This window comes from Neobacillus vireti (assembly GCF_001026695.1).
Classification (GTDB): domain Bacteria; phylum Bacillota; class Bacilli; order Bacillales; family Cytobacillaceae; genus Neobacillus; species Neobacillus vireti.
In genome coordinates this window covers 1-87,502 of record NZ_LDNB01000023.1, presented here as the reverse complement: position 1 = coordinate 87,502, position 87,502 = coordinate 1, and the positions used below count along the sequence as shown (strand labels likewise).

Annotated in this window: 75 protein-coding genes, 4 riboswitches and 2 other annotated features; of the genes, 13 read left to right on the top strand and 62 right to left on the bottom strand. The window is 39.2% G+C overall.

From position 1 onward, the window contains the following. Positions 1-749: 749 nt before the first annotated feature. The 11 genes from AA980_RS25140 to AA980_RS25085 form a co-directional block, all read right to left on the bottom strand. Positions 750-1,445 (bottom strand): AIM24 family protein, encoded by a 696-nt coding sequence (locus tag AA980_RS25140; RefSeq protein ID WP_024027185.1) that lies wholly within the window; start codon positions 1,443-1,445, stop codon positions 750-752. Between the two features lie 605 nt (positions 1,446-2,050). Beyond that, complete coding sequence (locus tag AA980_RS25130) at positions 2,051-2,974, bottom strand: class I SAM-dependent methyltransferase (protein ID WP_024027183.1); 924 nt, start codon at positions 2,972-2,974, stop codon at positions 2,051-2,053. Between the two features lie 171 nt (positions 2,975-3,145). Then, on the bottom strand, positions 3,146-3,697 hold the full coding sequence (locus AA980_RS25125; protein WP_024027182.1) for a DJ-1/PfpI family protein: 552 nt from the start codon (positions 3,695-3,697) through the stop codon (positions 3,146-3,148). Between the two features lie 181 nt (positions 3,698-3,878). Continuing rightward, entirely contained in the window at positions 3,879-4,901 is a 1,023-nt protein-coding gene (locus tag AA980_RS25120; RefSeq protein WP_024027181.1) for a DUF4179 domain-containing protein, read from the bottom strand. Continuing rightward, positions 4,894-5,427 (bottom strand): sigma-70 family RNA polymerase sigma factor, encoded by a 534-nt coding sequence (locus AA980_RS25115; RefSeq protein WP_024027180.1) that lies wholly within the window; start codon positions 5,425-5,427, stop codon positions 4,894-4,896. The genes AA980_RS25120 and AA980_RS25115 overlap by 8 nt, the downstream gene beginning before the upstream one ends. Positions 5,428-6,024: 597 nt before the next feature. Further along, positions 6,025-6,855 carry a DUF1835 domain-containing protein gene (locus AA980_RS25110; protein WP_024027179.1) on the bottom strand — a complete coding sequence of 277 codons (831 nt, stop codon included), beginning with the start codon at positions 6,853-6,855 and terminating at the stop codon, positions 6,025-6,027. A gap of 32 nt (positions 6,856-6,887) precedes the next feature. Further along, positions 6,888-7,499 (bottom strand): DUF6518 family protein, encoded by a 612-nt coding sequence (locus AA980_RS25105; RefSeq protein ID WP_024027178.1) that lies wholly within the window; start codon positions 7,497-7,499, stop codon positions 6,888-6,890. Between the two features lie 69 nt (positions 7,500-7,568). After that, positions 7,569-9,062 carry a PH domain-containing protein gene (locus AA980_RS25100; RefSeq protein WP_024027177.1) on the bottom strand — a complete coding sequence of 498 codons (1,494 nt, stop codon included), beginning with the start codon at positions 9,060-9,062 and terminating at the stop codon, positions 7,569-7,571. Continuing rightward, positions 9,059-9,553, bottom strand: a complete 495-nt coding sequence (locus AA980_RS25095; protein ID WP_024027176.1) for a PH domain-containing protein — start codon at positions 9,551-9,553, stop codon at positions 9,059-9,061. The genes AA980_RS25100 and AA980_RS25095 overlap by 4 nt, the downstream gene beginning before the upstream one ends. A 51-nt stretch (positions 9,554-9,604) precedes the next feature. Next, positions 9,605-10,510 carry an ABC transporter ATP-binding protein gene (locus tag AA980_RS25090; protein WP_024027175.1) on the bottom strand — a complete coding sequence of 302 codons (906 nt, stop codon included), beginning with the start codon at positions 10,508-10,510 and terminating at the stop codon, positions 9,605-9,607. After that, the gene (locus tag AA980_RS25085) at positions 10,510-11,199 is read right to left on the bottom strand and encodes an ABC transporter permease (RefSeq protein WP_024027174.1); all 690 of its coding nucleotides are present in this window, start codon (positions 11,197-11,199) and stop codon (positions 10,510-10,512) included. Before AA980_RS25085 ends, AA980_RS25090 begins: the two co-directional genes overlap by 1 nt. A gap of 165 nt (positions 11,200-11,364) precedes the next feature. Between AA980_RS25085 and AA980_RS25080 the strand changes: the two genes are divergently transcribed. From AA980_RS25080 to AA980_RS25070, 3 genes are all read left to right on the top strand, one after another. After that, positions 11,365-12,081 carry a response regulator transcription factor gene (locus AA980_RS25080; RefSeq protein WP_024027173.1) on the top strand — a complete coding sequence of 239 codons (717 nt, stop codon included), beginning with the start codon at positions 11,365-11,367 and terminating at the stop codon, positions 12,079-12,081. Then, a complete protein-coding gene (locus tag AA980_RS25075; RefSeq protein WP_024027172.1) occupies positions 12,068-13,831 on the top strand; it encodes a sensor histidine kinase in 1,764 nt (587 codons plus the stop codon). Before AA980_RS25080 ends, AA980_RS25075 begins: the two co-directional genes overlap by 14 nt. 118 nt (positions 13,832-13,949) lie before the next feature. Further along, a complete protein-coding gene (locus AA980_RS25070) occupies positions 13,950-15,194 on the top strand; it encodes an aminopeptidase (RefSeq protein WP_024027171.1) in 1,245 nt (414 codons plus the stop codon). A 64-nt stretch (positions 15,195-15,258) separates the two neighbouring features. Here the strand turns inward: AA980_RS25070 and AA980_RS25065 are convergent, their stop codons facing one another. Further along, entirely contained in the window at positions 15,259-15,765 is a 507-nt protein-coding gene (locus AA980_RS25065; protein ID WP_024027170.1) for a DUF1648 domain-containing protein, read from the bottom strand. Between the two features lie 276 nt (positions 15,766-16,041). Here AA980_RS25065 and AA980_RS25060 point away from each other — a divergent pair, with 276 nt between their 5' ends. Beyond that, positions 16,042-16,431 (top strand): winged helix-turn-helix domain-containing protein, encoded by a 390-nt coding sequence (locus tag AA980_RS25060; RefSeq protein ID WP_024027169.1) that lies wholly within the window; start codon positions 16,042-16,044, stop codon positions 16,429-16,431. Positions 16,432-16,460: 29 nt separating this feature from the next. Here AA980_RS25060 and AA980_RS25055 read toward each other — a convergent pair whose 3' ends face one another. The 7 genes from AA980_RS25055 to AA980_RS25020 all read right to left on the bottom strand — a co-directional run bounded on the left by AA980_RS25055 (position 16,461) and on the right by AA980_RS25020 (position 26,558). Continuing rightward, a complete protein-coding gene (locus AA980_RS25055; protein WP_024027168.1) occupies positions 16,461-18,026 on the bottom strand; it encodes a hypothetical protein in 1,566 nt (521 codons plus the stop codon). Then, complete coding sequence (locus tag AA980_RS25050; RefSeq protein WP_024027167.1) at positions 18,010-18,201, bottom strand: helix-turn-helix domain-containing protein; 192 nt, start codon at positions 18,199-18,201, stop codon at positions 18,010-18,012. The genes AA980_RS25055 and AA980_RS25050 overlap by 17 nt, the downstream gene beginning before the upstream one ends. Before the next feature lie 56 nt (positions 18,202-18,257). Beyond that, positions 18,258-19,757, bottom strand: coding sequence for an aminotransferase class V-fold PLP-dependent enzyme (locus tag AA980_RS25045; RefSeq protein ID WP_024027166.1), 1,500 nt, complete (start codon positions 19,755-19,757; stop codon positions 18,258-18,260). Positions 19,758-19,924: 167 nt separating this feature from the next. Further along, entirely contained in the window at positions 19,925-20,614 is a 690-nt protein-coding gene (locus tag AA980_RS25040; protein ID WP_024027165.1) for a formate dehydrogenase subunit gamma, read from the bottom strand. Next, complete coding sequence (locus tag AA980_RS25035; protein ID WP_024027164.1) at positions 20,607-21,449, bottom strand: 4Fe-4S dicluster domain-containing protein; 843 nt, start codon at positions 21,447-21,449, stop codon at positions 20,607-20,609. Before AA980_RS25035 ends, AA980_RS25040 begins: the two co-directional genes overlap by 8 nt. A 2-nt stretch (positions 21,450-21,451) precedes the next feature. Then, positions 21,452-24,526, bottom strand: a complete 3,075-nt coding sequence (fdnG, locus tag AA980_RS25030; protein ID WP_082195840.1) for a formate dehydrogenase-N subunit alpha — start codon at positions 24,524-24,526, stop codon at positions 21,452-21,454. 418 nt (positions 24,527-24,944) lie between these two features. Further along, positions 24,945-26,558 (bottom strand): acyl-CoA dehydrogenase family protein, encoded by a 1,614-nt coding sequence (locus AA980_RS25020; RefSeq protein WP_024027161.1) that lies wholly within the window; start codon positions 26,556-26,558, stop codon positions 24,945-24,947. A 95-nt stretch (positions 26,559-26,653) separates the two neighbouring features. Between AA980_RS25020 and AA980_RS25015 the strand changes: the two genes are divergently transcribed. Both AA980_RS25015 and AA980_RS25010 read left to right on the top strand, forming a co-directional pair. After that, on the top strand, positions 26,654-27,049 hold the full coding sequence (locus tag AA980_RS25015; RefSeq protein WP_024027160.1) for a MerR family DNA-binding protein: 396 nt from the start codon (positions 26,654-26,656) through the stop codon (positions 27,047-27,049). A 144-nt stretch (positions 27,050-27,193) separates the two neighbouring features. Next, positions 27,194-27,295: riboswitch (SAM riboswitch) on the top strand. A gap of 85 nt (positions 27,296-27,380) precedes the next feature. Next, complete coding sequence (locus AA980_RS25010) at positions 27,381-28,133, top strand: cyclase family protein (RefSeq protein WP_024027159.1); 753 nt, start codon at positions 27,381-27,383, stop codon at positions 28,131-28,133. 255 nt (positions 28,134-28,388) lie between these two features. Here the strand turns inward: AA980_RS25010 and AA980_RS25005 are convergent, their stop codons facing one another. Continuing rightward, entirely contained in the window at positions 28,389-29,252 is an 864-nt protein-coding gene (locus AA980_RS25005; protein ID WP_024027158.1) for a helix-turn-helix transcriptional regulator, read from the bottom strand. Between the two features lie 121 nt (positions 29,253-29,373). Here AA980_RS25005 and fabF point away from each other — a divergent pair, with 121 nt between their 5' ends. Further along, positions 29,374-30,609 (top strand): beta-ketoacyl-ACP synthase II, encoded by a 1,236-nt coding sequence (gene fabF, locus AA980_RS25000; RefSeq protein ID WP_024027157.1) that lies wholly within the window; start codon positions 29,374-29,376, stop codon positions 30,607-30,609. Positions 30,610-30,817: 208 nt separating this feature from the next. Here fabF and AA980_RS24995 read toward each other — a convergent pair whose 3' ends face one another. From AA980_RS24995 to AA980_RS24970, 7 genes are all read right to left on the bottom strand, one after another. After that, positions 30,818-32,104, bottom strand: coding sequence for a serine hydrolase domain-containing protein (locus AA980_RS24995; RefSeq protein ID WP_024027156.1), 1,287 nt, complete (start codon positions 32,102-32,104; stop codon positions 30,818-30,820). 606 nt (positions 32,105-32,710) lie between these two features. After that, positions 32,711-34,345: a methionine--tRNA ligase gene (gene metG / locus AA980_RS24990; protein WP_024027154.1), complete on the bottom strand. Its 1,635-nt coding sequence runs from the start codon at positions 34,343-34,345 to the stop codon at positions 32,711-32,713. A gap of 47 nt (positions 34,346-34,392) precedes the next feature. Then, positions 34,393-34,647: a binding site (T-box leader), on the bottom strand. Positions 34,648-34,793: 146 nt separating this feature from the next. Beyond that, positions 34,794-35,180, bottom strand: coding sequence for an FxsA family protein (locus tag AA980_RS24985; RefSeq protein WP_024027153.1), 387 nt, complete (start codon positions 35,178-35,180; stop codon positions 34,794-34,796). Positions 35,181-35,294: 114 nt separating this feature from the next. Beyond that, positions 35,295-35,468, bottom strand: a complete 174-nt coding sequence (locus tag AA980_RS27100) for a DUF4017 family protein (RefSeq protein ID WP_024027152.1) — start codon at positions 35,466-35,468, stop codon at positions 35,295-35,297. Then, positions 35,461-36,174, bottom strand: coding sequence for an ATP-binding cassette domain-containing protein (locus AA980_RS24980; RefSeq protein WP_024027151.1), 714 nt, complete (start codon positions 36,172-36,174; stop codon positions 35,461-35,463). Before AA980_RS24980 ends, AA980_RS27100 begins: the two co-directional genes overlap by 8 nt. Further along, entirely contained in the window at positions 36,175-36,537 is a 363-nt protein-coding gene (locus AA980_RS24975; protein WP_024027150.1) for a GntR family transcriptional regulator, read from the bottom strand. It lies immediately after the preceding gene. Further along, positions 36,538-37,278 carry a hypothetical protein gene (locus AA980_RS24970; RefSeq protein WP_024027149.1) on the bottom strand — a complete coding sequence of 247 codons (741 nt, stop codon included), beginning with the start codon at positions 37,276-37,278 and terminating at the stop codon, positions 36,538-36,540. 173 nt (positions 37,279-37,451) lie between these two features. On the opposite strand from AA980_RS24970, the gene AA980_RS24965 reads away from it, so the two are divergent. Further along, positions 37,452-38,201: a glucose 1-dehydrogenase gene (locus AA980_RS24965; protein ID WP_024027148.1), complete on the top strand. Its 750-nt coding sequence runs from the start codon at positions 37,452-37,454 to the stop codon at positions 38,199-38,201. 109 nt (positions 38,202-38,310) lie between these two features. Here the strand turns inward: AA980_RS24965 and AA980_RS24960 are convergent, their stop codons facing one another. After that, on the bottom strand, positions 38,311-39,237 hold the full coding sequence (locus tag AA980_RS24960) for a D-alanine--D-alanine ligase (RefSeq protein WP_024027147.1): 927 nt from the start codon (positions 39,235-39,237) through the stop codon (positions 38,311-38,313). A gap of 4 nt (positions 39,238-39,241) precedes the next feature. Next, entirely contained in the window at positions 39,242-40,690 is a 1,449-nt protein-coding gene (gene pdxR / locus AA980_RS24955) for a MocR-like pyridoxine biosynthesis transcription factor PdxR (RefSeq protein WP_024027146.1), read from the bottom strand. Between the two features lie 268 nt (positions 40,691-40,958). Continuing rightward, positions 40,959-41,198, top strand: a binding site (T-box leader). Between the two features lie 56 nt (positions 41,199-41,254). On the opposite strand from pdxR, the gene ileS reads away from it, so the two are divergent. Next, positions 41,255-44,350: an isoleucine--tRNA ligase gene (ileS, locus tag AA980_RS24950; RefSeq protein WP_024027145.1), complete on the top strand. Its 3,096-nt coding sequence runs from the start codon at positions 41,255-41,257 to the stop codon at positions 44,348-44,350. Positions 44,351-45,027: 677 nt separating this feature from the next. On the opposite strand, the gene AA980_RS24945 is transcribed toward ileS, so the two are convergent. Both AA980_RS24945 and AA980_RS24940 read right to left on the bottom strand, forming a co-directional pair. Further along, a complete protein-coding gene (locus AA980_RS24945; protein ID WP_024027144.1) occupies positions 45,028-45,507 on the bottom strand; it encodes an SRPBCC family protein in 480 nt (159 codons plus the stop codon). Between the two features lie 144 nt (positions 45,508-45,651). Continuing rightward, positions 45,652-46,857, bottom strand: a complete 1,206-nt coding sequence (locus tag AA980_RS24940) for an ornithine--oxo-acid transaminase (RefSeq protein WP_024027143.1) — start codon at positions 46,855-46,857, stop codon at positions 45,652-45,654. A gap of 256 nt (positions 46,858-47,113) precedes the next feature. On the opposite strand from AA980_RS24940, the gene AA980_RS24935 reads away from it, so the two are divergent. Then, positions 47,114-48,523, top strand: coding sequence for a sigma-54 interaction domain-containing protein (locus AA980_RS24935; protein ID WP_024027142.1), 1,410 nt, complete (start codon positions 47,114-47,116; stop codon positions 48,521-48,523). A gap of 716 nt (positions 48,524-49,239) precedes the next feature. On the opposite strand, the gene AA980_RS24930 is transcribed toward AA980_RS24935, so the two are convergent. Together AA980_RS24930 and AA980_RS24925 are read right to left on the bottom strand one after the other, a co-directional pair. Continuing rightward, a complete protein-coding gene (locus tag AA980_RS24930) occupies positions 49,240-50,976 on the bottom strand; it encodes an ABC transporter ATP-binding protein (RefSeq protein ID WP_024027021.1) in 1,737 nt (578 codons plus the stop codon). Further along, complete coding sequence (locus AA980_RS24925; RefSeq protein ID WP_024027022.1) at positions 50,973-52,715, bottom strand: ABC transporter ATP-binding protein; 1,743 nt, start codon at positions 52,713-52,715, stop codon at positions 50,973-50,975. Before AA980_RS24925 ends, AA980_RS24930 begins: the two co-directional genes overlap by 4 nt. Positions 52,716-53,194: 479 nt before the next feature. Between AA980_RS24925 and AA980_RS24920 the strand changes: the two genes are divergently transcribed. Next, positions 53,195-53,947 (top strand): CPBP family intramembrane glutamic endopeptidase, encoded by a 753-nt coding sequence (locus AA980_RS24920; RefSeq protein ID WP_024027023.1) that lies wholly within the window; start codon positions 53,195-53,197, stop codon positions 53,945-53,947. A 94-nt stretch (positions 53,948-54,041) separates the two neighbouring features. On the opposite strand, the gene AA980_RS24915 is transcribed toward AA980_RS24920, so the two are convergent. The 6 genes from AA980_RS24915 to AA980_RS24890 form a co-directional block, all read right to left on the bottom strand. Beyond that, positions 54,042-54,608 (bottom strand): NADPH-dependent FMN reductase, encoded by a 567-nt coding sequence (locus AA980_RS24915; RefSeq protein ID WP_024027024.1) that lies wholly within the window; start codon positions 54,606-54,608, stop codon positions 54,042-54,044. Between the two features lie 12 nt (positions 54,609-54,620). Next, positions 54,621-55,679, bottom strand: coding sequence for an LLM class flavin-dependent oxidoreductase (locus AA980_RS24910; RefSeq protein ID WP_024027025.1), 1,059 nt, complete (start codon positions 55,677-55,679; stop codon positions 54,621-54,623). 14 nt (positions 55,680-55,693) lie between these two features. Then, the gene (locus tag AA980_RS24905; RefSeq protein ID WP_024027026.1) at positions 55,694-56,635 is read right to left on the bottom strand and encodes a ring-cleaving dioxygenase; all 942 of its coding nucleotides are present in this window, start codon (positions 56,633-56,635) and stop codon (positions 55,694-55,696) included. A 52-nt stretch (positions 56,636-56,687) separates the two neighbouring features. Continuing rightward, entirely contained in the window at positions 56,688-57,131 is a 444-nt protein-coding gene (locus tag AA980_RS24900) for a MarR family winged helix-turn-helix transcriptional regulator (protein ID WP_024027027.1), read from the bottom strand. Between the two features lie 178 nt (positions 57,132-57,309). Further along, a complete protein-coding gene (locus AA980_RS24895) occupies positions 57,310-58,185 on the bottom strand; it encodes an alkaline phosphatase family protein (RefSeq protein ID WP_024027028.1) in 876 nt (291 codons plus the stop codon). Positions 58,186-58,302: 117 nt separating this feature from the next. Continuing rightward, entirely contained in the window at positions 58,303-59,313 is a 1,011-nt protein-coding gene (locus tag AA980_RS24890; RefSeq protein WP_024027029.1) for a serine hydrolase domain-containing protein, read from the bottom strand. A 207-nt stretch (positions 59,314-59,520) separates the two neighbouring features. Here AA980_RS24890 and AA980_RS24885 point away from each other — a divergent pair, with 207 nt between their 5' ends. Continuing rightward, a complete protein-coding gene (locus AA980_RS24885) occupies positions 59,521-60,402 on the top strand; it encodes a pentapeptide repeat-containing protein (RefSeq protein ID WP_047772066.1) in 882 nt (293 codons plus the stop codon). A gap of 156 nt (positions 60,403-60,558) precedes the next feature. Here the strand turns inward: AA980_RS24885 and ribH are convergent, their stop codons facing one another. Genes ribH through ribD form a run of 4 tightly spaced genes read right to left on the bottom strand, consistent with a single transcriptional unit; the run spans position 60,559 to position 63,981 of the window. Then, complete coding sequence (gene ribH, locus AA980_RS24880) at positions 60,559-61,023, bottom strand: 6,7-dimethyl-8-ribityllumazine synthase (protein WP_024027031.1); 465 nt, start codon at positions 61,021-61,023, stop codon at positions 60,559-60,561. Positions 61,024-61,035: 12 nt separating this feature from the next. Further along, positions 61,036-62,229, bottom strand: coding sequence for a bifunctional 3,4-dihydroxy-2-butanone-4-phosphate synthase/GTP cyclohydrolase II (locus tag AA980_RS24875; protein WP_024027032.1), 1,194 nt, complete (start codon positions 62,227-62,229; stop codon positions 61,036-61,038). A 20-nt stretch (positions 62,230-62,249) separates the two neighbouring features. Beyond that, a complete protein-coding gene (ribE, locus tag AA980_RS24870) occupies positions 62,250-62,888 on the bottom strand; it encodes a riboflavin synthase (RefSeq protein WP_024027033.1) in 639 nt (212 codons plus the stop codon). A gap of 10 nt (positions 62,889-62,898) precedes the next feature. Further along, positions 62,899-63,981 (bottom strand): bifunctional diaminohydroxyphosphoribosylaminopyrimidine deaminase/5-amino-6-(5-phosphoribosylamino)uracil reductase RibD, encoded by a 1,083-nt coding sequence (gene ribD, locus AA980_RS24865; RefSeq protein ID WP_024027034.1) that lies wholly within the window; start codon positions 63,979-63,981, stop codon positions 62,899-62,901. 161 nt (positions 63,982-64,142) lie between these two features. After that, a riboswitch (FMN riboswitch) is annotated at positions 64,143-64,276 on the bottom strand. Between the two features lie 146 nt (positions 64,277-64,422). Further along, positions 64,423-64,555, bottom strand: a riboswitch (FMN riboswitch). A gap of 251 nt (positions 64,556-64,806) precedes the next feature. Here ribD and AA980_RS24860 point away from each other — a divergent pair. Beyond that, on the top strand, positions 64,807-65,289 hold the full coding sequence (locus AA980_RS24860) for a hypothetical protein (protein ID WP_024027035.1): 483 nt from the start codon (positions 64,807-64,809) through the stop codon (positions 65,287-65,289). Positions 65,290-65,780: 491 nt separating this feature from the next. On the opposite strand, the gene AA980_RS24855 is transcribed toward AA980_RS24860, so the two are convergent. From AA980_RS24855 to AA980_RS24760, 19 genes are all read right to left on the bottom strand, one after another. After that, the gene (locus AA980_RS24855; RefSeq protein ID WP_024027036.1) at positions 65,781-66,026 is read right to left on the bottom strand and encodes a LapA family protein; all 246 of its coding nucleotides are present in this window, start codon (positions 66,024-66,026) and stop codon (positions 65,781-65,783) included. A gap of 173 nt (positions 66,027-66,199) precedes the next feature. Further along, positions 66,200-67,345 carry a mannitol-1-phosphate 5-dehydrogenase gene (locus AA980_RS24850; RefSeq protein WP_024027037.1) on the bottom strand — a complete coding sequence of 382 codons (1,146 nt, stop codon included), beginning with the start codon at positions 67,343-67,345 and terminating at the stop codon, positions 66,200-66,202. A gap of 1 nt (position 67,346) precedes the next feature. Further along, positions 67,347-67,784, bottom strand: coding sequence for a PTS sugar transporter subunit IIA (locus AA980_RS24845; protein ID WP_024027038.1), 438 nt, complete (start codon positions 67,782-67,784; stop codon positions 67,347-67,349). Then, positions 67,781-69,910 carry a BglG family transcription antiterminator gene (locus AA980_RS24840; protein ID WP_024027039.1) on the bottom strand — a complete coding sequence of 710 codons (2,130 nt, stop codon included), beginning with the start codon at positions 69,908-69,910 and terminating at the stop codon, positions 67,781-67,783. The genes AA980_RS24845 and AA980_RS24840 overlap by 4 nt, the downstream gene beginning before the upstream one ends. A gap of 198 nt (positions 69,911-70,108) precedes the next feature. Then, positions 70,109-71,545, bottom strand: a complete 1,437-nt coding sequence (locus AA980_RS24835; protein WP_024027040.1) for a PTS mannitol transporter subunit IICB — start codon at positions 71,543-71,545, stop codon at positions 70,109-70,111. 505 nt (positions 71,546-72,050) lie between these two features. Further along, entirely contained in the window at positions 72,051-73,193 is a 1,143-nt protein-coding gene (locus AA980_RS24825) for a mannitol-1-phosphate 5-dehydrogenase (RefSeq protein ID WP_024027042.1), read from the bottom strand. A 5-nt stretch (positions 73,194-73,198) separates the two neighbouring features. Continuing rightward, positions 73,199-75,289 (bottom strand): BglG family transcription antiterminator, encoded by a 2,091-nt coding sequence (locus AA980_RS24820; protein WP_024027043.1) that lies wholly within the window; start codon positions 75,287-75,289, stop codon positions 73,199-73,201. 85 nt (positions 75,290-75,374) lie between these two features. Beyond that, positions 75,375-77,279, bottom strand: coding sequence for a PTS mannitol transporter subunit IICBA (locus tag AA980_RS24815; protein WP_024027044.1), 1,905 nt, complete (start codon positions 77,277-77,279; stop codon positions 75,375-75,377). Positions 77,280-77,956: 677 nt separating this feature from the next. Next, positions 77,957-78,232 (bottom strand): hypothetical protein, encoded by a 276-nt coding sequence (locus AA980_RS24810; RefSeq protein ID WP_024027045.1) that lies wholly within the window; start codon positions 78,230-78,232, stop codon positions 77,957-77,959. After that, entirely contained in the window at positions 78,232-78,945 is a 714-nt protein-coding gene (locus AA980_RS24805; protein ID WP_024027046.1) for a pirin family protein, read from the bottom strand. Before AA980_RS24805 ends, AA980_RS24810 begins: the two co-directional genes overlap by 1 nt. A 173-nt stretch (positions 78,946-79,118) precedes the next feature. Continuing rightward, the gene (locus AA980_RS24800) at positions 79,119-79,673 is read right to left on the bottom strand and encodes an NADPH-dependent FMN reductase (protein ID WP_024027047.1); all 555 of its coding nucleotides are present in this window, start codon (positions 79,671-79,673) and stop codon (positions 79,119-79,121) included. 139 nt (positions 79,674-79,812) lie between these two features. Next, positions 79,813-80,430 (bottom strand): alpha/beta hydrolase, encoded by a 618-nt coding sequence (locus AA980_RS24795; RefSeq protein WP_024027048.1) that lies wholly within the window; start codon positions 80,428-80,430, stop codon positions 79,813-79,815. 32 nt (positions 80,431-80,462) lie between these two features. Further along, a complete protein-coding gene (locus AA980_RS24790; RefSeq protein ID WP_024027049.1) occupies positions 80,463-81,071 on the bottom strand; it encodes a flavin reductase family protein in 609 nt (202 codons plus the stop codon). Positions 81,072-81,094: 23 nt separating this feature from the next. Next, a complete protein-coding gene (locus tag AA980_RS24785) occupies positions 81,095-82,033 on the bottom strand; it encodes a ring-cleaving dioxygenase (RefSeq protein WP_024027050.1) in 939 nt (312 codons plus the stop codon). 125 nt (positions 82,034-82,158) lie between these two features. Next, positions 82,159-82,581 (bottom strand): MarR family winged helix-turn-helix transcriptional regulator, encoded by a 423-nt coding sequence (locus AA980_RS24780; protein WP_024027051.1) that lies wholly within the window; start codon positions 82,579-82,581, stop codon positions 82,159-82,161. Between the two features lie 170 nt (positions 82,582-82,751). Further along, positions 82,752-83,426, bottom strand: a complete 675-nt coding sequence (locus tag AA980_RS24775; RefSeq protein WP_024027052.1) for an O-methyltransferase — start codon at positions 83,424-83,426, stop codon at positions 82,752-82,754. Positions 83,427-83,953: 527 nt separating this feature from the next. Next, positions 83,954-85,249, bottom strand: coding sequence for an NCS2 family permease (locus AA980_RS24770; RefSeq protein WP_024027053.1), 1,296 nt, complete (start codon positions 85,247-85,249; stop codon positions 83,954-83,956). Positions 85,250-85,404: 155 nt separating this feature from the next. Continuing rightward, positions 85,405-85,505, bottom strand: a riboswitch (purine riboswitch). Between the two features lie 211 nt (positions 85,506-85,716). Then, complete coding sequence (locus AA980_RS24765; RefSeq protein ID WP_024027054.1) at positions 85,717-86,289, bottom strand: chloramphenicol phosphotransferase CPT family protein; 573 nt, start codon at positions 86,287-86,289, stop codon at positions 85,717-85,719. A gap of 70 nt (positions 86,290-86,359) precedes the next feature. Further along, a complete protein-coding gene (locus AA980_RS24760) occupies positions 86,360-86,800 on the bottom strand; it encodes a CoxG family protein (RefSeq protein WP_024027055.1) in 441 nt (146 codons plus the stop codon). Positions 86,801-87,502 lie beyond the last annotated feature (702 nt).

The window sequence follows — 87,502 nt, the reverse complement described above, 5'->3', positions numbered from 1 at the left end:
TTACAAGGGTTATGAAATCCTGCGAATAAGTGAGCATTCGAGAGATATTCGTATCAAACTGAGGGAGTTGAAGAAGGTATTGAAAAATCAATGGAGAATATAGTAATAAGAAGTCAAAAAAATAAGCAGGTGCATCGGATATGCTATTTATGCAATATTTTTTGTACGTAATTTTCCCTTGGTTAACACTTTTAATTGCTATTTTCCTTTTCTTTTGGAGTATGTCCACAAAATCGTGGAAACTGATGTTGTTAAGTGTTGTTGTCTTTTTACCAGATACATTATTTCTGGTTTTTATGGACTTAGAAAAGATACTTAATATTTTTTTATTCCTTCCCATCCTTCAGATTATTTTTATGATTATCCTTTTTACAACTAGGGAAAACAATACAATTTAGAGGCAATTCTTAAAATAAAGAAAGAATAAAGAGTATTAAATAATTCACTTAAAATGCACCTTATTGAACTAAATGGGGGCTTTAGTTTAACAATCATCCTTAAAAATGAATATTAAAAATAGGCTCAGTGTGAACTAAGCCATTTATTTTATATTGCAAAAACGTCTACAAAAGGCAGTACAAATTGAGCTACATTTTTGCTTGTATTTTCGAGTTTTGTGATAGGAAACGGAACCCGTTACAAGCATACGGCATCCTCTTTTCTATCTCTCTTTGCACCCTAATATGACTTTTGTTCTTTTGCACCTCAATACAGAACCCGTTTCAACTAAGCGGGGTTTCTTTTACCTATTACCCCTGTTTAGAATTCATATATACCTCTTCATATGGTTGAACGACCACAAATCCATCTCCTTCAAACCGCATTTGAATCGACTCGCCACTGCCTCTGCCTAGGAAGGTTTTGAAACTAATATCGGTTTGAATGACCGGCTGAAGGTTTCCAGACCAGGCGACGGTTGCATTTGGGTCGGTAATAACGGGCTGACCCGGTGTAACCCTCAATGTTAGTGGCTCATAATGGGTAGTAAATGCAATCATCCCCGTTCCTTCACAATAGACATTAAATAGTCCGCCGGCCATCATCCCGGCAATCCGTTTCATTAATTTAATCTTCCACTTAATACTTGGTTCAAATGCAAGCAGATCATTGCCGTTAATGAATATCGAATCGTTTTGCAATTTCAGGATAACAATCTTTTTCCCGCTATCGGCAAGATATAATTTCCCCCTGCCATTTGCTTTCATTAACGAGGCGCCTTCTCCGGTTAATGCCTTTTTGAAGGCTGTCCCAAGACCGTGCTCGAGGATTCCTTCTCGGACAAATCTCATTTCTCCATGGTAGGCAACCATCGAGCCTGCCTTTGCCCAAACTTGACCGTCGAGGTTTACTTCGAGCATACGCGGAGTCTCTAATTCAAAGAAGCCCTCACCCTTATCCACTTGCTCCGTTTGTTTAATAAATTCTTCAATTGAATATCTGCTCATTCAGCACACCTTCCTTCCCTAGCTGTATGTACGAAAAATAACCATGAATGTTTCATATTTTATGTGGCTACTGTAAATTAATGCTAACTGCCGCAAAAATCCCTATTCCGAAGGTGGATGAAAAGCTGAAAGTGAAAGCTGGCTATTGGACTCAGGTTAGCAAGACCAGCATTGTTCGTTTTTTTGCTAGGAGCCTCTTATTTCAACAGTCAGGAACCATTCTTTTTGGATCCTTTAAGAAAACATTTTTGTGTCTTGATATGGTTGTTTTTAACATTGTAACTGTTATTATTTTAATTAAAATCAAAATGGCACCACATACATAAAAAACAAAATCTGGGCTATGGCCATAATCAAAAAAAATAAAACATGAAACCGCATATAATATGAATAAAAACAATTCAAACAAAAATGCAGTAAAAACAAACAATAAATAAGAAATAACAATTTTTTTGTGAGATACGTGTTTTAGAGTAAGACCTTCCCAACATAAATTCGATAGATTAGCTATTATCCCCAAACTCCATCACCTCAGGTGGGTATACTTTATTACAAAGTATACCCACCTGATGCAGATTCTTTACCACTTTGTTAGGGAAACTATACTATTGTTGTTTACGAACGACTAAATGCGCAAAATGAAAATGGTCGAAGGCGTGCAATCCATCTTCCCGGCCCGCGAAGTATAATTCATCAATATTCGCAGGTGAGAGATTTTCATATATTAACATATTGCATTCTTGCAGTTCGCGATCCAGTTCAAACGGATCAAAGCCGGTAACTATTGGTTCACCTGTTTGGGCGGTAATTTGCCTCATTTGAGTTAATTTTTTTGAGGCTTTTGTTTCATTAAAGGCGGTATCGTCAAGGTAATCAAATACGAACGAGCTTCCGTTCATGGACATAGCGGAAATAGACGAAAGAAGTTTATAAAAATCTCCTTTCTCTAAGTACATCACGACACCTAACAAACTAAAATAGGCATATTTCTGTTCATCATAGCCGCTTCGCTTCAGCTCATCGTGTAAGGAATCATGTTTAAAATCTAAGGGAACAAATTTCACATTAGCAGGAGTGGCAATACCCATTTCGTGAAGGCGGTTTATTTTAAATGCTTGGGTTGCGGGATGGTCTACCTCATAGATGATAAAGTCGTCTGGGAGATGTCTTTGTCTTAAAGCAAAGGTATCAAGACCGGCACCTAAAATGACATATTGTCTTACACCTCTTGTGATAGCCGACAAGAGACCGTCTTCTGCATACCTTGCCCGGCTGACTAATTGGGGAATCGTCTGGTTATTCATCACCCATTCCAACTTTTCGTCAAACGTCTTTAAAGTAGCGCCCTTCTCCGGGTCAAAGAAAGCTATGGCATTGGCCCAGTTAGCTGCGATTAACTGTTTTTCCTCATTACGCAAAAGTGAATTGGCAACATGGTCATTAAAAACAGGATGGCTGCTCTTCGATGCATGATATCCCCTGGCAAAGCAGCTGACTAGCGCAGTTAAACTCTCTTTCGTTTTATCCAAATTAAACTCTCCCTTCGTTTAAAAAGCAAAAAACTCCCAGCTAAAATATAGCCAGGAGTTCATAATACGACGGAAGCAAACATCTGTCAATAAATGATAAATTATAGCACAAATAAAATTTATTGTCAATATCTTTTTTACTGGTGTCAGGCACCGCTGTGGATAAGTGCCTTATTGGTCTAATTGTTTAATAAATTCCCTCATGAAGCCCGGCAAATCCGGCCAGGCATGACCGGAAACAAGATTTCCCTGCACATGCAGTGGATTCTCGATATAGGTGGCACCCGCTGCTTCTACATCAGGTTTGCAGGCGATATAGGCGGTCAGCTCCCGGCCTTCCATGTATTGGCGAACCGTTGTCAAAACTAAACTTGCATGGCAAATGGCGCCAACTGGTTTATTCGCTTCAAAGAAATGCGCGACAATTCTTGGAACATTTTCATTTAGACGAATGTATTCAGGAGCCCTGCCTCCGGGAATAATTAATCCATCATATTCTTCAGGGTTCACATCTTCAAAGGCTATTTGGGCTTCAATTAAGTATCCTTTGCTTTCCGTATAAGTATCCCAGCCGATAAAGTCATGCACAACGGTTTGCAGCTTTTTCTTCGATGGCGCTGCAATTTGCACATCATAGCCTTCTTCTAGACAGCGAAAATATGGATAATAAATCTCTAGTGCCTCAACGGCGTCCCCGGCGATCAATAGAACTTTTTTTGACATGATTTCATTCCCCCTCGTAAAAATATGGCTATTCCACCTTTATTTATATATTCAAGCTTTTCCCTTTCATTCCCTCTTTTTTATCCTAAGAGTTTATTCCCCATCTTTCGGAGACTCAATTTTCGATTCAGACAAATATACTTAAAAAGAGTGGATTGGAAATGAATGATTGTTGACATCTTTATTTAGTTTTCTGCAAAGGAACGACCAGCTCTAATTCCTTGATATCTTCTCTATACCGTTCACTATTTATATCAGCTGGCTTAAGTGTCAGTGACTTTGGTATCGTATCCATTGGCGGCAATGCTAGAACCATATGGTGTCCGTAGTTTCCAGCCATTCCCGCTTGCAGTTTTAGTCGATCATAGACATTCCCATTATTATCGACTACTGAGAAATCAAACCATTTCCATCTATCATTTTCATCTAGTTCAGCGGGGTAATCGACTGTTACATCTATTCTTGTTGATAGTGGCGAAAATGTTACTTTGTCAGCTGTTAACGTATAAACTTCGTTAACGTTCTTAGTTTTCACATTTGGGTAGAACTCGTGTATCTCACCCTTTATCTTTTCAAGCGGGAAGGACACCCCCCATTTACCTTTGTAGCCAAACAAATCTTTCCCATGGACAGCTACCTCAATTTTATCGCCGTATTCATTGTATTTAGCTAGAGTGAATTGATGTTGCTCAATAGTTGTTTTAGAGTTGATCGGACGTTGCGTACCGGAACCAATCGCTACCTTGAATTCTTCACCATTAATTGTTACATAATTATATCCGACGTTCTCTTCCTTGAGTGAGAGTGCCTTTTCCCCTGAATAGGCCACTGTTACGATTAGCCTGCCACCATCGTAAGCCGCTTCTTTAACAGTCATCGTTAAGCCATCATGGCTATCCTGTTTTTCAATCACTGTCGCAAGTTGATCTTTCTCTATTTTATCAGTTGCAATATCCCTAAATTCCGTATAAATAGGGCCAATGAGTGGAATATTCGATAACACAGCCGCCATACCCGATGATACAAATCCAGAGCCGAATAAGGTTATACATAAACCGCAGGCAATTAGCATTGAATGTTTCGTTGTCCTGCCAAACTTCCGCATTTTCTTTGCTTGGGACATAGCTGCCTTTTCCCTCGCTAGTAACTTCTCAAGAGGTAAATCTATGTTATCAATTGATTGATTAAAGTTTTCTTTATTCATAAATATAACCCTCCTTTAAAATTGGCCTCAGTTCTTTTTGGACTCGATGTAATTGGGATTTTACCGTTCCTTCCGGGTAATTCATAATGGCTGCAATTTCCTTAATAGAAAGATCGTGATAGTACCTCAGTAAAATAATTGTCTTGTATTTGGGATCTAAAAATTTAAAGGCCTCGGATAAATCCATTGAATGGGCTATGTAATCGACATTTTCATTAGATATTAATTCAGCAAATATTTTCTCATCATCTGTACTAAAGTGCCGCGATTCTTTTCGAATAAAATCAATCGCTTTGAAAACGAGAATCTTTGTAATCCAGCTCTGAAAACTTTCGGGTTTTTTTAACATTTTAAGAGAAATGTATGCTTTGTAAATGGTTTCTTGATAAATATCTAAAGCATCTTGTTCATTTCTTACATATGAATAGGCAGTCCGATACAATTTCGGGCGAACAGAACTAATCAGCTGTTCAAATGCTTCATCATTACCCTTCTTCGCCTTTTGTACTAAATTAGCAATATCCATTTTTTCTATTCCCTCCTTTTCATTATTAAGTCGAATGAGGAAGTCGAAACGTTGCAACCTATTTAATAACTGTAATATTTCAACTTCTATTATATAAGTGCAGGCACCTTATTTTCGTAGCAATTTAAACTTGTAAGCTGAGTAGAGCTAGCACGAACATTGCCTACACTGTTCTAAAATGAATAAAAAGCTGAGTCCAAAAGGATTCAGCTTTTTCACGCTTACAGTAATATCTAACCTTTATTAACAGTGACCTTCAATAATCACGAAATGGGATATTTATCGATTCAAAATATTACCAATCCAGCTATCATCAATTTAATTGGTTATTGCACCCCAGTCATATCAACGAATTTAGCGATTTAATCAAACGTTTGGTTGGTTTTTGCACGCCAGCCATACCAGGGGTCCCAGCGATCTAATCAAACGTTTGATTGGTTATTACGCCCCAGTCATATCAACGAATTCAGCAATTTAATCAAACGTTTGGTTGGTTTTGGTAAATTAGTGGGAATTCGGGTAAATTGTCCTTCATAAGGCCGATGAAAAACGCAATGAGCTAAAAGATTGCGATAACAGGACTTAGCTTTTCCTCTCCTAACGCAATTTCACACTGTAGTACCTCATAGCGATCAAACTGCCTTCTACATCAAAAACCCCTTTTTCAATCAGCTTTCTTAGGCGATATTCCAAAAATTCATCACCAACATATTGGTCTAAATGTCCTAGCACCTCGCCAATTAATCTGGCAGATTTCATAAAGTCTTTTGTTTCCTGCTTTCTATGTAACTTTTTAGCTCTTTGGATGATAAATGGGTCGTAATAGTCTTCAGGAACACTCACAATCCTTCCATTTCTCCAGATTCTTAAAGTTTCCTGATTTTCTGATAAAGAAATCCATTCATTCTCATAATCTTCTCTGTCATGGTCAGTTAGGACTCTTCCTTCTCCTTGATCATATATTATTTGGAGTTTGTCCGGATTAATTTCGCCTGAATGCAATACTGTATATTGTCTTCTTCTCCCTGTTTTAAAAAGTTCACTATATGACTTTGTCGTGTTAATAACGGTGACATCGTTATTTTTTCCCTTCAATAGTTGCAAAACAAATCGCAGTCCTGTCTGTTCATGTGCGTTGTCAGCAGTCCAAATAAAAATTAGCAACTCTTCTGGAATGGACAAAATTCGATCAATTGTCTTTTGAAAGCTTTGTATATATTCCAGAAATTCCCCAAATTCATCATTCTTTACGTCCTTCATCCAATCAAAACGTGACTCCTGCCCTGCCTCTTCATGTAACCCCCGAAAAGGACCAATCGAGAACATATCCCAAAAGGAAATGATTTGTTCCTTTTTATCTATTCCTTTCTCCCTAAAGGCTATTCTTAAACTGCCCGCAGAAGATTGATCAAACAGAATATGGATCATCTTTAATGCTCCTTCCAACAGAAAAATATTTATCACGGCAAATAATAGAGTACCTCTAGCCGCTCGATCAAGAAAAATAGCATAGTGACTATTGGCAGCATGCGTAAGCGTTGAAAATGATTGGCAGGCAATAGAAAAAATAGCAAAACAGCTGAAATGATATCAAATCCTTTGGGGATCCCGAACGAATAGAAAAAACTATAACCTTCCACCAAAAGTAAACTAATTGGTAAAGCAGCGCAAAGCGCAGCAATCCAGCCATTTCCTTTGGCGTACCATACCGCATAACCACCTATCGGTGAAAGTAAGGCAATGCCGCCCCAAGTGATAAAATAATCCATGGAGAAAAATCCAAACAACACCATGGAGTAGAAATAATAAACAAGAAGCATTGCCATTAGAAAAATAAATGTATGTAATGCCGCAGCTTTAGGCGACCGACTTCGAAAAGCAATGATTGTTGTAATTACAATCCAAAAACTGAGGTACGTTCCAATTAACCCTTTAACTGAGCCATCTGAGAATTTTGCCAAAAAACCCAATAAGGCTCCTAGCAAAAATACAAACAACACCCTTAGTAATCTCTGTTGTAAAGGAGGCACTTTATCCGATTTAGCTCTGATGTAAACCAGTTTTTCTTTCATTCCACATCACCTACAACGGTTGAGTTTCTTAAAAAAGGGAAATTTCTTGGTCAGAATGGTAAGCCACGTTTATTCAATTTCTATTTCAATTTCGTTTCTGCGTCCCATATACCACTTGTAAAACGAGTCAGCAAATTCTACTGGCACATCCTCAATCCCATTATGCTGTATTGGTTTCGCTCGATTGATTGTTTCTATCGAGGCAAGCCCTAACCATTTTTGAAAAATAGACCGGGTTACTTTTACTTCAATCACTTTATCTCGTTTGGAAACGAATAAAGAAGTAGTTAGACTGCCCGTTTTGTGTTGAATGAAGCGATCGTTCAAAATATATTTTGTATGTATGAAATCTAGCCATCTTATTGCAATAATTATTAATAACAAAGCAGCTGATAATATCCACCATCCTTGTCCCACTCCGAAGACAGCTGGTCTAAAATAAAATAGAACTGCAGTGGCAATCACCCAGATCCAACTCGGGCTAAATAAGCGCACCCATAAAGATTTTTTCGGCAGACGCTTCATCTTTGGTGTTACTTCATAAGTCGGTAAAATTTCCGATACCATTTCATAAGCTCGTTGAACGGGGAGGAACGGGTAAAGTGAATTAATTTCAAGCGTTTCCTCTCCGAAACTAAGACTTCCAGCACTAGTCAACTTCACTTCGGCAAGGCCCAGCAATCGTTTCAGAATGGACTGCTTAATTTCAATTGCTTGCACCTTTTCTTTTGCAATCGAAAAGGCCGTTTCATCGATGACACCTTTTGTAATATAAATACGATTCCGGTCGGAGGAAATTTCATACTTCCCATATTTTATAAAAGTCCTTGCGATTCCAAAAGCAACAGAAGCCACGATGAGGAAAACGACGATGGTTGTAACAATCCACCAAGAACTGATGATATAGAAAAAGATTCCCTCCGTTTCTTTTTCCACATGAAGGATATCATCAATTTTAGAATAAAACGATAAAAGTAAAGGAATAAATACGAGAAAGCTTAATGATGTAAAACTTGCTTTTAAGATATCCTTTTTCATTGGTTTAAAATGAATAATTCGGGTGGTATCTACTTTTTCTACAGCCATTTCTGAAGGAGACAGATTCATAGCATTATCATTTACTTCACTTGTTATATGCTGTTCCATTCGCAATGATTCTAGTTGCGAAATAACTTCGAATTTCACAGCAGCTTCTTCACCTGTCATTCCTGTTTCAAAGCTGATGGACGTCACTTTAAACAACCGATGAAAAAGAGAGGTATGACGGTTGACGTTTTGAATTTTTGAAAAAGGAATGGTTCGTTCTGATTTGATGAGAATTCCTTTGTACAGATGAAACGACCGGCCATCGAGTTCATATTTATGGGTGAACCATTTTAAAATAAAGTAAATAAACGCCACTCCAAAAACTATGAAAAATAGGATTCTGCCATATAGAATGAAGGGTGATTGCGGCCTAGCTTTGATCACAAACAAAATAATAAAAATGAAAAAATTGTTCTTTAGTAGCGACCATAAGTCAAAAAGCATAAGAAGTGGGTGGTATCGTTTTGCTGGTATCATGACTCCACTTCCTTAATTTTTGCATAATGAGCAATCTGGTTCCTTAATTCTATGGCTGCCTCTTTAGGCAGGACCGGAATGGTGTGAGAAGACGCCATAGTTTCAACGGAAACGGAACAAAGCCCATATTTTCTCAGGACCGGTCCTTGATTGGTTGCTACCGATTGTATTTTGGTCATCGGGACTAGTTGATATTTTTCATTTAATACACCTGATTTCAATTGTAAAAACTCTTCATTGACATCATAACGCCAGCTTTTATAAAGTAAAAACGACTTAATCCATGACCAGACTGCGCCTAACACAGAAAGCAGAAGCAGCCCTTTCAGAATCCAGCCAATCCACTCTTTCCAAGAAAAACGATAGTCCAGATAAAGTAAAATCCCAAGGATAATGAATCCAATTACACTCGCAATCGTTTCACTTATGATCCATACTTTCACTGCATCCTTTGATAATCGTTTTTGGGGTCCATTCATTTGAGAATACATAATAATCACCTTCTTTATTTCGATGACTCTTTGTTTAGGAAGACATCGAAGTTATTCATCCAAAAATATATCTTCAAGCGATGGTTCTTCTACTTCAACACGAAGGACATCTGCCCGACACTGCTGAAACGCTCGGATGATTTCAGCAATTCGGTTCTCATCTTTTACCGTAATGGTTACATAGGGATCGTTCACTTCCAGATCCGTCCCAGCTGACTCCAGCCACTGATGTAATTTCATTTGTTCCGATGCCGGCACCGGAGAATGCTTGATTCTAACCTTGATGGTCGACCGATAGAAGGCTCTTAGTTCATCCATTGTACCACTTTTGACAATCTTTCCTTCTTTCATAATCGCAATTCGTGTACACAGTTTCTCTACTTCAGCCAGATTATGGGACGTCATGAATATAGTCTTCCCTCTTTTGCGCAGCCTGCGGATCAGCTTTTGGATCTGAATCGCAGATTCTGCATCTAAACCGGAAGTGGGTTCATCAAGGAAAACGAGCTCAGGATCATGGATAATAGCTAGTGCAATACCTAATTTCTTTTTCATTCCAAATGAGAATTTAGCCACTTTTTTTCGAGCATGAGCTTCTAGTCCCACGAACGTTAGGACTTCCATACACCATTCCTTTCCGGCTGACTTTCCTGACAAAGCCGAAAGATATTTTAAATGCTCCATAGCGGTTAGAGAGCTATATAAAATGGAGTAATCAGGCATCACCCCAATTCGTTTCTTTACTTGATCATTGGGGCCTTTTACACCTAACAGGGAGTATGTGCCAGAGCTTGGTTGAATAATCCCAGTTAACATGTTGATAAGGGTGGATTTTCCAGCTCCATTCCGACCTAAGAAACCAAAGATTTCCTCTTGTTTCACGATAAAATCTATTCCTTTTACGATTGGCGACGCTCCATATGATTTCTTCAGCTGCTTTGTTTCAATGGCAATCATCAGCATTCTCTCCTTTTAAATATAAAATTGGCGAAAAAGAGCATGATACCCGCTACTATAAAAATCACTAAAAAAGAAAAATCTTCGCGCTCCAAATAATAAAAAGGGGTAATATACTTCGTCCAACTCACCCAAACATTCGACGTAAACACAACCCATAATCCCAAAATCGGAAAGGAAAGTCCAACCACAATACTTAAAAACATCGTAAATCCAGGCTTAGGGATCAGGACTGAAAGCAAGACAGTTAAGGAAATTTGATAGGTTACTAAACTCATGGTCTGAGAAAAAATAAAGATATCAATCTTCTGTGCAAACATACTGATAATCAGGAAGGAGATTATCAGGCAAATAAACCAAAACAGCCAAATACCCAAAAACTTTCCGAGTACTATCGATGTTCTTGACGTTCTTGTTACTAAAAATCGCATTGTGCGTTCGTGTGTCTCTCGGTTGATTGTATCATGGGAAAGACCTGCTATAAACAATTGACCGAGGAGTAACAGCAAGCCTAAAAGACCAACCGTGTGAATATTTTCAGCTTCCTTTGCTGAAAGCTCGATCCCCGACAGTAAAAAATCCGCAAACTTGGCTGAATAATAGGAAGTTACTAATAAAATTGCAATAACGATAAGTGATTTTACCCCTTTAAATAAACTCATAAATTCCCTTTTACCGATTACATACATACTTTTTTCTCCTTTCTGCTCTTTATTATGTGAACCTTTACCATAATTATAGTATTTCTATCTTAACCCAACTGAAATGCCACCTTAATTGTTCCTTAATTCCTAGATTTGTTGCAACTGAATGATATGATATTTATAGATTGAAATAGAATAGAGGTTCCTATAATGCACGAAGCACAATTATTAATTGTCGATGATGAGAAAGCTATTTTACATATGTTAACAACGATTCTAAAAAAGGAAGCCTTTAACCTAATCGATACGGCAAGTTCAGCTGAGGATGCTCTTGCCTTGTGTCAAACCAAACGATATGACTTGATCCTTTTGGATGTAATGCTTCCAAACCGCAGCGGTTTTGAAATTTGCCCGCTCATTAGGGAAACGACCGATGCCCCGATATTCTTCCTGACAGCACGATCAACAGATTTGGATAAACTTTCGGGCTTTGCATTAGGCGCAGACGATTATATCACAAAACCCTTCAATCCCCTGGAAGTCGTCGCAAGAATCAAAGCACATTTACGGCGTCACTCAGGAAAGCTTACAAACACATCTAAAGCGATTTACCAATATGGATTCATCCATGTAAATACCCTTTCTGGGGAAGTGACCGTAGGAGGAAAGACTGTGGAAATACCAGCACAGGTCTATCAGCTCCTGCTATTCTTCTGTAAACATCCAAATCAGCTATTTAGTAAAAGCCAGCTTTACGAAAATGTGTGGGGAGAAGAATTTCTAGGTGAGGATAATACTGTGATGGTCCATATTAGAAAGCTTCGGGAAAAGATCGAGGACAATCCAAGTAAGCCGTGTCACATTCTTACTGTAAGAGGGCTTGGCTATAAATTTGTACCAGATGGTGGCAGCCATGAACATCCATAAACGTTTTATTGTACAGTTCTTTATTCAGTTAATCCTTATTTTTATCCTATTTTTCCTTATATTAATCTCCATTTCGGTAATCATAGGCTTTTCAAATACGAAAAATGAGGTTGCCCTGGATTTATCAAAGGCAGATGACTCTTTTGTTTCTAATCGGATTACGATATCTGGAAATAAAGCAACATTTAATGATGAGTTAAAATCGTTGGCGGCAAATCAGAACGGCTGGCTCCTTGTCCTTACACAGAAAGGCGATGTCATTGGATCCTATCAAGCGCCGAAACAAGTCCCGGCCCATTTTACACAAAGTGAACTGGCCGCTATATTGCTGCAAGATAGCTCTGTCACTGCAGGATTTATGCATTGGCTGTTAAAAGAAAAGGGAGCGGAGCCGTACTTACTTTTATTTGGAAGAAAGAACATGGGGACTAGATTATTAAACGATATGAAGGCAGATGTTGATTGGAACAATCATCAGCTTCATCTTTCTGCTGCCATTCTTCAACAATTGAATGAAGAAAAGGGCTGGACTCAATTGATTGATTCAACTGGAAATGTAATAGATCAATACGGGTCACCTAAGGAACCCCTTTCCTACTCCATTCAGGATCTTCACAGCTTATCAAGGAAAAAACATGATTCCATTGCCGTTTACTTTGATGAAAAGTCAGAACAAACAATCATCGTAGGCATACATAATTCAAATTCGCCCTCGAAACTTGAAGTAAGTTTGATTAATACGATGAGTAAGGGGTTCGTCATCATTCCTGTATTATTATTTCTGCTATTGTTGATGGGTACCTTCTGGTATGCACGTAAATTCGGGGTTCCATTGATTATGATGATGAAATGGATTCAAAATCTTGGCAGTGGTTTATTTGAACAGCCACAGGATCTCCATCAACGCCCGATAATGTTAAATAAAAAAGGAAAATTAAAAAGAAAGTATCGTTTATACAAAGATCTCATTGCAACCCTCTCACAATTAACGGAAACACTAGAACAAAACGAAGCACAAAGAGGGAAAATGACACAGACGAGGGAAGAATGGATTAGCGGTCTTTCCCATGACTTAAAAACACCGCTCTCCTCCATTTCCGGTTATGCGCAAATGCTTGAATCAAAAAATTATTCCTGGACAGAGACAGAGACAAGGGAATTCGCCGGAATCATAACGGAAAAGTCTACATATATGATGGACTTACTTGAGGACTTAACCTTAACGTATCGTTTAAAAAATCAGGCTTTACCAATGGCAAAAGAACAGGTAGATATGAATGAATTTATCCGTCGAACCATAATTTATTTCATGAATAATCCAACATACAATGATAAGGAATTTCTCTTCCATCCACATAATGAAACCATTTTTGCATCAATTGACCCCAAATGGTTTCAACGGATTATTGATAACCTGCTAGCGAATGCTATCAAGTATAACCCTTCTGGCACAAAAATTACGGTATCGATTTCATCTATTGAACAGCATCTTATAATGATTACTATTGAAGATGATGGAATCGGAATGGACAATGAAACGCTCAATAAACTCTTCCATCGCTACTATCGGGGCACCAATACAAGCGACTCCGGCAGCGGAACTGGTCTCGGAATGGCCATTACCAAACAATTAGTTCATTTACACGGAGGCTCCATTAATGTAAAAAGTGCGCCTCAAAGAGGCACAACCGTTCGAATCATCCTCCCCCTAAGAATAAGGGAAAATGAAGTGGTTCTGGATAAGCTTTAGGCATTATTTTCAATTAATAATGGAGTTAATGAAAGTTTAAGAAATATTTACTTTCAGAAATTTGGGTCTAATTGTGCTAGTATGATATTGTATTAAAAAAACTATTGGGGGCAAAAACATGGTACTACCAAATTTTGAAGCAAATTTGCAAAAATATGCGAAACTTTTAGTGGCGAAAGGAATTAATGTTCAACCTGGTGATTGGGTAAAAATGACCATTACCGTTGACCAAGCTCCTTTAGCTCGATTAATCACGGAAGAAGCTTATGCTTTAGGCGCAGAAAAAGTAATCATCAAGTGGTCCGATGATAAAATCAGTAAACTTCATTACATACATCAGCCTGTAGAAGTGCTGACTGACATTCCTGAATACGAAATTCAAGAATCAGAAGACCATGTATTAAATCATCGCGTAAGCCGTCTTTCGATTGTATCAAGCGACCCAGGCTTACTAAATGAAGTCGATCCTGCGAAAGTGGCTGCATATCAAAATGTAGCTGGAAAAGCGTTCAGCGCCCAGCGCAAGGCGACACAAAATGATGATTTGAAATGGACCGTTGCAGCTGCAGCAGGAGCTGGTTGGGCCGCAAAGGTGTTCCCTGACCTCACAACTTCGGAAGAACAAGTAGATGCCTTATGGGATCAAATCTTCAAAACCTCCCGTGTTTATGCAGACGATCCAATTGCTGCCTGGGATGAACATAAAGAGACATTGAATGAAAAGGCAACAAAATTAAATGAAATCCAATTCGATGCCTTGCACTACACAGCAACTGGTACGGATTTAACGTTAGGCTTACCGAAGAACCACATCTGGGCATGTGCTGAAAGCTACAATCCAAAAGGAGAAGAATTTATCGCTAACATGCCGACAGAAGAAGTTTTCACTGCTCCTGACACTCATCGCATGGACGGTGTGGTCCGCAGCACAAAGCCGTTAAGCTATGCCGGGACATTAATCGAAGGAATTGAAGTGCACTTTAAAGACGGGAAAATCGTTGACATTTCTGCTGAAAAAGGCGATGAAGCGATTAAGAAATTGGTGTTTGATAACGAAGGTGGCACTGGCTTAGGTGAGGTTGCCTTAGTACCAAATCCATCGCCAATTTCGCAATCAGGGATCACTTTCTTCAATACTCTTTTTGATGAAAATGCCTCTAACCACTTAGCAATCGGGGCCGCTTACCCGACTACGATTGAAGGTGGAACGAAAATGAGCCAGGAAGAATTATTAAAAAATGGCATGAATACTTCCACTGTTCACGTTGACTTTATGATTGGCTCTGACAAGATGGATATCGATGGCATTAAACAAGACGGCACCATTGTTCCAATCTTCCGTAATGGAGACTGGGCGTTTTAACGCAATCAAGCAAGGCGCGAAGGTTCTTGTGCTTCACTGAAATGAAGCATAAGAACCTTCCCTTTTATTTAATCCGCATTAACCTCATAATTCCAAATAAGATTGGAAGACCAAATCCAATAAGCGCTAGCGGTAAAAACCATATGCCAAAACCGCCACCCCACCCTAGAGGAATCGAAATAGATTCAACTAAGATGAGCGAAAAAAGAATCAGACTGATGTTTTTTAATTGATTAACAAGTTTTCGGCTTTGTAAATAAAACTGTTCTGCATTTGATTCATTTAATCGTTGCGGATAATTATGTATTTCAGGGAATTTTTCTATTATACTCAATAGAAGTGCAATGAATAACCCCACAAATGGTAAAATAAGAAGCTCCCATTTTGATCCCCAACGGTCCACCTTACCTGCAGCATTGTAATGCGCAGGAACTTTATCCGGGAGTGTTTTCCAAACATATAGTAAAACAATAATCGATCCTAGAATACATAAATATCCGATTACATCCCAAAACCATTCACTCTTTGTCTTGGGTATTTTTAATTTTGGTCTGCCCAAATAATTCGCCATGATCATTTCTCCTCCCTTAAAAGGTTTTTCCTATTGAATATACCCACTCATCACAGCGAATCCGTTTTTCATCACAACAATCGTAATTCGATACATACATGTAACAAACCTCTGTTAGTCCCATTTTATATTATTTTTTACAGAAATAGATAGTATCTTTAAAAAGAGGAAAAGACAATTTAGAAATTATGTCCTCCTAGGATGAACATCTCATGTTGGAAGATGTTCAAAAACATTGTATACTATTTTTATACTATATTAGGAGAATATTGCGGTATGGATAAGAAGCAGGCTCTTAAGGTGAAATCAAAGATTTGGATAGAGTTTCAGGATGAAGTTGTTTTTGGGCTTGGGAGGATTAAACTTTTTGAAGCAATTGAAAAAACAGGCTCAATGAGTCAAGCTGCGGCTCTTTTAGGAATGTCGTACCGGGCTGCTTGGGGAAAAGTGACAGCCACTGAAGAGAGATTGAACCTCCAACTGGTAGAACGGAAGCAGGGCAATCGTAGAAACGGTACGAGATTAACTCCTGCAGGCAGAGAATTGCTGCTTCGCTATATTCATTTTCAGAAAGAAGCTCAGGAAATGGTGGATCAACTATTTGAGAACCATTTAGGGGAACTTCTTAATCATCTTAATCAACGCTCTGCCCTTGAAGAAGAATAATCGGAACTCCCCTATTATGGTGAGTATTTTTATTGAGTCAGGCATTTATAGATTTCTAAAGTAGTGCTCTCAATATTGCTTTTTCCCTTTAGATAAAATAGGGGTGTTTCACTTTTGTTTAATTCCTTCATAATTTTTCGATAAAAGGCATGTCCAAACACTGTTGTATTTATAAAGACTGCATCAGCGCGTTGAACCTTTGAAATATCTCGGTTCATCTCATCCGCATCAACAAATTCTATCGTTTCCAGCAAATCTTTTAATTTTTGCCGCCAGTTTGGGAATCCTCCAAAAATAACAATTCGCTTGGATTCTATGAACTCTTTCATGTTTATAAAAGATGGCTGCTTGTCAGCGATAGGTTCCTCATGTTCCTCCGAATAAACATAATTTCGCAGTGCATGCACTTCATCCGAATAGTCTTCCATACGTTCAATTTTCTCTTCTAGCAAACGAATTCTGGATTGTGCCTCACGAAGCTCTTCTGTTAATCCTTCGATTTCTTTTTGCTGTCTTCTATTAGTGAATTGCCATGATTGCTGCCTTCTTATTAAGTCTTCTTCTTGATCTTTTAATTGGGATTCCTTCGTTTTCATTTCCAGATAATAATCCTGTTTCGATTGATCCAAAAATAATTGTTTTGTTTCAAGGAAATGAGAACCAAGGCATTTTAAATATAGACATGTGATAAAGAACAAATCCTGTTCTTCTTTATTTATGTAATTATATTTTTTTGCATACAAAACCCCCAATAACACCATATCCAAATCGGTTTTACTTAAAGGTATTTGTTCAGTAGCATCCAGTTCATGGATTTTAAGTGTTTTAAGCCAGCCGCCCAAAGCGCCAATATATTTACAAGGCGAGTTTTGAAACACTTGATGTTCAGCTGTATCTGTTGAACAATTTGGATTTGCTTCATACATTCTTTTTATATTGGCACTGATCAGGTACTCGATAAAATATCCTAACGAATCAAAGCGGTGGTTTTTAGGTATATCGTACTTCTCGTAAAGCTGATTGATCTCTTCCCTGTTTTGCTCAATTGTACTTTTCGAAAAAAGTGCTTTCTGCATGTTATTTTCGTTGAAGGAAGAGAACAATACTTTGTGAAAAGATTTCCAAGCAATATTTCTTTTATTGATAGGCTTGTTTTGTCGATCGCTCAAATACCAAAGAACAATATTTTGATAAATTAAATCGATTTCCTTAACCATCTTGTTCTTTTGTCTTTTGGCAAAGCTCCGTATAAAATGTTCCAAATCTATTTCTGTGTGATGCTGCAAATATTGGTAAACATACTTATATCCCTTTTTAATGAGCTGATCAAGCTGATGAAACTGCTGGTTTTGACAACACCATTCTAAAATCCCCGCCACTTGCCTGATCTTCTCTTCACTCTTTGTTGAGTACATGGAGAATAGCGGATTTCCATTCCATTCGCTTCTCTGATAAGCTTCATAATACTCCCACTCATTCTTTCGATAGAAATCGTCAATGGTTGGGTGCAAATATGAATTCCCCCCTAATGCAATGCATAAAAATGGATATAGAATCTCCTGCTCCTGTAGTGGGCTGTCAATTTGGTTCAACATGCTTTTTGCTCCATGCCATCTTTTTCATTCTTTCCACCTCTGACTGCTCGATTCTAAACCGGTTACCCACTTTAAACGCCCGCAGTTCTCCCCTTTTGATCAGCTCATACACAGTATGTTTAGAGATGTTAAAAATCCTTGCAATATCATTAGGAGTTAAGACCTGATTTTCCAAATGAACCCCTCCTTGCCATCGATCATCCATATAGTAATACCAAAAAATAGAAATTATTAATTTAAGCCGGAAACATGTCGCATTACCCTCTCTGCCGGTAAGGTAAACCACCCATCATAATCAACAGGTAGTTCATTTTTATGCTGAAAATCATTGGTTTCAGGGATATACCTGTAATCAACTTTATATTGTTCTATATGATTAACCACATCACAGATCGCCTCACTAATATTAACGACGTCTTTTTCCGTCATCGTTGGGTGAAGGGAAACTCGCACCCACCCCGGCTTTATAGAAAAATTTCCTTTATCTATTTCGTCTGTGATTAATCGGGAGTGTCCTTTTCCAATATTCAATAAATAATGTCCGTATGTTCCGGCACATGAACATCCGCCCCTGACTTGGATTCCATGAACATCATTTAATAGTTTTACAATTAGTTGATGGTGAATCCCTTCTACATAAAAAGAAATAATCGGGAGACGTTCTTGTTTATTTTCTTCCAACAGGATTATTTTTTTATTTGCGGTTAATCGTTCGAAAAGTAGATGTAGGAGCCTTTTGTCTTGCGCCATCATGTATTCACTGCCCATTTCCTCCTTCAAACGAATTGCCAAAGCCGTTCTTATTGCTTGTAAAAAACCTGGGGTTCCACCATCTTCCCTGTCTTCAATATCAGCAATATAAGATTTTCCTCCCCACGGATTCGTCCAATGAACTGTTCCTCCTCCAGGTCGATCCGGTATTTGATTGCCGTATAATTCTTTAGATATAACAGCAACACCCATCGAACCGGGACCTCCTAAAAACTTATGGGGAGAAAAGAATATTCCATCTAATCGTTCCAATGGATTCTCAGGATGCATGTTCATCGTTATATAGGGTGCAGATGCGGAAAAGTCAACAAAACAAATGCCTCCATGTCGGTGCATAACTTCCGCCAGTTGATGATAGGGTGTTTGGACACCTGTCACATTGGAGCAAGCCGTAAAAGATCCAATTTTCAGTGGCCGATCCTTATATTGTTTGATAACCTTTTCCAACATGACTGGGGAAACATCTCCGTTGGAATCGGGTGGAATAACGAGTACATCGGCAATTGTCTCTTCCCAGGATATTTGATTGGAATGATGTTCCATATGGGTGAGAAAGACTACAGGTTTGCTCAACTCTCTTATTTCTTTCATATTTTTATATTTTTCATGAAGAGCTAATCCCACTATTCTTTGTAGTTTATGCAAAGCGCCTGTCATCCCTGTTCCCTCAAAGAATAGAACATCATTTTCAGATGCGTGAACATGCTTTTTTATGATGCCTTTCGCTTGTTGGTAGGCCCATGTCATACTTTTTCCCGTTACATTCGTTTCCGTATGCGTATTTGCAACAAACGGACCAAATTGATAAAGAATCTTTTCTCCAATCGGCCCATACAGCCTGCCGCTAGCGGCCCAATCAGCATAACAGATTCTCTTTTTTCCGTAATGAGTGGGAAACAGTTGATTATGTCCAATAATATTTTTTCTAAAAAAATGAAAATGCCTGTCCAGTTCGTTCATTCCACATCGAATCCCAACTATTAAAGTTTTTTTATTAAATTCCCCTTGAATATAAGGTAAATAGTTTATTCATAATCACTAATTTTTTCAGATTAAGATAAAATTACATTTCAAAAAAAGCGAATCGTACGATTCCGACGATCCGCTCCATATTTAAAACAACACGATCAGCCAGTTGGTTTATGCTTCTTATGAGACTTCTTACTGGTGTTTTCTTCTGTTTCTTTTATTTTGTTGTACCAAAGTTCATGATGGTGCTCGGCGTACTCTCTTTCCATATATCCGGTTACCATTGCATTAAAGGCAATCCGTTCGCGCGGATGCACTGCAGATAAATAGACATGGACGCCAAAGAAAAGGGTGATCACCAAGGCAGAGACATCGTGCACAACTACCATAAATAAACCGACCGCTCCGGTAAACCAATTAAACCAGAGGGCAAAACCTGTCGCTGCCAACAAAAGACCAAATACCAAAGCAAATAGGTAATACAGCTTTTGGCCAGTATTATATTTTGCTTGTGGCGGCATTCCATCGCCGCCAATAAAGTAATGCTTCGGGGCTGCCTTCAACCACCCCAAATCAGATTTATCCCATTTAAACACCGCTAAAAAACCAAACCGTTTTTTTGAAAAAATGAAATAAACAATCGGTGCTGCCACAAAGAACACCGCGCCAATCCGATGTACCAGTCGGAGGGTAAGACCGGTTGAATTATCCAACAAGGTCGCCGTTCCTTTAAAAAAGATTAGGTATCCGGTGATTAATGCCAGGACAAATCCGATTGCAACTGCCCAGTGCATCAACATATCCGCCAATTGATAGCGGCGAATTAGTTTAGTTTGCTGCTTACTCATGCCCCTCGCCTCCCTTTTCCGGTTCATCAAGCGTGATCTTTCTATCATTAAACGTGGCCGATGCCGTGATAAAGTTTGCCAAGAATCCGACTGCCGTTGCACCCATTAATAATTGGGTGGCCGGTTTAATGACATCTCTCCGGAAAGCAATCAATTCGTTTGTTTCCGGCTCCTTTGGCAATCCATATACCTCGGGTTTTTCTGTCAGGACGTATATATAGTGCGTGCCTCCCATAATTTTGTCTCCATAAACATTGGCATTCGGGTACCTGTCTTTAATTTTGGCGACTCGATTATGTGCTTGTTTCACAGCTACATCCCAGGATTCCAGCTCCAAAGCATTTGTCGGGCAAGTTTGGACACAGGCGGGTTTTTGACCATTTGTCACACGGTCTTGGCAAAAATCACATTTGTTCATTTTTTTCTTGCCTGTCAATGCATCCCCCTGATAACGAGGGACATCAAATGGACAAGCTTTACCGCAATACGAGCAGCCAATACACTTATCGCCTTGGAAACCAACAAATCCATCAGCGTGTGTAAACAAAGCGTCGGACGGACAAACTGCCACACAAGGGGCATCAGTACAATGCATGCACTGATTTTTCCAAATCAGCCACTCCATTGTATTCGTGGACCTATCATACTTTTCAATGAACTTCATTAACATTAAGGTGTTAGCTGAACGGTCCGCAGGATTTTGATAGGTTCCGGGAACCTTTTCAAATTCAGTCGCCGGTAGATTATGCCATTCCTTGCAGGCTAATTGGCACGCCTTGCAACCCGTACAAAGAGAGGTATCAACCAGGATCGCTTTATCTTTTTTGCCGGCCATGATTAGTTACCTCCCTTTGTTAGGTTACAGCTACAAGCCTTATATTCCGGGGTTCCTGTATTTGGATCAGCCGCCGAATTCGTCACTTTATTGATAGACTCACCGTGCACTAATCCCTTATATCCCCAACCCCATGGCACTCCGATGACTTCGATGTCTTTGCCATCTACTTTCAAAGTTTGGATGCGTTCTGTGACCATTGCATCAATCGTAACCTTGCCACGTGCCGTTGAAATCGTGACTGGGTCACCAGATTTTACACCCAATTTCTTAGCAAGTGTTGTACTGATTTCGGCAAAATTTGATGGCATTAATTCATTTAATTGCGGAGTATTTCGTGTCACTCCGCCTGACAAGAATTGTTCGGTTACCATATAAGTGGTCAATACATATGGAAAATCCTTCGCATCGCCGGATTTTTGTATTTCTTGTAATTCTAAAGGGCGCATCATTGGATTTGATTGCTGTTTAAACATTGGATTCTGAACCGGTGATTCGATCGGCTCGTAGTGTGCAGGCATAGGACCATCCGCAATTCCCGGTTCAGTAATGACTGGCGCCACTTTAAAAATATTTGGATCATACCCAGGGTTAAGTGTTAATTCAGGTGCATCTTTTTGCGGCTGTTTATAAACTGCTCGGAATAATGCGCCTTTTCCTTCGCCAGTTGAAAATACTTTACTGCCTTCCGGTGTATCCGGTCCTTTATCTTTCGCTGCAACATCCAAAATGTCATTTCCTACCCAACTCGTACCATTCCACCAAACAAGCGCGCGGTCTTTATCTCGCGGTTGTCCATTCTTATCTACAGAGCCGCGATTCCAGAGAACACGAGTATTATTCGGCCATGCAAATGTCCATTTCGGATGAATTCCAAGGCTGCTAGGATCAGAATTGTCATGACGTAAAGAGTGGTTTCCTTCTTCGGTAATTACTCCTGTATACAGGCCTCCCAAACCAGAGGAAACTGTTCCTGGTTCGGCCTTCGCAATCTGTGATCCCGTATCTAATAATTTGCCGGTTGCCAAATCATAGCCATTCATTTCTTTGAGAACCATTTCCATGTCGATTCCTTCGTGACCTGGAGCTTCATAATGCCACGTTAGATCAAGAATAGCTTTATCCTTTGGATCGCTGCTGTTTGCATACAATTCTTTTACCCTATTCATAATTTCATAGATCATATCGCCATCCGGAATCGCTTCGCCCGGAGCTGGTACAGCTGCGGGCTTCCCTTGAACCCAGCGGGCTGAGTTGGTCATTGTTCCCGCTTTTTCAAAAGCCATCGCTGCAGGCAATAATATCACTTCGGTTTGAATGTCTTTCGGGTTAACATCCGGGTGTTGCCAGAAAGATGCTGTTTCTGTTTCGAAAATTTCAGCAACAACCAACAGGTCCAAATTACTTAAGCCTCTCCAGACCATATCGAGGTTTGGCGTACTGACTGCTGGATTTTGTGCAAAGATGAATCCCATCTCAAACGCCTTTTGATTTAGTTTTTCAAAAATAGGGACGTATTTAGCAGCCGATTCTTTTGCGCTGCGTTTCGGGATATGATGATAACCAAATTCATTCTCCGGTGTCGCTTTATCTCCGTACCAAGCTTTCAACAAGGCAATCGTTTTCTTGGCCTTGGCTGTTCCAACCGCTTTTACATAATCATTTAAGGTTGGCAGCGCGTCGGAAGGCATCGGCATGTAACCTGGTAAAATATGTGCTAGGGCTGCCATGTCTGTTGAACCTTGAACATTCGGTTCGCCGCGGTTGGCGTTAATTCCGCCCCCTGCCATACCCATGTTACCGAGTAACAATTGGATAATCGCATACATCCTAATTCCTTGTACGCCGACTGATTTTTGTGTCATGCCAAGTGCGTACAATATAGTTCCCGGGCGATTTTTAACAAAGGTTTCAGCAACTAATTTCACTTTGTCGACAGGCATTCCTGTAATTTCGTAAGCCTTTTCAAATGTATAATCCTTAAATTGCTCTTTTAATTTCATTAACACACAATCCGGGTCGGTCAGTGCATCTGCCTTTAGAGGCAATCCATCTAGGCCAAGTTGATAGGTCCAGCTGTCTTTCTTGTACGGACCTCCTTGGGGGTTATATCCGGAGAACAGCCCATCATTAAACGCGAACGTTGGATTTACCTTATATAAAGCGTTCGTATGAGCTTTAATATATTCTTCATCGTAGAACTTGTTATCAAAAATGTATTTTACAATTGCACCTAAGTATCCAATATCTGTCCCTGGACGGACCGGTGCATAAATATCAGCGACCTTCGCGGTCCGATTGAACCTTGGGTCTACTACAATCAATTTCGCCCCGCGCTTTTGGGCTTCCAATACCCAACGCATGGCTAAAGGGTGACATTCTGCAGTATTGTTTCCGCCAATTAATATTACATTCGCATTTTTCATATCTGTAAAGCTGTTTGTCATGGCACCACTGCCAAATGAAGGGGCTAAACTAGCCACCGTAGGCGCGTGTCAAACCTCTGCCTGGTGTGTATAGTGATGGACCCCTAAAGCACGGTTAAACTTCGTGTATAAATATACTTCCTCGTTATCAATCTCCGCGCTTCCCAAGCTAAAGATACCTTCCGTGCGATTTACCGTAACCGTGTTTCCATTTACATCAACTGTTTTGGTAAACGACTTATCACGAACGTCTTTCACTTTCTTGGCAATTTTATCGATGGCCTCATCCCAAGAAATTGGCTCCCACTTGTTACCTCCCGGCTTTCGAACCAACGGATGAGTCAAGCGCAATTCCGAATTGTGCATTTCTTTAAGGGAACGTCCTTTTGGACACAGTGCCCCCTGATTGATCGGATGGTCGATGAACCCTTCTGTTGAGATCAATTCGTTTCCTTTTACTTTTACTTCAATTCCACAGCCTACAGAACAGAAGTGGCAAATACCATAGGACGTTGCGGCCCCTGCTGTCATTAATGGAAATGCTTTGTTGTTATCATCTGTTTTAGCATAGGCACGTTTTTGAGCCAAAGCTGAAGCAGCAACTGACGCTGCCGTAAACTTCATAAAACTGCGCCTTGATAGTTTTGGCATACTATTCCACCCGCCTTATCTCTTTAGATTCTTTCAAATTACTTGCCGAAATTTTCCGGCAGATCCTAGCTGACTGTAAATCTTATCACTCCTTGTTGGAAATTAATGATGAAAAAATAGCAGTTCTTTCGTTAATATGCCTTTTTTGATATATGTAAGAAATAAGCAATCTTTAATGGTCTAAGTTTTCAAATATATCTTTTTAGGCATATATAAATCAAAAAAATATCTTTCTATCAATTCCCATTAAATTTATGTCATTTTTGACATATATCGAGCGCAAAGACATACTAGTCATCTTCATTATACGGTTTAACATAGTGAGTAATTGTGAAATATTTGTTAATTTTTTACAATTAATCCTATTAATAACGTATTAATATTAAAAATGACAATCATCGCTGATTGTCATTTCGAATTACTTTATTTCTGCTAATGCCACTTCCTGATAGGCTTTAAAGAAGGAACTGCAAAACGCATCCCATTCCATCGCTGCTTCCATCGATTCTTCGCTTACTTCTCCGAGGACCGGCCGCTGCAGTAGGTCTTCCAGCTGCTCTGAAAATGTATGAATGGTTTCCTGTGGTGCTCCCTCAAGAACATAACGAACAAAATCAAATGGGGGATACCAATCTGCCACTCTACTAATATCACGATAAATTTGGGTTAATAACAGATTTCGTGGTCCTTCCCATTGTTCATTTACGACGACATCTCGGAATATCCGCGGGAGTGAGGAAAACTCCTCCATCACACCATGACCGGCAAACACCGAGATTGCCTCACGTAATACTTCCACTCCCTCTTTGGTAGCGCCAATTTTCTGCAATAAAATTAATTCGCGAAGGTTAAACAGTTGCTTTCTGATTTCAAGTGGGTGGTCTGATTTTAGCCCAGGATTGAGCGGTTTTTCTAGCCGGAGGAAAAGATCATAAATTTTAAAGGCAGCTGCCGTTGTCCGTTGTGCTGCATTCTCGATTAACTTTAATTTGCTTGCTGCAAGCGGATAGTCTTTTATCTTTTTACCAAAGACGGAGCGGAATTCACTATAAAGATTGGCTTCTCTTGATGCGCGGAGCATAAATCCGGCGCAGGCAATGCCGATTTCAAGACGGGATAATGTCAGCACAATTCCGACTGCTACGGCAATGCCTTTATCTTTTGGACCGATTGGATAAGCAAGAGCCCCATTATATTGGAATTCGCCGGTTGGGACCTCTGAGGTACCCATTTTCCATTTAATCCGGTTAATCTGATAGCCATTTCTCTTTTCCTTCTCTTTATCTCCTGGCAGCCATGATGGAACAATAAAGGTGGATACTTTGTTTGAACCGGAAATTTTGGCGGTGACTACAGAATAATCGGCATGGGCGACGGAGCAGAAGAATTTATTGCCATACAACCGATAGTTTTTTCCATCTGGAACTGCTTCTAATAGATTGGCAGGCAAATCAGAGCCGCCCTGGATTTCTGACATAAATTGGGCACCAATCGCAAATTCGCCGTTAACCCCTTCTTTCGTATCCATTAAAATCTCATGGAGTTCTGGAAGGGTCTCATCCGGAAATTCTTCTAATAAGGCAATTAATCCGTGCGTACATGTTAACGGACAGGTAACCCCCGCTTCTCCTAGTTGATGAATTAACATTCGTTTAACAAAACTCTCCCAAGCTGTCATTTGCCTAGAAAATAGCCCTTCACCAAATACTCCTTTTTCTAAAAGCTGTGTTTCCATCGGCCGCACCACTCTGTCGATCCTGTGGTTAAATGCATCATAGTGAAGTATATGTGGACGGACTTCCGGCCTCGCGCTTTGTACGGCTAAATGATTCCATTTAGAAGAAACCGTTGGAGAAAAGGACAGAATTTTTTCGTGAATTTGTTCAAAGTCAGAACCAGTGAATTTTTCCACTGCCTTTTGCAAAAATGGTTCATCACGATACCAATCAAGGTTTTCACGATTTGTAACAAATTCATCAAAGCTGTAGGAATTTTTCCCTTTTGTATCTGTGTCTTGGGAGGTTATGCTCATCAACTAATCACTCCTTATTTTCAATTGACAAATTGTATTATTCAGAATTATTATAATATTGAGTTAACGTTAACGTCAACTAGGGGGATAAATGAATGTCAAAGGAACGTCTTTTTTCAATAAGCGAACTTGCATCCATGTTTGATGTCAGCTCGAGAACGATTCGTTACTATGAAGAAGTCGGAATGCTAACGTCAGAAACGCGCGACAGCTTAACAAAGCAGCGAAGCTACACAAACCAGGAACGGATAAGGTTAAAACTGATTCTTCGTGGTAAAAAGCTGGGTTTCTGCTTGCAAGAAATAAAGGAAATGATTGAGCTATACGAAGCGAACCCTGAAGGATCGGATGAGAAAAAAAGAATTATCCAGCATGCAGACCGGAAGATTCAGGAGATGAATGAACAAATCCTACAACTGCAAATGCTAAGAGATGAAATAGTCTCGCACAAGGAAAGATATATGAACAATTTATCCTCTAATGACGATTAAGGATCCGATTTGGACGGAATCGCAAAACAGCCGATTCATTCGGGGTTATTTGATGCAAAAATTGGAGCTAGCAGCTTCATTTCCATGTTGACAATTTTTTTAAAGGGTGTATAGTGGTTAACAAAACTTAATATTTTGAATTTTTTCTTATCAAGAGAGGTGGAGGGACTGGCCCTTTGAAGCCTCGGCAGCAGACTTTTTATAGTACTGTGCCAATTCCAGTAGCATGATGCTAGAAGATAAGAGGAGCAGGTCATTCAATTTGTCTATCTAACCCCTCTTCTTATTTCTAGAAGAGGGGTTTTTTAAATTCATTTACGAGGTGATTTTTTTGTCAACAGTAAAAACAGAAAATGAACTATTGAAGGCTATTGAAGTTCTGAAAAGTAGAGCATGGGTGGATCTCACACATACGTTTGGCCCGGATTCTCCACATTTTTCAGCTTTTGAAGATGCGGAGTTTAAAACGCTTTTTACACATGATGATGGTTTTTTTGCACAACGTTTTAATTTTCCTGGACAATACGGAACACATATTGATGCACCCATCCATTTCGTTCGCAACAAGCGTTACTTAGAGGAGATAGAGTTAAAGGAACTGGTTTTGCCCCTTGTTGTGATTGATAAATCGAAGGAAGCAGAAGAAAATAATGACTTTATCCTATCCGTAGATGACATCTTAAACTTTGAAGCAGAACATGGAAGAATCGAAACAGGTACCTTTGTGGCCTTGCGTACTGACTGGAGTAATCGCTGGCCTAACAAGGAGGCATTCGAAAATAAGGATGAAGAGGGGAATAGTCACAGCCCAGGTTGGGGAATTGACGCCTTAAAATTTTTATTTGAAGAAAGAAATATTAAGGCTGTTGGGCATGAAACGTTTGATACAGATGCAGCTATTGATGTCCGCAAAAATGGATCATTAATTGGCGAATACTATGTGCTTGAGCAAGATACATTTCAAGTGGAATTATTAACGAACCTAGATAAAGTACCAGCAAAAGGTGCTGTCATCTTCAATATTAGTCCAAAGCCCGAAAAGGCAACTGGATTTCCAGTACGTTCTTTTGCTATTTTGCCATAAACACGCTAATGGCGTATTGGATTTGCCTCTACTTATCATGGAAATATTTTAAACGAAGAAGAGCAATGGGCAAAATTGAAATATATTGTAGATGTCTCTAAAGAGATTTGGGGTTAAGATTGTTTAAGCGAACACCTTTAGATGGCTGTTCGCTTTTTTACTATAATTCAATGATTTGTTAGGGAGATATTCTCTATTTACTTCAACCTTCCGATGTAGGAGTAAATGGAGTGGTAGAGTCAAAAGGAATAACGATCATTTCAAGTGTAAATTTTCAACGGAAACCTTCTTCATTAATCGATTTAATTTATTTTCTGTATCTGTTCCCTCTACTGGTGTATAGATACTGCATCGTAAATCCATATCACCTTGAACTTGAAGAGAAGTTAAATTAAACAACATTTTGCCTGCTTTAGCATGTCTGAATTCAATTATCATTTCTGGAGCCTTACTTACTTGACTTTCTTGCCACAAATCCTGGAATTCCGGATGTGAATGACTCATTTCTTTAATAAATTGGTTGTACCATTCATCGCCTAAATAGTGTCCATAATAGGTACGGAAAATAGCAAGAAAACCTTTCACAAAATGTTCCCAATTGACGGCCAATGCTTTTAATTCTTTTCTAGTGAACACTAAACGAATCAAATTTCTTTGATCATTCGGTATTTGTTCAAAATCTAAAAAAACATGAGCAGCTGCAGGATTCCAGCCCACAATATGGCAATGTCGATCTGTAATAATAGTCGGACAATGTGTTAATTCAGCTAGTATTCGCTTTAAAGAAGGGCTAAGCTCCGATTGATTCTTTTTTTGATTTGTAATTTCCGATTTTGCTTCTAATGCCAAGTTATATAAGTAGTCTGTTTCATCATTATTTAATTGTAAAGCTCTAGAAATACAATCAAGTACGATTGAAGAAACCTTTATATCTCTTCCTTGCTCTAGCCATGTATACCAAGTGGTACTTACCCCTGCTAATTGTGCAACTTCTTCCCTCCGTAACCCCGGTGTCCTTCTACGTGTTCCAGCAGGCAAACCAATAGACTCTGGCTTAATTTGGGAACGCTTAGTTTTCAAGAATGTCGACAAAGCTTCAAGCCTAGTTTTATCATTCATTTTTAAAACTCCTCATCTTATCAATTTAACCTAGTAGCAATTATACCAGGATAAACTATACCTTGTAATAGGATAAAAAAGATGTAAAATACAATTAAATTATTGATTTGGAGGGATAAATGTGGAAAGAGTTGTGATTACCGGTATGGGGGTAGTGTCTCCTATAGGAAACAACATCAAAACATTTTGGAACAATCTGATTAACGGGAAATCTGGTATATCCACTATTGATACATTTGATGTTACGAATCATAAGGCAAAAATTGCAGGTATCGTTCAAGATTTTGAAGCAGATGAAGTTTTAGGAAAGAACGAAGCAAGACGTTTAGATCGTTTTTCTCAATTTGCTTTGGCTGCGGCTGAACAAGCTTGGGCAGATTCTAAGTTAGACTCAGGTCGTATAGATATAGAAAAGTTAGGCGTTTACGTAGGTTCAGGTATAGGGGGAATTGAAACCTTAATTGAAAATATTGATGCGCTTAGACAGAAGGGACCAAGAAGAGTCAGCCCGACCCTAGTACCTGCCATGATTTCGAATGCTGCTGCTGCACAAATTAGTATCAAATGGAACGCCATGGGACCTTCTATGTCTCCTGTTTCCGCTTGCGCAATTGGAAATACAGCTATTGGAGAAGCCTTTAGACTAATCCGTTCTGGAGAAGTTGACGTTATGTTTGCGGGTGGGACTGAGGCGGCCATAACAGACTTATCAATAGCAAGCTTTGGTAATGCTACAGCATTATCAACAAGAAACGATGATCCAACTAAAGCTAGTCGTCCATTTGATGAAAATCGAGATGGATTTGTCATGTCAGAAGGAGCTGGAATCCTAATCTTAGAATCCTTATCGCATGCTTTACGTAGAGAGGCAAAGATTTATGCAGAAGTCATTGGATATGGTGCAAGTTCAGATGCACACCATATGGTAGCTACACATCCAGAAGGTAAAGGGGCCTATCTTGCAATGAGATCAGCTTTAAAAAATGCCAATTTATCTCCAGAAGAAATTGATGTTATTAGTGCCCATGCAACAAGTACAAAAGTGGGAGACATCTCTGAAACGATGGCTATTAAGCAGTTATTTGGAAAGCAAGCTTATCAGATTCCAGTAACAGCTAATAAATCTATGCTTGGTCATATGTTAGGAGCAGCTGGTGGAGTTGAAGCAATTGCTTTAGCAATAAGTTTAAAGGAAGGGCTAATTCCTCCAACAATTAACTTAGAAAATCCTGATCCATTATGTGATCTCGATTATGTACCATCTGTTGCTCGCCAAGTGAAAATAAATACGGGTCTATCTAACTCATTTGGTTTTGGAGGTCATAATGCAGCTATTGTTTTAAAGAAATATGAGTGAATATACTTTCTCTCGTAAATCTTACCGTTTCCTCTAGAAACGGTAAGATTTATTCAATTAAATGGCCACTTGCCTGACATTTAATCAATCATTTGATTAATTTCCCCATACCAGTCATACCAACGGATCCAGCCATTTAATCAAACGTTTGATTAGTTTTTGACGACAGTCCTGCCTAGGACAATTCTGCCTTCCCACTTCCCTATTTTTACTTTCCTCTAATATACTCTGTTCTAGCCCCATACGAATCTACTAATTCAATCGATTGCGGGGCTCCTCTCTCATTCAAATGGAAAATATAGGTATCGTGAATAAAGTCGCTTTTACAGATAATTGTTTCCGGGCTCACCTCAATTGGGAGCAGCCTGAACTTATAGGGAACCCCGTACATTTTGGGAACGACAGCATAAAGTTCTTTGTCAAAATGAATTGATAAGGTTTCTTCCCCATTTAAATAGTTTCCAATAAGGTTTTCGCCCACTATCTCTAACGGTTTAAACGGCGGAAATCCATCAACCTCTTTATCAAAAACAATGCGTATAAGGTCGCTGCTAATCTGCGTTACCGGTGTAATATTGATATTACTTAGTACAATCACGATAAGTTCCTCATCCGGATACATTACGAGATGATTGACGAAGCCATTGATATCACCAAAATGACTGAGCTCCTTTTGATCGCCGTCCTCGATAAACCAGCCATACCCATACCCATTTATACCCGTAAACATTTGATTTTGTAACTCTTTATCTATTAAAGATTTGCCTATTAGTGCCTGACACCAACGGTATAGATCCAGAGCAGTCGAAAACATCCCGTAAGCGCCCAATGGAAACGACATGTCGATATACTCTGTATGGATAACCTTTTCCCAAACTGTGTGACCTTGTGCCAGTGATTTAATGATTGTTCGACCGTTATCAACACCAGTGTTTGCTAAACCCAGTTCATCGAATATTTCTTTTTGAAGAAAATCAGCAAAAGCCATACCTGATACTTTTTCAATAATTGCGGTTAATAATAAATACCCGGAGTTGCTGTAGTTCATTTCTGTTCCTGGATCAAACTCCAGCGGCATTATCTTAAACGCATCAATAACCTCCCGCGAATTTGCCGGCAGTCTCATCATGTTTGTCCAATAATCCGGAGTAGATGTAAAATTGGCTATTCCTGATGAATGGTTCAACAAATGGCGGACTGTTATCAGGGAGCCATTCGGATAGTCAGGAAGAATCCTATTGATAGAATCATCAAGATCCAACGCTCCCTTCGCATGAAGTTTCAAAATTGCCAAGGCAGTGAATGCCTTTGTTAAAGAACCAATGCGAAATTTAGTCGTTGGGGTATTCGGAATATCATACTGAAACGATGAAAATCCGTATCCTTTCTTTAACAGTACTTCACCTTTGTAGCCTACTAGTACCACCCCGTTAAAATAGTTGTGGGCAGCCAGTGCATTCATGTATTCATTAAGCAGATTGATTCTTGTATTCATCCATTCCCCCTCGCTTCCCTTATTCCTTAGATTTATTAACTTCAACCAACTTCTTTAAAGTTGAATTGATATTATGTAAGCTTAATAGAATAAAACCCAACATAACAAAGGTAACAATCTCACCTGTAAAAACTGAAACAATACCCAATATTACCGCATACACACCGTACAACCAGCTATTCATATCGTTCATTCCTCTCAATCATAATGATTTCGTTAGTCCGCCCTCAAAAAGTATCCATATCCACTTTAACACAATCTTCCATATCCTTTTTAAGGAATTGCGCATCGCCACATCGTTACCTTGTTAATCTATTATTAAATACCTCATCATTTCTATAACGACCATATCACTTGAAAATTGGATGGACTAGGCTTTATGAACCGGTTATAACGACCATCTGACTCAAAAATCGATTGGCTCGGGCTTTATGAACTGTTTATAACGACCATCTGACTTGAAAATTGGATGGTTCGGGCCTTATGAGCCGGTTATAATGACCATCTGACTCAAAAATTGATCGGCTCGGGCTTTATGAATTGGTGAAAAAGACCGTTTGCCCCGAAAGTTGGTTTAAACGGTCAATAGGAATCGTTTAGCTTTTATCACTTAGATGAATGAACCAAATAATTATATTCTTCTTCAATCAACTGTATATCTAAGCGTTCAAACAATGGTAATACGGATTCTACGTTACTTGGCAGTTGTGTTTGTTCATGCCATTCTACTGCCGATACACCTAACATTTTTCGAATCTTCTCTGAAGAATAGGGCAAAAATGGCTGAAGTAATTGGGCTAAATTCGCAATGATATACGTACAGGTTGCTAACGTAACATCACCTTTAATAGGATTATCCTTTACTTGAATCCATGGCTGTTGTTCATCAAAATAACGGTTCGCACCACGAATATATTGAAAAATCCCCTCTAGAGCTTGTTTAAAATGACCTTTTTCAATTAACGTACCAGTAGTGTTGAAAAGTTCAATCGTATTATTCTTAATCTCCGTTTCAACTTCAACTTGCGGTATGTTGCCCCCAAACGATTTTTCAATAAACTTTAACGTGCGATTAACAAAATTTCCATAGGCACCGAGCAGCTCTCCGTTGTGGCTATAGATAAATTCACGCCATGAGAAATCGGTATCGCGATTTTCCGGAGCATTAGTGGTTAAAAAGTAGCGAATGGAATCGGGATCATATTTGCTTAAAATATACGGAACCCATACTGCCCAATTTTGGCTCGTTGATAACTTTCTTTTCTCCAATGTTAAATATTCATTCGAAATAATATGTGTCGGCAATGCTTTGCTCCTAATACCCATCAAAACAGCGGGCCAAATAACCGTATGGAATGGAATATTATCCTTCCCGTGGATGTAATAAGAAATTGTGTCTTCGTTCCATAACTGTTCAATACTTTTACCATTTTGTTTAGCCCATTCTATACTGGTGGTTAAATATCCTGCAACAGCTTCAATCCAGACATATATTTTCTTCCCCTCAAAACCGGCAACAGGAACATCTACACCATTCGGTAAGTCCCGCGTAACGGCTCTATCTGGAACGCCTTCTTGCAGATATCTTTTCGTTAACGCCACTGCATTTTCCCGCCAGCGATGTTCCTCATCTGCTTTGCCGACGAAGTCCTCTAACTCCTGTTGAAATTGACTAAAAGCAAAATAAAAATGCTCCGTTTCCTTAATTACTGGCTCATTTCCGCAAATTTTACATCGTTTTTCTAGTAAATCCAGCGGGTCGAGAATTTTCGAACAGTTATCACACTGGTCGCCTCTCGCCTTTGCACCGCAATTTGGACAAATTCCCTCGACAAAACGATCCGGTAAAAATTGCTTATCATGCTCACAATACGCTTGTTCAATCTTTTTCGGATATAAATAGCCATTTTCCAATAGTTGTAAAAATATCTTTTGAACGGATTCATGATGATGTTTAGCATCTGTTCTTGTGTAAAGGTCATAGGTAAAACCTAATTTCCTAAAACACTCATTAAACTCCTTATGGTATCGGTTGGCGATGACCTCTGTTGTTGTATGTTCCTGATTAGCCCGAATCGAGATTGGTGTGCCATTACAATCACTTCCTGAAACGTAAATGACTTTTTCTCCTTTTTGTCTGTAATACCTTGCTAAAATATCACCTGGCAATAATGCCGCAATATGGCCCAGATGCAACGATCCATTGGCATAAGGCCATGCTCCTCCGATTACGATTGTCATTTCTAATTCCTCCCAAAAATAAATAAAAAAAACGCCCTAATCATTACGATTAGGACGAGTTTACTCGTGGTACCACCTACATTTACAAATAGCTCACACTATTTGCCTCTATCAGTACGTCTTTTAAAAGAGATACTGCTGCTGTAATAACGAGTGCCATCCCCGTCGCAGCCTACTAGCTCATAAGCGTTCGGTGCGAAGCTCAAAGGTCATTTTCAAAAGGGTTCATTTACTTCCTTTCCACCATCGGAAGCTCTCTATTAAATACTGCCCTATTTACTTTTCCTTCTCAAAGCCTTTAGTTTCCAAAATATATAAACAATTATATTATTTTTTACAAGAAAAGCAAATGGAATGCCCTTCAAATAAAATTAGAATCATTCAAAATAAATATACAAACGGAGAAAGTAAAAAAACGTCAACTCTCGATTAAGAAAATTGACGTTTTTTATCTGATTATTTTTATATTCCCTCTTTGAATCTTTTTCCTTAGGGAATTAATCATTAAGAATTTAAAGACGCGCCTTGTTGGCGGGAATAGCATCAAAAAGCCGCTAATGTCTGTTATGAAACCCGGTAATAGCAAAAGTATTCCGCCTGCTAATATACAAATTCCATCTAATACCGCTTCACCTGGAATTTGGCCGTTTTGCAGCTGGGCTTGGGCCTTCCGAATCGTTTGTAATCCTTCTCTCTTCGCTAAATACGCACCAATTACGCCGGTCAAAATAATGAGGAGGAATGTTGGCCAAACGCCAATTGCCTTTCCGGAAAACAGGAGTAACCCTATATCTGCTGCAGGAATCGCAATGATTAAGATAAACAAATAACGCATTTTAAGGGTCCCCTTCCAAACAATTTGATTCTATTATACAGGAATGACCTTTTAATTGAAAATTCCCGGATTATTTATTTGGAGAGGGTAACTGGGACAAGGAACAGTCCCTGTTTATCTGCTTCTAAAGTGGAGCGTTGCAAATACGATTAACGTAATTGGGATGGCAAATACTTGCCCGATAAACAGCTTCCAGCTCCAGACATCATATCCTTCACTCGACTTGCTTAATACTGCAATTACGCACACAATTACATAGACAGCCAATGAAATTGTCCATTTATTCATCCTCAGTTCTCCCCTTATTTTTATAAAATGATGTAAACCATTCCTTTGCTTCCATTCCATGAACACTGTGAACATCATCTACATTTTCATGAGCGATGATCTTTCCGTCCTTCAAAACCATGATTTCGTCTATGATTCTTGATACATCGTCAATTTCATGCGTACTCATCAGTATTGTCCCCTTTTCTAAATCAACAAATTGAATCAAGCTTTTTACTACATCTTCGCGAACGAGCGGATCGAGTCCTGAAAACGGCTCATCAAGCAGATAATAGCTCACATCTCTTCCAAAGGCGGCAGCGAGTTTTAAGCGGCTTATGTTCCCCTTGCTCATCGTCGAAATTTTTTTTGTTAAATCAATCCGCAAGCAATTAGCAATATCCTGCGCTTTTGCCTTCTGAAAATCATGAAATTGTGTGTCAAAAAAGGTAAACAACTGATCCCCGGTAAGATATGAATAATAGTGTTGATCATCAGACATAAATGCAATTGCTGCCAGTGATGCTCTTGTCGTTTCTGAACCGTTCAATAAGACTTGACCGCTTGATGGCTGTAACAAGTTTGCCAGCAGCTTTAGGAATGTTGATTTACCACTTCCGTTTTCGCCGACAAGGGCAATGATTTTCCCTAGTTCAATTTGAACATTGACGTTTTGAAGCACTGGTTGCTTATGATAGTGGAATTGGAGATTTTTCACCTCTAGCACTCATCTTTCACTCCTTTCTTTTAACGTCTGCAGTACTTCACCCTGGGTAAATCCCATCATTTCCACATTGTTCAAAAAACGGTCAATCAGCTGCTCCTTTAACTCTTCCCGCATGGAGCTTATTTTTGAAGAATCGGGTGTAATAAAAGTGCCCTGACCTCGCTTCGTTTCCGTTAACTCCATTTGTTCAAGCTGCTTGTAGACATTTTGCACCGTATTCGTATTAACGCCAACTTCCAGCGCGAATTCACGGACGGATGGCAGTTTATCCCCCGGCTTCCGGGAGCCGCTCACAAGCTCGCCACAAATTCTTTCCACTAATTGCAGATAAATTGGCCGGTCTTTTTCAAAATCGATGCCCATTTAATCACCGACCTTCTTTTTTAAAAGTCTGGCGGACAGGAATAAACTTAGGGCCATGATGAACACCCCTGCAAACACTTCACCCATGTAAGCGTCTTCCAACAAATATAATGACAGCGAATCACTTTGGATGATGATGCCGCTAATATGAAGTGGCACTGCTCCGACTTGAAGTAAATCATAATAATTCGAATATCCGATGATCGAGAGTACATACATGACTGGGATAACAAACAGTCCTAAGGTTTGCGAATAGACTGTAACCGCTTGAGAAAGACTCCAAATGAGTAAAAATAATAGCTGTATAACGACCACTTTAAAAAGTGCGATGAGGCTGAGCATGACATAAGGCATTATCATCGAATGAAGGCTTGCGTTTTGAACGATGAATTCACAAATTAATCCAACGATACACAGGAAAACAATGAATATCGTACAGACAAGAAATAAAAATAGTACTTTTAAATGTAAGAGCTGCCGAAGCGAAGCTTGTGTGTAAAGCCAAATATGCCGATCTTTCAAGTCCTTCTCTAGCATGATAAACAGTGGAACGACAACTAGAAATGGCAATAAATTGAACCAAAAATAAATGTAATATCTCAGAAAATCACTAACGAAGCTAACCTGGCTCACATAACTAATCACCGATAGCCCGATTCCAAGCAAAACAATGATGACAAAGGTTGTGATTACCCTTTCACGCTGTTTCAGCCATTCCAGATACAATTGTCCTTTGATCAAATTATCCTCCTCCTTTACTTCTAGTGTATTACCTTAATGGTACACTGGTACGTTTGAAAATGCAACTATTTATTTCCAGAAATATTCCTATCCCTTCTCCTCCTTGTTCCTCTTTTGTGTTATTTTTATAAATAGGAAGATGTAATGTATTTTATAAAGGATGTGGAAATACAATGGATTTTTCTAATAAAACAGTGGTCATAACAGGGGCAGGAAATGGAATTGGAAGAGGAATTGCTTTTCTTTATGCAGAAAAAGGGGCTAATGTCGTTTTAGCAGATATAGATGAAAAAGCAGGTACTCAAACAGTAGGGATGATTAAAGAACAGGGTGGCGAAGCACTTTTTATCCAAACAGATGTAAAACTGGAAACAGATATTGAGCGATTAATGGAAATAACCAATCAAACATACGGTCAGATAGATATTTTAATTAATAATGCAGGCAAAGGTTTATTCAAGTCTCCCTATGAAGTATCAATTGATGAATGGGATGACATCATTAACACAAACTTAAGAAGTGTGTTCCTCGGGTCACGTGAAGCAGCAAAATATATGCGCCTTAACAAGGAAGGCGGTTCGATTGTAAATATTGCCTCCACAAGAGCCATCATGTCTGAGCCTAATTCAGAATCTTATGCAGCTACAAAAGGCGGAATCGTGGCGATTACACATGCGCTTGCCGCCTCGTTTAGCAAAGATCGAATTACAGTTAACGCCATTTCTCCAGGTTGGATTGAAACTGGTGATTATACAAAATTAAGCGCCCTGGATCATGAGCAGCATCTATCAAAGCGTGTTGGAAAACCTGATGATATCGCACGGGCTTGTCTTTATTTAACAGCTAAAGAGAATGATTTTGTTACCGGGATTAACCTTGTCGTAGATGGTGGAATGACGAGGAAGATGATTTATGAGGAATAGAAAGTCATCTTTTCAATTAATAAAAGAAGGACAAAATACTTGAACCTAAACAATAGACTCCAGCCCCAAGCTGGAGTCTAAATGCGCCTTTTCATTAGTCTCGCATTCTTTATAATCTATTGTTCATCCCTTCAATCGCTCTCACTTTTAGGGAGTTTTCTATAATCAAGTCAAGTAATTCACTATAAGGGATCCCAGCTGATGCAGCACTTTTTGGCAGCAGGCTATTCTTCGTCATCCCAGGTAATGAATTAACCTCTATGACATAAGGGTTACCGTTTTGAATCATCATATCGATGCGGGCATAAACGCTGCATTTCAATGCTTTATAGGAGGTCAATGCAGCATAAGCAACTTTTTCATATGTTTCAGACGAAAGTTCGACCACCTCTTCAATTGTCGCGGCATCATCATATTTGGAAGTATAATCAAAAAACTCCGCTTTATGACGAATAGAAACAATAGGCAAGAGCTCTCCATCTAGCATAGAACACGTGATTTCTTCCCCTTTTACATACTTTTCAATAATCACTTCAGCATCCCATTTAAATACTTCAGCAATTGAAGACTTTATCGTATCTGGATTATTAACTATTTTTACGCCTACACTCGAACCACCCGAATTAGGTTTCACCACTACTGGGTACCCCATCTTGTCTAGTTCATCCAAATTAAGTTCTTCAATGTTGGTAAGGTGAATCCAATCCGGTGTCTGCACACCTTCATACCGGATGATTTTCTTTGAGATATTCTTATCCATGCATAAGCTGCTGGACAGTACCCCACTCCCTGTATAAGGAATACCAAGGGTTTCAAGGGTGCCTTGAACGGTACCGTCTTCGCCGTATTTCCCATGAAGTGCAAGTAATGCAACATCGAGGTTTTTGACCTTATCTGTCAAATCTTCCTTGTTATCTATTTGAATTGGGGCAATTTCATATTTATTTTTATTTAAATTCGCAATCATTTCTTCACCTGTCATGAGTGAAACTTGTTTCTCGGAGGAAACGCCTCCCATAATTACGCCAACCTTCATTTTCTTAACCTCCAAAATCATTTCTTAATGTGTCACCTATGATTTTAATACCCTGAGTAATCTCTCTTTCTTTCAGCCTAGAAAATCCTAACCGTAACGTGTCCTTTCCACTATCGTCCGTGTAAAAAACATCACCCGGCAAAAAAACAACACCCTTTTGAGAGCATTTTTCTAAAAGACTTCGTGAATCGATGTTATTCTCAAGTTGCAAAAAAAGATGAAGTCCGCCATCACCTGTTATTCGTTTATAAGGAATCGCTTGTAGGCAGGAATGAACAGCTAATTCATATTTTTTCTTATAAACTGATTTAGCTTTTTTTAGATATTTCTCAAAGCAGCCGTCATTTAAATATTGGAATAACACCGCTTGATCTAAGGTAGATGTATGAATGGTACGAGCTCTTTTCATACTTTCCAAGTAATATATCAAATCCTTGTCTGCTAAAATCCAGCCCACGCGTAAGCCGGGAAATAGAATTTTAGAGAAGCTGCTAAGATAAATGACATTGTTACCAGCTCCTGCAAAGGCAGCCAACGGCGCCAGATGTGATCCTGAATACCGTAATTCTTCATTAAATCCATCTTCAACGATAGGTAGTTGATAAGCAGAAAAAAGGTTCATAATCTCCTTTCGCTTCTCTGAGGACGTAACGATTCCGGTTGGATTATGATAGGACGGGATTAAGTAGGCAAAATCATATTCCTTTTTTGATAAAGACGATTCAAGCTTAGAAACATCGATACCATCATCTTCCATATCAATTCCTTCGATTTCAAAGCCATGTAATCGAAACAGCTTTAGCGCAGTATGATGGGTTGGATTCTCACAAAGAATACGTCCATTCTTTTTATGAATAGAGGATAATAGGAGATCTAAACCTTCCGTGAATCCATTGGTAATCAAAATATCTTTATTTCTAATGTCAACACCTTTAACTTCCATATAATGAAGCAAGTATTCGATCAGTGGTTTATAGCCTCTGGCATAACCATAGTTGAGAACGATGTTTCCTTCAATGGCCATCCGATTTAAGAAGGCTCTTTTAAAATTTTCTACATCAAAAAGCTTTTCATCAGGGGCGATACTATTAAAGGAAATCATATCGTGATTCCAGCGTACACCATGCTTCATTAGGTCCAATTCATCTGCCAAATGCGTCTGCCCATTGATTTTATCTTTCCAATTCAATTGGATCGATGGGGCGTTGAAGGTCTCCACTTGACTAACAAAGTTTCCTTTTCCTTTTACCGCATAAATAAGACCTTCCTGTTCCAAATCTGCATAAGCGGTTAAAACGGTATTTCGGCTTACTGATAGGTAAGTGCTAAGTTCACGGGTGGATGGAAGCTTCTGGTTCTCAAGCAAGTGCCCGTTCGTAATCATTCTTTTCAAATATTCTTTCAGTTGAATATAGACAGGACGGCCATCTATAAGCTTAAAATCGTTAAACACTACTTTTAATCCCCTTTCCAACATTTTTACACGTTTGGAATGATTCCAAAAGGTCCACTCTATATGTAATTTTAAGGTCTCGTGGTATGGTGCTGTAAACAATGATATTCTTTGGATAATGAAAAAACAAAATATTATTTTTGATGGAATGGTAAAGAAGTAGTGGTCTTATTTTATTTTTATGCAACCGGGACCAATGGCACTCACCCTTTAATAATACTTTGACAATTATTTATATGTTTGTTACAATAAATCCCAATAAAAGCATACAAATTCGTTGATGAGAAAAAGTAGCGTTTCGTCTTGATCCACAGAGAGCCGACATATTGGTGCAAGTCGGTGTTCGAGTGTTTCGTGAAAATCCTCTCTGAGAAGTTAGGCTGAATCTTAAAGTAAGTCTAACCGGGTGTCTACCGTTACAAGGAACACGTATGATTGTACGTTGCTAAGTGCTATTGGATCGGTTCAATAGAATTAGGGTGGTATCGCGGTTAACCCCGTCCCTTTACATGGGACGGGGTTTTTTGTATGTTTTTTAAACATTTTTGAAAAGGAGCGATATCAATGAATGCAAATGAAAGGAAGGAATCTGTTGTCCAGCGTGAGGAGAATATCCGTCATTATTGGACAGGAGAAAATACATTTAAACAATCTGTTCAATTAAGAGAAGGTAAAACACCTTTTGTTTTTTACGAAGGGCCGCCAACGGCAAATGGTCTGCCCCATGTAGGTCATGCATTTGGGCGAACGATTAAAGATGTGGTCGCACGGTACAAAACGATGCAAGGTTTTCAAGTGGAACGAAAGGCCGGCTGGGATACACATGGCCTTCCGGTTGAATTAGGTGTAGAAAAACAGCTAGGGATCTCAGGGAAACAAGAAATTGAACGCTATGGTATTGAGCCTTTTATCAATAAATGCAAGGAAAGTGTATTCACCTATGAGAAGAAATGGCGCTCCTTTACAGAAGAGTTAGGTTATTGGGTAGATATGGACAGTCCTTATATGACATTAAGCAATGATTATATCGAAAGCGTATGGAACATATTAAGCAAAGTTCATCAAGATGGTTTGTTATATAAGGGCCATCGTGTATCACCATACTGTCCGAGCTGCCAAACTTCTTTAAGTTCGCACGAGGTAGCACAAGGCTATAAAGATGTAAAGGATTTATCGGCTACTGTTAAATTTAAACGGCTTGATGCGGAAGATGAATATTTCTTAGGTTGGACAACAACACCTTGGACATTGCCGGCAAACGTTGCCCTCGCCATGAATCCAACCTTAACCTATGTTCGTGCCTTAAAAGGAAATGTCGTTTATATCGTTGCTAAATCATTAGCAGAAAAAGTCCTTGGGGAGCAAGTCACGGTGTTAAGTGAACATAGCGGCAGGGAATTTGCAGGCGTACAGTATGTAGCACCATTCAATTACGTGGCTGTCGAGAAAGGACATCATGTTGTTTTAGCTGATTACGTCACGGAAGCGAGTGGAACAGGGATTGTCCACATTGCTCCCGCTTACGGAGAAGATGATTATAAAACCGTTCAACAAAATGGTTTATCATTTATCAATGTTGTCGATCTCCAAGGTCGTTACACAGACGATGTGACCGAACTTGCCGGGAGATTTGTCAAGGACTGTGACGTGGATATTATTAAAATGCTATCCGAAAAAGGCACACTCTTTCATAAAGAAAAATATGAGCACAGCTACCCTCATTGCTGGAGATGTGACTCGCCGTTACTTTACTACGCAACAGATAGCTGGTTTATCAGGATGTCGGCCTTAAAGGAGAAGATGCTTGCAAACAATGCGACAGTAACCTGGTATCCGGACCATATAAAAGATGGCCGCTTCGGGAACTTCCTTGAAAATCTCGTTGATTGGAATATAAGCAGAAATCGATACTGGGGTACACCTTTAAATGTCTGGGTATGTTCTGATTGTCAGCATGAAGTGTCACCTGGCAGTATCGAGGAACTTCAAAAACTAGCTACCACTCCAGTACCAAATGATATCGAACTGCATAAACCTTATATTGATGATGTAAAGTGTACCTGTCCGAAATGTAAAGGCACCATGCAACGAACATCTGAAGTCATTGATGTGTGGTTTGATAGTGGCTCAATGCCATTTGCACAACACCACTATCCATTTGGTGATAAAGAATTATTCGCATCACAATTCCCGGCCGATGTCGTTATCGAAGGAATTGACCAGACGAGAGGATTTTTCTACAGTCTGCTCGCTGTTTCCACCCTATTCACGGGAAAAGCGCCGTATAAAAACGTTCTGTCACTTGGTCACGTGCTTGATGAGCATGGCCAGAAAATGTCTAAAAGCAAAGGTAATGCCTTAGACCCCGTTGAGCTCATCAGGGAATACGGTGCGGATGCATTGCGCTGGGCCTTCTTAGTCGATAGCTCGCCATGGAATCCGAAACGTTTTTCGAAAAAGACTGTCCAAGACGCAAAATCAAAATTGGTTGATACACTGGATAATACGTTTAAGTTTTATGCGATGTACGCAAAAATAGATGGTTTTCTCTACGATCCCAAACAGACAGGCACGAAAACTATCCTGGATGAATGGATCCTTTCACGCCTTCATAGTACAGTTAAGCTGGTTGTGAGCCAGATGGATCGTTATCAATTTACGCAAGCAACACGTGAGATTGCAGCATTAGTTGAAGAATTAAGCAATTGGTATGTTCGGCGATCCAGAAACCGCTTTTGGGCTTCCGGACTTTCAGAAGATAAACGAGCTGCATATTCAACACTATTTGAAACACTCACGACAATCAGTCGTTTATTGGCTCCATTTGTACCATATGTGGCAGAAGATATCCATTTAAAGCTGCATCAAGATAGTGTTCATTTACAAGACTATCCGAAAGCTAATGATTCCATGATTCATCCTGATTTAGAGGAAGACATGCAAACAATCCTGAAAATCGTGGAGCTTGGCCGCAGTATTCGCAATGCGACAAACATGAAGGTGAAGCAGCCTTTACAGCAAATGATTGTTTGGCAGCAAGAAGGCAGCCGTAATTTTCATACTTACGAAAATGTCATTAAAGATGAGTTGAATGTTAAAGAGGCTGTTTTTACAGAAGATTTATCTCAATATGAATCGCTTGTTTTTAAATTAAATTTTAAAACAGCAGGTGCGGCATTCGGTAAGCTGGTAAACTCGGTCAAGGGTTACGTCGAACAAATGCCAGATTGTGAGAAACAATCATTATTAGACAATGGCCAACTTGAAATTGATGTTAACGAACAAACGGTAACATTACTGACTGAACATATTACTGTCGAATATATGGTTTCATCTGGATTTGAGATGGCAGGCGATCAGCAGTTAAAGGTATTGTTAAATGTAAAACTCACACCTCAATTAGTGGACGAAGGCCAAGTGAGAGAACTAATCAGAGCCATTCAAGATAAACGAAAAAAATTAGATCTACCTGTTGAGAAGTATATATCGCTCGATATTTCAGCAACGGAGAATGGTAAAAAAACCATTCAAGGCTTTGAGGGGCTGATAAAGGAGAATGTACTTGTCCACCAGATTAGCTTTGATATGGTAAATGAATGCAAACAGGCTATTGAAGTGAAATTTGGCGATGAGTTAGTAAAGGTCTCATTGAGGTATTAGATTATCGTATAAGAAAGACGGCGTGTTTGCCGTCTTTTCTTTGTTAAACGGCATAGTGGAAGTCTCAGAGTGCCCGTTCTTGGCTTTTTCCCATATCCATGGGCACTGTGGACCTCTTATAGTGCCCATTCTTGGCTTTTTCCCATGGTCACGGGCACTGTGGACCTCTCAGAGTGCCCATTCTTGACTTTTTACAATGTTCACGGGCACCGTGGACCTCTTAGAGTGCCCTTATTCGGTTTTTTGTCTTTCGTGCGCATTGACGGGGATCCTTTTTTCGATTACACGGGCATAATTAATTTTTTTTGTGACCGTGGGGACTCTTTTTTCGCTATCACGGGCACGATTAATTTTTTTTGAAATAGAAGATCATTGGGAAATACAAGGGGCTAGAGATGACAATTCGCAAAGTCCAAATTTTATACATTCTGTTTTTTTAATCAAATCGGGTAAAACTGAGTACATGATTAGGTACATCTTCCTTGGCACTAGAAAGTTAATCAATCATTTGATTAACTCTAGCACGCCAGATACACCAACGCTTCTAGCTTTTCAATCAATCGTTTGATTAGTTTTTTAAATCAATGCTACATTGGCTCTAGAAGTTAAACAATCGTTTGATTAACTCTGAAACACCAGACATACCAACGCTTCTAGCTTTTCAATCAATCGTTTGATTAACTTTGAGTTACTTCTCCAATAACTTGTTTATATTCTTCAAACCATTTTTTCCATTCTTCCATCCTGGCGATGGTTCTGCCGTCCATCAGGGCCACAATCACATCGAGACATACATGCCAGCCTGCAAGGTCCTTTGGCGTATGATCTGTAATTTTCTCGATCCGTTCAATTAGGACTAATTTGCAGCCGTTTGATTCTATGGCCAACTCAAAACGGACACTGTCTACCCACCAAGAGAATTCAAATACTGCATGCTTTTTTAATTCCGTTATTTCTAATTCTTCAACTGTGCCATCCGGCATATCAAACCTCATGAACCCGCCTTCACGAAGCTCTCCGACTTGAAGTTCGTTAAACCATTGGGCTAGTTTTTCGTTTTCAGTCAACCATGACCAAACCTCTTCCACGGAATGCTCTAAGTGGCGTTCGAAACGAGCAATGCAACCGATCTCCTTTTTTTCAATTTTTGCTATCATGATTTCCTTCCTCTCGATATTTTATATACCAACATCCTACTAGTTTGGAATTAAATTCTCAATAATAAAACAAAGGGACGGCTCTTATGCTTCCATTTTGGAAGCATAAGAACCGTCCTTTCGCTTAGCTTCAAACTGGTTCGACTATTTTGATAAGACGTTTTGGATTTTCTCAATCGCCCAATCGATTTCTTCTTTTGTAATAATTAGCGGCGGTGCAAAGCGAATGACCGTATCATGTGTTTCTTTGCATAATAAGCCTGTTTCTTTTAATTGTTCACAAAAAGGTCTTGCGGCTTCGGTTAATTCAACCCCGATAAACAAGCCCCTGCCCCGGATTTCTTTAATGATTGGGTTATTAATAGTTTTTAACTGTTCAAGGAAATACTTTCCTAATTCAAGGGACCGTTCCGCTAACTTTTCTTCCTCGATCACATCTAAAGCAGCAAGAGAAACTGCACATGCTAGCGGATTTCCTCCAAACGTGGAACCATGTGAACCTGGATTAAAGACGCCAAGGACATCAGAATTAGCGACAACACAGGAGATTGGGAATACTCCGCCGCCAAGAGCTTTACCTAAAATTAACATATCAGGTTCTACTTCTTCCCAATCACAGGCAAACATTTTTCCAGTCCGCGCCAGACCGACTTGAATTTCATCTGCAATAAATAAGACATTTTGTTCCTTACAAAGCTCAGACGCTTTCTTTAAGAATCCTTCAGGAGGTAAAATAATCCCCGCTTCACCCTGAATTGGTTCTATTAAGAATGCTGCCGTATTAGGTGTGATTGCTGCCTTTAATGCTTCCAAATCTCCATAAGGGATTAACTTAATACCAGGCAGCATCGGACCAAAACCGCGTTTGTATTCCGGATCAGAGGATAACGATACTGCTCCCATTGTCCGTCCATGGAAGTTTCCTGTACAGGCAATGATTTCTGCTTGATCTTCAGCAATTCCTTTGACATCGTAACCCCAGCGGCGGGCAGCTTTTAGAGCGGTTTCCACTGCTTCAGCACCAGTGTTCATCGGCAGAGCCATATTTTTATTTGTTACCCGACAGATCTTTTCGTACCAAGGACCGAGCTGATCATTATGAAATGCCCGTGAAGTTAAGGTTACTTTGTCTGCTTGGTCCTTTAATGCTTGAATGATTTTTGGATGACGGTGCCCTTGGTTCACAGCCGAATAAGCACTTAGCATATCCATGTACCGATCTCCTTCTGGACTTTCCACCCATACACCTTCCGCTTTGGCGATCACGATTGGCAGCGGATGATAGTTATTGGCACCAAATTTAGTTGTTTGTTCAATGATTTTTGTTGTTTTCGTGGTTACTTCAGTCATGAAAAATTCCTCCTTTATTTTTATGGAGCATCCCATTGCCCACCTTCATTTTATTCGATAGCAGGAATACAATTATATATTGCAAGTTTCATGCCAATAATTTTTTTGTGGTTTTACTAGGATTTCCCGAAATTTAGCGCCACGAAATTTTGCGGAAAAATCCTATTCCCAACGAATAGTGCCAAATTTTTTTGCATTATTACGCTTTTTTTGATTAAATAAGTGCATAAGGGAAAAACAAAGGGAATGAACCGTTATGATGAAATCACAAAATGATTTGTATTATTTAACACGGATGTATGAACGGATTTTGGACGAAGTGGACGTTGGAATCCACGCGGTGGACGAAACGGGAAAAACGATTATTTATAATAAAAAAATGATGCAAATGGAATCGATGGATCTCCATGATGTTATTGATAAAAATCTTCTAGACGTGTTTATGTTTAAAGACGACCAATCTAGCACCCTTGTAAAAGCATTGCATGAAGGGAAAATAACGAGGAACGTAAAGCAAACCTATTTTAATAATAAGGGGCATGAAATTACAACAATCAACAATACCATCCCTATATATACAGCTGAAAAACTCGAGGGTGCTGTTGAAATTGCCAATGATGTTACAAAACTTGAACGGCTCATAAAAGGCAATATGAACAAGGGATCCACGAAATATACCTTTGATAAAATAATTGGGAAGAGCCCTGCTATTAAGGAAGTGATTGAAGCGGCTAAACGAGCAACACGAACCTCTTCCTATGTGTTGATCGTAGGTGATACAGGGACCGGGAAAGAGCTTTTTTCCCAAAGCATCCACAACGGGAGCGCGCGATTATCTGGTCCATTTATTTCGCAAAATTGCGCGGCTTTACCTGATAATTTAATCGAGAGTCTTCTATTTGGCACGAAGCGTGGTGCCTTTACGGGCGCCGTTGATACCCCAGGATTATTTGAACAGGCAAACGGCGGCACCTTGCTGCTTGATGAAATTAACTCATTGACTCTGAATCTTCAGGCAAAATTGCTCCGCGTCCTTCAAGAAAAAACAATTAGGCGCATAGGTGATACGAAAGATACGCCAGTTGATGTAAGGGTCATTGCCAATATGAATGAGGATCCTATCGATGCCATTGCCCATCAGCGGCTGCGAAAAGATTTATATTATCGGCTTGGAGTGGTAACGATTTTTGTTCCGCCGCTTAAGGACCGCAAAGAAGATATTCCATTATTGGTTGAGAATTTTATTGAAAAATACAATGAGCGTTTTCAAATGAATGTAAAAGGGTTGTCAGAAGAGGTCAAATCGTCTTTTCTGGAGTATGATTGGCATGGAAATGTCCGTGAACTTGAGCATATTATTGAAGCAGCGATGAACATCATGATGGATGAGGAGTACATTACGTACTCGCACTTACCCTATCAATATCGGAACAAAATGCAATTGAAGGAGAGAATGATGCCTCTTTCCACGGTTGAAACCTTCTTGAAAGGCAATTCAGAGAATACGGTGCCACTAAAGGACCAAATGGAGTTATTTGAAAAAACCTATATCGAACACGTTTTATCGAAACACGATTTCAATATTTCAAGAGCAGCTAAATCACTCGGATTAAGCCGCCAAAGCCTGCAGTACCGGATGAAGAAACTAACTATAGAGACAAAATGAGGCAGGGACGGGGAGCCTGTCCCACCATCCCAATTACTTTTCCCACATGCTATCTCAGCAAAAGTTAAATCAGTGTAGCTAATCATGGCAGTTGGCGACCAAAAATGTGAAGTTCGTCCGGATTCGGTCACTTATTTGGGAGATAAGCTACCGAATTTGTGAAAGATAGCCAAGCTCGGTAGTTTATAAGAGCTATAAGCTACCGAAAATTTAATAGTCGTCCAAGTTCAGTCGCCTATAAGCGCTTTAANGCTTTAAGCTACCGAAAATGGGATAGCCGGACAAGTTCGGTCGCCTATAAGAGCTTTAAGCTACCGAAAATGGGATAGCTGGACAAGTTCAGTCGCCTATAAGAGCTATAAGCTACCGAAAATGGGATAGCCGGACAAGTTCGGTCGCCTATAAGTGCTTTAAGCTACCGAAAATGGGATAGCCGAACAAGTTCGGTCGCCTATAAGAGCTTTAAGCTATCAAAAGTGTAAAATTCATCCGAGTTTGGTAGCTTATAAGCCAAGTAGGTATAAATATGTGAAGAAACATCTTAAACCTTGATATTATAATAAAAATGCACACGCCTTTTCATTTGCGAAATAGCGTGTGCATTGCATTATTATTTTATTGTTTGCACCCCAAAAGTAAACCCAGTAAATACATTAGTGGTTCCTTCTTTGAATGCTGCATTCCCTACACTCGAGCAATGGAAGCTCATGCCTTCTTTACACCTGAAGTGATTTTGCCTGCATTTGATACATTTGCTCATAGATGCCGCCTTGGGCAAGTAATTCATCGTGAGTTCCCTGTTCTTTAATCACGCCTCGTTCTAATACAAGAATACGATCAGCATTTTTAATCGTCGAAAGACGGTGAGCAATAATAAAGGTCGTGCGTCCCTTCTTAAGAACATCCATCGCATGCTGAATCATTTCTTCCGTCTCTGTATCAATATTGGAGGTTGCTTCATCCAAAATTAAAATTGCAGGGTCAAAAGCGAGCGCCCTTGCGAATGAAATAAGCTGCCGCTGGCCCGAAGAAAGTGTGCTGCCTTTTTCAATTACTGGTTCATCGATCCCTTTTTCAAGATTCCTGAAGACACTTTCGGCACCAACTGCTTTCAAGGCTGCTTCTACTTTATCCCGTGAGATGCTTGGGTCATTCAAACTTACATTTGAAGCAATCGTTCCGGTAAATAAATAAGGATCTTGTAAGACAATGCCCATATGTTTGCGCATCGTCTGCCTTGGCACAGAAGTAACGTCAATCCCATCAATATAAATTTTCCCTTTTGATGGATCATAGAAACGGAAGAGCAAGTTCATAATCGAACTCTTTCCAGAACCGGTATGACCAACGAGTGCCACTGTTTCGCCGCGATTCGCTTCAAACGATAAATTCCTCAACACATAATCATTGTTTTTGTAAGCAAAAGACACATCTTCGAATAGTACATGCCCATCGTATCGCGGCATCATTTCTTGTGATACGTTTTCACCCGTGGTATCTAACACTTCAAACACGCGTTTCCCAGCAACGAGTGAGCGTTCCAGCTGTGAAAACTGATTGACCACATTCGTAATTGGATTGAATAATCTCGTTAAGTAATCGACAAACGCATAGAGAGTACCCGAAGAAACAATCTGTGCTGTCGTTAACGATTGTGTCCCGAAATAGATGATGAAAATCGTAAACAAGGTAAGACGTAACATATTCACTAAGTTAAATGAGGTTGCCGAATCTAAAAACAATAGCTTGCGCTGATAGGCATAGTGCTCTTCATTCATCTCATCAAATTCCTTCGTCATTTGCTTTTCACGACGAAAGGCTTGAATAATGGTCATGCCTTGAATGGATTCATTAATCATTGCATTAATATCCGCAATTTTTGTGCGAATTACATCATTGTATTGCGCCGCATACTTTCGATATAAAATCATCCAAAGATAGACGATTGGCATCATGATTAAAGCAATCAGCGCCATTTTCCAATTTAGAATAAACAGCGCGATATAGACACCCGCTATCGAAATAAAACTTGTGGCAAAGTTAGAAAGTACTTGCACATATAAATTTCTTAATGCTTCGGTATCATTTGTAACCCGTGCGACAATTTTCCCTGCCGGCAATTGATCAAAATACTGAATTGGCAATCTTTGAATATGTCCAAATACGTCTTGACGTAATCTTTGGATAACACGATTTGCTCCCATTTGCAAATAAATATACATAAAGTAACGTAAAATGGCGGTTGCCACCGCTAAGATAAAATATAAACAAAGCAGCCAAGCAATCGGCTTGATATCAATTTTTCCAATGGTCATATGTTCATCAATAATATTTTTTGCAATAAATGGACCTGCAAGTTCCGCAAATACAGCAGCCGCTAAGAATAATAGCCCCAGAAAAATTGGCCGCTTAAAATACATCGCATATTTCGTTAAACGTTTCCCCGTACTCATGACTCGCCCCCTTCCAGCTGTTGACGGTCAAATTGTTCTTTATACCAGCCATTTTGTCCAATCAGTTCTTCATGTGTTCCTTGTTCGGTAATTTGCCCCTCATCGAGCACGATAATTTGATCTGCATGCTGCACACCAGATAAACGATGGGTTGTAATAATTGTTGTCTTACCACTTCGCTCTTTTTGAATGTTTCGGATTATTCTAGACTCCGTTTTTGCATCGACTGCTGATAATGAGTCGTCAAGGATTAATATTTCTGGATTTTTAATAAGCGCCCGTGCAATCGATACCCGCTGCTTTTGTCCGCCTGATAAAGAAACCCCTTTTTCCCCGACAAGTGTTTCTAGCCCCATCGGTAAGTTCTCTAAATCCTTTTTAAAGTAGGCAAGGTGAATCGCTTCCTGCAAATCCGCTTCTGTTGCATCCTCTTTCCCAAATAAAATATTTTCGCGAATCGTACGTGAAAATAGTACATGATCCTGTGGTACATATCCGATCCAATCGAGAATCTGTTCTTTAGTTTGCGCGGCAATATCAACTCCGGCAATCGTTAATTGTCCTTCATCAAGTGGATATTCACGCAATAATTGTCTTAGGAAAGTTGTTTTTCCTGCACCTGTTTTCCCAACACTCCCTAGTGTCTCCCCCCTTTTTAATGACAAGGAGATTTGCTGTAAATTTTTCACCTGACTTGTTGGATATTGGAACATCAAGTCATCAAAACCAATAGCACTTGGCGTCGTGATTGCAACCGTATCTTTTGCGTTTTGAACGTCTGCTTCACTGTTAAGGGTTTCTTGGACTCGATCAAGTGAGGCATTTCCTTGCTGCATGACATTTATTAACTCGCCAATAGCGAAAATAGGCCACACCGCTAGCCCTAAATAGACATTAAAGGTAACAAGCTGACCGACTGACATTTCACCATTAGAGACAAGAATTGCACCGTAACCAAGGGCGACAACATAGCTGATGCCGGTTCCGACTTTTGTTATCGGCCCGAATAGGGCATTAATTTTTGCTGTATACATATTTTTCGCGTATACTTCTTCACTCATGTCAGCAAATTTCTTTTCATCCTTTTTCTCCTGCACGTAGGCACGGATCACCCGCACGCCAGCAACAGATTCTAGAACACTATCATTCAATTCTCCAAATGCGTCCTGTGCCTTCATATATCGCTCATGCACAAGCTTGCCTAGATACTGAATTAACACAGCCATTATTGGCACCGGCAGCATGGCAAAAAACGTTAATTTCCAAGAAATCATAAACCCCATCGCACAAATGATGGCACCCATATATAACGTGGAATCAATCAGCGTCATAATCCCAAATCCCGCTGTAATCGAAACGGAATTTAAATCATTGGTTGCCCGTGCCATTAAGTCACCCGTACGGTTCTTTTCATAAAATGTAGGCGTCATTTTTAAAAATTGCAGCATTAATTTCCGGCGCATTATTCTCTCAAGATTAATGGCCCCTTCAAACAAACGATATTGCCAAACGAAATTTAAACAATAGCCAAATATAATGATTGAAATGAATATTAATACGTATTTAACTAATAATGCTTTGGACATTTCGCCAGCCGTTAATACATCGATAATCGAGCCTAGTATATACGGAGGAATCACTTCCAACACACTGGCAAGGATTAAAAAAGAAATAGCAATTGTATACTGCCGCCAAGACTGTTTAAAAAACCAGCCTAATTTACCTAATACATCAAACATGTAGCATCCCTACTTTCCCGAACATCTGTGAACAATAGCTACCCGCAATCCAGCAGCTCCTTAGTAAAAATCAATCTTCTTTGTTTGTTCCACATCTTCATCTACTCCTTTTTAAATACTTTACCAAAATCTTCCGCAACACAAAAAAGAGAGGCATACCCTAAAAAGAGCGTGCATCTCTGGAAAAGGTATCGAAGGCGTGCCCGTACCTTTCATCGCGTTAGGAATTCACCATTTTACAGATTACAGGTATGGACAATATATGAAATTAGCAGTTATGAAATACACATGAAGATCTCTCATTGTCCATTCCTCCTTTGTAAAAAAATGTTTAGTATCCTTGAAGATTATCATTCTTTTCGTATAATTGTCAACAGTCAGATGATTAAGAACAGGCAGACAGACTCCTTTTCCCGTAAAAAGGTTTCACACATAAACCTAAAGATATTCGAGTATTTTTTAAAGGGAGGTGCCGCTTTTTGAAAAATGCTTGGCTTGTTTCGTTTATTCGATTTCCAATGTTAATCCTGGCGTTGTTATTACTTTTTTTATTGCTAAAAATATTTGGTTTATCTTTTCGATTTCCCTTTCTGCCGGAATTTTCAAATGTTTATTTTACCATCGTAAATGTTTTGTGCTTTTATCTGTTACATCGCCTGTTAAAAAAAGAAGGTCGTTCCATTAAAGATATAATTAATTTTCGTATGGACCGAGTTATAAAGGATATTTTGTTCGGTATGCTATGGCTTGTGGTCTTGTATGTCCCATTCGTGGTTACAATTTTAGGAATCATGTTTGTCATGTATGGACCTAATTTATTCGAACACTTTCCGACTGTTTTTGCCGGAAATGAAGATATCTTTTCATTTCCACGCCCCGGATGGCTACTGTGGTTAACGGCCGGCATTTCATGCGTTTTTCCGTTTTTAAATGCACCGATTGAAGAACTAATGTATCGCGGCTATGCCCAGCCGGTATTTATCAGCCATTTTAAAAAAGTGTGGGTTGGTATATTCATCCCCTCTGTCGGCTTTGCTTTGCAACACATAATTCTGACTGTAAGTTTACAAGGTGCATTTGTCTATGGTGCGGCTTTTTTCGTATGGGGAATTGGGAGCGGGATCATCTTCCACAAACAAAAAAGATTGTTTCCTCTTATCGTATGTCATTTCTTCGTTAATATAGCATTTGCGATCTTGCCACTGGTCTTTCTCATTTCAGGGCAAGCTTAATAGAAGAAAAGGGCCAGTCCTCGGACTGACCCAATGGCTCACAATACATTTTGGACCATTTGTTGTGGGACAAGGCCCTGTCCCTTGTCTCTCTTTAAAAATCATATTCAGCTTCTTTTGCCTCACGAATACGCTTATATGTGTCTGTTAGTACTACTGTATCTTCGACCAAACGCTCGATTCGGAATAAGACATCGTCATTGGTAATTTCTTTTCGATGGAAATCCTTTTCTTCGATAAAAACATACGTCTGAACGATTTGTGCTTTCATATAAGCTAAAATTGGTTTTAATTGTTGTTCTGCCATTAAGTAATGCTTTGGCGTCCCAGCTGTTACAAGCATACTGACAACTTTATTGCGAAATGCGTTTACTGGCAATAAATCAAATATATTCTTCAACGTACCTGGGATCGATGCTTGGAACACGGGTGTGCCGATAATGATAGCATCTGCTCCCATGATGGTTTCTGTTACATACTTTGTGTCACCATCGTATTCCCAATAATTCCGGCCGTCACTAAACTGAACATCGAATTCTGCAAGATCAAGAAGGGTAATTTCTGCCTCTGGATATTTTTCACTTACTGACTTTAATGTGTAGTCCATCGCTGTTCTTGTTTTAGAGCCCACCTTTGAACCTGATAATCCGACTAGTTTCATTTTATGTCCCTCCTAGTTCCTTGCTGTAAATTTTCTTACCGCAGGTAATATATCTGTTGCAATCAACTCAATATTTTTCGCAATTTTATCGAATGGAACCCCGCCAAAATCAATTTGGGCCATGAATCTCTGTTGACCGTATAGTTCATATTGATAGTGCATTTTTTCAATTATTTGCTGCGGGCTGCCAATCATTAACGCATCACGATAGTCTGTTGCCTGCGCGAATTGTTGCTTTGGATAGCCGCCGCCTCTTAACGCCTGCATCCCTAAATTCAGATGTGGATAGTATTCTCGAAGGGCATCCTGTGAATTTTCTGCTGTGTAAAAAAGACTTGTTGTTGCAATAGGCAGTTCCGCTGGGTCAAAACCGTTTTGCTCTAATGCCTCACGATAAGCATCCACTGATCCTTTAAAATTGATTGCTGGTCCGCCAAGTGTCGTCAGCATCATCGGTACGCCTGCATAGCCTGCTTTAATGGCACTTCCCGGCGGTCCGCCTACAGCACGCCAAATCGGCAAATGGCCATCTCGTGGCTGTGGAAGAATAGACGCATTTTCCAACGGTGCCCGGAATTGACCTTCCCATGTCACCTTTTCTTCAGCATTTAACTTCAGCAGAAGCTCCAATTTTTCCTCAAATAATTCTTCATAATCACGGACATCATACCCGAGCAAGCTATATGCTCCAACACGGGAGCCACGTCCTGCCACAATTTCAGCCCGGCCGTTTGAGATTAAATCGAGAGTTGCAAAATCTTCATACACTCGAACGGGGTCTGATGTGCTTAGCACTGTTGCCGAGCTGGCAATTTTAATCTTTTTTGTCGCTTGGGCAATCGCGCCCAAAATGACTGTATGTGCTTGGGTTGTAAAATACGCTTGGTGGCTTTCTCCGACGGCAAATACATCAAGTCCTTCCTCATCTGCGAGCTTACTTGCCTCTATTAATTCATGAATCCGTTGTTCTGCGCTAATCCGACTTCCTGTAAAAGGGTTTGGTGTATGATCACCAATCGAATATAAACCGAATTCCAATCCTTTACTTGGATCAATGCGATATTGTTTCATGTCTCTCTCTCCCCTTAATCAAGTGGCTTTAACTTCGCTTCAATTTCTGCCCGTTTTTCTTCTAAAAATGGCGGTAAATCTAAGTTTTTTCCTAACGCTTCAACGGTTGAATCGGCTGTAAATCCCGGACCGTCTGTCGCCAGTTCAAATAAAATCCCATTCCTATCACGGAAATATAAGCTTTGGAAGTAGTAACGATCGACGACGCCTGATGAGTGGAAGCCACGCTCTTTCACCTGTTCCTCCCAATGGCGCAGCTCATCCACGTTTTTTACACGAATCGCCAGATGATGGATACTGCCGCGGCCTGGCTTTTCACTCGGCCCCTCCTGCTGCTTTAGAACAATTTCACCGAACGCCTGCCCGGGCACAGATTGATAAATGGCTTCATTTTCTGAACAGTCCACTTCTACGTAGCCCAGCATATCTGTTAATGTTCTAGCTGTTCGTTCCAAATAACGGACGGTTATTTCCACCGTTCCCATCCCTAAAATACGATACTTTTGTTCAACATTGGAATCTTCCCAAGCGGTCCAGTATTCTGGTATCACTAAGCCATTATTATTTAACAGAATCATTCGTAAACCCTCTGTATCTTCAAAATGTAAAGCATCGCGGCCAGCAAATGAAGTAATTTCTCCGTGCTTAACATCTAATAGCTCAAAACGCCTTTTCCAATATTCCAGGCTTTCGAATGATGGTACGAGTAAGCCGATTTGCGTAATGGCATTGGTTCCGCGAACAGTCCTTCCCACGATCGGCATTTCAAAGAAGGTTAGCTCTGTGCCCGCACTTCCTGTTAAATCTCCATAAAATAAGTGATACATCGAAGGATCATCTTGGTTTACGGTCATTTTCACACGACGTAAACCTAACACGTTTTGATAAAATCGATTATTCATTAGCGCGTTTTTTGTAATCATTGAAATATGATGATGTCCAGGAATTTTATACATAGTGATTCCTCCCTATATTTAACTTGATTAGTCAAGTGATAATCTAAAAAAATTATTCAAGTGGTAACTCTTTTTTCTGGCTATGTTTATGAACACGTGTCATCAACCTGTATAATGTTTTCGTTTCTTCCTCATTTAAAACATCTTCAAAAAATGATGTTTGGAACGCAAGCTGCGCTGGCATTGCCTCGTCTAAAACCGCCTCACCCTTCTCAGTTAGGCTAATCGTCTTCGTTTTCCAATCTTGTTTCCGAACAATATATCCTTCTTTCTCAAGCCGGGATACCATACGAGAAATACCACCTTGCGTGACAGTTACTTTTTCAGCTAACTCTGTTTGCGTGAGCGGCTGGTATACATGAATTTGCATAAGCACATCAAATTGTGCAGTTGTTATATTAAATTGTTTTAAAAAGTCGTTGGACAACTGGTTACTGAGGTTTGTAAAACGCACTAAGCGTAACCAAATTAACGATCCCAGCGTATTATTACGCATCTCGTTTCCCTCCTCATCTGAGCTCACTATCACTTTACCACTCAATTGAAGAGAAAGCAAGAAAAATATCTCGAATTCGAGATTTATGTGCTGCCACAATCACACAGAAGGGACTGCCCAATGATTCACAAAACATATTGTCCAATTTAAAGAGGGAAAAGGTGTCCCCTTGTCCCTCTTATTTCCATATGCTCATAATAGGTTCGACTGTCTTACTTTCCCCCGCATGTGGTAATCCGTAAAGGTCCTCGATGGTCCTTAAAAGATGATAGTGATTTAAATTTTCATCAAATCGGCCTGTATTTACCATTGGTCCGACAAAAAAGGTCGTGATTTTGTTGTCTTGTGAATAATCATCCTCATCCCAGGTCACAATCAATAAACTGTTATGATGTTGCGCCCATTGAACATAAGGATCTATCTTTCCCTTCAGCCAATCGTCCGCTTCCTTTATCGTTCCATCATGCATGTCATTCCGAAGATTCGGTATGACAAATGAAACTGTCGGCAATTTGGTAAAATCCTTCGGAAAGTTTGTCAATGGCTGATTTACTTCTTTCGGTACATTGGTGAAGTTTACCCACGGATTATGCTTACGGGCATAACCTCCGGGACCAGTCGATGCCCCATTAAAGCCAATGGAAGGCAGGTCTTCGGAATAGCCTGTAAATGTATAACTCTTAGCAATTAATTCACTCGCCAAGTTATCTGTAGAAAATTTCTCTTTTGGGACTTTATCATCTGTCACTCCTTGATTTGATCCGGAGAACAAGTCCAAATAATTAGGCTGGCTCGGGTGCTCCTTAGCATGAAAGTTCGTCATGGTTGCGCCCTGCATCATTAGTGAATTGATATAGGGGGCAGACGGATTCCCTTCAATAGCCTTTTGTGAGCGATTTTCCTCGACAACAATAACGATATGATCAATTTTCGGAAGCTTTTTCGCTACCGGAATAGTCTTTTCCGCAGGAGCCTGATTCTTAGGCTGACTTGGCGCACAAGCACTTAATATGAGGATAACTATTAAGAGGAAAAATCCCCTTTTTCTAAACACATCAACGCCTTCTTTCCTTTCGACTAGAGGGACAGGTTTACTTTCCCAGACAATTTATATGATATCTATTGAGAATTTCCCACTACCTAAAAATGGGACTTGGTGCAAATGGACCCTTTATAAACACCCCATAACCGTATCCCCAAAAGATCTAATGTCTGATAAATAATCGTATCCAGGTGTGGAACCAAAACTATTAAACATGCGAACTGCCACGATATTTTTCTTAGGAATAACCAATACTGCCACACTTGTATATCCCAAGATTTGATAGGAACCTTGAGGCACAAGTTCGCCAATTTCCGTTTTCTTTGCAGGCAAATCCTTCACAAACCATAAAAAGCCATTTTGGGGAAGGTCTTTATTTACAAATGGACTCTTAAGGGATGTTGCTAATTTAATGATATCGTTAGATACCAATTGTTCCCCATCGATAAAGCCTTGCTTCAAGTGGACATATCCCCAATAAGCAAGCTCTCTTGTGGAAACATACATGTTCTTCTGGCCCCCATCTGTCCCCTTACTCGTTGACCAAAATTTATCGTTTTGTTCTTTGATAACTTGCACTAATTTTTCATTCGCTTCATCATGCCAACCCGTTTCCTTAAACGCTAATGGATTAAAAACCTGTTCTTTCAGGATTTCGGCTACTGTCCTACCTGTCGTGGATTTGACTATTTCCGTCAACATTTTAATGTTGATATCATGATATGCCCATCCTTTCCCCGGAGCAAATTCTCGAATAATCCTGCCCTCTTGTGTGTTTAATCCATGGGTATGTGTAAGAAGGTGTCTAATCGTTATTTTATTGAAAAGCTCAGTATCAGTACCAGGCAGGTATTTTGTTACTTCATCATCTATCGATTCTATGTAACCATGATGTACAGCGTATGCCACCGCAAAGCCAATATAACTCTTCCGAACAGAAGCTATATGGAACTGTGAGTCTTCCTGGATCGTTCTTGCATCAGGCTCTTTGGAATGTTTCCCCCAATATTCTTCCAAAACTATTTTGTCATTATGTATAACCATCACACCTGCACCAGAACCATCAACCAAATCATATGTATTCTTAACATGAGATCCTACTGAGTTAAACTTTTCATTTATTCTTTGCTCAATAAACATGAAATTCTAACCTCCTACTAAGAAAATCTATCAAGCTAATTAATAACAGTTTGCCCCACAGTGAACGGTTTCGCAATATTCCAATATTGCTTTTTTTTAAAATATGTTTTCTAATAAAAATAAACCATAGGAATTGGGCAACTTGAAAATATCTATCCGATAAACCTACTAATATAGTAGATCATGCAAGGATGAAAAATAAAGGAGATGCACTCATTGTCTGAGAACCGTGATAATCCAAATTTAAAAGGGAATCTTAGTCGAGAAAATCTCCGGGCTGACTGCGAGAACTGCTTCGGCTTGTGCTGTGTTGCCCCAACCTTAGCAGCTTCTACAGATTTTGCAATCAATAAAGATGCTGGAAAACCTTGCCCAAATCTGCAATCGGACTTTCGTTGCAGCATTCATAAAAACCTCAGACAGCAAGGATTTAAAGGGTGTACCGTTTTTGACTGCTTCGGTGCAGGTCAAAAGGTTTCCCAAATCACCTTCGAAGGAGTCAGTTGGCAGGAAAGCCCCGAAACGGCGGAGAAAATGTACAAAGTATTCCCGATTATGCAACAACTCCATGAGATGCTCTCGTATTTGACCGAAGCTCTAGCGTTGAAAGCAACGCGTCCAATTCACAAAGAGCTTCGCATCGCACTTGACGAGACGGAACGGCTTTCTCACCTTAGTCCCGATTCGCTCATCGATTTAAACGTTCCGTCCCACCGAGCAGAGGTGAACGCTCTTCTATTAAGGACAAGCGAACTAGTCTGGACGGAGTCAAGCCGGCAGCAAAAGAATGCCAACCAGAATAAGAGAATTAATCGCCGTGGAGCAGATCTGATGGGGGCAAATCTTAAAGGTGTGAATCTAAGAGGGGCCAACTTAAGAGGATCCTACCTTATTGCTGCTGACCTTCGAGAGGCTGACTTAAGAGAGGCTGACCTTATCGGCGCTGATTTGCGAGACGCCGACCTTAGTGGAGCAGATTTCACTGATAGTATCTTTCTCACTCAAGTTCAAATTAATTCGGCGAAGGGGGATGCACGGACAAAATTACCGCACCCACTTGTTCGCCCAATGCATTGGACCGCCTCCTAGCAAAACAAAAAAAGAATCCATTTTGAAAAAAGATCGTTCAAAATGGATTCTTTTATTAAATACTAGAAAATCTAAATAACTGGGTTGAAGCGGCCCCTCGTTTAGATTTGCGTTTCTTAAATAGCTGATTACAACTCACGGAAATCATCATTGCTTTTAAAATAAACGATTCAAATTTGCCATTTCAATGGCAGATACCGCCGCATCATAGCCTTTATTACCTGACTTTGTCCCGGAGCGCTCAATTGCTTGCTCAATCGTTTCTGTTGTTACAATTCCGAACATGACCGGCACGCCAGTGGTTAAGCCCACATTGGCAATCCCTTTAGCTGCTTCATTACATACGTAATCGTAATGAGTAGTTGATCCGCGAATGACGGTTCCTAATCCGATAATCGCATCATACTTTTTTGTTTCCGCCATTTTCTTCGCGATGAATGGCACCTCGAATGCACCTGGCACCCATGCGACATCAATATCTTCCTCAGACACACCATGACGTTTCAAGCCATCCATGGCACCACCCAATAATTTGCTTGTTAAAAACTCATTAAATCTTCCTACCACTATACCAATTTTTAAATCTGTTCCGACTAATTGTGCTTCAAATACTTGTCCCATTTGTCATCTCTCCTATGCTAAAATATGATTCATTTTTATTTTTTTTGTCATTAAATAATGTTTGTTTTCCGCGACAGCATCAATTTCTAGCGGCACCCGCTCGACCACTTCAATGCCGTATTTCATTAAGCCAACCATTTTTTCAGGATTATTTGTCATTAAACGCACCTTCGTAATCCCTAAATCGCGCAGCATTTGTGCGGATAAACCATAATCACGCATTTCCGCTGGGAATCCTAATTTCAAATTGGCTTCGACCGTATCATAACCCTGCTCTTGCAGCTCATAGGCCTTTAATTTATTTAGCAAACCGATATCTCTACCTTCCTGTTCCATGTAGAGGACAACACCGCGGCCCGCCTCTTCAATCATTTCTAATGACAGATGCAATTGCGGCCCGCAATCACAGCGTTTTGAATGAAAAACATCACCTGTCAAACACTCAGAATGGATGCGTACAAGCGGTGCCTCCTCTTCTTTAAGCAGATCCCCCTTCATGATTGCTACATGCTCTTTCTCATCTAGCTGATTGGAATATCCAATCAGCTGAAATTCGCCAAATGATGTGGGAAGCTTCACTGATGCCTCACGTTTCACCAACTGCTCATGTTGATAACGATAGCGGATTAAATCGGCAATCGTCACCAGCTTCAACTCATACGTTTCAGCAAATGTCATTAGTTCCGGCACCCTTGCCATTTCACCGTTATCACTCATAATTTCACAAATGACCCCGGCAGGCTGCGCACCGCAAAGTTTTGCAAAATCAACCGCTGCTTCAGTATGGCCATTCCTCTCGAGTACACCATTTTCCTTGGCCACAAGCGGGAATACATGACCAGGCCGGCGAAAATCTGAGCTGATTACTTTTGGATCTAATAGTTGTAAAATCGTTTCAGAGCGCTCAAACGCACTAATACCCGTCGTTGTATCCTTGTAATCAATACTAACCGTAAAGGCTGTTTGATGATTATCTGTATTGTGCTGGACCATCGGATGTAAATCGAGACGCTCCGCTAATTCCTTCGATATAGGTGTACAGATTAAACCGCGCCCATGTGTAGCCATAAAGTTAATATTCTCTGGTGTTGCATAATCTGCCAGCACCAAGAAATCTCCTTCATTTTCACGGTTCTCATCGTCGACCACGATAATGATTTTTCCCTTTTTCAAATCTTCAATTGCTTCTTCAATGGTATGAAACACAGTCAAAACACCGCCTTTTTCTAAAATCCATTTTGTCTTAAAAAATCTATCGTAATTGGAGAACTTTCTTGCTTGCGATCCAAATGATGAATAACGTATTTTCCAAGCATGTCATTTTCAATATTCACGACATCATGCTCACTTTTGATTCCTAATATCGTTTCACTAAATGTGTGGGGAATAAGTGAAACAGTCAGCTGTGTTGGTCGAACATCGAAAATCGTTAAACTAATTCCATCAATCGCTATCGAACCTTTTAATACGCAATATTTACTCAGTTCTTCGTTGATGCCAATATCAACATATACCGCATTTTCAAGCTTCCGTTTTCGTAAAATAACGCCTGTTCCATCCACATGCCCCGAAACGAAGTGACCGCCAAATCGGCCATTTGCCGGCATCGCCCTTTCCAGGTTGACCACATGCCCTATTTGCAGCTTTTGAATATTGGTTGCCTTCACCGTTTCCGGCATGACATCAACTGTAAATGTGTTCGTTGAAAAGGCAGTAACAGTTAAGCAGACGCCATTTACCGCGATACTGTCACCCAAATGGATGTCTTCTACAATTTTTTTGGATTCTAACGTTAACTGCATACTATGGGACCCACTTTTCATCGCCTTGACCTTACCTAAATCTTCTACAATTCCTGTAAACATGATTTACACCTCATTTCAGTACCGACGTTATTTTCAGGTCTTCTCCAACCATTTCTACATGTTTAAATTTTAATTTGAAAGCGGCTGTCATTTGCCGGACATCTAAATCAGCAAACATGGGTACTGCTCTATTCCCGCCGACAATTTTCGGTGCAATATAGGTTATCATTTGGTTTACATACCCTGATTTCAAAAAGCTTGCATTGACGGTTTTACCGCCTTCTACATAAAGCTTCATCACCTGACGTTTTCCAAGCTCCGTTAGTAACTCGGTAATGTCGATGGTTGGCTGCGAAAGTTTTATAATTTTTACATGCGGCTGTTGAAAACTAGCAATCTTTTCAGCCGCTGCCTCCGAGCCAGTGAAAATCCACGTTGGCGAATGCCCATCAATAATGACTTTTTTATCGTGTGGCATCGTTAAATGTGTATCTAAAATGATGCGAATTGGTTGTTTTTCCGTCTTGCCAAGCCGATTTGTTAGACTTGGATTATCCGCTAAAACGGTCCCAATCCCGACTAAAATCGCATCGTATTTCTCGCGATCTTCATGCACATCTTGTTGCACCTCGCTGCTGGTAATTGGTTCACCAAAACCAGTTTGTGCCGCTATCTTTCCATCCAGCGTAATGGCCTGTTTCAATGTCACAAAAGGTTTATTCTGTAGAATAAAATGAAAGAAAGCCTCATTTAACGCGTCAGCCCGTTCTTTCAAAACACCTGTGTTCACTTCAATCCCAGCGTCCCTCATAAGGGCAATGCCATTGCCTGCGACTAATGGATTGGGATCCTCCGAGGCAATGACCACCCGACGCACACCAGATTCTATTAAAGCCATTGCACATGGCGGTGTTTTTCCATAATGGCTGCATGGTTCGAGCGTCACATATACAGTGCTTCCTTTAGCTCGATTTCCTGCCATTTGCAAGGCATGGACCTCAGCATGCGGGCTTCCCGCCTTCAAATGAGCACCGAATCCAATAATTTCGCCATCTTTCACAATCACAGCACCCACAACAGGATTGGGTGCAGTTTGTCCCTCAGCAACTTGCGCCAATTTCAAGGCAAAATCCATATAAAACTCATCCGTCATCTTGATCCCCTCCAATCACGGTTCGGATACTTTTTCTTAAAAAAAGAACCCCTTAGTATCAGCCGACTAAGGGGTTTGGGAGGAGAGTATGAGATAAATGGCAACACTAAATAAGCCTACTGAAGTTTGTTTTTTCTTCAAAAGCTTGATACCATTGCTCACACATCCTTCTCCCATCCAGACTATACTGTCGGCTTTGGTTTCACACCAAATCCTGCCTTTATAAAAAGGCTCACGGGCTTAGAATTTCTTCATCACCGTCGATTGGGACTTTCACCCGACCCCGAAGGACATTGCATATGAAATTTTGTTAAGGTTTTATAAAAAAAATAAAACCCCATAGATCATCTCTACGGGGTGGTTAGGAGTTTTCGTGTTGTAAGCGTCACTAAATAAACCTTCTGAAGTGTGTTTTTCTTCATAAGGAAATAAGCGCGGCTCTTCGTCCTTCTCCCATCCAGACTATACTGTCGGCTTTGGATTCACACCAAATCCTGCCTTTATAAAAGGCTCACGGGCTTAGAATTTCTTCATCACCGTCGATTGGGACTTTCACCCGACCCCGAAGGACTATTCATATTATCAAACATTATAGCACTATTAGAATTAAAATTCACACTAAATGCATAATCTTGTAAATAGAAAAATTTATAATACGATTATAATTGCTGTAACCACTGAAATAAAAAAGCGAACTAACTGTCCACTGTGTGCGTACAAATGTCCACGAGCGGTGCCTGACACCCACTTTATTTCAACCAAAGAATATTATGTATAGTGTAAGGAGAATACTTTATGTAGATATATGTTTGAGGAGGCATTGGGATGTCTGAAGATAAGAGTGCAAAACCTGAAGTTAAGAATTTTGAAGTCGGCAAAGTATTTGAGGAGCATGTTTATCATGGGCGGCACGAATTTACGTTTAAAGTGGATGGGAATGAGTATAAGGGACATTTTCACGGGGATGAGATACATTGGTTTCACCCGCACCCGAAACAACTGGTTGGTGAAAGTAAGGTGGCGGCAATTGAAGCAACCATACATAAGTTCCTAAGCCAACATGGAATCACCAGCCCGATCAAAGAATTTGAATTATCACCTGCATTCGAAGAACGAATGCACGAACGACAGCAATTTACATTTGTAGTTGATGATGAGGAATTTAAAGGCTTTGTCCATGATGGCGAAATTCAATGGTTTCACCCACAGCCTAAGCAAAAGCTGGAGGAAGAACATATAGAAGCAATCGAATCAGAGATACATGGAAAAATAGCAGAACAGAAACCAATGGAAAAAAAAGGAAAATAATAAATATGACAAGAAGGCAGCTTTCAGCAAATCTTTTAGTAGTTTTATGATATGAAGCCTATTATTTCAAGGAATATTACATTTTCAATCAAACGTTTGATTAGGTTAATTAAAACTAATCAATCGTTTGATTGAAATCGGACTAAGTGCTTATATATAAAGGGTTTTCAACATAAAATCAGTAAATATATCGTCGAAAATAGGATTCTTCGTGTTTCTTTTATGCGCCAACCTGGCGAAAAATAAGTTTTTGCTACTCATATTACACGTTTCGACAGGTATTCCTATATTTTCGTATTAACTAAACGTTTGATTGAATCATGGCTACCTCCTTCTGCCATTTGGTTTTTTCCCGGGAAATTGATAAAGATAATGTCGAAACCCGCTCGACTTTTTTCATGGAATATTTCCTCTTTTAGAGATTATAAACAAATACAAAAATGAGTCGCCCATTGCTTTAATACAATGAGCGACTCATTCTAAGTAAAGATCTATTCGTCATCTGTTTTTACTGCTGCCTTTTTCAAAGTCCTTTGAAGTTGATAAATTTTCATCATACCTATTAAACCAGCTAATAATGCTCCCAATAGGACTGACCCAACGATGACGAGGATCAATGGCCATTCCGCTTTTCCAAATAAGTAATTAACCGTTACAGGTTCAACATTAATAACGGAGAAAACCGCAATAATTAGGACCAAAAGTAGGACAACTATTAAGTTCCATTGCTTTTTCATACTTCACCTCATTAAAAGATTTTTTATAGGGCAGGCTTCTTCTCCCAAAACGGAAAGACTGTTTCGTTAAGTAAAAAATCACTCTAGATTTATCCTATAGTAAACAAATTCATTATACTAATCTTTTCAGTTTTCTCCTAAATAAAATAGGGACAAGGCGCTGTCCCTTGTCCCTACAATTGATAATATTGTTCAATAATTCCTTTAACTAAAGAGGATGCACCATCGAGTTGTGTAAATTTCTCAATTGCGGCTGCTAACCCTTGTTCATTGATGGCCGCTTGAACTTGGACTGCTTCTTCATCCCCTTGATAATCGTACTTAAGAGCTGCGGCGATTCCTTTTAATAAATATTCAGGGTTCTTTCCGACGATCTCCTGATATTGTCTTGCGGGACTAACGAGGCGATCGTTTGGTCCAAGCTTGCGGATTGGCGAGCGCGCTACTCTTGTCACTTCGTCAACAATATAAGAATTCGAGAAGCGTCCGATAATCTTTTGAATATATTTGTTATGCTCCTCTTCGTTAAAGCCGTATTTTTCAACTAGAAACGCACCACTTTCTCTAAGGGCACCTTCCACTAACTCAAGAATTTGTTTGTTCTCCATCGCACGATTAATCGTATCCATTCCAAAATAATAACCAAAATAGGCCGCTAGGGCGTGACCTGTATTGACTGTGAATAGCTTACGTTCAATATAAGGTACTAATTCCTGAACATAGGTGATTCCCTTAACCGGAGGTTTCTCGCCAATAATCTTCGGTTCTTCTACCACCCATTCATAGAATGGCTCCACTTTTACCATCAGCTTATCTACATTGACTTGATTCGGTACAATCCGGTCGACAGCGGAATCAGGAAAACCGAAACGCCCTTCAAATTGTGATTGTTCATCAGTTGTTAATATTTCAAAGATCTTCGCTTTTAAAAGCGAGCTGCCGCCAATCATATTTTCACAAGCAATAATATTGAGCGGCTTATCTGTTTGTTCGACACGTTTGCGCAAGCCATCAGCAATCAAACCGGCAATCAATGGAAGAATGTTCGGTCCGATCGCCGTAGTAACTAGATCTGCTTTAGCAATGGCCGCTATCACTTGCTCTGGGTTTGATGCACTATTAATGGCTCTTACATTTTTTATCGTACCTTCTTCTTGATTTGGCTCAGCAAGTACGACACGATATTCATTCTTTTCATTTAGTAGATTTACAATTTCACTATTTACATCGACAAAGCAAGTTTCATATCCGGAATGATATAATAAATTCCCGATAAACCCACGGCCGATATTTCCGGCTCCAAAGTGAACAGCCAACATTTTAGTTCACCTCTTCAAAAATCGCCAATATTTCATCGGCTGTTTTTGCGGCAACAAGCTTTTCAATATTTTCTTCCTCCGAACAGACAATCGCAATATTGGATAGAATATCTAAATGTTCGTTGTCTTTACCAGCAATCCCAATGAGCAGCTTTACAATGTTTCCGGAACCAAAGTCTACTCCTTGTGGAACTTGAACGAATGAAATTCCGGATTCCTTAACTAATAACTTCGAATCCTCGGTCCCATGTGGAATAGCGACAAAATTACCCATATAAGTAGAAGTTAACGCTTCTCTTTCCAGCATCTTTTCAATATAGCTTGCATCTACATAACCTTTTTCCACAAGAATCCGTCCTGTTAAGCGAATAGCTTCTTCCTTTGTCCCTACTGCTGTATTTAATAAAATATTTTCTTTAGCCAAAATGGATCTTGTCATAACGAAACACTCCTTAATTCTTTTAATTTCTCGGTAAAAAATTGATCAAATCTGGCTGTTAGTAATCCCATTATCCTACCGTAGTCACCTGATTGAAAAATGGCTATATTTTCATCACTTTCAATTAGCAATGAGCTTATATAGCTTAACACTTCTAATGCATTATCTGAGCTGTTCTCAGGCGATAGCAGCAAAATGAAATAGATCATGTTCATTTCATTTTCATCCATGCCGACAACCTTAATGGGCGTTTGCAGAACAGTAATGACAAAGCACGGCTGCTGCACATGTGGCGTTCGCGAATGAAATAATGCCATCCCCGTTTCCGGAATCCCTATTCCTCCAAGTTTTTCTCTATCGAGGACTTTCTTAACGACGGCTTCCACATCGTCAATCTTTTGTTTTTCATATAGACTTCGACAAAGCTGTGTTAAGATTTCTTCTGTTGTCTTCTTTTCGCTTACTTCGTTTATTTCGAAGTCTTCAAGAATGGTAGCAATCGCCCTTGTATATTCTTGGATACCACGCATTTCCTCTATTAGCCCGGCGGCACTCTTTTTGCTCACATTGGCATTCAACGTGACCGGCAGGTGTTTTTCGGAACTATTCACAATCTTATATTCATTGATAAAGGAACGAATCTTCTCGATCTCATCTTTATTTAAAAAGGGATTGACCACTATATAATCCGATTCGTATTCTGGAATAGGGATTGTGGATATTACTAATTGATAATTATCCTTTTTCATCTTTTTAAATTCCATTACTGACACATTCTGAATGTGTTTCAGCTCTGGGAACTCTTTTTGTAATCTCGTTGCCAGCATTTTTGAGGTGCCAATTCCACTTGAACAAACCACTAGCGTTCTAAAATTTATCAGCTCCCTGCCGCCCAATATGGCGGCGCCAAAATGCATAACGAGATATCCCGTTTCCTCATCTGGAAGATAAAAATCATCAAAAACCTGCTCTCCTGCGTGTTTGACAATCGCAAACAATTCAGCAAAATCTCGTTTAATTTTATCTAACAACGGGTTACTAATCCCCATCTTTTGTTTCATTCGATAAATAGCAGGCTTTAAATGCATGACGAGCCCTTCAAATAAGGATCGATTTACCGCTAAGTCTAATCCGACTAAATTCCCAACCAGCTGAATCAATTTTTTTGTTTTGATTGCAACCTGTAAGCTGGTATCTTCATTTATATATTCGTGGTCATGCCTTAACTTCGCGCCTTTTAAATGCATCGTGATGTAGGCAACCTCTGCCTCAGGTATATTAATCGTAAAAACCTGCTCCAACCCGGCAACTATTTTTTCTGCAAACCTATATTCCTTTGTTGCCTTTTGATTTTCTAAATATGATGAATTGATGGTAATCCCTTCGCCTTTTTGAATCCGCTCCACCGCTAGGGCTAAATGAACCACTAACCCAATATAGGCGCTGTCTGCCATCGAAAAGGGTAATTCCTGAACAATTGAATTCACAATTTTTTCGACAATCACAAGCTTTTTCTTTTCAACAAATCCCATAAGTCGTTCAGATATGGTATGAATTTGCTGGGTCGACCGCTTTTGAATATTTTCTCGTGTTAACGAAAGAATTTCGGATTCATCGAGATGCACAGAGATAAGACTGCTCATGGCCCTTCGTTTAGCACCTTCATCTCCTTCGATTTCAACACCATAGCCTCTTCTTCGAATGAGTGCCAATCCAAAGTTTTGTAATCTCTCTTCTAGTTTGGTTAGATCAGCACTGACTGTAGCAATGGTGACATTTAAATCGTTGGCAAGGCCAAGCAGTTTAACAGGTGCATTTGTTTCTAGCAGCTCACAGAAAATAATCGTTTGTCGTTCTTCAGGTGTGTATTCTGTATGTGAGAGATTAAACAAATATAGTTCTAGTTCGCGAATCTTGGTTTGGTCACCTGTGATTTGGACGCCAACCCCTGATTTTTTTTGTAGTGACAGGTTATATTCGCCCAAAATATCTTCTACATTTTTTAAATCCCGATGGATCGTCCTTCCACTAACACCAATTTGCTTGGCAAGGTCTTTCACGGTCATTTCATCCGTATTCTTAAATAAGATTTCAAGGATTTGTCTTTCTCTTGCGGAAATATACATATTTCTCACTCCCTAAAGGTTGACCGTCAATCACCAATCATATAATGTTGCCAAAATTAATTCTTTATACTGACACTATCATTTTAATCCCGTAAATCCCTTTATACAACGGAAGCTATTTATATTTTAGTCAACTGCATTGTTGACATTATTAAAAGAGGAAAGGCCTAGCATATGATGTCTAGGCCTTCCGTTCAATTACTTTTGCAAATCATTTATTAATTCATCATATCTTGGACTATTTAAGAAGTTTTCTACCGATATATGTGTCGCATTCGGAAGCTTTGCCTTTGCACGGTCTGTTAGATCTTTGTGCGTAACAACAACGTCAGCATCATTTGGCAAGTTGTTAATCGCTGTGTTTATCACTGTAACATCTAAACCAGCCTTTTTTACCTTATTTCTTAAAATCGATGCACCCATGGCACTTGAACCCATACCGGCATCGCAAGCAAATACGATTTTGTTTACATTTTCAGGATTAATCACATTTTGTGTACTTGTTAGCACTGAAGAAACAGAGCTTTTCTTACCTTTCATTTCTTCCATTTTTGCTGCCGCTGTTGATAAATCTTCATCAGTAGCTTTACTTGTTTTCAAGATTAATGAGGCAACTGCGAAAGAAACGGCTGTGGCTACTAATACACCAGCTACTACTCCAACATAATTTCCTTTTGGAGTCATTGCAAGCAAGGCGAAGATACTTCCAGGTGATGGAGCAGCAACTAAACCTGCATTGAAAAGGTTAAATGTAAATACTCCACTGATACCGCCAGCCATAGCCGCAAAGATAAGCATTGGCTTCATTAAGATGTATGGGAAGTAAATTTCATGAATACCACCTAAGAAGTGGATCACAACTGCACCAGGTGCTGTCATTTTCGCTGAGCCTTTACCAAACAACCAGAAAGCAAGCAGGATACCTAATCCCGGCCCAGGATTTGTTTCTAGCAAGAAAAGAATCGACTTCCCAGCTTTTGTTGCTTGTTCAATCCCTAATGGACTTAGAATACCATGGTTTATGGCATTATTTAGAAATAGTACTTTTGCTGGTTCAATAAGAATGTTTGCTAGTGGTAACATATGGTGATCGACGATAAATTGAACACCGGAAGCTAACGCTTTACTTAATCCGCTAACAACTGGTCCAACACCCCAATAGGCTCCTATGGTTAACGTGCCTCCGAGTATTCCTGCAGAAAAGTTATTTACAAGCATTTCAAAGCCGGCTTTCACTTTTCCTTCAATCAGCTTATCAAAGTATTTGATGACCACGCCGCCAAGAGGTCCCATAATCATGGCCCCTAAAAACATTGGAATGTCTGTTCCGACAATGACCCCCATTGTTGCTGTGGCACCAACTACCCCACCACGAATATCATAAACCATTCGACCACCGGTAAAACCAATTAATAATGGCAATAAAAATGTGATCATTGGACCTACAAGTGTTGCTAGATCCTTATTCGGCGCCCAGCCCGTCGGGATAAATAATGCTGTGATTAGTCCCCAAGCAATAAACGCTCCAATATTCGGCATGACCATACCGCTTAAATAACTACCGAATCTCTGTATCTTCACTTTTACGTCTGCTTTTTCTTTTGCTGTTGCTGTTGCCGTTGCTGGTTCAATCATCTCTTTTCCCCCTTAACTTATTTGTAGAACTTTCTATATTTAGATTAAAGCGTTTTCAGAATTCAATCAATTAATACAAAACTTCATTTTGTCTTATTGATTGTTGCCAACATTAATCTACTGAATTTATCATGAAGACAAAAAAATTAGACTCAAGGGGAAAAAATGGCGGAATTTTGTGTTAAAATTCTTACTATAGAGGATTTTATAGTAAATTATTTCTAAAAAAATGATTAGAGGGTGAACTGATGTTTAAGTCAGAAATTGCTAATTGTATCGTGAGTATTAGCTTACATGTTTTCATTTTGATTTTTACATACAACACTATGTATTCTAAGCCAGAGCTTTGGTTTAATATCCTCTTTCCTCTTTTGATAACCGCAAATATTACATCTGAACTTATAAAAATATATAAGATAAAAAAACAAAATAAAATCAGAGAAAATTAAACAAAAAGGGGTCTGTCCCGCCACTTTAAAGCAGCGAAGGACTGACCTCCTTTTTCTCATTTCTTGAGTATATTGTAATGACTTACTACCTCGTTTGTGATTTCGCTGTTTTCATCCAACCCGCTTACTTCTTTTAGCACTGCTTGAAGCCCTTTTTCCTTAATCATCGCTTGCAGCTTAACTGCTTCGTCATCTTCTTGGTAATCAAAAAGCAGTGCCGAGGCAATGGCCTTTGCAAGATTCGTGTATGAGAGTCCCGCTTTCGCTGCTTCAGTAGCAGGGCGTACGAGACGATCATTTGGACCAAGCTTACGGAGCGGTGAACGGCCTACTCTTGTCACATCATCATTCAAATAGGCATTTTTAAAACGGCTAATAATTTTTTCGATATATTGGCTGTGTTCTTCTGGATTTAAACCATATTGATGAATCAAATAGGCACCCGTTTCGCCAAGTGTCGCTTTAACTTGTTTGACAATCTTCTCATCTGCTAATGCTTGATCGATCGTAGACTTGTTCTCCAGATAACCAAGGTAGGCAATGACGGCATGACCGGTGTTTACTGTAAACAGCTTTCGCTCGATAAATGGAGCGAGGTCTGAAACAATCTTCATCCCTTCAATCGGAGGAATGCTTTCGCTTGTCTCTACCACCCATTCATAATATGGTTCAACCAGCACATCGAGGGAGCCATGATTGTTTTGAATCGGGACGATCCGGTCAACGGCAGAATTAAAGAAATACACTTTGCCCGCTAAATTTTCCTTCGTCCCATCATCTAAATGTTCGAAAATATAACCTTTTAACAAATCGGTCGCCGAAATTTGGTTTTCACAGGCAATTACATATAACTTTTCTGAGTTTGTCTTAACCCGTTCGGTTAACCCCTTCGCAATTAGCGGAGCAATCCGCGGGAGGATATTCGGGCCAATCGCCGTCGTAAGGTAGACGGCATCCTTTATTGCTGCGACCACTTCATTTTCTTGTGTCAAATTGTTTAATCCTGACACGTTATCTACCGTGACTGTTTCTTGTTTATCTGTAGCCAATTTTACTTGATAGTGCTTTTTCTCATTTAACTGGCTAATAATTTGATCGGCAATATCAACAAAGGTCACATGATAACCCGATTGTGAAAAAAGTGCGCCGATAAATCCTCTTCCAATATTCCCTGCTCCAAAATGGACGGCTAGTTTCATTTTTATCATTCCTTTAGTATATTTGTGTGAAGATAATCCAAAAAGATGGATTCCAATTTTGTCCGAATCATCTCTTCATTGGCTGATGAAAAAATCAGAACGGCGGCATGATTTTCAATTAAACTTGTGCTAATCAAGCTTACAATTTCCTGCTCTCTGATACTTAATTCCTCCGGTGCCAGCATGAGCAGTACATTCTTCATGTACATATTCTTTCCATCCATACCTTTTACAAGTATAGGCTGCTCCAAATGAGAAACCTGGAAGATGAGTTCATGAACGTTCTTATTTCTGCAGTGAAATAATGCCAACCCGGTATTTGGAATACCGAGCCCGCCTTTTCGTTCCCGAGCTTCTATCGCTTCCAGCACATCACTTGAATCGATTAACAGCCCATTCTTTTCAGCCAGTTTTACCATTTCTTCTAAAATCCGATTATGGCCTGTTAGATGCGGCATCCGATAAACGCAAAAGTTAGTTAAAACAGACTGAATACTTTGATATACATCCTTTATCTCCTGTAATAATTCCCCTAAAGTGACACTTGTAAAACTGGCTGCGTGAGCCTTTTTGGGAGTTGTTTTTAGATAATGCTTATTTTCTGTTATAGTCTCGATGTTATCCCTTATGAAATTCCTGATGGTGACGATATTTTCTTCACTTAAGAGTGGAGAAACAAGGATATAGTCTAGATTTGTAAATGGGAGTTTAACGGTAGAGATAATCAAATCATAGCTGCTTAAATTATTTTGCTGCTGCATTTCTTTCATCGATTTGATTTCGATAGACCCAATTCCCACGATTTTCTTCTTAATTCGGCTGGCCAGCATCTTAGACGTGCCAATGCCTGTGGGGCATACAACTAGTGCCTTTATCGACAAATCTTCTTCCTGCATCACTAAAGCCGAGCCGAAATGGAGAACGATGAAGGCTATTTCATCATCTGGAAAGTCTGGAATATCGATAAAATACTTTTCAACACTATTCTTAACAGCTAAAAACAGAAACGGGTATTTTCGACTAATTTCCTCTTTTAACGGGTTAAACAATCCCATTTCTTGTTTAATTCGATATAGCGACGGCTCCATATGGGCAAGCAGTCCCTGATACAAAGAAAAATCCTTAGTCAGATTCACATGAAGTTGTGAAGATACATGTTCGATTACGTTTTTTATCCTTTTGCTAAGGACAACACTATCATATGGAACAATATCGACGGCTTGAAGTTTAGAACCTCTAAGGATTGCCGCCAAAAAGAGTACATCCTCTTTCGTAAACTCGACCGAAAATGATGATTCAATTCGCTGACAAATTTCCCTAATAAGGTTATATTCATTCGTCTGCTCATTGAGAAAATCTGCATCTTCCTCTAATAAAAAAGAGCCTTCCGTCCTTTGCATGGTAATACAAATATGTACGATTAGACCGATATAATCGCTATATGCAAGACTTTGCTGCAAATGATTAAAAGTAGTATTTACTTCTCGATTTATCGCTAGAAGGTAGTCTGGACGAAAATAAAACAAAATGACTTCTTGAAAGCTCTTTTCTTTTTCCAACAAAAACAAACTTTCCATTAGTTCTTCATTAAAATGAAGCAATAAATAACTTGCCAGGGCTCTCCGTTTGTTTGATTCCGAACCGTTTAAATCGACTCCGACTCCCCTTTTTCTAGTAATTTGAACATTAAAATGACGAAGCCACTCTGTCATTTCATCCAAATAGCTGGTTAGGGTTGTGATACTAACACCAAGGTCATTGGCTAACGTCTGAATTTTATAGGACTCCTCTTGCACCAGAGATATGAGGAGCAGCAGTTTTTTTTCCTGGGCTGTTTGATCAATAGGGTCGATGTTCATTAAATACTGGATCAGGCGGAATATTTGCTCATTCTTCCCCTCAATCATCAGTCCTTTATCAATATTGCGGACTAAATGGAGCGCAAATGAGTCAAGAATTTTTTCTACCGCTTTTAAATCCCGTTGAATCGTTCGTCCACTCACATTTAAGTATCCAGCAATCGACGCAGCGGTATGTTTACCTGATGTTTTAACGATTAATTCAATGATTGCTTTTTCCCTTGAAGTTATATACATGCAACCAACTCGATTCCGATAAAAAGTACAGCAGGTAAAGTGAATAGAAAAGCGGCAAACGCGGCTTTTCTATTCTACAAATAAATTATTTATCATTTAAAATGTCCATGATTTCTCTTGCTGATTTTGCTTCAACTAGTTTTTCGATATTGGCCATATCAGAACAAGTAACGGCTATTCCAGATAAGATTTCAAGATGTGTCCCATCTTTCCCGGCAATACCGAAAATCAAACGTACCTTCTGGCCGTCAAAGTCTACACCATTCGGTACTTGTAAGACCGTAAAACCAGAATTCAGGACATCCTTTTTCGCTTCTTCAGTACCATGTGGAATTGCGACATCATTGCCCATATAGGTGGATGTCATTTCGTCACGTGCGATCATCGCGTCAATATAGCTTTCCTTTACATACCCTGCTTTAACCAGTACATTGCCAGCGAAACGAATCGCCTCTTCTTTCGTAGCAAATTCTTGGTTAAGGAAGATATTTTCTTCCCGCAGTAAAGCATCATCAGTGTGCGGGTCACCGCTTGGAACCACTGCTTCTGCGTCTTCCACGATTTCCTGAAGTTCTGCCGTTTCAGGATTTTTTAACCGATTAATTAACTGATCGTATTCAGGACTTGATAGGAAGTTATCAACCGAAATATGATAGGCATTCGGCACTTGCTTCTGGGCTCTTGGTGTCAACTCTTCCTGAGTAATAACAATTTGGGCATCAGAAGGCAGGTTACTAATTGCTGTATTGGTAACCGCAATGTTCATTCCTGCTTCTTTTACCTTTTTCCGAAGAAGTGACGCTCCCATTGCACTTGAACCCATTCCCGCATCACAGGCAAAAATAATTTTGCTGACTTTTTCCGGCATTGTGCCTGTGTTAGCAGCAAAGACATTAGAAACAGAGCTCTTCTTGCCTTTCATTTCTTGCATTTTTCTTGCTGCCTCTTCAATGTCTTCATCCTTTTGCTTACCCGTTTTTAGAATGAAAGATGACAGCACAAAGGATACGATTCCAGCTACTAGAACGCCGGCAATGTTGGCTAGATAAGCACTCCCTTGCGGCGGAGTAACGGCCATAATGGCAATAATACTACCCGGCGACGCGGGAGAAGCTAATCCCCCACCTAAAAGCATCAATGTAAAGATACCGCTCATTCCGCCTAGAATGACGGCAAAGAACAGCATCGGACGCATTAAAATATATGGGAAGTAAATTTCATGAATCCCGCCAAAGAACTGAATAATCGCTGCGCCTGGTGCTGACCTTTTGGCAGTCCCTTTACCAAAAATACTGAAAGCTAGCAGGACACCGATACCAGGTCCTGGATTTGCTTCAAGTAGAAATAGAATGGATTTCCCTGTTGTTTTCGCTTGCTCTAACCCAATTGGCGACAACACCCCATGGTTAATCGCATTATTTAAGAACAATACTTTTGCAGGCTCGATAATGATACTTGTCAATGGCAGCAATCCCGTCGCCAATAACCAATCAACACCCGTAACAAGCCAGCCTGTAAATGTGGTAACGGCAGGACCAATGGCTAAAAAGGCTAAAATCGCAAAAAATCCACCAAGGATCCCTGCCGAGAAATTGTTAACAAGCATTTCAAAGCCTGCTTTAACTTTACCTTCAATCAGCTGATCAAACTTTTTAATCACATATCCGCCAAGCGGTCCCATGATCATTGCACCGAGAAACATCGGAATATCTGCCCCGACAATGACACCCATTGTCACAATCGCCCCGACAACACCACCGCGTTGATCGTGTACAAGCTTACCCCCTGTATATCCGATTAAAAGTGGAAGTAAGTAAGTTACCATAGGATCAACCAATTTGGCAAGGCTTTCATTTGGAAAAATACCAGTAGGAATAAATAGTGCAGTAATTAACCCCCACGCGATGAAAGCTGAAATATTCGGCATTACCATCGAACTTAGGAAGTTACCGAACTTCTGGACAGCTACTTTTATATTTGATTGAGCCATAAGTCTCATCCCTTCATTGTAATAGTACCTTTTTAATGGTAAGGTACGAATCCCCTGCATTCAATAAAGAGGAAAGCTAACTTTGTCACAACTAAGGTGACAAAGTTAGTGTTGCTCAAAGAATTAGCGGCTATGCCTACTGAAAAAGGAAAGGCGGGTTAAGATAACCCGCTCAATTTGTTGGTGTTTTTCTCCACCTCTATATTTCAACAAATTTCTTAGGAGTTTTATATGAGAAGTCAATTATTTCAAGGATTACGACATTTTTAATCAAACGATTGATTAGTTTAATAAAAACTAATCAATCGTTTGATTAAAATCAGATGAAGTGCTTATAAATAAAGTTTTCACTCTTAAAATCAGTTAAGACAATGTCGAAACTATTCGTTTTCGATAACCTTATAACCGCAAACCGTGGCGAAAAATAGATTTCTGCCTCTCATAATACACGTTTCGACAAGTATACCCTTTTTCTATGTTAACCAAACGTTTAATTGAATCATGACTGACTCCTTCATGGGTTTGGTTTTTTCACGGGTATTTGAAAAAATAATGCCAAAACCCGCTCGACTTTTTTTTCATAGAATTGTGTCTCTTATAGAGATTCAAAATAAATAAAAAAATCAATCCGCCATTGCTTCAATGCAAAAAGGGATTGATTTTAGTCAGAACTGCTTTCATTGAGTCGGATAGACAGTTTTATGATCTGCAAGGATTACCAATTGTTTTTCCTTAGATTGAAAATTTATTTGTGCATCAGAGGAGTAATACCAAATCTTTTCGTTTTCCTTTACTTCAAATATATTTAACTCATCCTGAAAATCCAAAATTCTCGAAGCAGTTTCCACATCAACAGGCAGCGAAATCTGCCAGTGGCGGTCTTTTTTTTCAATAGTGTATCTATTAGTTTGACATAGCAATCGACTGCCTATAGAATGACGAATCATTAACATTAAAATTCGCCTCCAGGTAAATCAATTAATAAAAAGAAACTATCTTGATTTCCCTGAATGGTAATTTCATGGGTATCAGTGATTCGAGCAGCGTCTCGGGACTTTAAAATGGAATCGTTATTTATTGTTATTTCCCCCTCTATATTAAAGACATAAATCTTCCTGCCTTCTTCCTGCCGAAAGTTAACGGTCTTCTTTTCTTCTAGCTTTGATAAATAAAGGGTTAAATCTTGATGGATTTTTGCCACCCGATCTGAGCTGATACGGGATATTACCGGTAATAAGTGGTTATGTAATTGTTCAATATCATATGAAATGTCCTCATAAGACGGTATTAGCTTCTTTTCATTAGGTAAAAACCATAACTGTAAGAATTGTACTTCTTCCTGATTGGACGCATTAAATTCGGAATGAAGTACACCAGTACCAGCACTGATACGCTGAATGTTTCCATGGCCAATAATTCCGGAATTCCCTAAGTTATCTTCATGTTTAAGCTGCCCCTTCAATACAATAGAAACAATTTCTGCTTCACGATGTGGATGAATCCCAAAACCTTTTCCCGGCTGAACGGTGTCGTCGTTAAAGACACGTAACGGACCAAATTGGATATTAGAAGAATCATAATATTCACTAAAGGAAAAACCAAGATTACTCTCCAGCCAATCATTTTTTACAGTGTAGCGTTTACCTGCAGGATAAAGTTCAATCAACTTTTTCCACTCCTTAGCTTAAATTTATTAAAAGGTTTTCCACCGTTATAAATTCTTTCTTAAAAACAAAAAAGTTGGAATATATAACCGGATTTCTTCCGCTATATGCTCCAACCTCTTTCTTACTTCTGCAATAGACCATTTTAAATCCTATTGCAGGGGAACAGAAACCCTTATGCTTGATATTTCTTAATCAAATCAACAAACGCATCTGCGAAAGATTGTAAGAATTGAACCGTTTTTTCATCTTTAATTTTGCCATTTTCATCTAATAATGCAGCAACATTGCCAATATAGGCTTCCGGTTGTTGAACGATTGGCATATTTAAAAACACAAGTGATTGACGTAAATGATGGTTTGCACCAAATGCACTCAAATTACCAGGAGATTGGCTGATAATGGCTGCCGGTTTGGCATTCCATACACTTGCTCCATATGGGCGTGATCCTACATCTAGCGCGTTTTTTAATACAGCTGGAACAGAACGATTATATTCAGGAGTTACAAATAAAACAGCATCGATTTCTTTCATCGTATTTCTAAAGGCAGTATATTCTGCAGGAGCATTGTTTTCATCATCATAATCTTGATTATATAAAGCGAGATTTCCGATTTCTACAAATTCTGTTTCATAACCTTCCGGAAATAAAGCAGCAACATTAGCTGCAATTTTTTTTGAAAAAGATTCTTTCCGCAAGCTACCAAGTAAGATTCCAATTTTCGGCATTTAATATCTTCCTTTCTTCCTGTTAATATTTTTAATTCAAGATAATTGTAACTGAGATAAATTTTATTGTCAAAAAAATGCATTCCGAACAGAAAATCTTTATATAAATCTAATTCAAGTTTAAGCGGCTCTTTTTAACTCATCCTAATCTTTGTGAGTTTTGATACCAAGTCGCTGCTGCTTCTACTTCTTGCATTGTTAATTGATGACCTCTATTCTCCCAATGAAGCTCTACATTTGCATGTGCCTTTTGTAATAACGATTGTAATTCAGATGACTCCATTGGCGAACAGATCGGATCATTAGTTCCAGCGGCAATAAATACTGACTTGCCAGATAGATCAGGGAGATCAATTCCCTTTCTTGGTACCATTGGATGATGAAGAATTGCACCCTTTAATGCATTTTGATAATGAAATAATAAACTCGCTGCTATATTCGCTCCATTTGAGTATCCAATAGCGATAATATTATCCCGGTCGAAACCATACTTTTCTGCTGCATCATCTAAAAACTCATTTAATTCTTTTGTTCGAAAAATAAGATCTTCTTCATCAAAAACACCTTCTGCTAATCTGCGAAAAAATCGAGGCATCCCATTTTCTAATACATTCCCACGGACGCTTAATACATTTGCTTTATCATCGATCATTCCTGCAAGTGGCAGCAGGTCTAATTCATTGCCGCCAGTACCATGAAGCAATAATAATGTTGGTTTTGTAGGATCTTGTCCTTTATTGAATATGTGTTTCATCATTTATCTCCCTCCAGTAATGGGTTTATTGCAAATTATTTAGGTCTTTCTATTTCAAAAATTGCACCAATTTTGGCGTAATTATTTCCAGCCAATCGACTTACAGCAGCTAACCCCATAGGGTCGATTCTTCCATTTTCATAAATATCGCTTTCGATATGAAATTGAACAACTTTTCCAATAATCAGATCACATCCAGGCGTACCCGAGCCTCCCAATTCAAGGGAATGCTCTAATGAACATTCCATTCTGATTTTCGCTTCCTTAACTCCAGGAACTGCTATTTTCACACTTTCTACTGGAGTTAAGTTAGCTAACTCAATCTCACTTTGATCAGGTGGGAGATTTGCTGCTGTCATATTTATTTTTTCAACATTATGTTCGTCAACGATATGAACCACAAATTGTTTGGACTCGATAATGTTTCTCGCTGTATCCTTTTGTCTCCCCGCCGACCGTTGAATAGATAATGATATCATCGGGGGATTGGATGATACGATATTAAAATAACTAAATGGGGCACCGTTAATAACACCGTCTTTCGAAATGGTTGTGACAAAAGCAATTGGTCTAGGTACGATGCTGCCTATTAGAAATTTATAATTTTCTCTTTCAGATAATGAAGCTGGATCGATTGAGAGCAAAGAAATCATTCCTTTTCGTGAAATCAGTCTAGTTTTCTTACTTCAAACGGAAGCAAAGCTCGTTCTAACTGTCCTCTATGTTGTTCATACTGTTCGGGTAGCATCAATTTTTCACCCATTGTCTCTTGTGATTCATCATGGGCAAATCCTGGAGGATCAGTTGCTATTTCAAATAGGATTTCCCCATGCTCTCTAAAGTAAATGGCATTAAAGTAGTTCCTATCTTTTACAGGAGTGACTCCATATCCTTTGGATGCCACATATTTTTGCCAATCCAATTGATCTTCATCATCAATCGCCCTCCATGCAATGTGGTGAACGGTGCCAACACCCATTTGTCCACGTCCCATAGGAGTTAATTTAAGATCGATAATATTACCGATTTCCGCAGTGGAACGGAAACGTGCTAAATCTCCTTCTTTTCCGACTAATTCAAGTCCCATTACTTTTTCTAATAAATCAGCCGTTTTGTTAGGCTGGGTTGATAATAGGGTTGCCCCGCCAAAGCCTTTAATTGCAACTTCAGGTGTCACATCCCCGAAAGTCCAATTGTTGATTTCTCCTTCTTCCCTTTCAACAATTTCCAGGTGAAGACCGTGTGGATCATCAAACCCCAAATATTGCTCTCCAAAGCGTTCCATTTTGGTAAAAGGAATATTGAATTTTCCTAGTCTTTTTTCCCAGAACGCAAAAGCACCCTTTGGAACAACATAAGAAGTTACTCCCACTTGACCGTCTCCAATAATTCCTTGTCGAGCTCCGGCCCATGGAAAGAATGTAATAATAGTTCCTGGCTTTCCACCATCATTACCAAAGTAAAGATGATATGTGCCTGGATCATCAAAATTAACTGTTTGTTTAACCAGTCGTAATCCTAATACACCAGCATAAAAATCTACATTTTCTTGTGGATGTCCTACGATAGCCGTGATATGGTGAATGCCCATAGTTTTTTTGCTCATTTTTTACACTCCTTTTTCATGTAAAATCAAAATGAAACTCTATACCTTATTTTGTTCTACTAATAAAATTAAAGTCTCATAATATTTATTTTGAATCCGAGATATTATTTATAAAAAATGCAAGTTTAAACCCTATTCCTTACTTTTTTCAAAAGATGTACCAATGTCTCTGCCTCATCAGAATTTAATGAATCAAACATACTATCTACTAACTCATGATATTTCGGCATGATTTCGTTCATCAATTCATTTCCAGCTGCAGTTAATGTGACATGTATCACTCTGCGATCATCTGGGCAGGCATTTCGGTTTAATAAACCTCTTTGTTCTAACTTATCTATAACATAGGTCATCGAACCACTTGAGATTAATATACAATTTCCAACTTGTTGAATCGTTTGTTTCCCTTTTTGGTGAAGAACTTCTAAAACAGAAAATTCCGTAATACTCAACTTGTTTTTTGTCATTTCTTGCTTTATTCGTTCATGAATTGCTTTAGATGTTTGCATTAATTCCAGAAAGGGCAAATTGTTGCATCTCTTCCCCATTTATTTCACCCCTTGATAATCTCGAATTAAAGTATCTTGAATATGAGATAATGATAATACTTATTATTTTATTTGTCAATACCATTTAATTTTCACTAACCGTTTGAAGAGAAGCCCCCGTTGAATGGGGGCTCAAACTCCCTAAAAATACATGCATTAGCAAGAAATTCTTATATGTTTTTTACAATCCCTAGAACAAACCCATCATATCCCTTGCTTCCTACCGTTTGAATAGCTGTCGAATCAATGCGTGATTCGTCAGATAATAAATCGATAAATTGACGAACACCTTGCACACTTTCATCTTCACTATCAGCATCAATGACATGTCCCTTACGAACCACATTATCCCCAATGATCACTGTTCCTGGTCCGGAAAGTTCTAATGCCCATTTCAAATATTGAGGGTTGTTTGGTTTATCAGCATCAATAAAGATGAAATCAAATGTAGAAATTCCTTTTTCTTTAAGGGTTGGCAATGTGTCGAGTGCTGGCCCTACAATCACTTCAATTTTATTTGCTAATCCTGCCTTTCTAATGTTTTCTTCAGCCACTTTTGCATGCTTGCTATTATATTCAAGTGTGATAAGGCGCCCATCATCTGGCAAGGCACGTCCAAGCCAGACAGTACTGTAGCCGCCAAGAGTACCAATTTCTAAAATGTTTTTAGCTCCTTTAAGCTTTGCAAGTAAATAAAGGAATTTACCTTGATTAGGAGCGACATCAATAGCTGGCAGTCCCGCCTCTGAATTTGTCTTCAAGATCAAATCCATAACAGGGTCAGTCGTGTGAAGTTTAGTGCTAAAATAAACATCTACATCATTCCATTTTTCAGATATATTCATATTTTCACTCCTTAAAAGTTTTGTTTTTACTTCTTAATAATAAGCGTTTTTCATCCAAAAAAATTAATGTCTTTGACCAAATAGTTTATTTTAAGCTTCCATATTAGAAGTATATATCACTCCTACTAAAAATCGAACCTTCCATCCAATGATTAAGGATATTCAATTTGAATCGTTCGGTTATGTAGACTTTAAGAAGCTTTGGATTAAGTAGTGGCGTTTCATTCAGGAATCAAGTGAAATTGACAAGGTGATTAACACTCCCTTTATGTGTAATTACTGTTGATTTTCCTACACCAATTTTCTACAAATTTCTTAGTAGCTTCTTGACGAAATGACCATTACGTCAATGAATGTTTCATTTTAAAACAAACGATTGATTAGATTTTAAAAAACTAATCAATCGTTTGTTTGGAATTGGATTGAGTGCTTATAGATATGGATTTTGCCCAAAAAATCAGTTCAAATAATGTCAAAAATTTGCTGGGAGCCAACTATGGCAGGGAGATAATTTCTCTTTCCTAAAGCTACACGATAAAAGCAAAGTATAGAATGAATAACAAACAAAGCACATACATAATTGGATGAACTTCTTTAAAACGCTTTTGTACTACTAAACAAAGTGGATAAAGAACAAAACCAAATGCAAGACCTATTGCCACACTAGAAGTGAGGGGCATCATGATAATCGTTAAAAAGGATGGAATTGCAATCTCCAACCTATTCCAGTTGATTTTACTTATTTGCATTACCATGAATGTCCCCACAATAATTAATGCAGGTGCTGTAACTTCCAATGTAATAACGGAAAGAATTGGTGAAAAGAACAAAGCAATCGTAAAACAAGCAGCAATAATGACAGAGGTAAACCCTGTTCTTCCTCCGACAGCAATACCAGCGGAAGATTCAACACTCGTAGCAGGTGTGGATGTTCCCAATATAGCTCCAACTGCACCAGCGGAAGAATCAGCAAGTAATGCTTTCCCTATATTTGGAATAGTATTACCTTTCATCATGCCCGCTTGACTGGTAAGTGCAATTAATGCACCAGCAGTATCAAAAAAGGCAACAATTAAAAAAGTGAAGATCACTGCTAGTATTTCAGGGGTGAAAATCTCATCCAAATGGGAAAACACGACAGCAAATGTTGGTTTAATGCTCGGTATACTTCCAACAATGGTTGAAGGAACATTAATTACTCCGACAATCATTCCAATAATTGTTGTAATTAGCATCGCATAGAAAATCCCTCCATTTATCCCACGTACTAACATAACAATCGTAATAACAAGGCCAATAATAGCTAGTAAGGTCGTAGGTGAGGTTAAGTTTCCAATGGAAACAAATGTATCTGGATTGGAAATAATAATCCCTCCATTTTTTAACCCAATAAATGTGATGAAGAATCCAATTCCAGAAGCTATTGCATGTTTTAAATCCAGTGGAATGATATTAATAATTTTCTCTCGGATTTTCATTAAACTTAATAACATAAAAATGACTCCTGCAATAAAGACACCGGCCAAAGCGACTGGCCATTTTATTCCCATCCCAATACACACAGAAAAAGTGAAAAATGAATTCAATCCCATACTTGGTGCAATTGCGATTGGGTAGTTAGCAAGCAAACCAATAAGTAGTGTACCGATGATAGCAGTAAGAGCTGTTGCAGTAAATACAGCCCCACTATCCATCCCAGCTTGGCTTAGGATAAGTGGATTTACGACTAATATATATGCTATGGATAGGAAGGTTGTCAGTCCTGCTAGTGTTTCCTGCTTAAAGGAAGTATTCCGTTCTGTAAATTTAAAAAAGTTTCTCATGTTGTAAGCTCCTATTCTGCTAGATTAAAGAATGAACGGGAATGATTCCGGGGTTAGTTTTCCAGCCAATTCATTTTATTATTCCCTTGAAATAAAAAAAAACTTTGGCCACAGTATAGCCAAAGTTTTTTTCTACAAAACGGAATATAAAATATTATTTATTTCCCATTCCTTGTAGACAAGCTATTTATGGTAGCTGGTAGAAACTTTCAAGCCGTATTCTTGAATTTATACAAGGTATATCTATTCTTTTTAAAAACAATAGGAGAATGATAACAAGTTTAAATAAAAACGTCAATAAAATATAGTATAAATTGAAATAAGTTCTCCTGTAAATAATGGAAAAATATAGGCGAAAGGGGAAGTTTCTGTCCACTGCGATAATGAAGGGGCAAATAATCCCTCTTTAAAGTTAAAGAACGTTTTTTCACAACCGCAAAGAAAACCGTAAGTTCTATACAAAATATTTAATTATTATTTTTTGATAATACTTTTGAAGATGCGAATTCCTCAAGCGATTTTTTAAATCCTAATAATGGTGTATCACTTTCCAATCGGTCCACAATCTCTCTTGCACATTCCGTTATTGATTGGGTGGCTGTATTAAATTCAACATCGTAAATTTCTTGCTGATGTACAAAACTGAGCTGAGAAATTGCTTGCCCGATTTGGCGGTCTCCTCTGGACTGTTCCCTGCGCTCTAGCTCCTCGACAGGACAATGAACTCCCACAAGAAGTATTGGATAAGAGTTCAGGGTTTCATAAAAATTTTGTAATGTTATGGGGTCATGGAGAATTTGATCAAGTATTACATTAATACCTCGATCTGAGAACATTGCCACATTTCTATAATAAAAATATTCTGTTTCAATAGGTATTAGCCGCTGGTTATCTCTATCTTCCATTTTTTCTATGACTAAATCATAATCATCTATGCTAAAAGTAAAAAAGTCAGGAAGTAACTTTGTTATCTCCTTAGCTAAAGTTGATTTTCCTGAACTTGATACACCATTTAGAACAATAATCATTCCTTTTCCCACAAAAGCACACTCCAATATCCTTAGTTATTAAGCTACATTCTATAGAGTTCAATGCCAATAAATATCAAAACTATGAGAATACTGCAATTTTACGTGCGATAGATTCTGTTAAACGAGATGCTACTTTTGGAACAGCCCATTTAATAATTGGTGTTAACACCGCACCCGAAAATCCGCCTGCATGGACTTCCACCGTACAAGTCATTGTGGTTTTACCATTAACATCTTCTGCAGTAAAGTGACCGCTTCCTGTGAAGTTATCTGATAAACCTTTTAGTTCAAATTTAATATTTGAAGGTTCATTCCATTCGGTAATATCTACCTGCGCTTGGATTGTTTTTTTAATACCTTTCATACTACCTTCAAATGTCCAAATAGATTGCTTGTCATTTATGATTTCATGTTCTTTATAGGCTGGTACTGTCGTTGCCCATTTTTCAAGATTACTGACATAATCCCAAACTGCTTGTACATCTACTGGAATTTCTACTGTATGTGTTCCTGTTGCCATTATGATTCCCACTTTCACTACGTATGAATTGTAAATTTATATTTTTATAAAATATAATTATTACATAAAAGACATAAACATACATCACTAATTACAGAAATTATAAATAAAGTAAACCTACATACGAAAATCAGGAAGGGACAAATGTCCTTTCCTTTATAGTTTAATACATTTACTATTAATTACAGAAAAGATGATTGTCAGGGTGATGAACAATGAAAAAAATTAACGATAATCACTTGTTAAGTGGCATGCTTATTATGCATAATCTCCTAACTGTATTTGATGAGGGTCATCTAGATAAATTCAATTTATATACGTTAAAAAAAGGAGAAATTATTTAAATGTGCTGTAACCCCTCGGTAAATAAGAATTGTTGCCAATTAGCGGGCAATTATTATGTCAGTTAATTAAATGTTTGATTGAAAACGGCTTAAGCACGCACCAATCCTCAATTTATCCCTCCAAACAGCTAAAAAGTATGTCGAGACCTGGCAAATAGTTATATTCACCACTCCTGCATAAGGAATTAGGTGGAATAGTCAAAGGAATATCTCAAATTGATTTCAATTCTTTTTCCACTATTTCTACGGTCTTAATTCTCTGTTTCTACAAGTTTCGACATATTCCGGTTGGTGACAGTGAATTGCGCCCATAATAGTTGACACGAATAATTCCGGAAATCTATGACCATAATTGTCA

What these genes read in the sequence shown, in the direction of transcription:
- AA980_RS24820 (WP_024027043.1), bottom strand. Translation starts at nt 75,289, where the DNA reads ATGTATATAACTTCAAGGGAAAAAGCAATCATTGAATTAATCGTTAAA.
- AA980_RS24840 (WP_024027039.1), bottom strand. Translation starts at nt 69,910, where the DNA reads ATGTATATTTCCGCAAGAGAAAGACAAATCCTTGAAATCTTATTTAAG.
- AA980_RS25125 (WP_024027182.1), bottom strand. Translation starts at nt 3,697, where the DNA reads ATGTCAAAAAAAGTTCTATTGATCGCCGGGGACGCCGTTGAGGCACTA.
- AA980_RS24855 (WP_024027036.1), bottom strand. Translation starts at nt 66,026, where the DNA reads ATGAAAAAGCAATGGAACTTAATAGTTGTCCTACTTTTGGTCCTAATT.
- AA980_RS24975 (WP_024027150.1), bottom strand. Translation starts at nt 36,537, where the DNA reads ATGGGCATCGATTTTGAAAAAGACCGGCCAATTTATCTGCAATTAGTG.
- AA980_RS24995 (WP_024027156.1), bottom strand. Translation starts at nt 32,104, where the DNA reads ATGAATACAAGAATCAATCTGCTTAATGAATACATGAATGCACTGGCT.
- AA980_RS25065 (WP_024027170.1), bottom strand. Translation starts at nt 15,765, where the DNA reads ATGGCGAATTATTTGGGCAGACCAAAATTAAAAATACCCAAGACAAAG.
- AA980_RS24915 (WP_024027024.1), bottom strand. Translation starts at nt 54,608, where the DNA reads ATGAAACTAGTCGGATTATCAGGTTCAAAGGTGGGCTCTAAAACAAGA.
- AA980_RS24930 (WP_024027021.1), bottom strand. Translation starts at nt 50,976, where the DNA reads ATGAGTACGGGGAAACGTTTAACGAAATATGCGATGTATTTTAAGCGG.
- AA980_RS24960 (WP_024027147.1), bottom strand. Translation starts at nt 39,237, where the DNA reads ATGAAGGTTGGCGTAATTATGGGAGGCGTTTCCTCCGAGAAACAAGTT.
- metG (WP_024027154.1), bottom strand. Translation starts at nt 34,345, where the DNA reads ATGACAATCGTAATCGGAGGAGCATGGCCTTATGCCAATGGATCGTTG.
- AA980_RS24925 (WP_024027022.1), bottom strand. Translation starts at nt 52,715, where the DNA reads ATGTTTGATGTATTAGGTAAATTAGGCTGGTTTTTTAAACAGTCTTGG.
- AA980_RS24760 (WP_024027055.1), bottom strand. Translation starts at nt 86,800, where the DNA reads ATGGCAACAGGAACACATACAGTAGAAATTCCAGTAGATGTACAAGCA.
- ribD (WP_024027034.1), bottom strand. Translation starts at nt 63,981, where the DNA reads ATGACGGATGAGTTTTATATGGATTTTGCCTTGAAATTGGCGCAAGTT.
- AA980_RS25090 (WP_024027175.1), bottom strand. Translation starts at nt 10,510, where the DNA reads ATGATTGCCATTGAAACAAAGCAGCTGAAGAAATCATATGGAGCGTCG.
- AA980_RS25045 (WP_024027166.1), bottom strand. Translation starts at nt 19,757, where the DNA reads ATGAACGAACTGGACAGGCATTTTCATTTTTTTAGAAAAAATATTATT.
- AA980_RS24940 (WP_024027143.1), bottom strand. Translation starts at nt 46,857, where the DNA reads ATGACTGAAGTAACCACGAAAACAACAAAAATCATTGAACAAACAACT.
- AA980_RS25055 (WP_024027168.1), bottom strand. Translation starts at nt 18,026, where the DNA reads ATGTTGAACCAAATTGACAGCCCACTACAGGAGCAGGAGATTCTATAT.
- AA980_RS25115 (WP_024027180.1), bottom strand. Translation starts at nt 5,427, where the DNA reads ATGGATATTGCTAATTTAGTACAAAAGGCGAAGAAGGGTAATGATGAA.
- AA980_RS24785 (WP_024027050.1), bottom strand. Translation starts at nt 82,033, where the DNA reads ATGAGCAAAAAAACTATGGGCATTCACCATATCACGGCTATCGTAGGA.
- AA980_RS24850 (WP_024027037.1), bottom strand. Translation starts at nt 67,345, where the DNA reads ATGTTGGCTGTTCACTTTGGAGCCGGAAATATCGGCCGTGGGTTTATC.
- AA980_RS25070 (WP_024027171.1), top strand. Translation starts at nt 13,950, where the DNA reads ATGGTACTACCAAATTTTGAAGCAAATTTGCAAAAATATGCGAAACTT.
- AA980_RS25140 (WP_024027185.1), bottom strand. Translation starts at nt 1,445, where the DNA reads ATGAGCAGATATTCAATTGAAGAATTTATTAAACAAACGGAGCAAGTG.
- AA980_RS25005 (WP_024027158.1), bottom strand. Translation starts at nt 29,252, where the DNA reads ATGAATGATAAAACTAGGCTTGAAGCTTTGTCGACATTCTTGAAAACT.
- AA980_RS24770 (WP_024027053.1), bottom strand. Translation starts at nt 85,249, where the DNA reads ATGAGAAACTTTTTTAAATTTACAGAACGGAATACTTCCTTTAAGCAG.
- AA980_RS24845 (WP_024027038.1), bottom strand. Translation starts at nt 67,784, where the DNA reads ATGACAAGATCCATTTTGGCTAAAGAAAATATTTTATTAAATACAGCA.
- AA980_RS24800 (WP_024027047.1), bottom strand. Translation starts at nt 79,673, where the DNA reads ATGCCGAAAATTGGAATCTTACTTGGTAGCTTGCGGAAAGAATCTTTT.
- AA980_RS25110 (WP_024027179.1), bottom strand. Translation starts at nt 6,855, where the DNA reads ATGATCCATATTCTGTTTGATCAATCTTCTGCGGGCAGTTTAAGAATA.
- AA980_RS24775 (WP_024027052.1), bottom strand. Translation starts at nt 83,426, where the DNA reads ATGAATATATCTGAAAAATGGAATGATGTAGATGTTTATTTTAGCACT.
- AA980_RS24945 (WP_024027144.1), bottom strand. Translation starts at nt 45,507, where the DNA reads ATGATAGCAAAAATTGAAAAAAAGGAGATCGGTTGCATTGCTCGTTTC.
- AA980_RS24890 (WP_024027029.1), bottom strand. Translation starts at nt 59,313, where the DNA reads ATGTTTATTGAGCAAAGAATAAATGAAAAGTTTAACTCAGTAGGATCT.
- AA980_RS24985 (WP_024027153.1), bottom strand. Translation starts at nt 35,180, where the DNA reads ATGCGTTATTTGTTTATCTTAATCATTGCGATTCCTGCAGCAGATATA.
- AA980_RS27100 (WP_024027152.1), bottom strand. Translation starts at nt 35,468, where the DNA reads ATGAATAAATGGACAATTTCATTGGCTGTCTATGTAATTGTGTGCGTA.
- ileS (WP_024027145.1), top strand. Translation starts at nt 41,255, where the DNA reads ATGAATGCAAATGAAAGGAAGGAATCTGTTGTCCAGCGTGAGGAGAAT.
- AA980_RS24815 (WP_024027044.1), bottom strand. Translation starts at nt 77,279, where the DNA reads ATGGCTCAATCAAATATAAAAGTAGCTGTCCAGAAGTTCGGTAACTTC.
- AA980_RS25100 (WP_024027177.1), bottom strand. Translation starts at nt 9,062, where the DNA reads ATGATACCAGCAAAACGATACCACCCACTTCTTATGCTTTTTGACTTA.
- AA980_RS24935 (WP_024027142.1), top strand. Translation starts at nt 47,114, where the DNA reads ATGATGAAATCACAAAATGATTTGTATTATTTAACACGGATGTATGAA.
- AA980_RS25075 (WP_024027172.1), top strand. Translation starts at nt 12,068, where the DNA reads ATGAACATCCATAAACGTTTTATTGTACAGTTCTTTATTCAGTTAATC.
- AA980_RS25035 (WP_024027164.1), bottom strand. Translation starts at nt 21,449, where the DNA reads ATGGCCGGCAAAAAAGATAAAGCGATCCTGGTTGATACCTCTCTTTGT.
- AA980_RS24885 (WP_047772066.1), top strand. Translation starts at nt 59,521, where the DNA reads ATGCACTCATTGTCTGAGAACCGTGATAATCCAAATTTAAAAGGGAAT.
- AA980_RS24795 (WP_024027048.1), bottom strand. Translation starts at nt 80,430, where the DNA reads ATGATGAAACACATATTCAATAAAGGACAAGATCCTACAAAACCAACA.
- AA980_RS25020 (WP_024027161.1), bottom strand. Translation starts at nt 26,558, where the DNA reads ATGAGCATAACCTCCCAAGACACAGATACAAAAGGGAAAAATTCCTAC.
- AA980_RS25105 (WP_024027178.1), bottom strand. Translation starts at nt 7,499, where the DNA reads ATGAAAGAAAAACTGGTTTACATCAGAGCTAAATCGGATAAAGTGCCT.
- AA980_RS25040 (WP_024027165.1), bottom strand. Translation starts at nt 20,614, where the DNA reads ATGAGTAAGCAGCAAACTAAACTAATTCGCCGCTATCAATTGGCGGAT.
- AA980_RS24910 (WP_024027025.1), bottom strand. Translation starts at nt 55,679, where the DNA reads ATGAAACAATATCGCATTGATCCAAGTAAAGGATTGGAATTCGGTTTA.
- AA980_RS24835 (WP_024027040.1), bottom strand. Translation starts at nt 71,545, where the DNA reads ATGATTGAACCAGCAACGGCAACAGCAACAGCAAAAGAAAAAGCAGAC.
- AA980_RS24905 (WP_024027026.1), bottom strand. Translation starts at nt 56,635, where the DNA reads ATGTATAAAATTCCTGGACATCATCATATTTCAATGATTACAAAAAAC.
- AA980_RS24825 (WP_024027042.1), bottom strand. Translation starts at nt 73,193, where the DNA reads ATGAAACTAGCCGTCCATTTTGGAGCAGGGAATATTGGAAGAGGATTT.
- AA980_RS24965 (WP_024027148.1), top strand. Translation starts at nt 37,452, where the DNA reads ATGGATTTTTCTAATAAAACAGTGGTCATAACAGGGGCAGGAAATGGA.
- AA980_RS25080 (WP_024027173.1), top strand. Translation starts at nt 11,365, where the DNA reads ATGCACGAAGCACAATTATTAATTGTCGATGATGAGAAAGCTATTTTA.
- AA980_RS24810 (WP_024027045.1), bottom strand. Translation starts at nt 78,232, where the DNA reads ATGTTAATGATTCGTCATTCTATAGGCAGTCGATTGCTATGTCAAACT.
- ribH (WP_024027031.1), bottom strand. Translation starts at nt 61,023, where the DNA reads ATGGGACAAGTATTTGAAGCACAATTAGTCGGAACAGATTTAAAAATT.
- AA980_RS25120 (WP_024027181.1), bottom strand. Translation starts at nt 4,901, where the DNA reads ATGAATAAAGAAAACTTTAATCAATCAATTGATAACATAGATTTACCT.
- AA980_RS25015 (WP_024027160.1), top strand. Translation starts at nt 26,654, where the DNA reads ATGTCAAAGGAACGTCTTTTTTCAATAAGCGAACTTGCATCCATGTTT.
- AA980_RS24860 (WP_024027035.1), top strand. Translation starts at nt 64,807, where the DNA reads ATGTCTGAAGATAAGAGTGCAAAACCTGAAGTTAAGAATTTTGAAGTC.
- AA980_RS25095 (WP_024027176.1), bottom strand. Translation starts at nt 9,553, where the DNA reads ATGTATTCTCAAATGAATGGACCCCAAAAACGATTATCAAAGGATGCA.
- AA980_RS25060 (WP_024027169.1), top strand. Translation starts at nt 16,042, where the DNA reads ATGGATAAGAAGCAGGCTCTTAAGGTGAAATCAAAGATTTGGATAGAG.
- ribE (WP_024027033.1), bottom strand. Translation starts at nt 62,888, where the DNA reads ATGTTTACAGGAATTGTAGAAGATTTAGGTAAGGTCAAGGCGATGAAA.
- AA980_RS24900 (WP_024027027.1), bottom strand. Translation starts at nt 57,131, where the DNA reads ATGCGTAATAATACGCTGGGATCGTTAATTTGGTTACGCTTAGTGCGT.
- AA980_RS24780 (WP_024027051.1), bottom strand. Translation starts at nt 82,581, where the DNA reads ATGGGGAAGAGATGCAACAATTTGCCCTTTCTGGAATTAATGCAAACA.
- AA980_RS25085 (WP_024027174.1), bottom strand. Translation starts at nt 11,199, where the DNA reads ATGTATGTAATCGGTAAAAGGGAATTTATGAGTTTATTTAAAGGGGTA.